This window comes from Alkalicoccus daliensis (assembly GCF_900103955.1).
Classification (GTDB): domain Bacteria; phylum Bacillota; class Bacilli; order Bacillales; family Salisediminibacteriaceae; genus Alkalicoccus; species Alkalicoccus daliensis.
Genome location: NZ_FNIL01000007.1, coordinates 1 through 115,343, shown reverse-complemented (window position 1 = coordinate 115,343; position 115,343 = coordinate 1). Strand labels below are relative to the sequence as shown.

110 protein-coding genes, 16 tRNA genes, 1 rRNA gene and 1 riboswitch (1 of these 128 running past the window's edge) are annotated in these 115,343 nt (G+C 41.7%); of the genes, 47 read left to right on the top strand and 80 right to left on the bottom strand.

Annotated elements, in window-relative coordinates; genetic code table 11:
• From ltaE to mnmM, 3 genes are all read left to right on the top strand, one after another.
• A protein-coding gene (gene ltaE, locus BLP92_RS11920; protein ID WP_090843178.1) for a low-specificity L-threonine aldolase crosses the window boundary here: on the top strand, positions 1-899 show its 3' portion. The gene continues 121 nt to the left of window position 1, outside the view; 899 of the gene's 1,020 nt are visible here — the last part of the coding sequence; its start codon lies off the left edge, out of view; its stop codon occupies positions 897-899.
• Entirely contained in the window at positions 899-1,861 is a 963-nt protein-coding gene (gene mnmL / locus BLP92_RS11915) for a tRNA modification radical SAM protein MnmL/YtqA (RefSeq protein ID WP_090843177.1), read from the top strand. The genes ltaE and mnmL overlap by 1 nt, the downstream gene beginning before the upstream one ends.
• A gap of 71 nt (positions 1,862-1,932) precedes the next feature.
• On the top strand, positions 1,933-2,487 hold the full coding sequence (gene mnmM, locus BLP92_RS11910; protein WP_090843176.1) for a tRNA 5-(aminomethyl)-2-thiouridylate-methyltransferase MnmM: 555 nt from the start codon (positions 1,933-1,935) through the stop codon (positions 2,485-2,487).
• On the opposite strand, the gene BLP92_RS11905 is transcribed toward mnmM, so the two are convergent.
• Positions 2,488-3,285, bottom strand: a complete 798-nt coding sequence (locus BLP92_RS11905; RefSeq protein WP_090843175.1) for an alpha/beta hydrolase — start codon at positions 3,283-3,285, stop codon at positions 2,488-2,490.
• Between the two features lie 132 nt (positions 3,286-3,417).
• Here BLP92_RS11905 and BLP92_RS11900 point away from each other — a divergent pair, with 132 nt between their 5' ends.
• Positions 3,418-3,936, top strand: coding sequence for a gamma carbonic anhydrase (locus BLP92_RS11900; RefSeq protein WP_090843228.1), 519 nt, complete (start codon positions 3,418-3,420; stop codon positions 3,934-3,936).
• 346 nt (positions 3,937-4,282) lie between these two features.
• The gene (locus BLP92_RS11895) at positions 4,283-5,815 is read left to right on the top strand and encodes a BCCT family transporter (protein WP_244516815.1); all 1,533 of its coding nucleotides are present in this window, start codon (positions 4,283-4,285) and stop codon (positions 5,813-5,815) included.
• A 41-nt stretch (positions 5,816-5,856) separates the two neighbouring features.
• On the opposite strand, the gene metK is transcribed toward BLP92_RS11895, so the two are convergent.
• From metK to BLP92_RS11855, 7 genes are all read right to left on the bottom strand, one after another.
• Positions 5,857-7,068: a methionine adenosyltransferase gene (gene metK / locus BLP92_RS11890; protein ID WP_090843174.1), complete on the bottom strand. Its 1,212-nt coding sequence runs from the start codon at positions 7,066-7,068 to the stop codon at positions 5,857-5,859.
• 157 nt (positions 7,069-7,225) lie between these two features.
• Positions 7,226-7,342, bottom strand: a riboswitch (SAM riboswitch).
• A 104-nt stretch (positions 7,343-7,446) separates the two neighbouring features.
• On the bottom strand, positions 7,447-7,938 hold the full coding sequence (ytkD, locus tag BLP92_RS11885) for an RNA deprotection pyrophosphohydrolase (RefSeq protein ID WP_090843173.1): 492 nt from the start codon (positions 7,936-7,938) through the stop codon (positions 7,447-7,449).
• Positions 7,939-7,974: 36 nt separating this feature from the next.
• Entirely contained in the window at positions 7,975-8,592 is a 618-nt protein-coding gene (gene mobA / locus BLP92_RS11880; RefSeq protein WP_175444275.1) for a molybdenum cofactor guanylyltransferase, read from the bottom strand.
• Positions 8,593-8,639: 47 nt separating this feature from the next.
• Entirely contained in the window at positions 8,640-10,310 is a 1,671-nt protein-coding gene (locus tag BLP92_RS11875; RefSeq protein ID WP_090843171.1) for an SLC13 family permease, read from the bottom strand.
• 288 nt (positions 10,311-10,598) lie between these two features.
• Positions 10,599-12,125, bottom strand: a complete 1,527-nt coding sequence (locus BLP92_RS11870) for a hypothetical protein (RefSeq protein WP_090843170.1) — start codon at positions 12,123-12,125, stop codon at positions 10,599-10,601.
• A 685-nt stretch (positions 12,126-12,810) separates the two neighbouring features.
• Positions 12,811-14,142, bottom strand: a complete 1,332-nt coding sequence (locus BLP92_RS11860) for an arsenic transporter (RefSeq protein WP_090843168.1) — start codon at positions 14,140-14,142, stop codon at positions 12,811-12,813.
• A gap of 167 nt (positions 14,143-14,309) precedes the next feature.
• Positions 14,310-16,001, bottom strand: coding sequence for a methyl-accepting chemotaxis protein (locus tag BLP92_RS11855; RefSeq protein WP_090843167.1), 1,692 nt, complete (start codon positions 15,999-16,001; stop codon positions 14,310-14,312).
• Between the two features lie 239 nt (positions 16,002-16,240).
• On the opposite strand from BLP92_RS11855, the gene BLP92_RS11850 reads away from it, so the two are divergent.
• Positions 16,241-17,026 carry a hypothetical protein gene (locus BLP92_RS11850; protein ID WP_090843166.1) on the top strand — a complete coding sequence of 262 codons (786 nt, stop codon included), beginning with the start codon at positions 16,241-16,243 and terminating at the stop codon, positions 17,024-17,026.
• 67 nt (positions 17,027-17,093) lie between these two features.
• On the opposite strand, the gene BLP92_RS11845 is transcribed toward BLP92_RS11850, so the two are convergent.
• Together BLP92_RS11845 and BLP92_RS11840 are read right to left on the bottom strand one after the other, a co-directional pair.
• A complete protein-coding gene (locus BLP92_RS11845) occupies positions 17,094-17,732 on the bottom strand; it encodes a hypothetical protein (protein WP_090843165.1) in 639 nt (212 codons plus the stop codon).
• 66 nt (positions 17,733-17,798) lie between these two features.
• Positions 17,799-19,436 (bottom strand): O-acetylhomoserine aminocarboxypropyltransferase/cysteine synthase family protein, encoded by a 1,638-nt coding sequence (locus tag BLP92_RS11840; RefSeq protein WP_090843164.1) that lies wholly within the window; start codon positions 19,434-19,436, stop codon positions 17,799-17,801.
• Between the two features lie 157 nt (positions 19,437-19,593).
• On the opposite strand from BLP92_RS11840, the gene BLP92_RS11835 reads away from it, so the two are divergent.
• The 8 genes from BLP92_RS11835 to BLP92_RS11795 all read left to right on the top strand — a co-directional run bounded on the left by BLP92_RS11835 (position 19,594) and on the right by BLP92_RS11795 (position 29,251).
• On the top strand, positions 19,594-20,379 hold the full coding sequence (locus BLP92_RS11835; RefSeq protein WP_090843163.1) for an HAD family hydrolase: 786 nt from the start codon (positions 19,594-19,596) through the stop codon (positions 20,377-20,379).
• 435 nt (positions 20,380-20,814) lie between these two features.
• Positions 20,815-22,302 (top strand): sensor histidine kinase, encoded by a 1,488-nt coding sequence (locus BLP92_RS11830; protein ID WP_090843162.1) that lies wholly within the window; start codon positions 20,815-20,817, stop codon positions 22,300-22,302.
• Entirely contained in the window at positions 22,292-23,869 is a 1,578-nt protein-coding gene (locus tag BLP92_RS11825) for a response regulator transcription factor (protein WP_139148952.1), read from the top strand. The genes BLP92_RS11830 and BLP92_RS11825 overlap by 11 nt, the downstream gene beginning before the upstream one ends.
• 68 nt (positions 23,870-23,937) lie before the next feature.
• Positions 23,938-24,447 (top strand): hypothetical protein, encoded by a 510-nt coding sequence (locus tag BLP92_RS11820; protein WP_090843160.1) that lies wholly within the window; start codon positions 23,938-23,940, stop codon positions 24,445-24,447.
• A 296-nt stretch (positions 24,448-24,743) separates the two neighbouring features.
• A complete protein-coding gene (locus tag BLP92_RS11815; RefSeq protein WP_244516813.1) occupies positions 24,744-26,150 on the top strand; it encodes an ABC transporter substrate-binding protein in 1,407 nt (468 codons plus the stop codon).
• A gap of 76 nt (positions 26,151-26,226) precedes the next feature.
• The gene (locus BLP92_RS11810; RefSeq protein WP_090843159.1) at positions 26,227-27,150 is read left to right on the top strand and encodes a carbohydrate ABC transporter permease; all 924 of its coding nucleotides are present in this window, start codon (positions 26,227-26,229) and stop codon (positions 27,148-27,150) included.
• A gap of 54 nt (positions 27,151-27,204) precedes the next feature.
• A complete protein-coding gene (locus tag BLP92_RS11805) occupies positions 27,205-27,975 on the top strand; it encodes a carbohydrate ABC transporter permease (RefSeq protein WP_090843225.1) in 771 nt (256 codons plus the stop codon).
• A 709-nt stretch (positions 27,976-28,684) separates the two neighbouring features.
• Complete coding sequence (locus BLP92_RS11795; protein WP_090843157.1) at positions 28,685-29,251, top strand: phosphatase PAP2 family protein; 567 nt, start codon at positions 28,685-28,687, stop codon at positions 29,249-29,251.
• 284 nt (positions 29,252-29,535) lie between these two features.
• On the opposite strand, the gene BLP92_RS11790 is transcribed toward BLP92_RS11795, so the two are convergent.
• From BLP92_RS11790 to BLP92_RS18275, 4 genes are all read right to left on the bottom strand, one after another.
• A complete protein-coding gene (locus BLP92_RS11790) occupies positions 29,536-30,369 on the bottom strand; it encodes a hypothetical protein (protein ID WP_090843156.1) in 834 nt (277 codons plus the stop codon).
• Between the two features lie 279 nt (positions 30,370-30,648).
• Complete coding sequence (locus BLP92_RS11785; RefSeq protein ID WP_090843155.1) at positions 30,649-31,077, bottom strand: hypothetical protein; 429 nt, start codon at positions 31,075-31,077, stop codon at positions 30,649-30,651.
• A gap of 464 nt (positions 31,078-31,541) precedes the next feature.
• Positions 31,542-32,060, bottom strand: a complete 519-nt coding sequence (locus BLP92_RS11780; RefSeq protein WP_244516829.1) for a phosphatase PAP2 family protein — start codon at positions 32,058-32,060, stop codon at positions 31,542-31,544.
• 32 nt (positions 32,061-32,092) lie between these two features.
• Positions 32,093-32,227 carry a hypothetical protein gene (locus BLP92_RS18275; protein ID WP_280138091.1) on the bottom strand — a complete coding sequence of 45 codons (135 nt, stop codon included), beginning with the start codon at positions 32,225-32,227 and terminating at the stop codon, positions 32,093-32,095.
• A gap of 293 nt (positions 32,228-32,520) precedes the next feature.
• Between BLP92_RS18275 and BLP92_RS11775 the strand changes: the two genes are divergently transcribed.
• Entirely contained in the window at positions 32,521-33,885 is a 1,365-nt protein-coding gene (locus tag BLP92_RS11775; RefSeq protein ID WP_244516811.1) for a DUF2254 domain-containing protein, read from the top strand.
• Between the two features lie 55 nt (positions 33,886-33,940).
• On the opposite strand, the gene BLP92_RS11770 is transcribed toward BLP92_RS11775, so the two are convergent.
• From BLP92_RS11770 to BLP92_RS11740, 5 genes are all read right to left on the bottom strand, one after another.
• On the bottom strand, positions 33,941-35,599 hold the full coding sequence (locus BLP92_RS11770) for a Na/Pi cotransporter family protein (RefSeq protein WP_090843152.1): 1,659 nt from the start codon (positions 35,597-35,599) through the stop codon (positions 33,941-33,943).
• Between the two features lie 218 nt (positions 35,600-35,817).
• Positions 35,818-36,318: a ferritin gene (locus BLP92_RS11765; RefSeq protein ID WP_090843151.1), complete on the bottom strand. Its 501-nt coding sequence runs from the start codon at positions 36,316-36,318 to the stop codon at positions 35,818-35,820.
• A gap of 244 nt (positions 36,319-36,562) precedes the next feature.
• On the bottom strand, positions 36,563-37,135 hold the full coding sequence (locus BLP92_RS11760) for a nitroreductase family protein (RefSeq protein ID WP_090843150.1): 573 nt from the start codon (positions 37,133-37,135) through the stop codon (positions 36,563-36,565).
• A gap of 25 nt (positions 37,136-37,160) precedes the next feature.
• Positions 37,161-37,727 carry a nitroreductase family protein gene (locus BLP92_RS11755; protein WP_090843149.1) on the bottom strand — a complete coding sequence of 189 codons (567 nt, stop codon included), beginning with the start codon at positions 37,725-37,727 and terminating at the stop codon, positions 37,161-37,163.
• Positions 37,728-38,982: 1,255 nt separating this feature from the next.
• Positions 38,983-39,192 (bottom strand): hypothetical protein, encoded by a 210-nt coding sequence (locus tag BLP92_RS11740; RefSeq protein ID WP_090843146.1) that lies wholly within the window; start codon positions 39,190-39,192, stop codon positions 38,983-38,985.
• Between the two features lie 197 nt (positions 39,193-39,389).
• On the opposite strand from BLP92_RS11740, the gene BLP92_RS11735 reads away from it, so the two are divergent.
• On the top strand, positions 39,390-40,232 hold the full coding sequence (locus BLP92_RS11735) for an NAD-dependent epimerase/dehydratase family protein (protein ID WP_090843145.1): 843 nt from the start codon (positions 39,390-39,392) through the stop codon (positions 40,230-40,232).
• A 273-nt stretch (positions 40,233-40,505) separates the two neighbouring features.
• The gene (locus BLP92_RS11730) at positions 40,506-40,832 is read left to right on the top strand and encodes a DUF3139 domain-containing protein (protein WP_175444274.1); all 327 of its coding nucleotides are present in this window, start codon (positions 40,506-40,508) and stop codon (positions 40,830-40,832) included.
• Between the two features lie 33 nt (positions 40,833-40,865).
• On the opposite strand, the gene BLP92_RS11725 is transcribed toward BLP92_RS11730, so the two are convergent.
• The 5 genes from BLP92_RS11725 to mmuM all read right to left on the bottom strand — a co-directional run bounded on the left by BLP92_RS11725 (position 40,866) and on the right by mmuM (position 46,487).
• Positions 40,866-41,789, bottom strand: coding sequence for an ArsA family ATPase (locus BLP92_RS11725; protein WP_090843143.1), 924 nt, complete (start codon positions 41,787-41,789; stop codon positions 40,866-40,868).
• Between the two features lie 22 nt (positions 41,790-41,811).
• Entirely contained in the window at positions 41,812-42,069 is a 258-nt protein-coding gene (locus BLP92_RS11720; protein ID WP_090843142.1) for a cory-CC-star protein, read from the bottom strand.
• A gap of 684 nt (positions 42,070-42,753) precedes the next feature.
• Complete coding sequence (locus tag BLP92_RS11710) at positions 42,754-44,487, bottom strand: carbon starvation CstA family protein (protein ID WP_090843140.1); 1,734 nt, start codon at positions 44,485-44,487, stop codon at positions 42,754-42,756.
• A gap of 321 nt (positions 44,488-44,808) precedes the next feature.
• Positions 44,809-45,543, bottom strand: a complete 735-nt coding sequence (locus BLP92_RS11705; protein WP_090843139.1) for an MOSC domain-containing protein — start codon at positions 45,541-45,543, stop codon at positions 44,809-44,811.
• 2 nt (positions 45,544-45,545) lie between these two features.
• Positions 45,546-46,487 carry a homocysteine S-methyltransferase gene (gene mmuM / locus BLP92_RS11700; protein WP_090843138.1) on the bottom strand — a complete coding sequence of 314 codons (942 nt, stop codon included), beginning with the start codon at positions 46,485-46,487 and terminating at the stop codon, positions 45,546-45,548.
• A 193-nt stretch (positions 46,488-46,680) separates the two neighbouring features.
• On the opposite strand from mmuM, the gene BLP92_RS11695 reads away from it, so the two are divergent.
• Both BLP92_RS11695 and BLP92_RS11690 read left to right on the top strand, forming a co-directional pair.
• Positions 46,681-47,949 (top strand): MFS transporter, encoded by a 1,269-nt coding sequence (locus BLP92_RS11695; protein ID WP_090843137.1) that lies wholly within the window; start codon positions 46,681-46,683, stop codon positions 47,947-47,949.
• 157 nt (positions 47,950-48,106) lie between these two features.
• On the top strand, positions 48,107-48,826 hold the full coding sequence (locus BLP92_RS11690) for a hypothetical protein (protein ID WP_090843136.1): 720 nt from the start codon (positions 48,107-48,109) through the stop codon (positions 48,824-48,826).
• Between the two features lie 47 nt (positions 48,827-48,873).
• Here the strand turns inward: BLP92_RS11690 and cls are convergent, their stop codons facing one another.
• Positions 48,874-50,331: a cardiolipin synthase gene (gene cls, locus BLP92_RS11685; protein ID WP_090843135.1), complete on the bottom strand. Its 1,458-nt coding sequence runs from the start codon at positions 50,329-50,331 to the stop codon at positions 48,874-48,876.
• A 299-nt stretch (positions 50,332-50,630) separates the two neighbouring features.
• Between cls and BLP92_RS11680 the strand changes: the two genes are divergently transcribed.
• Complete coding sequence (locus tag BLP92_RS11680) at positions 50,631-50,819, top strand: hypothetical protein (protein ID WP_090843134.1); 189 nt, start codon at positions 50,631-50,633, stop codon at positions 50,817-50,819.
• A gap of 70 nt (positions 50,820-50,889) precedes the next feature.
• On the opposite strand, the gene BLP92_RS18215 is transcribed toward BLP92_RS11680, so the two are convergent.
• Positions 50,890-51,351: a redoxin domain-containing protein gene (locus BLP92_RS18215; protein WP_244516809.1), complete on the bottom strand. Its 462-nt coding sequence runs from the start codon at positions 51,349-51,351 to the stop codon at positions 50,890-50,892.
• Positions 51,352-51,596: 245 nt separating this feature from the next.
• On the opposite strand from BLP92_RS18215, the gene BLP92_RS11665 reads away from it, so the two are divergent.
• Complete coding sequence (locus BLP92_RS11665; protein ID WP_090843131.1) at positions 51,597-52,526, top strand: prenyltransferase; 930 nt, start codon at positions 51,597-51,599, stop codon at positions 52,524-52,526.
• Between the two features lie 74 nt (positions 52,527-52,600).
• Here the strand turns inward: BLP92_RS11665 and BLP92_RS11660 are convergent, their stop codons facing one another.
• From BLP92_RS11660 to BLP92_RS11650, 3 genes are all read right to left on the bottom strand, one after another.
• Positions 52,601-53,113, bottom strand: a complete 513-nt coding sequence (locus BLP92_RS11660; protein ID WP_090843130.1) for a hypothetical protein — start codon at positions 53,111-53,113, stop codon at positions 52,601-52,603.
• 13 nt (positions 53,114-53,126) lie between these two features.
• The gene (locus BLP92_RS11655; protein WP_090843129.1) at positions 53,127-53,441 is read right to left on the bottom strand and encodes a hypothetical protein; all 315 of its coding nucleotides are present in this window, start codon (positions 53,439-53,441) and stop codon (positions 53,127-53,129) included.
• A gap of 167 nt (positions 53,442-53,608) precedes the next feature.
• Positions 53,609-54,127, bottom strand: a complete 519-nt coding sequence (locus tag BLP92_RS11650; RefSeq protein WP_090843128.1) for a MogA/MoaB family molybdenum cofactor biosynthesis protein — start codon at positions 54,125-54,127, stop codon at positions 53,609-53,611.
• A 277-nt stretch (positions 54,128-54,404) separates the two neighbouring features.
• Between BLP92_RS11650 and BLP92_RS11645 the strand changes: the two genes are divergently transcribed.
• Positions 54,405-55,052 (top strand): hypothetical protein, encoded by a 648-nt coding sequence (locus BLP92_RS11645; RefSeq protein ID WP_090843127.1) that lies wholly within the window; start codon positions 54,405-54,407, stop codon positions 55,050-55,052.
• A 193-nt stretch (positions 55,053-55,245) separates the two neighbouring features.
• Here the strand turns inward: BLP92_RS11645 and BLP92_RS11640 are convergent, their stop codons facing one another.
• Positions 55,246-55,380, bottom strand: a complete 135-nt coding sequence (locus BLP92_RS11640) for a YvrJ family protein (protein WP_139148951.1) — start codon at positions 55,378-55,380, stop codon at positions 55,246-55,248.
• A gap of 177 nt (positions 55,381-55,557) precedes the next feature.
• Between BLP92_RS11640 and BLP92_RS11635 the strand changes: the two genes are divergently transcribed.
• Together BLP92_RS11635 and BLP92_RS11630 are read left to right on the top strand one after the other, a co-directional pair.
• A complete protein-coding gene (locus BLP92_RS11635) occupies positions 55,558-56,142 on the top strand; it encodes a sigma factor-like helix-turn-helix DNA-binding protein (protein WP_090843125.1) in 585 nt (194 codons plus the stop codon).
• Between the two features lie 4 nt (positions 56,143-56,146).
• Complete coding sequence (locus tag BLP92_RS11630; RefSeq protein ID WP_090843124.1) at positions 56,147-56,395, top strand: hypothetical protein; 249 nt, start codon at positions 56,147-56,149, stop codon at positions 56,393-56,395.
• Positions 56,396-56,511: 116 nt separating this feature from the next.
• On the opposite strand, the gene aac(6') is transcribed toward BLP92_RS11630, so the two are convergent.
• Positions 56,512-56,949: an aminoglycoside 6'-N-acetyltransferase gene (gene aac(6'), locus BLP92_RS11625; protein WP_090843123.1), complete on the bottom strand. Its 438-nt coding sequence runs from the start codon at positions 56,947-56,949 to the stop codon at positions 56,512-56,514.
• 140 nt (positions 56,950-57,089) lie between these two features.
• On the opposite strand from aac(6'), the gene BLP92_RS11620 reads away from it, so the two are divergent.
• Both BLP92_RS11620 and BLP92_RS11615 read left to right on the top strand, forming a co-directional pair.
• Positions 57,090-57,293 (top strand): hypothetical protein, encoded by a 204-nt coding sequence (locus tag BLP92_RS11620; protein ID WP_090843122.1) that lies wholly within the window; start codon positions 57,090-57,092, stop codon positions 57,291-57,293.
• A gap of 258 nt (positions 57,294-57,551) precedes the next feature.
• Positions 57,552-58,646 carry a 5-methyltetrahydropteroyltriglutamate--homocysteine S-methyltransferase gene (locus BLP92_RS11615; protein WP_090843121.1) on the top strand — a complete coding sequence of 365 codons (1,095 nt, stop codon included), beginning with the start codon at positions 57,552-57,554 and terminating at the stop codon, positions 58,644-58,646.
• Positions 58,647-58,698: 52 nt separating this feature from the next.
• On the opposite strand, the gene BLP92_RS11610 is transcribed toward BLP92_RS11615, so the two are convergent.
• The gene (locus BLP92_RS11610) at positions 58,699-59,013 is read right to left on the bottom strand and encodes a hypothetical protein (protein WP_090843120.1); all 315 of its coding nucleotides are present in this window, start codon (positions 59,011-59,013) and stop codon (positions 58,699-58,701) included.
• A 345-nt stretch (positions 59,014-59,358) separates the two neighbouring features.
• On the opposite strand from BLP92_RS11610, the gene BLP92_RS11605 reads away from it, so the two are divergent.
• A complete protein-coding gene (locus tag BLP92_RS11605) occupies positions 59,359-60,831 on the top strand; it encodes a protein adenylyltransferase SelO (protein WP_090843119.1) in 1,473 nt (490 codons plus the stop codon).
• Positions 60,832-61,006: 175 nt separating this feature from the next.
• Here BLP92_RS11605 and ggt read toward each other — a convergent pair whose 3' ends face one another.
• Positions 61,007-62,713, bottom strand: coding sequence for a gamma-glutamyltransferase (gene ggt, locus BLP92_RS11600; RefSeq protein WP_090843118.1), 1,707 nt, complete (start codon positions 62,711-62,713; stop codon positions 61,007-61,009).
• A 460-nt stretch (positions 62,714-63,173) separates the two neighbouring features.
• Here ggt and BLP92_RS11595 point away from each other — a divergent pair, with 460 nt between their 5' ends.
• Entirely contained in the window at positions 63,174-63,962 is a 789-nt protein-coding gene (locus BLP92_RS11595; protein WP_090843117.1) for a TerC family protein, read from the top strand.
• A 61-nt stretch (positions 63,963-64,023) separates the two neighbouring features.
• Here BLP92_RS11595 and BLP92_RS11590 read toward each other — a convergent pair whose 3' ends face one another.
• The 3 genes from BLP92_RS11590 to BLP92_RS11580 form a co-directional block, all read right to left on the bottom strand.
• Positions 64,024-65,076 (bottom strand): ATP-grasp domain-containing protein, encoded by a 1,053-nt coding sequence (locus BLP92_RS11590; protein ID WP_090843116.1) that lies wholly within the window; start codon positions 65,074-65,076, stop codon positions 64,024-64,026.
• 207 nt (positions 65,077-65,283) lie between these two features.
• On the bottom strand, positions 65,284-66,144 hold the full coding sequence (locus tag BLP92_RS11585; RefSeq protein WP_090843115.1) for a DMT family transporter: 861 nt from the start codon (positions 66,142-66,144) through the stop codon (positions 65,284-65,286).
• 259 nt (positions 66,145-66,403) lie between these two features.
• Positions 66,404-67,606 (bottom strand): PQQ-dependent sugar dehydrogenase, encoded by a 1,203-nt coding sequence (locus BLP92_RS11580; RefSeq protein ID WP_090843114.1) that lies wholly within the window; start codon positions 67,604-67,606, stop codon positions 66,404-66,406.
• A gap of 214 nt (positions 67,607-67,820) precedes the next feature.
• Between BLP92_RS11580 and BLP92_RS11575 the strand changes: the two genes are divergently transcribed.
• Positions 67,821-68,846, top strand: a complete 1,026-nt coding sequence (locus tag BLP92_RS11575) for a CAP and S-layer homology domain-containing protein (protein ID WP_175444272.1) — start codon at positions 67,821-67,823, stop codon at positions 68,844-68,846.
• Between the two features lie 128 nt (positions 68,847-68,974).
• Here BLP92_RS11575 and BLP92_RS11570 read toward each other — a convergent pair whose 3' ends face one another.
• The 3 genes from BLP92_RS11570 to BLP92_RS18045 form a co-directional block, all read right to left on the bottom strand.
• Positions 68,975-70,579, bottom strand: a complete 1,605-nt coding sequence (locus BLP92_RS11570) for a Mur ligase family protein (RefSeq protein WP_090843112.1) — start codon at positions 70,577-70,579, stop codon at positions 68,975-68,977.
• Between the two features lie 363 nt (positions 70,580-70,942).
• Positions 70,943-71,545, bottom strand: coding sequence for a Fic/DOC family protein (locus BLP92_RS11565; RefSeq protein ID WP_090843111.1), 603 nt, complete (start codon positions 71,543-71,545; stop codon positions 70,943-70,945).
• Positions 71,538-71,714, bottom strand: coding sequence for a hypothetical protein (locus tag BLP92_RS18045; protein ID WP_175444268.1), 177 nt, complete (start codon positions 71,712-71,714; stop codon positions 71,538-71,540). Before BLP92_RS18045 ends, BLP92_RS11565 begins: the two co-directional genes overlap by 8 nt.
• A 266-nt stretch (positions 71,715-71,980) precedes the next feature.
• Here BLP92_RS18045 and BLP92_RS11560 point away from each other — a divergent pair, with 266 nt between their 5' ends.
• Together BLP92_RS11560 and BLP92_RS11555 are read left to right on the top strand one after the other, a co-directional pair.
• The gene (locus tag BLP92_RS11560) at positions 71,981-72,901 is read left to right on the top strand and encodes a DMT family transporter (RefSeq protein WP_090843110.1); all 921 of its coding nucleotides are present in this window, start codon (positions 71,981-71,983) and stop codon (positions 72,899-72,901) included.
• Between the two features lie 287 nt (positions 72,902-73,188).
• On the top strand, positions 73,189-73,449 hold the full coding sequence (locus tag BLP92_RS11555) for a hypothetical protein (protein WP_090843109.1): 261 nt from the start codon (positions 73,189-73,191) through the stop codon (positions 73,447-73,449).
• Positions 73,450-73,520: 71 nt separating this feature from the next.
• On the opposite strand, the gene BLP92_RS11550 is transcribed toward BLP92_RS11555, so the two are convergent.
• From BLP92_RS11550 to BLP92_RS11530, 5 genes are all read right to left on the bottom strand, one after another.
• Positions 73,521-74,972 carry an aldehyde dehydrogenase family protein gene (locus BLP92_RS11550; RefSeq protein WP_090843108.1) on the bottom strand — a complete coding sequence of 484 codons (1,452 nt, stop codon included), beginning with the start codon at positions 74,970-74,972 and terminating at the stop codon, positions 73,521-73,523.
• Between the two features lie 20 nt (positions 74,973-74,992).
• Positions 74,993-76,045, bottom strand: coding sequence for a homoserine dehydrogenase (locus BLP92_RS11545; protein ID WP_090843107.1), 1,053 nt, complete (start codon positions 76,043-76,045; stop codon positions 74,993-74,995).
• A 69-nt stretch (positions 76,046-76,114) separates the two neighbouring features.
• A complete protein-coding gene (locus BLP92_RS11540; RefSeq protein WP_090843106.1) occupies positions 76,115-77,317 on the bottom strand; it encodes a cystathionine gamma-synthase family protein in 1,203 nt (400 codons plus the stop codon).
• Positions 77,318-77,342: 25 nt separating this feature from the next.
• Positions 77,343-78,551, bottom strand: a complete 1,209-nt coding sequence (locus BLP92_RS11535; RefSeq protein ID WP_090843224.1) for a M24 family metallopeptidase — start codon at positions 78,549-78,551, stop codon at positions 77,343-77,345.
• Positions 78,552-79,223: 672 nt separating this feature from the next.
• Positions 79,224-80,927, bottom strand: coding sequence for a PucR family transcriptional regulator (locus BLP92_RS11530; RefSeq protein ID WP_090843105.1), 1,704 nt, complete (start codon positions 80,925-80,927; stop codon positions 79,224-79,226).
• Positions 80,928-81,138: 211 nt separating this feature from the next.
• On the opposite strand from BLP92_RS11530, the gene BLP92_RS11525 reads away from it, so the two are divergent.
• The 7 genes from BLP92_RS11525 (at position 81,139) to BLP92_RS11495 (ending at position 88,015) form a co-directional block, all read left to right on the top strand.
• Entirely contained in the window at positions 81,139-82,497 is a 1,359-nt protein-coding gene (locus tag BLP92_RS11525) for a sodium-dependent transporter (RefSeq protein WP_090843104.1), read from the top strand.
• Positions 82,498-82,775: 278 nt separating this feature from the next.
• Complete coding sequence (locus BLP92_RS11520; RefSeq protein WP_090843103.1) at positions 82,776-82,958, top strand: hypothetical protein; 183 nt, start codon at positions 82,776-82,778, stop codon at positions 82,956-82,958.
• Positions 82,959-82,977: 19 nt separating this feature from the next.
• Positions 82,978-83,265 carry a hypothetical protein gene (locus BLP92_RS11515; protein ID WP_090843102.1) on the top strand — a complete coding sequence of 96 codons (288 nt, stop codon included), beginning with the start codon at positions 82,978-82,980 and terminating at the stop codon, positions 83,263-83,265.
• Between the two features lie 102 nt (positions 83,266-83,367).
• Complete coding sequence (locus tag BLP92_RS11510; protein ID WP_090843101.1) at positions 83,368-83,673, top strand: DUF4212 domain-containing protein; 306 nt, start codon at positions 83,368-83,370, stop codon at positions 83,671-83,673.
• A 60-nt stretch (positions 83,674-83,733) separates the two neighbouring features.
• Positions 83,734-85,395, top strand: coding sequence for a sodium:solute symporter family protein (locus BLP92_RS11505; RefSeq protein WP_090843100.1), 1,662 nt, complete (start codon positions 83,734-83,736; stop codon positions 85,393-85,395).
• Complete coding sequence (locus tag BLP92_RS11500) at positions 85,379-87,301, top strand: DUF294 nucleotidyltransferase-like domain-containing protein (protein WP_090843099.1); 1,923 nt, start codon at positions 85,379-85,381, stop codon at positions 87,299-87,301. Before BLP92_RS11505 ends, BLP92_RS11500 begins: the two co-directional genes overlap by 17 nt.
• A 48-nt stretch (positions 87,302-87,349) precedes the next feature.
• On the top strand, positions 87,350-88,015 hold the full coding sequence (locus BLP92_RS11495) for a 3'-5' exonuclease (RefSeq protein WP_090843098.1): 666 nt from the start codon (positions 87,350-87,352) through the stop codon (positions 88,013-88,015).
• Positions 88,016-88,132: 117 nt separating this feature from the next.
• Here the strand turns inward: BLP92_RS11495 and BLP92_RS11490 are convergent, their stop codons facing one another.
• From BLP92_RS11490 to BLP92_RS11455, 8 genes are all read right to left on the bottom strand, one after another.
• On the bottom strand, positions 88,133-88,381 hold the full coding sequence (locus tag BLP92_RS11490) for a hypothetical protein (RefSeq protein WP_139148950.1): 249 nt from the start codon (positions 88,379-88,381) through the stop codon (positions 88,133-88,135).
• Between the two features lie 192 nt (positions 88,382-88,573).
• On the bottom strand, positions 88,574-89,194 hold the full coding sequence (locus BLP92_RS11485) for a fumarylacetoacetate hydrolase family protein (protein ID WP_090843096.1): 621 nt from the start codon (positions 89,192-89,194) through the stop codon (positions 88,574-88,576).
• Between the two features lie 20 nt (positions 89,195-89,214).
• Entirely contained in the window at positions 89,215-89,814 is a 600-nt protein-coding gene (locus tag BLP92_RS11480; protein ID WP_090843095.1) for a DJ-1/PfpI family protein, read from the bottom strand.
• Between the two features lie 51 nt (positions 89,815-89,865).
• Positions 89,866-90,219 carry a hypothetical protein gene (locus tag BLP92_RS11475; RefSeq protein WP_090843094.1) on the bottom strand — a complete coding sequence of 118 codons (354 nt, stop codon included), beginning with the start codon at positions 90,217-90,219 and terminating at the stop codon, positions 89,866-89,868.
• A 179-nt stretch (positions 90,220-90,398) separates the two neighbouring features.
• Entirely contained in the window at positions 90,399-90,716 is a 318-nt protein-coding gene (locus BLP92_RS11470) for a redoxin domain-containing protein (RefSeq protein ID WP_090843093.1), read from the bottom strand.
• Between the two features lie 9 nt (positions 90,717-90,725).
• Positions 90,726-90,914: a hypothetical protein gene (locus BLP92_RS11465; RefSeq protein ID WP_090843092.1), complete on the bottom strand. Its 189-nt coding sequence runs from the start codon at positions 90,912-90,914 to the stop codon at positions 90,726-90,728.
• A 572-nt stretch (positions 90,915-91,486) separates the two neighbouring features.
• Entirely contained in the window at positions 91,487-93,304 is a 1,818-nt protein-coding gene (locus BLP92_RS11460) for a UbiD family decarboxylase (RefSeq protein WP_090843223.1), read from the bottom strand.
• Between the two features lie 83 nt (positions 93,305-93,387).
• Positions 93,388-93,981, bottom strand: coding sequence for a class I SAM-dependent methyltransferase (locus tag BLP92_RS11455; protein WP_244516807.1), 594 nt, complete (start codon positions 93,979-93,981; stop codon positions 93,388-93,390).
• 222 nt (positions 93,982-94,203) lie between these two features.
• Here BLP92_RS11455 and BLP92_RS18040 point away from each other — a divergent pair, with 222 nt between their 5' ends.
• The 3 genes from BLP92_RS18040 (at position 94,204) to BLP92_RS11445 (ending at position 95,133) form a co-directional block, all read left to right on the top strand.
• On the top strand, positions 94,204-94,362 hold the full coding sequence (locus tag BLP92_RS18040) for a hypothetical protein (RefSeq protein WP_175444270.1): 159 nt from the start codon (positions 94,204-94,206) through the stop codon (positions 94,360-94,362).
• Between the two features lie 285 nt (positions 94,363-94,647).
• Positions 94,648-94,899: a hypothetical protein gene (locus BLP92_RS11450; RefSeq protein WP_090843091.1), complete on the top strand. Its 252-nt coding sequence runs from the start codon at positions 94,648-94,650 to the stop codon at positions 94,897-94,899.
• A 158-nt stretch (positions 94,900-95,057) separates the two neighbouring features.
• Positions 95,058-95,133, top strand: a tRNA-Ala gene (locus tag BLP92_RS11445).
• Between the two features lie 577 nt (positions 95,134-95,710).
• Here the strand turns inward: BLP92_RS11445 and BLP92_RS11440 are convergent.
• Positions 95,711-96,373 carry a LytTR family DNA-binding domain-containing protein gene (locus BLP92_RS11440; protein WP_090843090.1) on the bottom strand — a complete coding sequence of 221 codons (663 nt, stop codon included), beginning with the start codon at positions 96,371-96,373 and terminating at the stop codon, positions 95,711-95,713.
• Between the two features lie 295 nt (positions 96,374-96,668).
• On the opposite strand from BLP92_RS11440, the gene acsA reads away from it, so the two are divergent.
• From acsA to uvsE, 3 genes are all read left to right on the top strand, one after another.
• Positions 96,669-98,384 (top strand): acetate--CoA ligase, encoded by a 1,716-nt coding sequence (acsA, locus tag BLP92_RS11435; RefSeq protein ID WP_090843089.1) that lies wholly within the window; start codon positions 96,669-96,671, stop codon positions 98,382-98,384.
• Between the two features lie 72 nt (positions 98,385-98,456).
• Complete coding sequence (locus BLP92_RS11430; protein WP_090843088.1) at positions 98,457-99,725, top strand: L-lactate MFS transporter; 1,269 nt, start codon at positions 98,457-98,459, stop codon at positions 99,723-99,725.
• Between the two features lie 245 nt (positions 99,726-99,970).
• Complete coding sequence (gene uvsE / locus BLP92_RS11425; RefSeq protein WP_090843087.1) at positions 99,971-100,876, top strand: UV DNA damage repair endonuclease UvsE; 906 nt, start codon at positions 99,971-99,973, stop codon at positions 100,874-100,876.
• A 7-nt stretch (positions 100,877-100,883) separates the two neighbouring features.
• Here uvsE and BLP92_RS11420 read toward each other — a convergent pair whose 3' ends face one another.
• Together BLP92_RS11420 and BLP92_RS11415 are read right to left on the bottom strand one after the other, a co-directional pair.
• Complete coding sequence (locus BLP92_RS11420) at positions 100,884-101,987, bottom strand: alanine/ornithine racemase family PLP-dependent enzyme (RefSeq protein ID WP_090843086.1); 1,104 nt, start codon at positions 101,985-101,987, stop codon at positions 100,884-100,886.
• The gene (locus BLP92_RS11415) at positions 101,984-103,075 is read right to left on the bottom strand and encodes an N-acetyltransferase DgcN family protein (protein WP_425284446.1); all 1,092 of its coding nucleotides are present in this window, start codon (positions 103,073-103,075) and stop codon (positions 101,984-101,986) included. Before BLP92_RS11415 ends, BLP92_RS11420 begins: the two co-directional genes overlap by 4 nt.
• A 564-nt stretch (positions 103,076-103,639) precedes the next feature.
• Here BLP92_RS11415 and BLP92_RS11410 point away from each other — a divergent pair.
• Positions 103,640-103,822, top strand: coding sequence for a hypothetical protein (locus BLP92_RS11410; protein WP_090843085.1), 183 nt, complete (start codon positions 103,640-103,642; stop codon positions 103,820-103,822).
• A gap of 41 nt (positions 103,823-103,863) precedes the next feature.
• Here the strand turns inward: BLP92_RS11410 and BLP92_RS11405 are convergent, their stop codons facing one another.
• Both BLP92_RS11405 and BLP92_RS11400 read right to left on the bottom strand, forming a co-directional pair.
• A complete protein-coding gene (locus BLP92_RS11405; RefSeq protein ID WP_090843084.1) occupies positions 103,864-105,222 on the bottom strand; it encodes a glucose-6-phosphate isomerase in 1,359 nt (452 codons plus the stop codon).
• A 233-nt stretch (positions 105,223-105,455) separates the two neighbouring features.
• The gene (locus BLP92_RS11400; RefSeq protein WP_090843083.1) at positions 105,456-106,622 is read right to left on the bottom strand and encodes an iron-containing alcohol dehydrogenase; all 1,167 of its coding nucleotides are present in this window, start codon (positions 106,620-106,622) and stop codon (positions 105,456-105,458) included.
• A 142-nt stretch (positions 106,623-106,764) separates the two neighbouring features.
• On the opposite strand from BLP92_RS11400, the gene BLP92_RS11395 reads away from it, so the two are divergent.
• Positions 106,765-107,592: a hypothetical protein gene (locus BLP92_RS11395; protein WP_090843082.1), complete on the top strand. Its 828-nt coding sequence runs from the start codon at positions 106,765-106,767 to the stop codon at positions 107,590-107,592.
• A gap of 112 nt (positions 107,593-107,704) precedes the next feature.
• Here the strand turns inward: BLP92_RS11395 and yugI are convergent, their stop codons facing one another.
• The 7 genes from yugI to BLP92_RS11360 form a co-directional block, all read right to left on the bottom strand.
• Positions 107,705-108,136, bottom strand: coding sequence for a S1 domain-containing post-transcriptional regulator GSP13 (yugI, locus tag BLP92_RS11390; protein ID WP_090843081.1), 432 nt, complete (start codon positions 108,134-108,136; stop codon positions 107,705-107,707).
• A 75-nt stretch (positions 108,137-108,211) separates the two neighbouring features.
• Entirely contained in the window at positions 108,212-109,396 is a 1,185-nt protein-coding gene (locus BLP92_RS11385) for an aminotransferase (RefSeq protein WP_090843080.1), read from the bottom strand.
• Positions 109,393-109,890 (bottom strand): Lrp/AsnC family transcriptional regulator, encoded by a 498-nt coding sequence (locus tag BLP92_RS11380; protein ID WP_090843079.1) that lies wholly within the window; start codon positions 109,888-109,890, stop codon positions 109,393-109,395. Before BLP92_RS11380 ends, BLP92_RS11385 begins: the two co-directional genes overlap by 4 nt.
• Positions 109,891-109,968: 78 nt before the next feature.
• Positions 109,969-110,745, bottom strand: coding sequence for an ABC transporter permease (locus tag BLP92_RS11375; protein WP_090843078.1), 777 nt, complete (start codon positions 110,743-110,745; stop codon positions 109,969-109,971).
• Complete coding sequence (locus tag BLP92_RS11370; RefSeq protein ID WP_090843077.1) at positions 110,742-111,638, bottom strand: ABC transporter ATP-binding protein; 897 nt, start codon at positions 111,636-111,638, stop codon at positions 110,742-110,744. The genes BLP92_RS11375 and BLP92_RS11370 overlap by 4 nt, the downstream gene beginning before the upstream one ends.
• Positions 111,635-111,841, bottom strand: coding sequence for a PLD nuclease N-terminal domain-containing protein (locus BLP92_RS18270; protein ID WP_090843076.1), 207 nt, complete (start codon positions 111,839-111,841; stop codon positions 111,635-111,637). The genes BLP92_RS11370 and BLP92_RS18270 overlap by 4 nt, the downstream gene beginning before the upstream one ends.
• Entirely contained in the window at positions 111,841-112,371 is a 531-nt protein-coding gene (locus BLP92_RS11360; protein WP_175444269.1) for a helix-turn-helix domain-containing protein, read from the bottom strand. The genes BLP92_RS18270 and BLP92_RS11360 overlap by 1 nt, the downstream gene beginning before the upstream one ends.
• A gap of 467 nt (positions 112,372-112,838) precedes the next feature.
• Between BLP92_RS11360 and BLP92_RS11350 the strand changes: the two genes are divergently transcribed.
• Positions 112,839-113,654, top strand: coding sequence for a DUF6612 family protein (locus BLP92_RS11350; protein ID WP_090843073.1), 816 nt, complete (start codon positions 112,839-112,841; stop codon positions 113,652-113,654).
• A 58-nt stretch (positions 113,655-113,712) separates the two neighbouring features.
• Here BLP92_RS11350 and BLP92_RS11345 read toward each other — a convergent pair.
• From BLP92_RS11345 to rrf, 16 genes are all read right to left on the bottom strand, one after another.
• Positions 113,713-113,788: transfer RNA gene (locus tag BLP92_RS11345), tRNA-Lys, on the bottom strand.
• Between the two features lie 107 nt (positions 113,789-113,895).
• A tRNA-Glu gene (locus tag BLP92_RS11340) sits at positions 113,896-113,970 on the bottom strand.
• 8 nt (positions 113,971-113,978) lie between these two features.
• A tRNA-Asn gene (locus BLP92_RS11335) sits at positions 113,979-114,053 on the bottom strand.
• A 4-nt stretch (positions 114,054-114,057) separates the two neighbouring features.
• A tRNA-Ile gene (locus BLP92_RS11330) sits at positions 114,058-114,134 on the bottom strand.
• A gap of 23 nt (positions 114,135-114,157) precedes the next feature.
• Positions 114,158-114,231: transfer RNA gene (locus BLP92_RS11325), tRNA-Gly, on the bottom strand.
• A 24-nt stretch (positions 114,232-114,255) separates the two neighbouring features.
• Positions 114,256-114,332: transfer RNA gene (locus BLP92_RS11320), tRNA-Arg, on the bottom strand.
• A gap of 11 nt (positions 114,333-114,343) precedes the next feature.
• Positions 114,344-114,418, bottom strand: a tRNA-Gly gene (locus BLP92_RS11315).
• Positions 114,419-114,432: 14 nt separating this feature from the next.
• A tRNA-Gln gene (locus BLP92_RS11310) sits at positions 114,433-114,507 on the bottom strand.
• 19 nt (positions 114,508-114,526) lie between these two features.
• Positions 114,527-114,602: transfer RNA gene (locus BLP92_RS11305), tRNA-His, on the bottom strand.
• A 13-nt stretch (positions 114,603-114,615) separates the two neighbouring features.
• Positions 114,616-114,689: transfer RNA gene (locus BLP92_RS11300), tRNA-Trp, on the bottom strand.
• A gap of 5 nt (positions 114,690-114,694) precedes the next feature.
• Positions 114,695-114,778: transfer RNA gene (locus tag BLP92_RS11295), tRNA-Tyr, on the bottom strand.
• 49 nt (positions 114,779-114,827) lie between these two features.
• Positions 114,828-114,903, bottom strand: a tRNA-Asp gene (locus BLP92_RS11290).
• Between the two features lie 30 nt (positions 114,904-114,933).
• Positions 114,934-115,026: transfer RNA gene (locus tag BLP92_RS11285), tRNA-Ser, on the bottom strand.
• Between the two features lie 9 nt (positions 115,027-115,035).
• A tRNA-Met gene (locus BLP92_RS11280) sits at positions 115,036-115,112 on the bottom strand.
• Positions 115,113-115,136: 24 nt separating this feature from the next.
• Positions 115,137-115,212: transfer RNA gene (locus tag BLP92_RS11275), tRNA-Ala, on the bottom strand.
• Between the two features lie 11 nt (positions 115,213-115,223).
• Positions 115,224-115,340 (bottom strand): 5S ribosomal RNA (gene rrf, locus BLP92_RS11270).
• Between the last annotated feature and the right edge of the window lie 3 nt (positions 115,341-115,343).

Below are 115,343 nucleotides of genomic sequence, written 5' to 3'. Positions count from 1 at the left end.
CTTATGCTGCTGATCTTCTAGGAAAGGAAGCTGCTCTTTTTACAACGAGCGGAACCCAGGGAAATCAAGCTGCACTCCTTGTACATACGCGGCCGGGGCAGGAAGTGATCATGGATGAAGAAGCGCACGTATTTTTATATGAAGGTGGCGCCATCTCTGCGTTTGCAGGACTGCAGAGCCATACACTTCCCCATATAGAAGGATGCATTGACCTGAATACCCTCCGTGCTGCAGTTCGTCCGGAAGATGTACATTATCCGGAAACCGGACTTATATGGCTGGAAAACACCCACAACCGCGGCGGCGGTTCGGTCCTTTCTCTAGAGTACTTAAAAAATGTCCGGGCGATCGCAGATGAATTCAATATTCCGGTACACATGGACGGAGCGAGGGTTTTTAACGCAGCTGTCGCGCTCGGTGTGGATGTTAAGGAAATTGCTGCAGAAACAGACAGTCTCCAGTTTTGCTTATCTAAAGGGCTGGGTGCGCCGGTCGGTTCTATGTTAGTTGGGACAAAATCGTTTATTCATGCTGCGAGAAAGAAACGTAAAATGCTTGGAGGAGGGATGCGCCAGGCAGGAGTTATCGCCGCCCCTGGACTTTATGCCCTGAAGAACAGAATTGATCGTCTGCAGGAAGACCACGATCATGCAGAGAAACTGGCAGAGGCTATTAATACTTACACAGATTTAAAAGTCCGCCACACTGTGCAGACAAATATCCTTGTCGCAGATACTGATCAATCCGCAAGAACCGCTGCGGAGTGGGTACGCTTGTTAGAAGAAAACGGGATAGGAATTATTCAATATAAAGCGGAGGCTTTAAGGTTTACGACAAATATTGACGTAAGCAGCCAGGATATTGACCGCGTAATTAAAGTGCTCCAGGAGCTTTCTTGATGAAACAAGAGATCGTAAAACCGCCGGAGACGTTCGGAGAAAAAAGATACTATTCCTGGAACAAGCAATTAAAAGAACATTTTGGCGAAAAAATAATGAAGATCCCGCTGGACGGCGGATTCGATTGTCCTAACCGCGATGGGACAGTGGCACATGGCGGCTGCACTTTTTGCAGCGTACGGGGTTCCGGTGACTTTGCAGGAAAGCGTGCAGATGATCTGGTCACCCAGTTCCATGAGGTGAAAAGCCGTATGCACCGCAAATGGAAAAACGCAAAATATATTGGCTATTTTCAGGCCTACACAAACACCTATGCTCCCGTCGAAGAGCTACGTGAAAAATTTGAGATAATACTGGAACAGGAAGGAGTCGTCGGCCTCTCCATTGCTACACGGCCGGACTGCCTTCCTCCCGAGGTAGTTGCCTACCTTGCTGAATTAAATAAACGGACGTATCTGTGGGTGGAACTGGGGCTGCAGTCAGCGCACGATAAAACAGGGGAGCTGATTAACAGAGCACATGACTTCTCCTGCTATAAGGAAGGAGTACAAAAGCTGCGGCAGCACAATATCCGGGTCTGCTCCCATATCATTAACGGCCTCCCGCAGGAAGATCATCAAATGATGCTGGATACAGCGAAGGAAGTAGCGGCACTGGATGTACAGGGAATAAAAATTCACCTACTTCACCTATTGAAAAAAACTGCAATGGTAAAGCAGTATGAAAAAGGGTTGGTAGATCTGATGGACGTGGATGATTATATTCAAATAGTCTGCGATCAGCTGGAGATTCTTCCACCCGCCATGACGATCCACCGCCTTACAGGAGACGGTCCTGCAGAGCTGCTGATCGGCCCAATGTGGAGCTCTCATAAATGGACTGCTCTGAACGGAATCGATGAAGAATTACAGCGCAGGAACAGCTGGCAGGGAAAATATTATTCTTCTTCCTCCATAAAATAAAACAGCACGCCATTTACTTCCATCAATGTATTAACTTAACTTATATCTATTTATGAAAGGCTGTGAACACCATGCTTTCCCGTATTCTGGATTTTGCAAGAGAACTTTTAGCAGAAGCCATTCCTGCCGGCGGCACTGCAATAGATGCTACAGCTGGTAACGGCCACGATACACTATTTCTTACTTCCTGTACTGGGCCTGCCGGGAAAGTGTACAGCTTTGATATTCAGGAACAGGCGCTTCATAACACAGCTGCACGGTTAAAAGAGGCTGGTGCAGCTGCAGAGCTGATTCAGGACAGTCATGAAAATGCCGCTTCTTATATAAAAGAAGCGGCCATTGATGCTGCTGTTTTTAACCTTGGGTATCTGCCCGGCAGTGACAAAACGATAACTACTACTTCGAGCAGTACGATTCAAGCAATAAAATCTCTCCTGGAAAAACTCAGGCCTGGAGGCAGAATTGTTATTGTTGTATATTACGGACACCCGGAGGGCATGCAGGAAAAAGATGCACTGCTGCCTTTTGCTGCTTCCCTGCCTCAGGAAGAAGTGAAGGTGCTGCGATATGAATTTATTAATCAGCGGAACAGCCCGCCCTTTGTACTGGCAGTAGAAAAAAGATAACTATTTTTTCAGCGTAAGCTGCGTAGTAATAAATCCGGCCATATGAGCCACTACTTCTTCCCGCTCAGGTTCGTTCAGTACTTCATGAAAAAGATCCGGCCATTCTTTATAATACTTTTCATCAACATCCAGTTTATTAAACCATTCTTTCACGGCGTTTTTATCCACAATCCGGTCGTCTCCCCCCTGCGCAATATATACAGGGATATTCGGTATATCCTGAACAAAATTATGCGCCTTTGCAATAGCCAGTAACAGTTGTTTATACCAGCGGGCACTTACCCGTTTAATCAAAAGGTCATCTTTTAAATCCCGCGCTCTCATTACTGGATCCCTGGTGCCGCTCCCAGGCTCCAATCCATTCGGAAACATGGTACGGGGTGCTACCCGGTTTAATACATTTACGGCAGCCTGTTTCGCCCAAGGCTGCTTTTTTATGAGCCCGAAACAAGGAGAAGAAAGTACAGCCATATCAGGCAATTCATTTTCTTTTAATTCCTGCAGCGTGGTGGCTGCAATTAACCCTCCCATGCTGTGCCCAAATAAGATCACCGGCTCTTTCGTTTTTTTCGCTTCTGTTATCCATTTTTTAACGGTATGTACATATTCCTGAAAGGAATTCACATGCCCTCTTGGACCTTCAGTAGTCCCCTGCCCGGGAAGATCTCCCATAATTACTTGGAATCCCAGCTTTCGAAATTGCGCAACAGTCCATTCGTACCTCGCATGATACTCTCCTGCACCGTGCACAATTACGACTGTTGCCTTTGTTTCCCCTTCTGCCTGCCATTTCCACATAATATCACCTCTCCCATTTTTTATTATCATCTCGTGAGTTGTTCCTCTCCGTCAACTTTTAAGGAGAATATATTCACATCTGACAGACTCCTATTGTAAAATAGAAGGAAATAGAAGGAGGTTCTCTCAATGCTGAGCTATCCATATGAAGGAAAAGAACCAAATATTGATGCTACCGCTTATGTATCCGAAAATGCGGTAATTACAGGAGATGTAACAATCTACGAAAATGTGAGTATCTGGTATCACACAGTCATCCGTGGAGATGTAGCACCTACAATTATCGAGAAGGATGTTAACATTCAGGACCAAAGCCTGCTGCATCAAAGTCCTAATCTACCTTTACATATCCAGGAAGGAGTCACTGTAGGCCATCAGTGTATGCTCCACAGCTGCATTATTGAAAAAGACGCGCTGATAGGTATGGGCTCGACAATTTTAGATGGTGCCAAAATAGGCGAAGAAGCATTTATTGGTGCAGGCAGCTTAGTAACTCCAGGTACTTCCATCCCTCCCAGAGTCCTTGCTCTAGGCAGACCAGCCCGGGTGGTAAGAGATCTCACTGAAGAAGATTTTGCTGAAATGAAAAGAATCCGAAACAGTTATGTTAAGAAAGGGCAGTATTACAAGCGAATGCAGCAGGGATTATAAACTTCCTGTTGAAAAAGTACTTTATCAGCATAGGTATATGCTTCTATGCTATTGTCTCCAAAAGGGCGCTTTCCGGAGGGAAGTCTCTCAGCTATGCGCCTCCTTCAAGGAGGCGCATAGCTTCACGCAGCCAAATTACTGACTGCAGCCCAGAAAAAGTTTTCTTTGCATATGAGCTTTGTATCTTCTAAGTTTCGCCTCCTATAAACATGGGTAAAATTGAGAAGGGGATTCCCCCTTTTTTTACATTGGACATATTTAATAAAACACTTCCATTTTTATAAATACCACGATCTTACACATCATCATTGTTTCAGCAGATATCGTAATAGAGGAGGCAGCCTGTGTGAAGACTAAATTACAAAATGCCGGTATCGGATTAGTGTTTGCCGTATCGGGATTAATTTCACTGATAATCGCTTTCTGGGGCTTTGTATTTCCAGCTAATATGGAACAAATAATGAATGCTGCGCTAGAAACAGTGATAGATACATTTGGCTGGTTTTATGTTATGTCTACTGCCGTATTTGTGGCATTCTGTTTTTATTTAGGTCTCGGTCCCTACCGCTTCGTAAAACTTGGAGATAAGAATGATAAACCCGAATATTCATATTTTGCCTGGATTGGAATGCTTTTTGCAGCGGGAATGGGTGTCGGCCTGGTCTTCTGGGGTGTCGCAGAACCGATGTCTCACTTTGTAAATCCTCCAAACGGTATTGAGCCGGGCACTCAGGAGGCTGCTGAAACTGGCCTTCTTTATGGTGTCTTCCATTGGGGCATCCATCCGTGGGCCATTTACGCCATCATTGCTCTCGGCCTGGCAATTGCGAAATTCCGCAAAAATCTTCCTGGATTAATCAGCTCTATTTTTTATCCAATTATCGGCGACAAGATATATGGTTCCACAGGAAAGTGGATAGATGTTATTGCAGTAATAAGCACAGTGGTTGGTATTGCGACTTCTCTCGGTCTGAGCACGATGCAGGTCGGCGGAGGTCTCTCAGAAGTAATGAACTGGGAAAATACAAACTTTCTGCAGATGACTATAATACTTCTCGTTACCATTGTTTTTATTACCTCTGTATTAACAGGCATAAACAGAGGCATGAAATATTTAAGTATTGGGAACCTGGCTTTGGCGGGTGTTCTGTTAGCTGCCGCTTTCATACTTGGTCCAACTTTATTTATTATGGAACACTTTACGAAAACGGTCGGCGCTTATATCAGCAGCTTTGTTTCCCTGTCTTTTTATACTACTCCCTACACTGATAACGATTGGGTGGGAGAATGGACATTTTTTTATTGGGCCTGGTTAATTTCATGGAGTCCCTTTGTAGGTACTTTCATTGCCCGTGTCTCAAAAGGAAGAACGGTGCAGGAGTTTATATTCGGTGTGCTCCTTGTCCCTACCGTGGTTTCCGCTCTTTGGTTTGTGGCTTTTGGAGGCACGGGTATTTATCTGGATATGACAGAAGAAGCAGGATTGGCAGAAGTAGTGAGCAGTTCCCCGGAAGTAGGACTGTTTCTTATCTTGGAAACCTTTCCGTTCGGCTTTCTTTTAAGTATTTTGGGACTGCTTTTAATTACAGTATTTTTTATCACTTCCGCAAATTCAGCAACTTATGTGCTTGGTGTATTTTCTTCAAGGGGTGACCTGGATCCTCCAAAAGTATATCTAATTGTCTGGGGCCTGTTGATATCCTCTATTGCTGCTGCATTGCTGTTAAGCGGCGGAATTGAAGGTCTGCAGTCACTGGCGATAACAATTGCACTTCCTTTCACCATTCTCATACTAATCATGCTTGCGGCGATTCATATGTCGCTGAAGGAAGGTTACCGGCAGGAAGCGCTTGGCACAAAAGAAAAAGGAGAACAATAATAGAAAAGCCTCCTGGAGTGAATTCCAGGAGGCTTTCGAATTTATTTACCGCTGAGCTGCATTGCTTCTGCTTCCAATGTTTCTGCTTTATCTGTCTTTTCCCATGGCAGCTGAATATCTGTACGGCCGAAGTGACCATATGCTGCGGTTTGTTTATAAATCGGCCGGCGCAGATCAAGCATTTTAATGATTCCTGCTGGTCGGAGATCGAAGTTATTCCGTACTACTTGTACGAGAACTTCTTCCGAAACTTTTCCGGTATCAAACGTATCTACTGCGATCGACACAGGCTGTGCTACACCGATTGCATAGGCAAGCTGTACTTCACAGCGGTCAGCGAGACCTGAAGCAACGATATTTTTAGCAACGTAACGGGCTGCATAAGCCGCAGAACGGTCTACTTTTGTCGCATCCTTGCCGGAGAAAGCACCGCCGCCGTGACGAGCGTATCCGCCGTAAGTGTCTACAATAATTTTACGTCCTGTAAGTCCAGCATCTCCCTGCGGTCCTCCAATAACAAAACGGCCGGTAGGGTTAATGAAATATTTCGTTTTATCATCTAAAAGTTCGGCAGGAACTACTGGATTAATTACGTGTTCATGAAGATCTTTTTTAATCTGCTCCAGTTCAATTTCTGCGTGGTGCTGCGCTGAAATCACGATCGTGTCCACTCTGAGAGGATTTTGATTTTCATCATATTCCACGGTGACCTGTACTTTTCCGTCCGGACGAAGATATTCAATCGTCCCATTCTTTCTTACTTCAGAAAGACGGCGGGCGAGCTTATGAGATAAAGAAATTGGCAGCGGCATTAATTCAGGCGTCTGGTTATCTGCATAGCCAAACATAAGCCCCTGGTCTCCAGCACCAATTTCATCAATTTCTTCATCAGACATGTTTCCTTCTCTTGCTTCTAACGCTTTATCAACACCCTGCGCAATATCGGCAGACTGTTCATCTATAGAAGTAAGAACAGCACAGGTTTCATAATCAAAACCATATTTTGCACGAACGTACCCTATTTCCTTCAGTGTTTCCCGTACCACTTTCGGAATATCTACATAGGTGGATGTTGATATTTCTCCAGCTACGAGTACAAGACCAGTGTTTACAGATGTTTCACAAGCCACTCGGGCATTTGGGTCCTGTTTCATTATTTCATCTAGAATAGAATCAGAAATCTGATCACAAATTTTATCCGGGTGTCCTTCTGTTACTGACTCGGATGTAAACAATCGAGTAATACTTGCCATGATAGGAATCCTCCTCTTACAAATTACGGCACTCATTCTCCCATCGTTATTTCTTAAGATGGTGGTGATGTTGTCCTAACGGTAAAAACATTTTTACTGATAAAACAACAAAAAACCTTCTCCGCGAGAGGAGAAGGTTTCAAACGTTTCCTTTCACCTCTTATCAGTCAAGGTACAATTGTGACCTTGCAGGTTGGCACCGTTCATCTTTTTATTACAGATGATGGTTGCCGGGCTTCGTCGGGCCTGTCCCTCCGCCAGCTCGGGATAAGAGTATCCGCTTTTGAGAATGATACCCAACTTACTCCTGTATGTCAACTCAATCTCCCTGCAATATTAAAAATATCTAAATAACAGCTGATGCGCCGCACCCATGCATCAATACGGAGTAATGTTAAAAAAACGCCGATCTATTTCTTTCAAACTGAGGGGCAGTACTTCATCCTTCATAATAAAACTGTACTCGCTGCTGGATTTTAACTTTGAAGGAAGGTTCCGCATTAATACAGGACCCAGTGTTTCGTGATAAGAATTCTTGTCTTCAATCTTTCGTATCTCAGCAAAATAAACATTTTTTATTACTGTCTCCGATTTACCTGCTACCTTATACTGACCGATATAATGAAGGCGCTCCGCTACCCCGCCAGTTTCTTCATAGACTTCGCGCTCCGCCGCTTCCTGCGCAGTTTCCCCGATTTCCACCTTGCCTCCTGGAAATTCAATTCCCCGGGACGGGTGTTTCGTTAACAGCCAATCTTTTTTATACCTGCACACAACCCACACATGTTTTGGCTCCCGGGAATAGGGATGGTCTGCTGCTGAAAAACGAACCTGATTGTGATAATAATCCTGAAAAACCTGTTCTTTCATCGCCAATACCTCCGTGTACTTCCGATCTTCCTCCTTTTAAGAAAACCGTTTCATTATTTCCTGATATTCCGCAGGACGGTTCATATTATAAAAAGAGGAAACAATCTCCGATTCTGAAATTCCTGCCTCTATCATATCGTGCTCAGTCACAGTGTCAAAAGTTACGCTGTCGAGCATCGATTTAATCGCGCGTTTCTGTGCATCCAGAACGGCTGAAATAGCAGGCAGACAATCCCGGTGGTACAGCGCGAGGAGCGGATGCTGTTTTCCCTGAATTTCAGGGATAACAGCATTGCTTTGAGTCTTATTGGATACATTGCATAAATATTCGATAACGCTTTTCTGTATTAAAGGCATATCACAGGCAGCAATAAGATACCATTCGGAATCTACTGCTGTCATTGCTGCTTCTATCCCCGCCAGCGGTCCTTCAAAAGGACGCAGATCAGCGGCTGTGTTTATTTCCAGATAGGAAAAGACTTCCGGCTCATTTGAAATGAGAAGGAGCTCCTCAGCCTGTGGCCTTATTTTATCTACAACATGTTCTACTGCACTCTTATTTCCCAAAGGCAGAAGCGCTTTATTTTCTCCCATACGGCTTGATTTTCCGCCGGCAAGAATAACTCCCGTGATTTCCGGTGAAGCCGAGCCCATACGCAGTCCCCTTTCATTCATAATGCTGCATTCATTTTAATATTCTTTTATTCCAACCCAGATGGGAAACTTGTTAAATCAATTCCAAAAACGACCGGCAGCAGGAGTACTACGAATAAGGTTATCATTGCTATCGAAATCAAATTCATCCAGAATCCTGCCTTGATCATATCAATCATTTTTAAATACCCTGAACCGAATACTACCGCATTCGGCGGAGTAGCTACCGGAAGCATAAAGGCACAGGAAGCAGCAACTGCTGCCGGTACCATCATCGTTAACGGATGTACATCTATAGCGTAGGCAAGTGAGGCCATGATCGGCATAAGCATCGTGGCGGAAGCCGTATTAGAGGTAATTTCTGTTAGAAATGTTACCATCAGCGTAACGCTCAGCACTAAAATAATAAAATGTACGCCTGCAAGCACAGATAACTGCTCCCCAAGCCAGGTATCCAGACCTGTTTCTGAAAACCCACCCGCGATAGCAAGACCGCCGCCGAAGAGAATCAATATCCCCCAGGGAACATTTTTCGCAGTATCCCAGTTCATCAGTTTTGCTCCCTGGTATTGTGTAGACGGAATTAAAAACAATACCACTGCGCCTGTGATAGCAATTAATGTATCATCAATATTTGGGTTAATATATTCCTGCAGTACATACACTCGCAAAATCCAGGCTAAAGCAGTAAGGCCGAAAACAAGAGATACTAACTTTTCATCTCCTGTCATCTTTCCCAGTGCTTTTCTTTCGTTAAAAATTACTTCTCTTCCTCCTGGTATTTCTTTCATTTTTAACGGAAATGCAAATTTAATCAAGTAAATCCAGGCAATAAAAATTAATAATACTGCCAGTGGAACTCCAAACATCATCCATTGGGCAAAAGCCAGGTCAATATCAAATATCTCCCGCAGCTGTCCAGCAAGAATAGTATTCGGCGGCGTTCCGATAATAGTGCCAAGACCCCCAATAGAAGCGGAGAAGGCAATAGCGATCATTAAACTCTTCGCGAATTTATCTTTTTGTTCTTCCGCATCTTTTATCGTGTCATCATTTACCAGGGCGGAAAGCTGATAAATAATTGCTGTTCCAATCGGCACCATCATCATGGCTGTTGCAGTATTGGATATCCACATGGAAAGAAAACCTGTGGCAAGCATAAATCCGAGCATTATTCGATTTGTGCTTGTTCCGACAAAGTAGATGATATTCAGAGCGATCCGTTTATGTAAATTCCACCGCTCCAATGCAAGTGCAATGATAAACCCACCAAGAAATAAGAATACAATTCCATCTCCGTAATTTGAAGTGACGTCCCCCGTCCCCAGATTCGCCGCCAGTGGAAATAAAATCACTGGAAGCAGTGATGTTGCGGGAATAGGTATTGCTTCTGTAATCCACCATGTAGCGATCCAGGCTGTGCCGGCAAGCACCCCTCTGGCTTCAACAGGAAGTCCTTCCGGCTGAAAAAAGAAATAAATAACGAAGAATAATAACGGTCCTAAGATTAATCCGACCAGCTGCTTTCGTGTGAAATCTCTTCCATCTGGAGAGGGCTGACGGTAGGTTCCTGTCATTTTTCCTGAAGTAGTTGCCATTCTTCGCTCACTTTCGCTGTCATCTTTTCCACCGCCGACTCTGCTTTGGAACAGAAGCAGCTCCTTGACACGATCATGGCTTTCCCAGGCTTTCTGCCACATTTGCTTCATATAAGCCATAGTCTCTCCTCTCCTTTTCACTAAAATTGCTTTCCCTACCTAATACCACGGATGGAGGTTTCGTAAGCGTTTTTATTTTGTTGTATTTTAAAATTACAAGGCTGTCATATTAATTTGAAATTTCGAGTTCGGAAGATGCTTTTCGCTGCAGGAAGAGCTCTCTCCTGTAACTCACTTTCAACTCTAAAGAAAACATCAGTACTTTTTGATTATTAAAGTTTCATACTTGCAGAATGTAAAAAAGGAATGCTGATTTACATGAACAATCAGCATTCCTTTCATAATTATTTAAATAAACAGTGCAGCTAAGATCCCTAACAGACCCGCTCCTGCCATAATATAAACCGGAATCACCGGCATGTCTCCATTGTTTTCCATTGCTCTTCCAAACATGAAAAACACAAGCGGATGCACCAGAAATGGCATAGAAAAAACAAACGGAATAAGCAGCGCTGCATCTGAACCAAACATTCCTTCCTGAATTGCAGCAAATAACCCGAAGTGCGAGATAGCGGAAGCCTGGGCCATCGCAGCATAGTCAATGGCAAGAGAACTCATACTCAGAAAAGCTAAACCTCCAAACACTGCACATAGCTGCCAGCCAAAGGAAAACTGCATTAAAGCAGTCACTTCTTTTCGATCTTCTCCCTTCGACTTACGTAAATTTGTTAAGGCCAAAATAGTGAGGCCAACTCCTACCGCAACAATAAGCAGGGCCGGCCATATCCATAAACTTCCCTGATCTGCGCTTACTGCTAACACAGAAAAAACAAAAATGTGGCCAAAAAATGGAACATTGATCATAATCGGCGCTCTTTTTGCAGCGATTTTCCCAAAATCACCTGCTGTACATGCTCCGGTCAGTCCTGAATGAGACAAGGCTCCTGCCATGCCCGGAGCAAGGTTTCGCGCATTCGTAGTCCGAGCAAAAAACATGAGAAGCGCGATTCCCCCGAACATCCAGAGAAGCTGGCCAAAGAATCCGTAAACAAGCACAGCGTTAACCCCTGGGATCTCAAAAGCTTCTCCAATCCGGGAACCACCGACAAGAAAATTAGCAGCCAATACGATAGGAATTCCCGCAAAAAGAAGCGAGCGCATCGTTGGACCAAATTCCCACCGGTAAAATACAGCACCGATACCAGCAGATATCATCATGGCAAAGAAAATCTGCGGCAGTGCAATCATTGGCGCAATCAATTGTGCAATAAAATACGATAAAAGCAGTACTCCTACAATTAAAACCAGTTCAAGCAGCCCTTTCCGCAAATAGAGGTGCTTATTCGTAATAACTGCTTTATTATCAATCAGAATTACTGCCCCAATAAAGCCAATATAGGCAATAATCGGATAGTAAGAACTCAGCTCTCCCTGATTGGTTCCAAGCAGCAGGCTGATTAATCCCTGCACCCCGAGCAATATAAAAAAGGCACGAACAATAAAGAAAAATTGCGTGCGGCTGGTGCCGAGCAGTATCTCCTCATCAGACGGAGTAACCATATCAGAGCCTTCCAGATCTTTCTTCCCGAGAATTTTCCGCAGCTCCTGTCCCCCTACAAAAAACGAAGCTACAAGGGCGATGATTGTGGTCTGGGCCATAAAACCAACAAGCGGAAAGTCATTCAACCCTGGGTTGGATACCTCACTTACTTCAAGGATATATCCCATAGCCAGTCCGAAAATTACTACGATTAATATAGCAGAGTAGCGGGTGCCGGCTACAACAGTTCTGGAAATTAGAACGATAGGGATTAAAAATAACAGGATAATCCAGAACTGATTTAAAAAAGCTAAACTAGATAGTGGTTCAGTCATTATATTCTTTCCTTTCTAAATAAATCGATTTCAATTCATAAGAATTAATATTACAGGAGGCTTCTTTTTAGCACAATGGCTGTAACCGCTGTCTTTGAAAAAGTTATGAAATTGTTGAAAATATGTTGCTGATATATAGTTTTTAAATATGCATAAAAAAGAATCTGTAAAGTCAGATGTGTTGATTATCCCGGACGAAAGAGAGGGATAGCTGAAGAATTTCTCCGCGTCAGGTGTAGTAATAGAAATCGCAGGTGCCGCATCCTATACTCAAATTTGTTCTGATTAATAGATAATCGACAGACGTGACAAAAATATATGGAATAATTCTGTAGAAATCATTACTAACAGATAAGTCTCTATTTAGAATAAATTAATGATAAAACAGCTTCTTTAAAATCAGATAAGTGCTCCCTGCTGACAGAAAGTGCTGTTAAAAACAAAAAACCCGCTCCTAAAATCAGATCACCTTTGACAGTGATCAGATAATCTCCATTATTGACAGAATACCCACCTAAAAAATCCCTGTCTAAAAACAAGCTAAAAAAGATCCGGAGTCATTCCCCCGGATCTTCTCAGGCTGTTGAAAAAGTTCTTTGTATAAATATTTGTTTCTATGCTGACGCCTGTGAAAATACGCTTCCGGAGGTTATTCTCTCAGCAGACTTGAAATAACAAGCTGCGCTTATGCGATAATTAACATCCATAAATAAAGTCCTGTTAATGTGATGAATAACGTGGGAATCGTAAGAATAATACCTACTTTGAAGTAGTATCCCCAGGAAATTTTAATTCCTTTCTGCTGCAGCACATACAGCCAGAGCAGTGTTGCTAAAGAGCCGATGGGAGTAATTTTCGGTCCCAGGTCAGAACCGATAACATTCGCGTAAATAAATGCATCTTTAATAGGTCCGGTAAGATTCGCATCTTCAATTGCAAGTGCGTTTATCATTACTGTAGGCATATTGTTCATGCCTGAAGAAAGAATTGCTGCAATAAAACCCATCGAAAGGGTGCCGATAAACATTCCCTGTGCTGCTGCTTGCTGAAGGACTACTGCAAGTACATCTGTCAGGCCCACATTCCTCAGGCCGAAGACTACTACATACATCCCTATCGAAAATACTACAATCGCCCATGGCGCCCCTTTCATTACTCGCATTGTTTCCACGGCGGGACTTCTTCTTGCCATGAGCAGAAAGAAAACAGCTATAACTCCTGCTACAAAAGAAACTGGAAAATTCATTTCACCTTCTGCAAAAGGATTTCCAATATAAATGAACTCACTTGCAAAATAACCAACTAACAACAGTGCCAGAACTAACCAGGATAAGCGGAACATCTTATGGTCTTTAATAGCATCTGCAGGTACTTTTAACATGCTCATATCATAATTCTGCGGAATATCCTTCCGAAAATAAAGATACAGTACAAGAATGCTTGCACCTAAAGAGAAAAAGTTAGGTACAATCATATAACTCGCATACTCCACAAAGCCGATACCGAAAAAATCTGCGGACACAATATTCACGAGGTTACTTACAATCAGCGGAAGCGAGGTTGAATCTGCAATAAATCCGCTGGCAATAATGAATGGCAGAATCATCGTCTCTTTAAAGTGAAGGGCTCTTACCATTGCGAGAACGATAGGTGTAAGTATTAATGCTGCCCCATCATTAGCGAAGAAAGCTGCTACGACAGAACCAAGCAGGGAAACATATATGAACATTTTCAATCCGTTGCCTTTTGCAATTCGAGCCATATGTAATGCTGCCCATTCGAAAAAACCAATTTCGTCCAAAATAAGAGAAATTATAATAATTGCAATAAACGTGAGTGTTGCATTCCAGACGATTCCTGTTACTTCCCCCACATCCTGAAAACTTACTATTCCAGCTAACAGTGCAAGCACAGCACCAATAGAAGCAGACCAGCCTATTGAAAGTCCGCGGGGCTGCCAGATAACCAGCACAAGAGTTAATAAGAAAATTAATGAGGCTAAAATAATTTCTGTCATAAGAAAGCTCCTTTTCGACCACAATTAGAAAGTACTTACGTAGTATATAATCATTTGATTATATAATCAACCATCAGTTCTATTAAGATTTTGTAAACTGATTCGCTTTCTACATTCAAAAAAACTGCTTCCCATTGTTAATGGAAAGCAGATTTCATTTGTTCCGCTTATTTTGTTTTGAACTCTTTAAGTATGCCCTGAAGTTCTTCTGCCGTTGTCGCAAGCTGATTTGCAGAGGCACTCACTTCTTCCATAGAAGCAAGTTGTTCCTCTGCAGAGGCCGCCACATTCTGTGTATAGCTTGCAGACTGTTCCGCAACGGTTGTTGTTTCTTTCGATCTGCTGGCAATCTGCTCTACCCCGCTCTCCACCTCTTCCACTGCGCAGGTAACTTCTTTCATCTGTAAAGCAACATTCTGGATTGCTTCCGTTAAATCTGAAAAAGATAATCCTGCTTCCAGAACGTAGGATGAACCTTGGTCAACAGCTTCTTTCCCTTCTTTCGTCCTTGTAACTGACAGTTTTACGTCTTCTTGAATTTGTTCAATCAGCACACCGATTTCACTTGTTGCATTTGTTGTCTGCTCTGCAAGTTTTCGTACTTCATCTGCAACTACTGCAAACCCTTTCCCATGCTCCCCTGCTCTGGCTGCTTCAATAGCTGCATTCAATGCCAGCAGGTTGGTTTGATCGGCTACATCATTAATCAAAGAAACAATCGAGCCTATTCTGCCTGACCTTTCTGATAAACGGTTAACTGAAACGTCAATTTGGTTTGTGACATCGTTTATTTTTTCCATCTGTGCTGCTGTTTTTCCGATAACATCTCTTCCATGTGCTGCTTTTTCGGAAGAAGCGCCGCTTGCTTTATTTACGGCAGATACGCTGCTGGTTATTGCTGAGACACTCTGTGAAATCTGAGAAACAGTTTCTTCATTCTCTGCCGCCTGCTCTACCTGACTCTCAGCTCCATTCGAAACTTCCTGAATAGAACTTGAAATTTCTTCAGTGGCTCTGCTCGTTTCGTTAGAACTTGCCAAAAGCTCTTCTGCGCTCGCCGCTACCTGATCAGCAGTAGTTTCTACACTTCCAAGCATTCTCTGGAGCTGATCAATCATGTTATTGACTGCTGAAGACATTTTCCCCAGTTCATCCTTTGAATTCACCTTTAATTTTGACACTGCCAGATTACCTTTACTTACTTCATTCATCGTTTTTCCAACTGTTTTTAGTGATCTGGAGAGTACTGCAGCCAGGAAGTAAAATACAGTTCCTCCAATCAGGAGTATGACCGCTATTGTTACAATAAAAACTATTACATTCTGTTCTACAATATTATTTACGGTACCTCCAGCCTGTTCTGCCTGGCCTTGAATGATTTCTGCAAGTTCCAGCGTATCCTCTACAATCATGGAACGACTTTCTGCGAGTTCTTCCATTCTTTGATTTTGCAGCGGTCCACTGTTATCCGGCATACGCGAATAAGTAGTATAAAATGAATTTAAATTAACTTCTACATTTAAGAATAAATCCTGAGTCTGCTGCGAATACATCCTGTCTCTTAAATTGTTCATATATGCGTTCAGTTTCTCCTGATCTGCCTCGTAGGCAGCTTCGTCAAACGTCTCTCCGCCGGTGCGGATCATGTCCGCGATATCTATGTATTGCGATCTTACTAATGAACCTACTTCAGTAATCATTATCGCCCGGTCGCTATAATCTGTAAAAGTATCTACTTCCTCACCAATTTCACTCATTTGTATTAATGTGAATGCTGCGCCCACCACTAACAACAGCATGATAAACAAAAAAGTACCAAAAATTTTCATCTTTAATGACAAGTCCCTCACGCGTTTCATCTATTACCCTCCTTTAGTTCTACAAAATGTTATTTTATGCATATTATTATATCTCAAATAATACGATAGTGCTATATAAGCTTTTTTATTTTTATATTTTTAGGTATTACAAATGAGTTATTTAGTTCTAATTTTCCTTTTTATGTAACAAAAGCTGTCTTATAGTTATATTCGTTTAATTTTTATTTATCGTGGTATAATCAAGGAGAAAGACCATGAATTGATGATGAGGTGAAGGAATGCCAAGACAAAAACTGCTTATTCTGGGAGTTGGAGCTGCTGTTTTAATTGCTCTCTCTACTATGTTATTTCTACTGGATGGAGATCAGCAGGTAATTCAGAATCAAGATGTAAATCAAAATACTCCGACTGCTTCCACAACAGAAGATAACACTGTAGAAGCAGAAGAAGCACAGAACTCAGGTGATTCTATCAATATAGAAAGCGGGCAGAACGCACCTGTTGACTCACTTGATGCTGATATACAGGAGGAATTGCAATCTCAGGCTCAGGAAGCACTGGACAATTACATGCCTGATGAAAGAGAATCCTTTTCAAGGGAAGCTTTTGAAGACCATGCGTTAGTATATACGTACTATATTCAGCAGGGAGATGAAGCAGTTATTGAAGAAGATGCTGTGGAATCAAATGCTGAATGGCTTGCTATAGAGCTTGATGGCTGGAATACATATGCAGAAGATGCCTATGGATTTACATTTGATGAGGCAAGATTTCAAAATTATACAGCGGAAGAGGAAGAACACACACTTGAAGATGATGCAGAACTGAGTATCCTGCTGGAGGAAATGGAAAATGAGAGCCCTATTATTGCGCAGCAGCAGCTTGAATTCCAGTATGCGAAATCATTTATATGGCACGAGATACAGGAAGATGCTGCGGCCGAGCAGGGTGAGAACCCAGAATCGGTGGAAGAATGGAATCAGGTTTATTTCACGGTGGAACAGGAAGTATTCGAACAAATAGCTGATGATCATCCTGCCATAATGGATGGAGAAGCAGAATAATACTATATCAGCTGAAAATATGCCCTCAAAAAAGAAGCTGTCTCCGATAAATGGAGACAGCTTCTTTTTATCTTGACAAGCCCGGGAAATCCAGAGAATACTCTGCTTTCGAATTTTCATTTACAGGGTCTTCCATGATAAACACAGCTTCTTCATTCATTTTAAGATCTTTAACTGCAAAAAACAAAGTCATCATTGAGCCCTCATCCATTATTTTTTCCTCTGCCGGGGAAATCTCGTTGCCACTTTGTTCAATATAAACATCATATACATATGCTCGATTTTCCAAATACCGCACCTGGATTATAAACCGGTCATCCCTCAACAGTTTTTTCATTTCCTCTGCATCCGGAATACGGCCTTCATGATAAAATATTTCTCTTGCCTGCGTCGTTACAGTTAAGCTCGGTGGTTCTGCATAAACGAAAGCTGCATCATCTGAACGCAGTGTACTTTCAATTTCTGAAAGCCTGTACTGTTCAGCTCCCCCTAAAGCAGAAGTGCCTTTTTCAATGTACTCCGCTATTTCTTCATCCTCCAGGAAAAATAGGTAGGATTCATCGGAAAAAAGCTCAGTGTCTTCCGCCCCCTGACTCGAGTTTTCCAAGGAAAACTCCCCAGGGCTCCCCTCCGGAAGTGAAAATAGTACAAACCCTCCAATTAGCATAAATAAAGCTGCCATGCTCAACAGCATTTTTAATAACATACACTGATCCCTCTCTTTAAATTTAATTATACTAAAAAAGAGAAGAAATCTCAGTACGCTCGCAGACTATTTTTTATCCAATACTGAAACGACAGAAGCTGGAAGATTTGCCTGCATCGTAGATGGATCTTCATGAATCACGCCATATGGCTGCAGTTTCCGCACTGCTTCTTCCAATTCTGAGACAGCATCTTTCGGTGCATAAATATAATCGACTGTTTCTCCGGAGAAATGATCAAGTTCATCAGAGGAAGCAGCCTGCTCCACACGGTATCCTATACGTTCAAATTTTTTCGTAGACTGGGATGTTACAGTCAAAGAAACAATTTTTTTGCGGCGTGGTCCTTCTTCCGTATGGACTACCGCTGCCCTCACCACTTCCTCAAACAAGTCTTCTTCTGTTTCCGGACCTTCTTTCCCAGTAGCCTGGCCGAGCGCATAATCAAGATCTGCAAATAAATCCTCCAGATCTTCCAGACCTACAGACAGCCTTACCAAATCCTCCGTTACTCCGCTGCTTGCTCTCTCTTCCAGATTTAGCTGCTGATGCGTGGTAGAAGCAGGATGTATAATTAAACTTTTGGCATCACCGACATTCGCTACGTGAGACCAAAGCGATACATGTTTGATTAACTCTCTTCCTGCTTCCACTCCGCCCTCAATACCAAAGTTCACAATCGCTCCGTATCCGTCCTTTAAATACTTTGCTGCAAGTTCATGGGAAGGATGACCTTCCAGCCCCGGATACTTCACCCAGGAGACTGCCGGATGGCTCTGCAGACGATTCGCAATAGCCTGTGCATTATCCTGATGGCGCTGCATACGCAGAGACAAAGTTTCCAGTCCCTGCAGTAAATAAAATGCGTTCTGCGGGCTTAATGCCGCTCCTATATCCCTAAGCAGCTGTACACGGAGCTTTAAAATAAATGCCATATCTCCTAAGTCGTTGAATACAAGCCCATTGTAGCTTGAATCAGGCTCATGAAAATGTGGAAATTTCTTTTTATTCCAGTGGAATCTTCCTCCATCAATTACTACTCCGCCAATCGTAGTACCGTGCCCTCCAATCCATTTTGTCGCCGAATGGATGACAATGTCTGCTCCATGCTGCAAAGGCTTGCATACTGCAGGAGAAGCAAATGTGCTGTCTACAATTAAAGGAATTTCTGCTTCGTGTGCTACGTCTGATATTGTATGAAAATCGAGTACGTTTAATCCGGGATTTCCAATTGTTTCTGCAAAAACTGCTTTCGTATTATCCTGGATGGCATTTTTTACTGCTTCAGGATCCGTAATATCAACAAAAGAAACCTTTATTCCAAATTTAGGAAGCGTCATGGAAAATAAATTATAAGTTCCCCCATACAAATGAGAAGCTGCAACAATATGATCCCCTGCCTGAGCAATATTCATTATGGACATTGTAATTGCTGCCATTCCTGAAGATGTACCTAATGCTCCTACCCCATCTTCTAAAATGGCCATTCGCTTTTCAAAAGCGTCAACAGTAGGATTCATGATCCGGCTGTATATATTTCCGGGTTCTGCAAGAGAAAACAGCCGCTCTGCATGGTCAGCATCTTCAAAAACATAAGAAGTCGTCTGATAAATCGGTACCGCTCTGGCACCCGTTGCGGGATCCGGACTTTGTCCTGCGTGAAGCAGCTGTGTGTACAATCCTTGCTCATCAATTCGTTTTGTCATAATATAACCTCCGTTTTAAAGTTCGATCATAATCACTATTTCTCTAACAATTTCTCAATTCCTTCTTCGAACCTGGAATAAAATGTGCAGTTTACAGAATTATTTTAATCCTTTAAACTGAAAAAGGATTATTATTCTGGAAGGAGCATAACATTTTATGGACAAAGCTTTATTTTTTGACTTGGATGACACGATTTTATGGGATGCGAAAAGTATTGAACTGGCTTTTAAAAATACTTGTGCTTATGCAGAAAACACATACGGAACTGATGCAAAAGAGCTGGAGACCGCAGTACGTGCTGCAGCAAAAGAAAGATATTCCAGTTATGATACATTCGCATTTACACAGATGATCGGCATCAACCCTTTTGAAGGCCTCTGGGGAAGCTTTCAGGATCCCGGAGAAGGATTTGAACGAATGGCTGCAATCATTGAAGAATATCAGTTTCATACCTGGCACGACGGGCTAAAGCAGCTCGGAGTGGAGGAAAAAACTGCAGCAGAAGAACTTGCTGCTTTGTTTATTACTGAAAGAAAGAAATCTCCGGTTTTATTCGATGAAGCTTTCGATGTGCTTGACCAGCTTAAAGGAAAGGTTACGTTAGTACTTCTTACAAATGGCTCCCCGCAGCTGCAGAACACGAAGCTGACGATAACGCCGGAAATCGCACCATATTTTGATCATGTTATTATTTCCGGAGAATTCGGTAAAGGAAAACCAGATCCTGCAATTTTCGAACATGCGCTGAAGGTAAGCGGCGCTTCGAAAGAGTCAACGTGGATGATTGGAGACAACCCTAAAACAGATATTTTAGGCGCGAATCGAGCAGGAATTACTTCTATCTGGCTGAATCGGTTTGAAAAAGAACCGCATCCTGGTATAGAAGCTGATCATGAAATTCAGGATCTTCACCAGATTTTTAATTTAATCGATCTTTCCTAAAGGAACGCCGACGTTCTTCCCCAGCCAAAACATTCTTTAATGTATATCTGCCCGGACGTATCTTTGTATCGTTCTGTGCCCTGCCAGAGCTGTGGAATTTTAAGCGCTGCCTGAAAACGAGCAGGCAAGTTTCTTCGGAAAATAGGAGAATCAATACCCAGCAACTCATAAACATATAAAACTTCTTACTTCATAAAACACTCTGTGCTGAAGATAAAACATTATTTCATGTTTTACCTTCAGCTTTTTTAAATTATGTGGAAAAAAATTTCCGGAGTACCCCTCCCGGAATTTAAAATAACAATCAGAATTTCTCCAGTAATCCTGCAGAGAAATATTTTCAGGCCGCTGCTGCTTTCATAACAGGGTATGAATATAGGAAAAAATTAGCTATACTATGGAAAACTTCAATGAAATTAATAAGGAGGGCTTCCATTGCGGATTCATCATAAATTTATGGTATTTTTCGTTATAATACTTTGTGCAATGAGTGCTGTCACCTGGATTATTTATTCAAATAGTAAACAGACTACAGAGCAGTATGACCAGATTCTGGATCGTTTTTTAGTGTTAAACGAAATTTCTCAGCATACTGCCCATGCAAATCAGTTATTCGAAAATTACCTGATGATTCAAAATGAGTCCCAGCTTACAGCCCTCCAGAATAGGCAAGTACAGCTTTTAAGTATGCAGTCACAATTTGCTGAGGTAATGGCATCAGAAGAAAATTCATCCCTATATAAGAACTTTTATCATATGCTTGCTTATTTTAATCATGAAGTGAATGCAGCAATTGAGACACAGGACAGCGAAAGAACAAGTGAACACTTTCTGCACCGGGAAGAAGTAGAGAAAATATCTTCCTGGCTCAATGACACCACGCTGCAGCTGATTAATGAAGAGCTGGGTGACTATCATGATATGCATGCTGACGTATTGGAAGAAAGGGAGTTTCATCAATTGCTGGCTTTAAATGGTGCAGGCGCATTTTTTATTGTCAGTATCATTGTTACTTACTTTATGTCCAAACGTATTCTGCGTCCGGTACAGGCACTCATTTATCAATCTTCAGAAATATCGGCCGGAAACTTTGATGTAAAAGATGTACGTGTTACGAATGATGAGGTCGGGGTGTTAAGTCAGACCTTTAATCAAATGAAACACAATGTAGATCAATTAATTAAAGAAATGCGGCACCGGGCACAGCTGGAAAGAAAAGTGAAAAATCAGGAGATTGAACACTTAGAAACAAAACGTTTATTGAAGGAAATGGAATTAAAATCTTTACAGAACCAGATGAACCCCCACTTTTTGTTCAATACACTCAATACCGTAGCAAAGCTTTCCTACATTGAAGGTGCTGCGCAGTCAAGCGGACTGATTGTATCAATATCCAAGCTGCTCCGCTACAATCTTCAGCCGATTGAATCCCAGGTAACGCTGGAAGCTGAACTGAATCATGTAAATAAATATATTGAAATACAACAAACCAGGTTTGGAGAAAGAATCAAGGTAAATACTTTTATTGAAACAAACCATTTAGATGTCCGCCTGCCGGTACTGACCCTTCAGCCTATTGTAGAAAATGCTTTTATTCATGGCTTGGATGCACTGGAGGACGGCGGACGGATTACGATACATGTATTTGAAAAGGAGAACAGCGTATTTATTAAAGTGGAAGACAGCGGTGCCGGGATTCCAGAGGAAACGTTAAAAATGCTCCGGACTCCCGAACAATCAGCAGCCAGAGAAAAAGTGCAGGGTCACTTAACCGGGATCGGCTTAAAAAATGTGCAGAAAAGACTTTCACTCCTTTTTGACAAGGACAATCTCGTTACAATCAATTCGCAAGTGAACAAAGGAACAGCAGTCATTCTCGAGATACCTCTGCATAAGAAAGGAAGTGTTCAGATTGAGGCATAAAATCTTAATTGTCGAAGATGAAGTACTGGAGAGAAAAGCGCTAAAAAAAATGATCGAATCTAACTTTTCCAATACAGAAGTTATCGGTGAAGCATCTTCTAGCAGACAGGCTATAGAACTTGTAGAACTTTTTCATCCTGATATTATTACGATGGATATCCGGCTGCCTGGAATGGACGGGATTCAGACAATTGAAGAAATTCAAAAGAACTATCCTCATATTAGTTTTATCATTTTGTCGGCCTTTGACACTTTTTCCTATGCTAAAAAAGCCATTACTCTTGGTGTTCACGATTATTTGTTAAAACCTTATGATGAAGAAGAACTGTGTACTGCACTGCAGCAGGTGCTGCAGCACCGGGAAAAGTCTGCACTGCAGCGGATGGAACATTTAAGTATGAAAGACCAGATGGAACAAATGAAACTGCTCGCAGAGACGGAGCTTGTTACAAATTTATTGGAGAACCGGATCTCTGACCTGACCTCAGACATGCTTCAGGATATACTTGAAATCCAATTCCATGAAGCCGTCGCTCTTCGTATAAATTTTCACCAGCAGACGCCTTTTAACTCTTTTACTGCCAGGGAAGTTCATCAATTATTAAAACAGGAGCTTTATCATTACCCATACTGCCTGCTCGGCCCGCTCCAGGGCGGTCAGCTTCCAGTAATAATTTTTCGTACCGGCGGAGAGGAAAACAGCTTGAAGAGTATGGTACAGGAAATTTGGAAACATTTGATTCCTGTATTGGATAAGAGGAACTTTACTGCCTCCTGTGGAGCAGGTGACAAAGTGAATACACCGGAACTGCTGGTTAACTCTTTTCAGGAAGCAGTCCAGGCTTCTTTAAAGGCCAGTCGTCCTATGCAGCTGGTCTTCTACCAGCAGACTGATATGCTGGAAGAAGCCAAAGTGGACTACCGCCTGGAAAATTTAATTATTCAGGCCGTTCGTTCCGGAAACCTGCAGGAAGCTTCTTCACAGCTATCAGACTTTTTAACACAGTTACTGCCTCATCCAAAACTGTCTTCAGAGGACAAACGCGAACAGATTTATGACTTATTTTTATTATGTTCGAGAACAGCCGATCCGCCATTAAAATGGAATAAAAAAGTCATAAAAAGTTGTGAAGTTTCTTTAGAAAGTATGGATGTGATTCTGCAAACGTTTGATGAATTATGCAGACAGCGTCTCGATCAGCTCGAAGATATACATCATAATGTAATTAAAGCTACGTTACAGTATTTAGAAGAAAATTATCAAAATGATATAACATTGGAAAGCGCAGCCAGACAGGCACATCTGACACCTTCCTATCTGAGTAAAATCGTAAAAGAACGGACAGGTGTAACGTTTATTGATCATTTGACCCGCTTAAGGATTTCAAAGGCAAAAGAACTCTTGAAGACCACGAACGCTTCGCTGAAAGAAATATGTTTTTCCATCGGCTATCATGACCCGAATTATTTCAGTAAAGTTTTTAGAAAATATGAAAATATTTCACCAAGAGAGTACCGCCAGCAGTATTTCAAAGATTTTTCCCAGGATATTTCCCTGCCCAAATAAAAATCAGTAACTTCCTCCCTGATTTACAGGCAGAGATTTATCATCCATTTCGGAAAGGGAGTGATATTATGCGGAGAATCATCTCTGCCTTACTAATTTTCTTTTGCTTACTGCTGATGAACGCCTGCAGCCAAAGCACCAGTGCTGACGCATATGAAAATTTAGAGGATGCTGTTAAATTTGGCCTTCAGTCGGAAGGGGCTCACCCATCTGATGTAATGGCTGTCGAAGAGTTTCAGGATGAAACGATTATTTTTTACGAATTTGATGGGACACTCGGTGTTGCGAGTATATCGAAAACCGAAAATGGATACCGCTGGTTCAGAGGCGGACCTTATTTAGCCTTTGAAAATAATGATAGTGATTCCTATTCAGCCGCTGGCTTTTTCTATGAAACAGAACAAGGATTGGAAGTACCCATTATGTATGGGCAGATAAGGGATAATGGGATCTCAAAAATATTACTCGCGGATAAAGGAATTGAAAAAGAACTGCAGATATCCGGTGATTCCTTATTTTACTTCGCCATCCATGAAGCTCCTTTCAGCTCCTTAGAAATTACCCCAGTAAGAGAATAACTTTGTTTTAAGTTACCTCTGCTGCAGAAGGAGCGAAAGGCGCACCTTTCCTATAACAAGGTTTCCCTCATGCAAAAAAGCTGAAATCATTTGAAAATCCTCTTTTCTCCATAAAAAATTACCGTTTTTCTTTAAAAATATACTATTTTCCTCCCCTATCATTGTGGGTGAATTCACAAAAAATAAAATACCACAGATATTACACGATAATTATCAGAATATTTTTACGCGGCAGTTCAGTTAATATGATTAAATAAAAATGTAAGCGATTACAATATCATAAGGGGGAATGAATTGTGCACGTAAAAAAATTAGGATTACTCGTTTTATTAGGACTGATTTTGTTGGTTGCGGCTGCCTGTGGCAATAATAATGGCACAGATAACACGAATGCAGAAGAACCAGCGAATAATGCTGGAGCAGAAAATGAAGCAGGTGCTGATGAAGCGGAGACAGAAGCTGAAGAAAACAACACCGCAGACGAAGCAGAGAACAATACGAACGAAGAAGCATCAGGAGACCGGGAAGAACTCGAAATTTTCAGCTGGTGGACAGGCGCAGGGGAAGAAGCAGGTTTACTTGCACTTATCGATGCGTTTGAAGAAGAGCATCCCGACGTAGAAGTAGTGAATGCTGCGGTTGCCGGTGGTGCTGGTACAAATGCCCAGGCAGTGCTTGCAAGCCGTATGCAGGGAAATGATCCTCCCGGCACATTTCAGATTCACGGTGGAGCTGCGCTGAATACAGGGTGGGTTGCTGCGGACAGAATGGAGCCGGTAACAGATATTTATGAAGAAGAAGAATGGATGGATAAGTTTCCAGAAGATTTAATCGATCTCGTTACGACAGATGGAGAAATTTATTCTGTGCCGATGAACATTCATAGAAGTAACGTAACGTTTTACAACACTGCAATTTTCGAAGAACATGGACTGGAAGCTCCTTCCACCTTTGATGAGTTTTATGAAGTAGCAGATCAATTACAGGAAGCCGGAGTCGTCCCTCTTGCTTTAGGAGACAGAGAAAGCTGGACGTCTCTTCACTTATTTGAAACTGTAATGCTTGGTTCATTGGGAGCAGATGGCTACAATGATCTCTGGACTGGAGATCTGGCATTTGACTCTCCTGAATTCGAAGAAGCGCTTGATCATTTTGATCGTATGCTTGAATACATTAACGAAGATCATGCAGCGCGCAACTGGCAGGATGCTGCACAGATGGTAGCTGAAGGTGATGCGGCAATGAATATTATGGGTGACTGGGCTGCAGGCTACTTTGCAACTGACCTTGGTTTAGAACCGAATACAGATTTCGGCTGGGCACCTACTCCAAATACGGAAGGTTTATTTATGGTAGTAACTGATAACTTTGGACTCCCGCAGGGTGTAGACAATCCTGAAACGGTAAAAGATTTCCTTCGTTTCATTGGCACAACAGAAGCACAGGACACTTTTAATCCTCTAAAGGGTTCTATTCCGGCACGGGTAGATGCGGATCCGGATGCTTACAATGAGTATGGACAATCTACAATTGAAGATTTCCAGGAAGCAGATTCTCTGACTCCAAGCCTTGCCCACAACTCTGCTGCACCAGCAGGATTTGTATCACAGGCAGATCAGGCTGTAAATATCTTTGTTTCCTCCCGGAATAAAGAGCAGCTTATTCAATCTCTGCAGCAGGCGCAGGATGATAATATCGAATAATGTTTAATGGAAGAGGAGCTGCTTCCTTCATCATGAAGCAGCTCCATTTTCTTTTTTATCGGAGGAGTGATATCTTTTGCAAAATAAAAAGTTTTTATCGGATAGATGGCTGGCAATCTTGTTTATCCTGCCTTCGATTATCGTCATAGCTGTTTTTGTTTATGTATTTATCAGCTGGACAGGATATGTATCTTTTTCCAATTGGAATACACTTACTCCTGACCTGTCTTTTGCCGGATTACAGAATTATATGTTTTTATTCAATGATTATCGGTTTCAGTCAGGTATGCGGAACACACTTTTCTTTACAATATTTTTTATCTTCGGTGTCTTATTTATGGGATTTATTCTTGCTACATTCATAGATTCTAATATTAAGCAGGAATGGTTTTTTAGAAACGTGTTCCTTTTCCCTATGGCGCTGTCTTTCGTAGTAACCGGGGTTGTCTGGCAGTGGCTGTTAAATCCGAGTACTGGAGTGAATTTATTATTTGGAATGCTAGGTTTTGAAAATGTACCGAACTGGTATACGAGCACACATATCGCCTTCAGCTTTCCGCTGGGTTCCATTGAATTTGGTATCCCTGTCGCTATGCTTGCTGTTGTAATAGCCGCTGTATGGCAGATGACCGGGTTTTCGTTGGCTATGTACCTTGCTGGTCTTCGCGGGATCCCCGATGAAGTGAAAGAAGCTGCCCGTATGGATGGTGCAAGCGAGTTTCAAATATATAGAAAAGTTATTTTTCCTATGCTGATGCCTATCACAATCAGTGTTGTAATCATCATGGGTCATATGTCTTTAAAAATCTTTGATTTAATTTATGCAATGACAGGTTCCGGCGCAAATTTCGTAACAGATGTACCTGGTGTTTATATGTTTGAAACAACTTTCCGCGCGAACTTCTTTGCGAATGGTGCAGCCATTGCTATGATCATGCTTGCACTGGTAGCTGTGATTATGGTGCCTTACCTCATCAGCGCGAGAAAGGGGGAGTCTTAAGTGGTCATTAAAAGTCCTTTAAGTAAGCTGCTTGTGTATACCTTTCTTATTATCATGTCCCTATTTTTTCTGATGCCTATTTATGTCATGATCATCACCAGTTTAAAGCCGATCGATGAAGTATCGTTGACGCAGATGTGGGCGTTGCCTTCCACTGTTTCCTTTGAGGCTTACGCGTTTGCATTTGAGAGACTGGCTCCCAACTTTCTTAATACGATTTACCTTGTCGTGCCAGCAACAATTTTATCTGCTTTGTTCGGCTCTTTAAACGGTTATGTGCTGTCTAAATGGAAATTCAAAGGATCCGACTGGATATTTACGGCGATTCTTTTCGGAATGTTCATTCCTTACCAGAGCATTTTGATTCCAATGATCCAGTTTCTGCAGACAGTCGGCCTTTATAATACAATTCCAGGCTTAATTCTGGTGCACGTTGTGTATGGTATCCCTATTACCACTCTTATTTTCAGAAATTTTTATGCAAGTGTACCGGTGGACCTTATTGAAGCTGCACGGATAGATGGAGCAGGATTTCTCAGTATCTACCTGAAAATTATTTTCCCTCTGTCCATTTCAGGCTTTGTCGTTGTCTGTATCTGGCAGTTTACAAATATATGGAATGAGTTTTTGTTCGCGGTAACCATTACCAGCACCGGCTCCCAGCCTATTATGGTGGCCCTTCAAAACCTGTCGGGAAGCCAGATTGTGCAGTGGAATGTACAAATGGCAGGTGCCCTGCTTGCAGCACTTCCTACATTACTCGTTTATATTTTTGTTGGAAAGTATTTTGTAAGAGGCCTGCTGGCTGGTTCTGTCAAAGGCTGATCATTTTACTGAAAACAGAAGATAGGGTTAATATCACTGGTAAATTAATCAGTAATCAGAAAGATCCAAACATTTTTTGTTTGGATCTTCAGGCTGTTGAAAAAGTACTTTTTTGTATAAGTATATGATTTTATGCTTTTGTCTCCGAAGTGTCGCTTTCCGGAGGGAACTCTCTCAGCTAACCTGCCGTTGGCAGGTGGATCTTCGAATCGTTCAAATCCTCCAGGAGTCGACTCTTCTGCGACTGCAGCATAATTAAGGGAGGCAATGCTTTTTATACGAAACCACAGAGATACGAACACTTTTTCTTCGGAAATAACTTTTCTCCATAGCGCCCGGCGGTTACAGCGGGATTCAAGCGCAGTCTGTTGGAGAATGTCCAAACGATTTTTTGGGCATTTTCTCCAAGCATGAGGGAAGCCAGCCAGGGTTTTGCATCCATCTCGTATGCTTTTTCCGAGATGGATGTGGCTGCGCGGACCCATGCTTTGCTTTTTTTGTTCTATCCGGCAGGCATTGCAAATAGCTGAAGACCGGGCGGCAAGCTTCCGCCGGAAAGCGGAGGAGAACCTATACACTACAAATCATAAATATACAAAATTTCTCACTATATAAACACTTTGATGTTCCAAACAAATTTTTTGTTTGGAACTTTTTGTGTTGAGACGAAAGCGAAACGGGAAAGGAAAATGCAGAAAGGGGTTTTTTTATGCTGGAGACAATTCTTGATTTGGATAGACGTGCATTCGAAATTGTGAATCAGCAGTGGCATACAGAATTACTTGATAGTATCATGATTTTTCTTACCACTATCAGCGATATGGGGTTTTTCTGGTGGGCTGCAGCTATTGTACTTATAATATTTCATAAACGAGCAGGCGGGTTTTATAAAGGAATTACTCTAGCCTTAAGTATAGGCGTAGTGTTTATTATTGAAAATTCTTTAAACTGGGTATTTCAGCGTCCTAGGCCGCCCCTTACGGAAGACGGAGTAAGACAGCTTGTAGATCTGGCGCTCACCAGTTCATTTCCTTCCGGCCATGCAGCCTCTTCCTTTGCCGCCATGACGGTGCTGGTCTGCTTTTTCTCCAGTGCAAAATACTGGGCTTTACCGCTGGCAGTCATTTTTTCATATTCCCGTCTTTATGTCGGCATGCATTTTCCGCTGGATTCTATCGCAGGAGCAGTTCTTGGAATAATAACCGGCTATGCCGTCTACCGTCTCATGGAGAAATACAGAACTAATATGCTCTCTGCTCCTGACAAGGTAGAGTAACTACTATGGCCGATCGATTACAAGTGTTATAGCTGTTGAGTGGTAAATATAAATCTTTCAAGCTGCTGAAGGCTGAAACAGAACTATATTTCCGAGTTAGATATCCAACTCATAAAATACCTCTCAATACGAGGAAAACAAATAAACCGAACTATCTTTGGAAACTCTCAGCAGAGGTTCATGATAGTTCGGTTTTTCATGTGATAAAAAGCTTTTGTTCCAGCCTCTTAGGAAGTAAACTTGTTCAAAGATCAGCTTACCCGTTTTTAATGGTTGGGGTATCTTTAAGATATATTTTCCTCAAAGTAATTTATGACTCCCTGCCATTCTTCTTCCACAGTTAAAAATTCTTCTGTACTAAAAACTAAGTACACAGCGTTTTCCATGTATTCTTCCGGGAGATTGAACTCTTCCATAATTTCCTGCAGCGACAAACTTTCTTCCCCCAGCCGCCAGGTAAAGCTTTCATTATTGCCTGTTGATATATGCACATCTTCACTTCGGTATTTGTCCAGAGCATCATCATATATCTCCTGATTTCTTTGGAATTCTTCTGTAATTTCATTACTGCCGTTTGTGAGGATAACAAGATACCCTTCATCTTCAGATGTCATACCATTTGCAGAAAGATAAAACGTCGAAACAAAGTGAGTGAAATCTTCCATTTCCAGCGGGAGAAGTCTTATTTCCTCCGCTTCATAAAGTGGAAGTATTTCTGGATTCGTTTGAAAATAATCCGCTTGATTCTCCTGCACTTCTGCACTGAAGTCTTCACCGATTTCAACTTCCAGCGGATAACCAAATAGCGCCCGCAGGTTTGATGAAGCCATGCTCGTTTCTTCTTCCGTTTCAGCGTAAATAAAACTTGTCTCTTCCGTAACACTTACTCTGTAACCTTCAACACTGTAATCTTCTCTGTTAAACTCTGCCTGCGCTGTTGGCACTACTCTTTTTCCACCAAGGTTATCTTCTACAAATATTACTAATTCGTCATTCAGATATCCTGCGTAGCGTCCTGCAAATCCAGTTTCATCTTCTTCTGAATTTTCATCGATACAGCCTGAGGTAAGCAGTGCTGCTATGCAGAAAATACTTAGGGTAGTTATACGTTTGTCCAATATACTCTCTCCTATAATATTTAGTAGCTTCTTTTCTTTCATTATTGATTAATTTTAATTGGATTCAAGACATTATTTACGATTTATACATATGCAGGGGGAGCATTACTGCATTATAGTCATTGGATAAAAATATATTCTATTACTGTAAGCAAAATTATTTCATCAAAAAAACAGCAACTTCAAAACACAGAAGCTCCTGTTTTAATGCAGCGAAATTTTCAGAAGTAGTTATCATATTAGGAACAATTTCAAAAATATGTACTTTCGACTGGTACTCTATCTTCCAAATCCTGATCGTCCTCTTTCTTTTCTTATGCTCGTCATTAGTATAAACCCAACCATAATTCCTGCAAACGATGCGCTTTCTCCACTCAATAGTGTTAAATGCCCTAAAAAATTTGGCAGGGTAAACGTTTCATAGTTAAAAGTGATCCAGGGGTACGCACAGAGATAGAGAAAAGGAAGTCCGAGAAAAATTAATTTCTGCCATCGAATCTTCCAGCTGCCCGATTGTTTCCATTGGTCAATCAGGGGAAGTATTCCAATAAATATCCCGAGAATTATATAGATAAACGGAATCAGGAAGGTTTCAATTTCACCTGTAGTGGCAGCTTCTTCTCTAAGTGTACCAGCTGCAGACTGAATCATTAAAAAAGTACCAATGATGAGTATAAAATAACCAAGATAACCAATCACTTTTTTCAAAATATTTTCTCCTTTCCTATCGTAACTGTGGTTAAAAGCGGACCTTATCAGTTTATTATACAAATGTTTACACTGTCCGGAGGATTAAATATTCACAACATTCATTTTACTGCAGGCAGCATTTAATGTAAAACTACGATTTACAAATTCATGTTTTCATATTCAAAAAAGAGCTGAAGTTAATCCAGCTCTTTTTTCAAAGCTATTTTTTAATCCAACAGTACCACATCACAAATTCAAAGTATCCAATATAAATTACAAAAGTTTCATTAATAGGCTGCCTTGAAAATAAGAAGTTTCGTAATGAAGAAGTAATATTGCTGCTGCACTTTCGGAGAGGCTTACCTAAGGGCTTGTTCTCGACTGCCTTACACAGCAATATTTATTTTTTTGTTAATTTCCAGTCTTTCTTATGGTCAAAAAGCCATGAATGAAGGCTGGAACAGTTAAAAAAGAAAATCAATTTACACAGACAAATTCAAGTGCGGACGGATTTTCGTCATAAAATAAAAAAATATTCCTCCCAGCAGAATTGATGCGGCAGCATCAGAGATATAATGGTAGTTTAAATATATTCTGCTGAAAGCTACCAGCAGGATAAGAATCCCCCCGATTGAAAGAACCCAATTTTTACTTTTTGTCTGCAGTGGAACTAGCTTAAATAATAAAAACGTCAACACCAGCATTAAAAGAGTAATCCTCATAGTATGTCCGCTTGGAAAGCTGTAGGAAGCCATTTCAAAATTCACGCCAAATGCTTCTATAAATTTGGATTCCCCAGGTCTTTCTCTATTGATAAACAACTTAAGTATAAAATTGTAAGCTATCCCGCCAATAATTACTATATTGATCCACACTGCTTCTTTTATTTTACGATAAACGACCAGCAGAATAGAAAGTAATGCAGCCGCAATGATAGATAATTCCACCGCCCCGAGGAAAGTCACATAAATCATAAAAGAATCCAGAAACTCTGTCTTCATTTCTCCCACTCACCCATTTCTCCTAAGTCAACTTACTGAAACATTTTTATATCAAATACAAAATGCAGTATTAAAAAAAACACTATCATCATGGTAACTCCAATAATAAGTCCAGTGAAAGCTTCCCTTACTCCATCGTCATGAGATTTATCGGTTTTCGAGCTCACTTTTCTGCTTCCTCCTTCTGGAAATATAACGCCGTACTCTCTTTATTTTCCCGAAAACAATTCCAAGAAAAAGTAAAGTTAGCTTATTATAGATCCATGCATGAGCCAAGTAAATATATTTTTTCAATTTACTTTATTCTACATAAATCGTTGCAGCAGCATACATTTTCTTTCTCAGTCTTATAAAATACGGCTGGAAAATATTTCTTTTGGAAGCAGGTGTTTTAATGAGTTGATTTCCGGGAAAGTAAGATTAGTTTTGCATTTTTAATCAGAAAGAAAGGAGAACCATCTTGAAAAACATTATCCCTCCATCCTTAAGAAAATATCTGCAGATGTCGAAGCGGGAAAGAAAATATGAAATGCAGTCAACTCTATGGTATATGCCATTACTTTATGTTTCTTCGTCAGTAGTGCTTGTGGTACTGACATTAATTCTTGATTTGACCCTGGATATTGAACAATACACTCCGGATATCCTCCATATAGATGAGGATATTACCCGTATGCTTGTCAGTACGCTTATCGGCGGTATATTAACACTTAGTGCTTTCACACTGAACTCACTGCTTGTTGTACTTACTACCTTCAGTGGACAGTTTTCACCGCGGATGCTTCTTAACTTTGTAGCAGATAAACGAACCCAGCACGCACTCGGCGTATTTAACGGGAGCTTTGTGTATGTGCTGCTGGTATTTCTGTTTATTGGAAGCACGCAGCTGGAATTTTTTGTTGCTGTACCAATTACTACTATTTTTCTCGCTTTTCTCACTGCAATGACTTTTATTTATTTTATTAATCACGCTACCACCTGGATGCAGGTCCACAATATTACTAATACAATGAAAGAAAACTCCCAGAAAATTATTAGAGAAACTTTAAGTGAAGATCTGGAAGTATTTCGTGCTGCATCTCCCGGTGATTTAATGAAAGATCAACAGGAAGAATTTATCACCATTACTGCCTTTAAAAATGGCTATATCCAGCTGGCTGATTACAGAGCTATGATTCAAAAAGCAAGAGAGGATAACATTATCCTCCAATTTCATGTCCGTACCGGGGATTTTATTTTAAAAGGAAATCGTCTCTTCAGCTATTGGGGCCCGGGAGCTGAAGAGGTAGATATAAAAAATTATACGAAATTAATTCAGATAGGCCATAAAGAGCTGGAACTTCAAGATATTCACATGGGAATGAATAAACTGGCGGAAATTGCTATTAAATCTTTAGGGAATAATGATCCTAAAACAGCGGTAACTACGATCCACCAAATGGCTGAGTTAATGCTTGCTGTAGAGGACTATATTACTTTCACTCCTTACCTGAAAGATAAAAACGAACAGGTGAGAGTTATTTTAGTTAAAGAAACTTTCGAGTCCTACCTTTACAGAGGATTCGGTCTTATCCGGTATTATGCAAAAAATGATTTTATTATTCTCACTGAAATTATTGGCAGCATGAAACGTCTTGCAGGGTCACTCGACCAATCAAAGCATGAAGTGTTATGGGAATTTTCGTCTAATATTCTGGAACAAGTTGATCCTTATCAGTCATACAGGCTGGATTTGAGATTCATGCTTGATTCTCTTCATCAGTTGTCGGAAGTAACAGGATATGAGGAAGAATACAAAAAAATTGAAGCATCCCTCACCCACTAAAAAAGAGCGGCACTGGAAAATATTCCGTGCCGCTCTTAAGTGCTGTTTTCACGAATTATGTGGCAGGTACTGTAGCAGCATGCGTTTCCTGGTTTAATTGGATAACACTTTCTGCCATATTGGAAGCGTGGTCTCCTATTCTTTCCAGGTTGCTCAGCATATCTAAAAATACCATTCCGCTAGCCCCAGTACATATTCCATTGTTCATTCGCTGCACGTGCGATTTTCTGCCTTCTTTTTCTGCCTCATCAATCCGTCCCTCTAACTCCAGTACTTCCATCGCTGCATTAAGGTCAAGATTTTCCAAAGCACGGAGAGCTGCAGAGAAAGCTTCAGAAGTAATAGCAATCATTTCTTCTAATTCTTTCGTACCTTCCTCAGAAAAGTTAATTTTATGTGCCATAGAGTATTCTGAAAGCTCCATTAAATTCTCGCAGTGATCTCCCACTCTTTCAATATCAGTTACGTTATGCATCAACTGAGAATGAATCGCAGACTGTTCCTGATTCATTGACTTTCCTGAGATTTGCGTTAAATAATCTACTATTTCTCTATTTAAATCGTTAATAATTTCCTCTTTACGTTTTGTACGCTCTCCTTCTTTTGGATCCTGCTTAATGAGCATATTTGTAGAATGGAAAACATTTTCTTTTGCCAAAGTTCCCATATGCACTACTTCATGGCGTGCTTTCTCCAGCGCAAAGGAAGGCTGTTTGATTAAAGCCGGCTCCAGGTGCTGAGGACCATGTTCGATAATATCGTCTTCTCCACGAATGATTTTCGTAATGAAGTAAGCGTAAAAAGCAATTAACGGGAATTGCAGCAGTACGTTCACTGAGTTAAACAACCCGTGTGCATATGCTATTTCCCGGGCAATATCTCCTCCAAAAACAGAAGACATCCACACGACAGTGATCTGGACAATTGGAAGAATAATCAGGAATAATATTGTTCCAGTTACGTTAAATATTACGTGTACGAGTGCCGCTCTTCTTGCAGCGAGTGTAGCTCCAATAGATGCGAGTACCGCTGTTATTGTAGTTCCGATGTTGTCACCAAACAATATAGGAAGTGCCTGATCCAATGTTACCAGGCCATCAACTGCCATTGTCTGAAGCACACCAATCGCTGCAGATGAACTTTGTACGAGCATAGTAAATACAGTACCCGCTACTACCCCGAGGATAGGATTCTGCCCGAGCGTAGCCATCATATCTACGAATACCTGGGAATCACGGAACGGGTAGAGTCCTTCTGACATCGTATTCAGCCCAAAAAAGATCATACCAAAACCGAAGAAAATCTGGCCAAAGTTATTTACAATTTTTTTGCTGAAAAAGAATATTAAAAATGTACCAAAAGCAAGTATCGGCAATGCATAATCGCCTATTTTAAAAGAAATTAAAAATGCAGTTGCTGTCGTACCCAGATTCGCTCCCATTAACATAGGAATAGCTCTGCGAAAAGTAAGCAGGCCTGCGTTTACAAGGCCGATGATCATTACTGTAGAACCGGTAGAAGTCTGTAACAATACAGTTACAAGCATTCCGGCAAATACACCCCGTACTGGATTTTTCGTGGCTGCCTCAAGAATCTTTCTTAGTTTTTCCCCGGCAGTTTTTTGCAAACCATCACTCATATATTTAATACCAAAGAGGAAAATTCCTAATCCTCCAAGAAATAAAAATAGCATTGATTGAATATCCATTTCCATACAAGTTATCTCTCCAATCGCTTCTGGTTGTTTTTTGACTCTATGGACTACAATATCAATCAATTATTAATCTATTGTTAGGCAATTATTAATTTATTGTAAATTTTTTAAATGAAATATAATTGAGAGTTTCTTTTGGGCTGGAATTGAACAAACAAAAAGCAGCAGAGGATTACTTCTTTTACCTCTGCTGCTTCCTGTTTTAAATTCAATTTAAATTAATTAGCTTCAAACGTTCTTTTCCCTAATTCAATATCCATTGTTTCAAAAGCGTGGCTGTCATTTTGAATTCTTTTTAACCTTTGAATCAAGGCGTCAAAAGAGGCTTCTTCTTCCACCTGTTCATCGACAAACCAATTTAAAAACGTCAGAGTCGCATGCTCTCTCTCGTCCATCGCAAGGTCAGCCAGCCGATAAATTCTGCGTGTAACTTCCTTTTCATGGCCCAGAGACTGCTCAAATGCATCAAGTACATCATTGAATGTGTTTACAGGTTCATCCATTGCGCTAATGCTTGCTCTTTCTCCCATGTCGTTAATAAAATTATAAAACTTCATTGCATGATATCTTTCTTCTTCTGCCTGGACAAGAAAAAAATTTGCAAATCCATCAAGACTTTTTGCAGAACAGTAGGCTGCTGTTGCCAGGTAAACGTGTGCGGAATAAAATTCATAATTCATTTGTTCATTTAATGCATCTGTCAGCGTTTTGCTTAGCAAATGAAAAACCTCCTGTTTAATTTACTTTCTTTGAAAACTCATCAGTTATTATACTGCTGTAGGTTTACTTTAAAAAATGAAGCGTGGCATTGTCAAGGATTTAAATTCCTTATAATTCCAGTCAGATGCTTTCATTAGGTCCTCCCTGTAACTGAATCTTATATCGATTTAGATTACCGATTTATATATAGAGAAGACAAACAATATCTTTCTATATACTTTTGGTTGAATTCCTATGAATGCTTTATGAAATTGATTCAAGCTTCACTCCTGTCTGCACAAAATAATCATCATCCTGCAGATATCCCACATGCAAAGTGCCTTTAATCTCTTCTCCACTTTTCAGTTCAAATACATCTTCTGCATTTTTGCTCCAATGATATTCATTCGTCTTCCATACAATCCCCAGTTTTTCTTTCCATGCATTGCGCTGCAATGCCTGAATAAAAGAAGTAACCTGATTAAATTTCCTGTTTTCAGCAGCTGGGGTTCGACTGTTTTTGGCTATTACTAAAACATGCATAGGGATTTTCATATAATAATGGCTTAGTGTTTCAGGATATTTTTCTTTTGCTTTACGGGTATATGCCGTTTGAATCAATTCTTTCGAAAAAATTTCTTTCTTATTTCCCGAGAAGATTAAAAATCTCCAGTTTTCATGTAGTTGCTCATCCGCCTCCAGTGATGTCTGCTGTAACAACTCACGCATGCAGCTTTCGTTTACTTCACGATTGCTGAACTTGTTCATCATTCTGTGCTCCCGGATCATTTGGCTTATTACGGTTTTCATCATCGAAGCTTCTGTTGGAGTCATCATGAAAACTTTCCTCCTCTCCCGGCTGTTATTTTTGTCCGTAAATAGTGGATTTTTTCAACGGAGAAGTTCTTGGCTGTGCTTTTACACTATTATTTTTTTCAAAAAAACCTAAGTGAAGGAATCCTGCAATTTTTTCGTTTGTCTCCAAGTCCAGCAGTTTCTCTACCCCAGGATCATAAATATGCGGGTTTGTTTTCCATACAACCCCAAGATCTTTTTCCCAGGCAAGAAGCTGGAAATTATGAATAAGACAGCTTACAGCTCCGAAATCTTCATCCTGTTTTTTCTGTTCCTCTGATTTCGGCATGATGACAATTAAAAAAGCTGCAGGCTGTTCGAAGTACTTCCGCCTGTTTTCTCTTCTTTCCTCCGGAAAAAACGTAATCATATCTTCCACAAATTGGTTTTTATTTTCAGTTGGAACAATAATAAAGCGCCACGGTTCTCTTAATCCATGCGTTGGTGCCCATACCGCCTCCTCTAAAATACCCATGATAAATTTTTCAGTGACAGGTATATCCAGGTAATCTTTTTTTATAGATCGACGCTCTCGGATAGCTTTAGCAATCGGCGTGATAGTTTCAATTGTCATTGTAATCTCTCCTGATTTTATCAAGTTCAAAAATACACTGATAATCATTCTCATTGGAAAACAAAAAAAAGAAGAGGGGGAACCACTTGCTTAATTGAGAATGATTATCAATGATAATACAGTTTTTATCTTAACTTTTTATTCACTGTTCGTCAACTGATTTTCTGAATATTAATTTCAGATGGATATTCTTACGAACAACAGCGGCAAAATGATGTAACTATCCTTTTTGACAATTATTTAGACACTGAATGTTTTATAATTCATTCCAGAGTATTTATAAAGTTAGAAATGTTGAATTTTTACAGCTTTCTATGTATTAAGATTCTCCTCCAATTACCTGCTGAAGTCTGATGTTGATATAAGAAAAGTATGCCTGCGGCTCCATTTTCTGCGCTTGCCGCGGAGAAATCCTTCAGCTGTCCCTCCTTTGTAAGTTTGTCCAGAGACCGGACAAACTTTCGATCTTCACGCTTTCTTTTTCCGCAGGCGTCTTGAAAACCGCCTTGTCTTCGTTTTATTGATTGAAACCTTGTAATAGAAACACTCTTTTCTTTTATTTTACACAAGGAAGAACGGAGCGGAAAACGGTGTACGCCTGTGTAGAGAGTGAGCATTGCTCCACTCGACCAGCAGGCATCTTCACCAAAAACGTGAAGATGCCTTTAAGATCATTTGGTCGGCTGCGTAAATGCTTTCGGCGGTAAAAGTGCATACCGCCTGTGGAAGAACGGGCTGGGAAGATCCCGCGGCGAAGCGAGGAAGCGGAGGAGATCGTCCACGGCAGACCGGTTGTAGTGAAGTTTTCTATTATCAACAAGGAGCATTATCAGAGACACTCATGCAAAATTTTTGCACCATGAAGTATGAAAATTATTACTGCTGTGTAACGAAGGAGAGTACGCATGAGCGCAGCTGGAGAATCCAAGTGTCCTTCTGGAAGGTCACGAAGCACGAGCGGAATCGATCCTGGTTCTTCAAGACAGCATGGCGGTCTCTGCCCTGCTGTCTGTGGATCAATGGAAGCCGTGCCTGTGAGAGAAATTAGTCGAGAACAAGCCCTTGGGAAGCCTCTCCGAAAGTGAAGCAGCAGTATTCCTTCTTTTTAGCGGAACTTTTATTTTCAAGGCAGCTTTTAACATAACAAACAAGAATTATGTAAGAAATTTAAACGCTCGTAAATTCGATCAATATAACTTATTATGAAATTGGTCTACACAAATAAACCGGAAGAAGTTTTTCCTCCGGCCATTTGTTACTCTTCAGGTTCATTTACTTCGTTAAATTCTTCTGCTTCCTCGACGTTGTTGCCTACTTCTTCATTCGCTTCATTTTCATTATAAAGTTCATTGTTTTCCGGATCTGTTTCTGAAACATCCGGTTCATTATTTACTTCACTGTTTCCACAGGCAGTAAGGAAAGCAGCCAGCATGATAATATAAATTAATTGATGCATTTTTTTCATAGCAGCACCCCCTGTTAATATAATAGTTTTCAAATTCCTGTTTTCAGCTTAGATAAAACCTTTTTTCTGAAGCTTATTAATTATTGTTGGTATTTCCTGATGTAAAGAGGCACTTTTGTTGGTGCAGATTTCCTTCTCTGCTATACTAAAGCAAGTGTAGGTAAGCGCTTAATTAACTGGAAGGGGAGTTATATTTCATGAAAAAAGTAGTTGTTACAGGAGGCAGCGGCCTTCTTGGTAAATGGGTGCTGAAAGAGTTTGTTAACAGTGGTTATCACGTAGTAAATGCAGATGTAAAAAAACCCGATGAAGCAATTTGCGATACAGTTATTGTGGACTTAACGGACTTGGGAGAAGTATACGGTGTATTACAAGGGGCAGAAGCCGTCATTCATCTGGCTGCAATCCCTGTAGCTTATTCACATCCAAATGAAGTAACTTTTAAGAATAATACGATGGCTACATATAACATTCTGGAAGCCGCTGCAGGTCTTGGTATTCAAAAAGCTGTGCTTGCTTCCAGCGAATCATCTTATGGAATCTGTTTTGCTGAAGAGAGGTTTGATCCGCAGTATGTTCCTATTGATGAGGAACACCCGCAGCTTCCCGAGGATTCTTACGGGCTTTCAAAAATTGTGAATGAAGAAACAGCAAAAATGATTCACCGCCGAACCGGAATGCAGGTCGTAAGTTTCCGTTTAGGAAATGTGATTGCTCCTCCGATGTATGCTAATTTTCCTTCTTTTATTCATGATGCTTCGCAGCGTGACAGAATACTTTGGAGTTATATTGATACGCGTGATGCAGCTGCCGCCTGCAGAATGGCAGTGGAAAAAGATGGCTTAGGAGCTGTAGAGCTCAATCTTGCCTCCGATGATACGAGCATGGACATTCCGAGCCGGGAACTGATGAAAGCAGAGTTTCCAAATGTCCCCTTTAAAGAAGAAATTGGAGAATATGATTCATTATTAAGCAGTAAAAAAGCAAAAGAGCTACTTGGATGGCAGCCGGTGCATTTCTGGCGTGACAACGTAAAATAATTTTTTCAGTTTGCATTTACCTGAAAACGCCTTTCAACATGCAGAAATGCATGCGAAAGGCGTTTTATTATTACTGTTTCATCATGCCATCTCGTCCTGTCTTCTGCCTGAATCCTCTTATGCTCTACTATGTATGTATGCTCGGAAGACGATAAAACACGATGATTATTAGTACACTAATATTTTAAAGTACAGATGACATTGCACTTATTCCGGTCTTTTTTTATGATAAACAAGAAAGGAATTACAATAAAATGGAAAGGTGGATTGATTTTGAAAAAATCTGCTTTCATTTATTTGTTTCTGCTTACTGTATTAATCGCTTATTTCAGTTTAAATGCTATAACTTTAGGAAGTGAGCAGCACCTGGATCATTTGGAGACTAAAACTTTATCATACTTATCTGAAGAAAAAGGATATAAGGAATACCAGATAGCCGTTGTAAAGAGAGGATATGAAAACCGCACTAGTTTCAATAAAGATTACTATGTGAAGATTGCTTTTCATGACGAGCCTCTTATCTGGTACAAATATACTTTTGGAGCAGAACAGAAAGTATATCAAAGTGACTCCTCTGCAGAAGGGAAACATACTGAATAACTGAAATATTTTGTGTTAAAAGAGGGTAAGCGGTTAAAAGTTGCTGCTGAATGCCGCCAGCTCCTCCCTGCTTGTAATGTCATGAGAATATAAAGGAATATAAATCAGCTTCTTATTTTTGAATCTATTTTTAATATCCAGCAAATACTTCTCTTCATGCATTCTTCGCTGCTGCAGAAAATTTCCATCTGCTTCTTCCGGGAGCACTTTATTGATAATTAAAGTTTTAACGTCCAGCTGGTATTTCTCTAATAATTCCAGTGCTTTTTGTGTTTCAAGAATAGGGAGCCTTTCCGGGTTCAGTACAAAAATAAAAGCTGTACTTTGATTGTCCAGCAGGATTTCCCTGACCTTCGAAAATCTTTCCTGTCTTTCTTTTAACACGTCATAAATTGGATCTTCTACAGGTTCTCCATCATTTAGCAGCCGGCTGTAATTTTCTTTTGTTTTTCTCCGTTTCTTTAATAACCCTTCAATCCACACTCCCATTAATTCAGGTAACGAAAGCAAGCGGATCGTGTGTCCAGTGGGGGCTGTATCAAAAATCAATTTATCAAAATGATTGCTTTCTTCAAGAATAATAGAAATTAATTTATCAAATAATGCAGCTTCATCTGCTCCCGGAGAGGCTTTCGCTGTATCAAGCTGTCTGTGCACTTCCTCCATCATTCCGGAATGTACAGTATTTTTAATATTTTCTTTTACAGTTTCAATATATTTTTCTGTTTCTATATCCGGGTTTATTTCCAGTGCCGAGAGATGCGCACTGACCTTCGTAATCTCTCCTCCGATCTTTTGTCCAAATATATCTCCCAGATTATGCGCAGGATCTGTAGATATAAGAAGTGTTTTTTTCCCAGCCTCTGCAAAACGCCATGCAAGTGCAGCCGCCGAAGTAGACTTTCCCACTCCCCCTTTACCTCCTACGAAAATTACTTTTTCATTTAAAAGTTCCACTATAATCACACCTCTCATTCTTCTAGCAGCAGCGTATTCCATTCAATGGTGATTTATCCATTCCCATTCGCAGATGCCAGTCATGAAATTCTTCAAGCATATGGGGGTACAGCTCCAGTGTGTAATAATAAACTGGATTTGGTATTCCTAACATCTCTGAATAGAGAAGCAGCAAAAACAGGTCATCTTCCTCCCGAAGTTCACGGGCAATTTCCTGCTTATGATTTAAACTGATGACATCTTCATAATATTTAATGAGCTTCTTTACATGTTCCAGCATAATCAGCCCTCCTATGTACAGATTGAACAGCCTTCTGCTTCCATTGTAGCTTTTTTAATATCTGCATGTAACATTAAAAGGAGAGGTCTGGCAGGACCTCTCCTCTCAGACTGTTTATAAAGTAAGAAATTTGTATATTTATGATTTGCTGTGTATGGGTTCTCCTCCGCTTTCCGGCGGAACCTTGCCGTGGGGCTAGTCTTCAGCTATTTGCAATGCCTGCCGGCATTACAAAGGATCTTCAGACTGCGCTTAAATCCCACAGGCGTCCCCGCCGGGCGCTATGGAGAAAAGTTATTTCCGAAGAAAAAGTGTTCGTAGCTCTCCGGTTTCGTATAAAAACCATTGCCTCCCTTAATTATGCTGCAGTCGCAGAAGAGTCGACTCCTGGAGGATGAAGAACGATTCTTATATCTTCCCAAGTGTTTTACTGGGAAGATATAGTAAGCATGTGCGAAACCAGCCAATGATCTTGAAATCACTGGAAAGAGCTCTTTGCTTTCCAGTGATTTGGCTGCGTGAAGCCATGCTCCTCTTTTAAGAAAGCAGGTTAGCGGAGAGAGTTCCCTCCGGAAAGCGACCCTTCGGAGACAAAAGCATAAAATCGTATACTTATACAGAAAAATCAATTTTTCAACATCCTAAAAGGAGAGGTCTGGCAGGACCTCTCCTCTGATGTTCTTTTTACTCGTTATCCATCGTATTATCCATCTTACCTGACAATGCACTGAACGCAGTAACAGCAATCCAGAGGGCAAATACGAAATTAATAGCACCGAATACAAACAGCAGCAGATTGGAACCTTCATTCCACCAGCCCCATTGAAATACTACCTGCTGGAACAACGCAAACATTGTCATAAACAGGAGGAAGATCATTGGTATAAAAGTGAAAATATAATTTCTGCCTAATCGTTTTAACCATAGAGATACGAGGAGCAGACTGATTCCGGCTAAAAGCTGATTGGATGTTCCAAACAGCGGCCAGAGAAGATACCCGCCTGAGCCAAATCCCTGAGGCCCTTCCGGAATAAGAACTAGTGCCGCAGTAGAAGCAACAGCAATTGAAGTTGCCACGTGTGTTTTTGTCAGTACTGGAACATTATATTCAGTGCCCAGTTCAGAAATGATATACCGCATAAGTCTTACTGCTGTATCAAGCGTTGTAGCAGCAAAGCTTACTACTATAATAGAAACAATTGTAGTAGCAACACCCTGGGGAATAAGCAGTCCCTGTGCAAGATTTCCGGCTCCTTCCACAAAGTTTCCTAATCCTATCGCCCCTGCTTCTCCAAAGCTTGAATAAGCGCCTAAAAATTCATCTGCATTTGCAAACAGCGTAACTACAGCGAGAATGGAAACCAGCGCTAAAATGCCCTCTCCCACAGCTCCAAAGTAGCCTACAAACCGCGCGTCCGGTTCTTTGTTAAGCTGTTTTGAAGAAGTCCCTGAAGATACAAGACCGTGAAATCCTGATATAGCTCCGCATGCTATGGTAATAAATAAAAGTGGAAGCCAGGAAGTATCGGCGCCCGGGTTTGTAACCGGTGCTGTAATCTCAGGATTTGTGAGAAACAGTCCTAAATAAAGAATGGCAAGCCCTACTACTAATTGATGAGAATTAATAAAGTCTCTCGGCTGAAGAAGCTTCCAGACAGGAAGTGTAGATGCCACATATACATAAGCGAGCAGAATAAGAATCCAGATAAAGAATGCGGTGGAGACTGCTCCCATTCCAAATAGTCCTGCTGCCTCTTCTCCTCCCATATAACGTACAAGATCTATCTGCAGAAATTCTGTACCGCTTGCAATAATAGCTGTAGCGTACATTACTGCCAGTGCAATCAGAGATGGTACAAGCATGCTGATATTTTTCTTATAAACAGCATATCCTATCCAAATTGCTAAAGGAATTTGAATAAATACCGGTAGCACACTCGCTGGATATGTAATAAACAAATTCGCTATTACCCAGGCAAAAACTGCGTTTACCATCAAAACAAGAATTAAAATAATAAATAAGAATAAAATCTTTCCGCGCTGTCCAATTAATTTATTTGCCAGCGTGCCAATCGACTGGCCTTTGTTACGTACGGAAATTACCAATGTACCAAAATCGTGTACCCCTGCCGCAAACACCGTTCCGAACACTACCCAGAGCACTGCCGGGAGCCACCCCCAATAAACAGCGATAGCTGGTCCAAGTATCGGCGCTGCTCCAGCTACAGATGTAAAGTGATGCCCCCATAATATATATTTATTTGTAGGAACAAAATCTACACCGTCTTTGTACTTATGAGCAGGCGTAACATAATCAGGATCCAGGCGGAAAATTTTCTCTGCGATAAACTTAGAATAAAAGCGGTAGCCTAATGCAAAAATCACTAAACCACAAACTGCAACCAGTATAGCTGACATCCAGTTTCCCCCTCTGCTTTATTTTGGTAATCCTCCTTTTTGAAAGCGCTTTATCATGATGCTAAATACATTTTAGCAAACTTTTAAATATTGTACACTATTTAGAATATTTTGTTTTAATTTTCTCTATTACTTTATGATGAATGAATTTTTAAAATGAAAAGCTACCTTGTAAATAAAAGTTTTTTCAAAAAGAAGTAATCCTGCTTATTTAGAAGAAAACTCTAACTTTTAGGGGTCACTACCTAAGCCTCCGACTTTAGTGGGACAGCAATATAAACTTTCCTGCTTAAAAAAGCATTCTTTTCAGAGTGTTAAAATCTATTTCTCTTCCAACAGATAAACTTCATCATTTTGATGAATTGTCCCGCTGGTTTCTACTGCACAATATATACCAAACTGATTCTGCCGCTCTTTCACCACCGTTTTTAACAGAGCAGGATCGGATTCTGCCGTATCCGGATCTACTGTGATAATCATACAGCGGTCACAGGTTCTTTTCACTTTTAGTTTTACTTCTGTTCCTATGGATAATGTCTTTCCGATCCATCTTTCTTCAGTAAAAGGCTCTTCATCATTTAAAGATAGAATAAGATTGGGCCGAAAGCGTGCTGCGGCTATCTCTCCTCTTCCATATATCTTTTCTAATTTCTTTAGAGAAGCCTCTGTCACAATTAAAATATTTTCTTCTTCAATTGCTCCAAACGGTACATACTCTGGTGAATATGCTTCAAACGCAACTTCTCTTTTCGATGCAGTTTCTATTTTTTCTCTCAAAGTATTACTTTCCCACTGCAGTATTTCTCCCTGGGGTGAAGTAATCCGTAAAGGTGGAAACTGATTTTTATCGTCTGGCCCATCAAATTCGGCAGTATACTTTAACAGAGCAGGATATTGCGTAATTGTCAAAAATTTATCAGATCTTGTTTTATCTATTAATACATGGCTCCGATCTCCATATAATCCGTATGGCATCATTTCTATTTTTTTCACCTGCTGCCCACGCATGGACTTTACAGGATATCTTATTATTTGCTGCGCTTTTCCAATGTACATATTTACTCCTTCTTCCTTCCCCAGGCAGCTAAGTCTTTTATCTCTTCCGGACCAGTCCGGCAGCATCCTCCTATAAGTTGTGCCCCTTGTTCGTACCATATTTTAGCTTGGGAATTAAAATTCTCCTGTAAGGAAGCTCCTTCCCATTTATTTTCTGCTGCATTGTAAATTTCTCCTGAATTCGGATAAACAATCACAGGTTTGTCTGTGTGAGGTTTAATTTCTTTAATTAAACTGCTCACATATTGGAGCGGAGTGCAATTCACTCCAACCGCAGCTACTTGCTCGAATGAATCCAGCCAAGCAGCACATTCCCCGATACCGGTTCCCTCATTGATATGTTTTCCATCTTTCGCGCTGAAAGAAATCCATGCATATTTCCCGGGAAATTCATGCAGTACTTCTACAAAAGCCTGCACTTCCAGCAGCGAGGGTACTGTTTCCAGTGCCAGAATGTCAGCTCCGGCTTCTACTAACAATTCGACTCTTGGCCGATGAAAATTTTTTAATTCCTCTTTGGATACTCCATAGTTCCCTTTATATTCTGAACCATCAGCTAAATAAGCTCCGTATGGTCCTGCGGAACCGGCAATAATCGGCTTTGACCGGTCCAATCTGTTGTCTTTGCCGGACCAAAATTCATCTCTCGCTTCTGCTGCAAGCACTACTGATTTCCGGATAAGATTTGATGCCTCCGATAAGCTGTACCCTTTCTTTAAAAAACCTTCCATAGAAGCCTGATAACTTGCCGTAATAGCACAATCTGCCCCTGCGTTAAAATAATTCCTATGCACCTGCTTAATTTTTTCAGGCTCCTGCGCTAAAACTTTCGCAGACCACAGATCATCGTTTAAATCACACCCTTGCTTTTCCAATTCTGTTGCTAATGCTCCATCTAAAATAATTACCGGCTGGCTTTCCAGCATTTTCTCTAAGGGGTTCATCATTATTTTCCTTTCTTTCGTTTGAATTTGCTTTATTCTCTTATCTTTGTTTCAATATACCTTAACCCTATTCCTCTTTTTTTAAGAAATTTACCATTATACATTTCAATAAAATACGCATGTAAAGCCTTTCAAGAGGGTATATCTTTTATAAATAACCTATTAAATGCAGTTTAAGATAGAGGTGAGCACATTGAGTGAATATGAAGAAACCAAAACAGAACAAGAAGCAAAAGAAAATGAACAGGAATCGATGCCGGATAGTCATTCGAGCGATGACTCCTCACCTTCTCTTACACTTGGACTAGTCCCTGCACCGGAAGCAGCTTCTGACCTCTCAGACAGACTTTCTTCAGAACTTGCAGAGCTGCTTACATATTACGTAGATGATAAATACACATGGGATGTGGAAGTCGAAGTAGATCCTTTTATCGGCGTAAAAGAAGATGCTTCAGAGATATTTCAGCAGGCAGAAAAAATAAAAGAATCACACAACTGGGATTACACTATTTCTATTACAGATCTTCCCCTTTTTAAAAAAGGAAACTTTCTGGTTGCGGAAGTTGATGAGAGCCGGGCGATGGGACAGATTTCCCTCCCTTCGCTCGGAGCAGCCCCGCTCGTTCGAAGAGTGCGCGAAGCAGTTTTACAGCTGGTAAGCGAACTCCATCACGGCACCTCTGAGGAAGATCGTGATAAAGAACAGGAAAGAATAAAAGAAATTGGCCATCGGAGCGGCACAAATATAAATAAAATTGGTTCACGAGAATTAGTAAAAAGAGGTGTTTTCAAACGACTTGCCCCAATTTACAGGATGAGCTCAAATGACAAAGAAAATGATAAGGAAATTATGTATGTTGCCCGTCCAAAGCTGAATGGTTATATGCGTGTTGCTACAGGGATGGTTCGTGCTAATCACCCCTGGAAGATTATAACTACATTTAAAAGTGTAGTGGCTCTTGCTTTTACTACCGGGGCTTACGCTTTGATTTTTCCAACTTTATGGCAGCTTGGCGATGCTTATACGTGGTATCGGTCTTTAGCATTAATGCTTGTAGCTCTATCAGCAATGACTGCGTGGCTGATTATTTCACACGGGCTTTGGGAACCGAAACCAAAAGACTACAAAAAAATGCACTTAACCAGGCTGCATAACGCTTCCACCCTCCTGACGATAAGTGTTGGAGTTATATGTTATTATATCGTTCTCCTTCTCTGCTTTTTTATTGCTGTTTTCTTGTTTATTCCTCCAGCTATGCTGGAATCAGACAGCGGAATAGGAAGAGATGTAGGTCCGATGTATTACCTGTCATTAGCCTGGCTTGTTTCTTCTCTTGCTACTTGCATTGGTGCCTTAGGTGCCGGTCTTGAGGATGAAGAAACTGTATTAAATGGTACGTATGGTTATCGGCAGCGAATCAGAAAAGAGCAGGTGAAAAAGCAGGAGGAAAAGAAGGAATAAACACTTTGATGGGAAGCAGCTTCCCATCTTTTTTAGCTTGTTTTTAACTTTACTATGCAGTCAGTAATGCCAGTTAAATGAAAAGCTCTCTTTTTGAAAAACACAGTGACTCATGATAAAGTTTTAAAATGCTTTGCTTTAAAAGGAGGAGACATTGATGGATGCTTTTATTGTTGTAATGATCTTCCTGACCATTCAGGTATTTGCAAATAAAATAATTTCCAGCTCCTCTCTCGATAAAATCCAATGGATGTCGCTTGCCGGTGGAATTGCCGTTTCCTATATCTTTGTTTATATTCTGCCTTCCCTGCATCATGAGCAGGAAGATTTTGGAGAAACTGCCTTTGAACTTGCTATGGAATCGGAACTTTATTTTTTTGGATTAATTGGAATCGTAGTGTTTTATACGCTGACAAAAATCGCAGAAAGACACCGCCATCAGAAAAACGCAACGATAAAAGACCGTTTTTTCTTTGTACAGATTGTGCTTTTCTTTATGTATAATACGTTAATTTCCTATATTATGTTTGCAGCAGATCAGGACATTGAACAGCTCGTGTTTTATGGAACGGCAGTAGGTCTGCATTTTATGACCGTCGCTCATGATATGTATAGAGAGAACAGCGAAAGGTATCTTTTATACGGCCGCTATGTGCTTGCTGCAGGAATTTTCATCGGTTGGGCCGTTGCTACCTTTGTTCCGCACTCTTCGGTGGTGCTGGCTATTGTATTTTCTTTTATTTCCGGAGCAATTATGTTTAACGTAATTAAAAACGAACTCCCTTCTGAAGATTCCGCTCACCTGCCTACATTTGTAATTTCCGCCTTTACCTATTCGGGCATTACTCTGCTCCTGAAGTTCTTTTTAGACTGGTAAAAGACAGCTTCTGTGCAAAAGCAAGCTGTCTTTTTTCTTTTTATTTTTTATAAAATCGGGCTCAGCAGGCTGGAAACGCCTTCCCGGACTTTTACAGTCCAGCCGCGCTTCTCATATTCTTCTTTTGTCAGTCTGCGGCAGCAGGCTGCATCCTGTTCAAACAGCCTGCCGAGCTCTGCGGCAATTTTTTTATCATAAGCAAGTGCATTTATTTCAAAGTTCAGCCGGAAACTTCTTGCATCCAGATTTGTTGTGCCGATTGTCGCTATTTCATGATCCACCATTAACGTTTTTGCATGGAGAAATCCCCCATCATATAAATACACATCCGCACCATAGCGGAGAAGCTGCCCCAGAAAGGACCAGGAAGCCCACATGACAAAAGGATGATCCGGTTTCCCTGGTATCATTATGTGAAGATTGACACCGGAAAGCAGCGCCATCCGGCAGGCATCCATGAAGCTTTTATCCGGTATGAAATAAGGTGTCTGAATATAAACATCCCGCTCGGCCGACATAATCATCTTCATCAGCATATTTTTCAAATGCTCCGTATTGGAATTCGGACCGCTGGTAACAATCTGCATTGGTGCTTCCTCTGTTACTTTATGCCTTGCAAAGCAGAAAGCTTCATCCAGGTTTTTTTCGTCTCCTCTTGCATAGCTCCAATCCAGAATAAAACGATCCTGAAGATGATGAACTACGTCTCCTTCCAGCCTCAGGTGTGTATCGCGCCAATATCCGAACTTTTTATCCAGGCCCAGATATTCATTTCCTACATTAAACCCTCCTACATACGCAATTTTCCCATCGATGATTCCTACTTTGCGGTGATTTCTATTATTCAGGCGGAAGTTAATAACACCAAGCAGGCTTGGAAAAAATACGGAAACTTCTCCTTTATGTGCTTCCAGTTCTTTAAAATCCCGCAGCTTTAAACTTTTAGATCCTACTGCATCATATAGAATTCTTACTTTTACCCCTGCCTTCGCGCGGTTGATAAGCGCATCCAGCAATCTTTTTCCCAGTGCATCCTTTTGTATAATGTAATATTGAATATTTACTTCTTCCTTTGCTTTATAGATATCTTCAAGCAGCATTCTGAATTTCTCTTCCCCATCATGAAGGACCAGACTTTTATTATTGATGCTGAGAAGAGATTTAGAGGAGCGCAGATTCATTTCCATTAACTGATCATATTTTGGTGCAATAATTTCTTCCATCCGTGATCCAGTCTCGTTTACCCGTGTCAGCTGTTCCTGCACCTGCTTGGACTGATAAAACTGCTCATCTATACTAAGATTGTAAAAATTATCACTTTTCAGCTGTCTTCCTAAAAATAAATAAATGATAAATCCTAATATCGGAAGGAAAAACAGAATAAGCAGCCACGCCCAGGTTGCTCCTGCATCCCGCCTTTCAATAAATATCACTACGATTGCAAGCAAAATGTTCAAGAGGATAATACCATTTATCGTCCAGCTCAACACAAAAGACCAATCCATTTTCTCCACCCCTTTCTACCTGTCATCAGCAATTATCTTATATTTTACTATCCCATAGTACAGCGGACGCTGCAATCTTCTTATGTTGTGCTTCCTTCTGTATGTAAACGTTTCTTAAAAAACATTATCCACTCGGAGATAATGTTATCTGCAGCCTGATACAAGGGATAAAATTTCTTAATATCTTCAGAAGAAAATTACCTGTCGGTTCAAGTTCTCTGCAAAGTATGTTTGGCTGCTGTGAATAAAGGAAATAAGTACAATACTGGTTATATTTATATATGTTGGAGGGGATCACAATGAGAATAAAGATTGATTATAAAGCGAGTAAAAAAGTAGACGGGTTAACGACAGAGGAGCCGGTTCCCGGTGTAATCTTCACAGAAATTCCAGATGATAAATTTAATGATGAATCCTTTATTAAAGAGAAGTTAAAAGAAGAAACAGAAGATCCACAGGCAGAGCTTATCGGCTACGAAAGCGAATAAAAATTCCTTCTTTTTATTTTTGGCAAAAAAACCCTTCAGTTTTAAACTGAAGGGTTTTTTACAAGAACCTTTATTTTAATTGATCACATGCTGTTAACAGTTCTTTGTAGTGCTCGGAATCATCTGCCTTGAATGCCTCATTCTTATAAACAAGTTTACCTTCTTTATTAATGAGAAAGCAGGAGCGCTTTGCAATTCCATCTTCTTCTTCAAAGACGCCAAAACTTTTCACCGCTTTTCTGCGCCAATCAGATAATAAAGGGTAAGGGAGTGTACCAAGTGTTGTCTCAAATACGTTTTGTGCATAAATATGATCTACACTTATACCCAGAACTTCCACATCATGCTCCTGCAATCTATCGTGTTCCTCTTTCCAAGAGGTTAATTCTTTGATTCAGCCGGGAGTAAAGGCAATAGGAAAAAAAGCGATTAATACGTTTTTCTTTCCACGATAATCTGAAAGTGCAATATCCTGACGATTCGTGGAAGGAAGCTTAAAGTCTGGTGCTTCTTCTCCAATTTGAACAGCCATTGTATAGTCAGCTCCTTTTATTAAATTTTCTGATTCACCATAAAATCAAAAAAACCGGGAAATGAATGAGCATTTAAACTGGTCATTCCAAATACCTGACTTTTTATATGTTTTCCGACAGTTGATTTTACTGATACACATGGCAAACCTTCTTTATTCTTCTACCTTACTTACTTGAAAATTAAACGCTGAATATCAGTCCGAGCTTGAAATTAACCTTTTTAATCCTGAAAGGACGGCTGCTGATGCTAAATGTGGTGAATAAAGAAATATTTCAAAACGGCATACAACTTCTTCGGGCTGCAGCTGTACTTTCTTCGAGTGCCGCAGCTGTATTGTCTTCTCTGCTTCCTATATTACTCTACACTTCTGTTTCTCCACTTTATGTGAGTCTGTTATTTCTCTTCTTAATCTTTGCTTCCTTTCTTGTGCATGGAGTTTTAACGCATGCATTTAATGATTTCACGGACTATCATTCAGGCACAGACCAGTTCAGCCCTGCAATTCTCTCCGGCGGCAGCAGATTAATACAGGAAAAAAGAGTGCAGGTAAATACGTTATATTCCATTGGGAAGTGGCTTACAATATTTTTATTATCCACTGCTTTTTTGTTAACGATATTTTCTCATTATTTTATTTCTTTTCTTATTCTGGCAGGTGTCTGGGGAGCAGTTTCTTATTCTCTCCCGCCTTTTCGTTTAAGCTATAAACCATTTGCCGGGGAATGGCTGAGTTTATTCCCTTCGCTTTTCTTTCTCGGTGCTGCCGGTCCCTGGATCGCACTGGGCTACCTTCCTGAATGGGCTTTGCAGAATGCAGTAATCAACGCATTGTTTTGTATGTCCTGGGTAATGGTCCACCACATTCCTGATCTGGAAGCGGATAGACAAGCATCTCCAGTAAAACGAACAAGCGTGGTATGGTTTGTAAATCACTTCGATATCCGTTTCGCTCGTTTTCCAGCTGTGATTTATTTGCTGCTAACGGGACTTTGTGCGTTTTGGCTCGGAATAGAAAGAGTATGGGCGGCAGGAGGATTAGTTTTCTTTATAAGCATTAGTTTAATTTATAGTTTGTTTGTAGATCCCAAAGATCCTGAAAAAGTAACCCGCCTTGAAAAGCTTTTATTGCTGCTTGCTGTACTCACTGCCATATGGTTAGGAATTTTCGTTTGATCTACTGATGAAACAAAACAAAAAAAGCCTTTACGTGGATTTTTTTGTAAAGGCTTGCTGCTCTTTTAGAGAGCTTATATATATCTCTTTTTCGTGTCAGATAATTTTTCTTCATAACGAAAAAGAGCATCTTCAGTAATTTTTCTTGGAATAAAATCCAGACGCTGCTGTAAAAGTGTTTCAATCGCATACACTTTTCTTGTGATTTTTTCGTATACATTGTTACTTATCTGTTCTTCTCTTCGAAGAATCTCTTCTCCGGTGGCCTTCTGCAGCTTTGTAATAGTATGAAGCAGATGATGTGTTTCTTCCTGTTCCTCCCGCGCCAGTTTTAATAGCTGCAACAGTTCGAAGGTAGAAAACTTCATCAGTTCAGGAGTTGATTTATTAAGATGAACTCCCAGCACTGTTCTTACTTTAGGCGGAGGAATTCGTTCTCCATTACGATGAGTGTCGAAGGTCTGCAGCTGCATTGAACAATAGGTACAGTAGTATTCCACATATCTATGCTGGAGTACTCCGCCGCAATAAGGGCATGTAGCACTCTCCTGCCGGCTGAATGCAGCTTCTAGTAATCGTTCACTCATCATCGACACCTCTCTATCTATTTAAAGAAATCTCGCTGATGTGATAAAAAGAAATCCAGCTGTCGTTTATTTGAAGCTGCTTGTGCTTCGTATCAATTTCCTGGATAATACCAGTCTCGGCAATTGCTTCATCCAGCTCCACGTAAGAAACTTTTACTTCCTGGCGGTAAGCCTGGCTGAAAATAGCTTTTGCTCCCAGATCAATTAATTTTTGATCAGACCGGTACACTCTGCGTTTATTACTTCTTCTGGCGGCTCTCATAAATTGGATTGATTCCTGTGTGTCCATCAGCGGTGTTCTGCTCATTTCCTGTATAGCTTGACTCATGGTTTATCAACCTCCTGACTATACTATAAAACGATACCCCGAAAATTACAAGAACAAACGTTCGATAATAGCAAAAAATTAAAAATGCTCCTAATTTACCAGTTCAGGAGCATTTTTACTCATATATATTTGTTTAAACAGCCGTTATATCACTTATGTTTCTGATTTTATTTATTTTGATCTTTTCTTATTTCTCTTACGACATGAGCGAGTTCCGGTTGAATAAGCCTGCCCATCGCTAATTTAACTGCACCGCTTGAGCCAGGCATAGCAAATACAGCGGTGTGCTGACTTGTCCCTGCGATTGCTCTGCTTAAGATCGCTGCTGAACCAATATCATCTGTATAGCTCAGCATTCTGAAAATCTCACCAAAGCCGACAAGTTCTTTTTCCAGCAGTTCTTTTACCGTTTCAATCGTTACATCGCGGTCTGCTATTCCAGTTCCGCCGTTTAACAGCACTGCATCAATTGATTTATCTGCTAACCCCGACTTGATTGCCGCTCTTATCGCCTCCTGATCATCAGGTACGATTGCAGAGTCTGTTACTACATGCCCTGCTTCTTTTAAATATTCCTGAATTAATTTGCCGCTCTTATCATTCTCTTCCGTTCTTGTATCACTTACCGTAATAATCTTACACCGGACTTCATTTGGTGCTTCGGCCTTATGCTCCTCTACACTCATAATTAACAACTCCTCGAGTTATATTTTTCATAGACGCCTGCTCTATTTATTTTCACAAAAATATTAAATGAAGTCTAATATTCCTCTTTACTTTATTATAAGTCTCTCCCCTTTCATTTTCTCCGTAAAACATCCGGGATGCTGAATCTCCCTTGATTAAAATAAATGGAAAATTATGATAGAATTTATAAAAGAGGAGCTGTAGTTAAGCCCATGCATGAAATTTTGTTACAGATGCAAGCCTTCCCTGGCCTTGTAAGAGAGAAAGGAGATCTGTATGTACATTGCTTTTATTGCTTGTGCCATTTTTGCTGTCTTCGTAATATTATTTGATTTTTTTCGGGCACGGAAAATGATCCTGCAGCATAGCCAGGCAGTTTTTCCCGATGCTTCTGTTAAAATGCGTACCGATCGCGGAGAAGTAAGCCCTCTTCATTTTAAATCAAAAGACTGGCGTGTCAGACGCGGCTTATTTATCGCTTCTATTGCTGTTATCATTTTTGTGTTGGGAGCTGTCATCTTTGGAAATATTGAACCGACTTTGAATTTATTTTTCCTCTCTCTGTTTTACCCATTATTTACCTTAGCGCAAGCAAAGGTTCCCAGCTTTTTCATTACAGAAAGCGGCATTTATGCAGACGAAAAGTTTCACCCATGGGAAGCTGTTAATTCTGCAGAGGTATCTACTATCAGGCTCGGCAGCGAAGCATACGGAATGTTTGAAAACTCAGCTGATTACAAAGAAGTTACTTTTCATCTGAATCGCAGAAACGGAAAACAATTCAAGTTGTATGTATACCGAACGGAGACACTCGAAAAATTGATCAGTGTATGCAGTCATTATGAAGTTGACATCAGCTCTTTCCAATCTCATCATAATGATTTTCTTCCTCATGAAAAATCAGACGAAAAACTTATCCCGTAAGCCAATGATTACACATCGGCTGACGGGATATTTTTAATGTATGCTTCTTTTACTTTCTACTGCATTTTCCCCAGTTAATTCTTTTTCTATTGCTTCATATTCATAAGTCTTACCAATAAAGTTTTCTCTGGTCAATGAAAATTCTCTCCTTACAGCTGGAAGCTTTCTGCAGCTGTCTTTATTATTTCTTAAGTTACTTCTTTAACGAATTTCTCCTGATTTCTTTTGTAAGACGGTCCAGCTTCCTTTCAAACCTCGATAGCAGATAAATAATAAGCAGGGCTGGAAATCCGATATTTTCCGCGAACAAACTCCATTCTGTTAACATTTGATTTCCTCCTTCCTTACCCATAATAAGAACATATGTTTCTATTTTTACAATTACCTTTTACAAATTAGTTCTTTTTCTGTAAAATGATATATACGAACTAATGTTCGCTTTTTAGTTGTTAAATTGTTCGTATTATCTCTTTTATTAGGTAAGTGAGAAAGGAGGTCATTCTTTGTGACGCTGTCTTGTTCTTTATGCAATCAGTCTTCTATATGTACGAAAATGAATATATTTCTGAAGGAACACCTTACTATCATGGAAGATCCCTTCTTCATCGCTTTTTTAGAAGATGCAGAACATCTGGATCTGTTCTGCACTGCTATATGTTATCCATCTGACGCACATGCCCTCGCATTGGATGACGCATTCCGCACTTATTATGCGAACAAGCAGTTTTTAAATTATTTATCGACAACTTTATACTGGAAATCAGTTCATTATGATCAACAGCGAAGAAAACAGCACGCCCGCTTTCCACCGTTTTCTAATGAAGAGGCGCTTCACCTGAAAGCTTCCGGCTCTACTGAAAATAAAGCACTGGAAAACCTTTTCCCCTTACTGGAAGATAAAATTTCTTATCCTTCTTTAAAACAGGCTTACAAGCAGCTGACATTTCGGCAAAAAACAGTACTTCATTATATTTACGGAGAGGGTCTGTTATTTTATGAAACAGCGGAGATACTTGGAATCACGCAGCAGGGAGTGTCCTCCATTCATAAGCAGGCCATTCAAAAATTAAGAGGTTTATGGAAGGAGTAAAAAAATGACTAACTGGAAGACCGTAGTCAATAAAGTGCAGAGCGGCGATAAATACTCTGCTGAATGGGCAATTCGAACATTAGAGCCGAACATGAAAAGACATTTGAAATATACTTCCAGGGAAGAACAGGAAAATTTAATGCAGGAGCTTCGCGTAAAAACTTTTCTTGTGTTACATTCATTCCGTTTTCAGGAAACCCCGGGGTTCTGGGAGTGGAAGAAAGAACATGAGGATAAGCATTTAAAAATTTAAAGTTCCGGCAGATACAGCAGAAGTATCTTCCCACGTTCAAAAATTTTGTTTAAAGACCGCTCCTTTTTCATTACACATCATGAAAGGGAGCGGTCTTCTTCTAAATTATTTACTATTTATAATTTCTTTGCATAACATACGATCCTGTTTACTTCTGTAAATCCATTTTTCTCATGAAACTTGTAGCTTTTTTCATTTCCCAATACAACATCAGAAGCTATCTCCAGACATCCTTTATGTCGTGCCCACTGTTCTCCAGTCCGCAACAAAGCAGCAGCAGTACCTTTGTTTCTCGCTCTCTCTTCTACATATATTCCTTCCACATAACCTACCGGACTCGAAAATGTTCCTTCCACGTAATCAAAACGCAAAGAAAAATGTATGAAGCCTGTATATTGCTCTTCCAGTGACATAAACAGAACGTGCTTGTTCGTTGTCAATAAATCTTTAAATTCCTGTTCGAGCGCATTTTGTGTCTGATGAGGCCAGAGTTTTACAGCAAGTGCTGCAGCCCCTGCAATCTCTTTCGTGGAAGAAACTTCTATTATCTTCATATCTTCCCCTCCGAATTTAATTGTGATAAACACAGGAAAAATAATTCCAGTGTTGAATACATCATAGAGACCACTTTCTTATCAGGAAGTATTCTCTATGGTTTTTATTAATCCTGCAAAAATACAGGGGGGCATTTTTTATGAAAATAGGAATAAGAAAACCAAGTATCAAAAGATCTCTGAAAGCACGCACTACAGGAAAATTGAAAAGAAAGGTTAAAAAATCTGTTTCCCCAGGTTATGGAAGAAAAGGAATGGGCTTAGTTAAAAATCCTAAAAAATCTGCTTACAACAAAGTTTACAAAAAGACTTCATTCAGTTTCTGGGATTTATTTAAAAAATAAACTTTTTCTGAGGTTTTAAAAATTCATCGTTCCGCTTCGAAAAGCAATTCTCCAATGTCCTGCACAGATATTTTAGCAGTAAGATTTCTTAAGCAGAGGAGCTCCGGATAAAATAACTCATCTCTTTTTATAAATTGCAGATTCTACATCTGTTGTTTAAAAATCGATCGGGTTACTAGGATATTTTCCTTTCCTTTTCCACTTTCTCTTGTTAAAGTATTAATCGTACAAATTTTGTAATTTCAGGGAGTGAAGCAGATGAACGGAACACCGCCATTTAAAGGAGATCATGTAGGCAGTTTTCTCAGACCAGAAAGACTGAAACAGGCACGGGAGGATATTTCTGAAGGAAAGATCAGCGCAGATGACCTGCGTAAAGTAGAAGACGAAGAGATTACAAAGCTCGTGGAAAAACAAAAAGAATCAGGGCTGAAGGCTGTTACAGATGGAGAATTCCGCAGAGCCTACTGGCATTTTGATTTTCTGGAAGGCTTGGAAGGTATTGAAGGATATGAAACTGAAGGTATTCAGTTTAAAGGAGTAAAAACGAAAGCTCATTCGATCCGTGTGATCGGAAAAGTTGATTTTGACAATCATCCGATGCTCACCCATTACCGTTTCCTCCACAATCTAGCAGGAGAAAATCATGTAGCTAAATTAACTATTCCCAGCCCCAATATGCTTTTTTTCCGCGGGGACATAGATCAGACTGTATATCCCGAGGAAGCAGCACTTGTTAAGGATGTAATAAATGCGTATAAAAAAGCAATTCAGGCTTTTTATGATGCAGGCTGCCGCTACCTGCAACTGGACGATACTTCCTGGTCCCTTTTCTTTGCGGAGCAAGGAGAAGAACTGATTCGCAGCAGAGGTCTGGAACCTGCACAGCTCCGCCAGACATTTGCAGATACAATTAACGAAGCAATCTCTGAGCGACCGGAAGATATGAAAATTACAATGCATATCTGCAGAGGAAATTTCCGTTCTACGTATGTAGGTTCCGGCGGTTATGAAGCAGCTTCCAAAACAATTTTTGACGGGCTGAATCTCGATGGGCTCTTTTTGGAATATGACGATGAACGTTCCGGCGGCTTCGAGCCTTTACAATACGTGCAGCGCAAAGACTTAAATATCGTACTAGGGCTTATTACTTCAAAATTTGGTGCGCTGGAAGATAAAGAAGAAATAAAGGCGAGAATTAAAGAAGCCTCTTCCTATGTTCCGCTGGAGCAGCTCTGCTTAAGCCCTCAGTGCGGATTCGCTTCTACAGAAGAAGGGAATATTTTAACGGAAGAAGAACAGTGGGCAAAAATCCGCCACGTGGTAAATATTGCAGAAGAAGTCTGGGGATAAAGATAAAACAGTTGTTACAAGAAGCCGCCTCATTTATAGAGACGGCTCTTTTTTACATACCTTCTTCTTCGTTCAGTTTATCCAGAGTAAATCCTTCCTCATTCACCATTTCGCCGTCTTCTTTCATTTCGTAAAGCGTTAAACTCAGCACTCCGAATACCGGGAGCATATCCTTGGGTATATTAATTTCTATCTGAAAGTCTCCCCAGTCTCCTTCTTTCTTATCGAAAGAAACATTCCCGGAATCGATAAAATTCTCCCCATCTTCTACCGAATACTGAAACGCATCTGTTTCAATTTTTGCTTCTCCTTTTACTTCGTAATTGCCTTTTTCCCCTGAAATAGTAACATTTTGAAATATACTCATTTTAATTTCACCTCTTAGAAAGTTTAATGATCTGCTGCATAAAAAAAGAAGTATTCACTAAATAGAATAATTAACCTTGGCTTTAAATTTAATTAAAAAGCGCTGTGTTACTTCCTTCTATTTTCAACTATTCCCTTCTCTTTTAAATTTAATCGTATTACACTATCCTTCTTTCCTATTTTTAATGTAAAGTATTTGAATGTTTCTTCTCATGCAACGTATAATGCGAAGAAACAGCAGTTGTTTTTAAAAGATAATTTCCACAGCAAAAGTCATTCTTTTCAATACCGCTGGCCTCTCAGCTTTAATTCTTAGATTTCCACTCCTTGAAAGGACGTGAAGACCATGGCAGAAGGAAAAGAAACCATAACTACCGGCTGGAAACTGGAACACACTTATACTTCGCTGCCCCAGCCCTTTTTTACGAATATTTCATTGAACCCAGTTCGTTCTCCAGGGTTGGTGATAGCAAACTATTCACTTGCTGAAGAACTCGGATTAAATCCAGAAGCACTTCAGAGTGATGAAGGTGTTCAAATACTTGCAGGCAATAAGGTGCCTGAAGAATCTATTCCATTTGCGCAGGCATATGCGGGTCATCAGTTTGGCAATTTTACGATGCTCGGTGATGGACGTGCTTTGATGATTGGAGAACAAATTACTCCGAAGAATGAACGCCGCGATGTGCAATTGAAAGGGTCCGGACGCACTCCCTACTCCCGTGGAGGAGATGGAAGAGCAGCTCTCGGTCCTATGCTCCGCGAATATATTTTAAGTGAAGCAATGCATGCACTTGGTGTCCCGACAAACCGCAGCCTGGCCGTAGTTACTACAGGAGAACCAGTGTACCGGGAAAAAATTCAGAAAGGTGCTGTGCTTACACGTATCGCTTCCAGTCATATACGCACAGGAACGTTTGAATATGCGGTACGCGGCACGAGTAAAGAGGATCTGCAGAAGCTTGCTGATTATACACTGGAAAGACACTTTCCGGGTGCAGTAGAAGCATCCAACCGTTATTTATTTTTATTACAGGAAGTAATTAACAGACAGGCGGAATTAATAACAGAGTGGCAGAGAGTCGGCTTTATTCATGGAGTAATGAATACAGACAATATGGCATTAAGCGGAGAAACGATAGATTATGGTCCGTGTGCTTTTATGAATGAATATGATCCAGCCACTGTGTTCAGTTCTATTGATGTGCAGGGCCGGTATGCTTACGGAAATCAGCCTTATATTGCAGGCTGGAACCTTGCCCGATTGGCAGAATCATTGATTCCCCTTCTTCACGAAGATCAGGAGAAAGCATTGGAAATGGCACAAAAAGAAATATCCAATTTCACTCCTGTGTTTGAAGCACGCTGGCTGAACATGATGAGAGCGAAGCTCGGACTTTTCAATGAAGCAGCGGAGGATAAAACACTGGTGGATGATTTACTCCGCATGATGAAGGAGAACAAAGCAGATTTCACCAATACCTTCCGTGCGCTTGCGTCCGAAAAAATTGATAAAACAGTTCTTGCAGCTCATCCGGATTTTAAGAACTGGCAGGAACGCTGGATAGCCAGACAGGATAGCCAGGAAGAGACAAAAGCTGCAGCCATTGAGCTGATGCAATCTAACAACCCGGCAGTGATTCCTCGTAATCACCGTGTGGAAGAGGCATTAGCAGCGGCTGATGAAGGTGACTACAGCGTGATGCACGAATTATTGGAAGTTTTATCTCAGCCTTATAATTTAGAAGAATCAAAAGCAGAATACTGCACTCCCCCCGGCCCTGCCAATGTGCCTTATCGAACGTATTGCGGCACGTAATAAATCAGTGCTGGCTTATCGACTCAGAGAAGGTTGCTTCTCTGAGTTTTTCTGTGTGAATCAAGTCTGCTGAAAATATAAATCTGAACCAATGCCAATAACTCATCTCCAGAATTTTTTTCATACATAAAGACCTCCAGATAGTAAATATCTGAAGGTCTCGGCACAAGGAAAACTATTCCCGAATTCCAACTGCTTTTCCTGGACGGGGAGAATCTGTAGCACCGTAAATTTTCCCGGTATCCGGATTGATTAATATTGCCTGTATATCTCCAATTCTGTCATCGGCAGTCTGGCTTTTAAAGCTGCGATCCAGTTCATAGCCAAGTTTTTTAAGTTGTTCCATCGTTTCTTCATTAATGCCATCTTCCCATTCCATAGAAAGATCTGGATTGTTAAAGATTCTTGTCTCAGCAATGGCTTCGCGCAGATCCATTTTGTATTCCAACACATGCAGTAACACCTGCACTACAGAACCAACGATTGTAGAAGCTCCTGGCGAACCCAGAGTAAAGAACGGCTTCCCTTCATGATATACGATCGTAGGTGCTTTTGAGCTGACTGCATACTTGTTTGCATATAATTCATTCGTTGTTCCCGGCTCAGGATTGAAGTCCGTTAAATCGTTATTAAGCAGAAATCCATATCCTGGCACCATAATTCCCGCACCGAAGATACGTTCAATGGAGGAAGTGCAGGCAGCAATATTTCCCCAGCGGTCCACCGCAGTGAAGTGCGTAGTATCCATTCCTTTAATACTGTCATCTCTTTCCGCTTTGTATTTTGGAGTACCCTCCTGATAATTCCAAGGCTCTCCGCCGCGGATGTCTTCCTTGCGGTGATCAAAAGACATCAGCTTGCGTCTTTCTTCTAAATAATCCGGATGAAACAATCCTTCGATCGGGATGTCCACTACATTCGGATCCCCGATATGGGTCTGCTGATCAGCAAGAGCAATACGCATCGTTTCTGCAAGTACATGATATTTTTCCCAGGAGTGGATATCATATTGCGCCACATTCATCGGTTCCAGAAGTTTTAATAGCTGTGACACTGCAAATCCGCCGCCATTCGGTGGAGCCGGAAAAGCAAGGTCATATTCTTTATAGCTTCCCCAGAAAGGTTCATCTATGGAGGCTTCATAGTTTTCAAGATCTTCTTTTTTCATGATACCGCCCTGACTCTCTATGGTGGATATAATGGCATCTGCAATTTCACCTTCATATACAGATTTAAAACCTTCTTCTTTAATTATTTTTAAAGCCTTAGCAAGGTCCTGCTGCTTCATCGTATCCCCTTTTTTAAGCGGTTTTCCATTAGGAGCAAACTGTTTTTTTGCTTCTTCCCCCATTCTATCGTGAAAGATATCAATCGTTCGATCCCAGAGGCGGTTGATAACAAAGTCTTCTTCCGCAAGCTTTATGGCAGGATCTATTAAACGATCCAGCGACATCGTGCCGTATTTTTCCTGTGCGAGTTCCAGCGCTTTCATAATTCCAGGTACTCCCACAGAATTAATACTAGTAGAACGTTCATCAAACGGGATAATTTCTCCATTCTCATCGTGGAATAAATCCGGTCTTGCAGCTGATGGCGCTTTTGTATGGCCATTGATAACTTTGGTTTCCTTTTTTTCATTATCGTAGTATACAATAAAGCCCCCTGCCCCAATACTGGTATTCATTCCTTCGGTCGGTATTAAAGCAAGCTGCATTGCAATGACGGCATCTATGGCGTTTCCGCCGTCTTTTAACACTTGTTCTCCAGCTTCTGCTGCTTCTTCGATAGGACAGGAAATCATTCCCTGATTTCCTTCAGCAGTCTGCCACTGGGCCCCCTGCTTTTCTGCTTTTTGATTTTGAAACACTTCTTCTAAACTCATCTATATACAACTCCTTTACTAAGTAAGCACTATGCCAGCATACTTGATTTATGCATTACTTTAATATTTCCGTAATTACCATGCTTTTAAACGTCTCCTGCTTACACTATTAAAAATTACATAGTTTTATTATTGGAATATTTTCAAGAGCTGAACGAATTGGACTCCTCACATCCGCGTAAAAAAGTATTATTATGGGATTGCTCGTCTTTCTATTGTGAAAATCGGAACGAAAGAATATAATACAAATAACTTCATAACACTTCTAATGTAAAAGGGGAGTAGCTCCCGCATTACAGCCGTCAGGACGGGATGAATATCCCCGGTTGTATGGACAGTGATTCTATTGTCAGCAAGACCTTTACTTTAAAACGAGGGTATCATTTCGTTTTAAAGTGAGGGTCTTTTTTGTATCCTCTGCACCGGAAAAGAAGAAATTTTAAAAAGGTGGAGAGAGTTTATGGAATGGAGCATTGTTTTACAATATGGCTGGATATTGGTGGTACTTATTATATTAGAAGGAATATTAGCTGCCGATAATGCCATGGTACTTGCAGTAATGGTAAAAAAGCTTGCACCAGAGAAACGAAAAAAAGCTTTGTTTTATGGCTTGGCAGGCGCTTTTATCTTCCGCTTTGCAGCGCTGTTTGGGATTGCGCTCTTAATCAATGTATGGCAGATCCAGGCAGTAGGCGCTCTCTATTTAATCTTTATTTCCGTTCTTCACTTTTTCAGAATAAAGTTTAAGCGGAAATTTAAAGAAGTTAAAGTAAACACAAGTACTCCCAAAAAAGAAGCAGGATTTTGGCCTACAGTACTAAAAGTAGAAATCGCAGATATCGCTTTTGCAGTTGATTCCATTCTCGCTGCTGTAGCACTTGCTGTTACACTGCCAAAAACATCTCTCCCATCTATAGGCGGTATGGACGGCGGACAATTTTTCATCGTTTTAGCCGGAGGTCTTATAGGTGTTATCCTGATGCGTTATGCTGCGGGCTACTTTGTAATACTTCTTTCAAAGAAACCAGGATTGGAACATGCTGCATATGCAATTGTAGGCTGGGTCGGCATCAAACTGCTTATACACACGCTATCCCATCCATCACTAGCTGTTCTGCCACATCACTTTGCTTCATCTTTCCTGTGGAAAATAACTTTTTACACTGTATTAATTGCCATTGCCGTATCAGGCTGGTTTTTATCTAAGCCGTCGAAGCAACCTGCAGAAACAGTTCCAAAAGCCGTATAAAAGCAGAAATGCAGGAGACATTATGAATTTCAATGTTCTCCTGCATTTAATAGTTCACTAATTAACTGTGAGAGTATAATCTTTTTCCTCTATTTTTATTTATCTGCGTCACGACATCATGGCGGGCAAATTCCAGTCCAGGTTCTTCTTCGGCCCATTCTTTTTTAATATCCTGACCGGATAAAAGCGCAAGTATGATAGATGGAAGATCTGCGCCAGCGTGGTGTGAAAATGCATACCCTCCTCCTACCCGAGGATTAATGTCAATTACATAATAATCTTTCCCGTCATAATAAACGTCTGTATTAATATAACCGACATGTCCAAGATTCTCTCCTATTTTCCGCGCAATATCATGCAGAACAGGTTCATCATAAATAATACATCTGTCTACATCTCCTCCGCGCATTGCCAGCTGCTTTCTTACAAATGAAGTAACATAATGGCCGTTCAAATCATTAAATATATCCAGACTGAATTTGTCCCCTTCTACTACCTGTTGAATAATCACATTCTCTTCCGGATTTTTATCTGTTGCTTCTGTTAAAGGTTCTGCTTTAATTTCTTCTACTACGCGGCGGTAAGCCATTTCCAGGTCTTCTAAATAATAAACGAACTCAATTCCAACAGAAGCGGAACCATTTCTCGGTTTTAATATAACAGGCAGATCCAGTTCTCCTGATTCTACTGCTTTTTTTGTATCTTTTACATTGCTGAAAGTTTTGGGAGCTTTCACGCCAAAACCACCAAGCAGTTCTTCATACTTTCCTTTATCCCTGATTTTCTCATTTACATCTGCACTTGGTACGAAAACTGATATACCATTCTCCATAAATTTATCTTTATGCTCTATCAGCTGGGCAACCTCCAGATCATTTAAAGGTAAAATACCTTTTACTTCGTGCTCTTTGCAGATTTCTAAAATTACATTTGCATATTCAGGGTCTGTATGAGCAGGAACTACATAGCTGATATCTCCCTGCTGAAGGGACGGGGCATTATATTCCGGGTCTGTCGCAATTACTTTGCCATTGATATCAAGTTTTCTGTAAGCTTCCTGAAAAAAACCAACAAAATCTATGCGTCTTGCCGTAGATGTAATTAAAACGTTCATAGTTATCGATCCTCCTATATAGCCAATGAAAATTGTGTTACTTATAACCCATTATTACCCGGATGTAAATAAAGACAATCTAATATTTGAAGAAATTTAGAAAAATACATATTCTCTTAAGAACATTGTTTCTTCCTGACGAAACATCCAAATCTGCGGGGTGGACGTTGAAGTAGTTTGGAAAACAGCATGTGATTTCCTGAGTTCTTATCTTCTTAAAAACAAGTACACTCCAAGCAGCACCAGAAATCCTCCGCTGATCTGCATAAGTGTCACCGTTTCTCCCAGCAGGAGCACAGCTAAAATGGTGGCTCCGACCGGCTCTCCTAAAATACTCATGGAAATAGTGGAGGTATTTACATAATTTAAAAGCAGATTATAAATAACATGCGCAATTGTAGGGAATACAGCCAGTAAAATAAATATTCTCCATTCTCCTGCATCATATCCCCCAAGAGGTACCGCTGTAATAATGTTATATATCATCAGTGCGATACCGGCAATCAGGAAAACACAGAAGCTGTAAATCCAGTGAGAGATCTTTTTTACAGTGGACTGCCCAATTAACAGATAAGCGACAATCGCAATTACGCTGAGAAAAGACAATAAATCTCCGATAAGGTGTGCCCTGCTCAGCCCCAGATCTCCAATACCAATAATTACAATTCCAACAAAAGAAATGCTAATGGTTGCGACTGTAAAAAAATCAGTTCGTTCTTTATAAATTAAATACCCTCCAGCTAATGCGATGATCGGCTGCAGAGCAAGTATAATCGTAGAACTCGCCACCGTAGTAAGTTTCAGTGAACCGAACCAAAGTGCAAAGTGAAGTGCTAAAAACACCCCTGAAAAAGTAAGGATAATAAAATCTCTGCCTTTTAAACGGTACAGCTGTTCACGCTTCACAAAAATTATAGGGAGGAGCAGCAATGCTGCCAGAAACATTCTGTACATACTGATAATAGTCGCTGGAGCATCTGACCATTTTACAAAAATAGCTGCAAAAGAGATGGCTATAATAGATATTGTTAACAATAAACCAATCGGCTGCGGTTTAGGTTCTTCCATAATTAAGGCCCCCCTCAAGCAAAATCAACTGATAATTTTAATTACATATGTAAATCAATGTACATGAACCTTCCTTGTCTATTATACTTGAAATTCTTTTATGAATAACTGTGATGGTAATTGTCCCCACTAACTCTTGTATTATATTTTATTAAATTATTTGGAGAAAAAATATATAGAAAGGCAGGCGGTTCTTTGAGATAGGAATACTTATATTTCTACAGACAAAAAGCAGGTCCCAAAGACCTGCTTTTACATCCTAATCTCTGGTGAGACGGAGAAGACGATCGTCATTTTCTCCAGGATTACCTCTGCCGTCGGTATTATTTGTAATGATATATAATGCATTATCGTGAACTACTACATCGCGAAGGCGTCCTTCTCCTTCATAGGTAATGTGCATTTCTTCCTCTTCTTCATTAAATACATACACACTTTCTCCGCGCAGCCCTACCGTAATAAATTCATCTTCCCAAAAAGCTGCTCCTGAAGGTGCCCAGGTAGTTTCTCCGGAGTGAAGCGCGGGTGTTTCCATTCCTTCCTCCTCTTCACTGCCTTCGATAACCGGCCAGCCATAGTTATTGCCTGGCTCTATAATGTTCACCTCATCCAAAGCCTGTGCTCCATGCTCAGAACTGTAAAGCTCTTCTTCTGTATTCCACGCCAGCCCCTGAGGATTTCGATGGCCGTAGCTGTATACGTAAGAATCATCTAAAGGATTATCATCTGGAATCTCCCCTTCGGTCGTCATTCGCAGAATGCTTCCTGCAAGACGGCCTTCGTCCTGAGACCAGTCTGGTTCATCAGCATCTCCAGTAGTGGCATAGAGCATATCATCGGGTCCTAAAGCAAGCCGGCCTCCATTATGAATCTGTGCCCCCTCAATCTCGTCGAGCAGAATATCTGTTTCTTCCCAGCCGTCTTCTGTGCGTTCTGCCCGGACAATTCTGTTGGAAAGCCCTGTTTCTCCTCCTTCATATGTGTAATAAAGAAATGCTTCTTCTTCCTCCAGCAGTTCAAAGCCAAGCAGTCCGCCCTCTCCTGCTTCGACAATTGGATCAGATGTTCTCATTTCTATTTGTTCAGGTTCTTCCCCTTCTGTAATTTCTAAAATATGGCCTTCTCTGCTGGTAAGATGAATTACTTCTGCATCTTCACTTAAAGTAATTGTCCACGGTGTAGAAAGTTGATCGGCTAAAGTCTCCACATTCCAGTCCTCTATATTTGTATTCGTGAGTGTATCTTCATCGTTTATATTATTTTCTTCCTGTGTGTTTTCCGCTTCATTCTGATTATTATCAGAGTTGTTTATCGGATCGACTGCCTCATCACTATTATTATCATCGTTATTGCTCTCGTTATTTTGAGGACTCTCTACTACATCAACATTATTTTCTTCGTTGTTTGCCTGACAAGCAGACACCAGGAACAACAGCGAAAATAGCGAAGCTGCTTTATACATCTTATCTCTCCTTTTATTTACAGGTTTACAAAGCTTATACCCGTGGGATGATTATATATAACAGTTCTTTTATCACTTTTATTTCCTTCTTTTAACATACTTCTAAGAAAATTCATGTTTTTACTTAATGCGAAGTAAACATAAACCCTCTGTCTTCCTTACCGTGATACAATATGGGAAATGAAATATGCTGCAGAGAGCAAAGGAGGAATATATGAACTATGCATCTTCCTTTAGACGTTATATTATCTCCCTCATTGGAATAGCTGCTTTTTTTCTATCTGGTAACACAGTCCATGCCTCTTTTCCAGACGTCTCAAGTGATCACTATGCTTATGAACATATTCAGTCTCTATTAAAAAAAGATATACTTGCCATTGATGCAGATGGAAGATTTCGGCCAGAGTATGAAGCCGCGAGAGGGCAGCAGGCGATTATGGTAGGGCGTGCGCTTGATATTGAAACAGAAAGCGAGAATGCCCATACTTATCAGGATGTAAACTCTCAATTGGAGGGTTACCAGTATATATATGCCCTTACTGCTCAGGGAATTTTTAAAGAAACTGAATTTTTTTACCCGGGGAACTCTTTTACGCGTGCAGAAATGAACCGGGCAATCATTTTTGCTGCAGAGCAGAAAGAAACTTTTTCTTCTCCTCGTGACGTTCTTTCTTCATTATGGTCCGCAGCTAATATCGATACTCTTCTTACAGCTGGTCTTACGAAAGGGGAAGCAGGCGATTCTTTTGGTCCCGAGAAGCCTATGACCCGTGCACAAGCAGCTGTATATACTAATCAAATTTCGGATTATCTCTCTGGTGAACAAGTCAGAGTGCCTCTTATTCTGATTGAAGATTTTGCAACTCCCATAGAAGAAGAAATTCTAAAATTAACAAATGAAGAAAGAGCCGCAGAAGGCATTGATCCTCTGGAATTTCACAGCGAACTTCGGGAAGTAGCAATGGTGAAAGCCGAAGACATGCATATTAATAATTACTTTGCTCATGAATCCCCCGAGCACGGAGATCCGTTTCAAATGATCTTGGAAGCAGGTATTACTTTTAGAAATGCCGGAGAAAATATTGCATACGGGCAGCCTTCCGCGGAGGAAGTAATAAAAGAATGGATGGAAAGCCCGGGGCACAGGGAAAATATCATGAATGAAAACTACACACATTTAGGTGTTGGTTATTATGAAGGTGGCAGAACTTACTATGTACAAATGTTTATGCAGCCATAATAAGAAATGTAAACTGACATAGAAAAATTCATGTTCATCTAATGCAAAATCCGCCTGCTGCAGTAACACAGTGGGCGGATTATTTGTTTTATTCGATATGTTTTCCAAACTGGCTAATTGCCTATTATTTATTGGGAGTGGTCACCTGCAGCTTCCGGGTAATTATTGTCAAACAGTGCGATTGTTTCCGGTTTGGCAATTTTATGCATATGCTGGATGGCATCATTAAAATCCTCTGCTACATAATAGTTATCTTTGGGAAATTTCACTTCTTCCAGTCCTTCCTGAAAATACTTCGTTAATTTTTCCCCGACCAGAATAATATAATCACACTTTTCCGCGCTGTAGCGGCTCCATTCTTTATTCCATTCATATTCTGATTCTTCCAGATTCATAATACCCGGTGTGATCAGCATACGATATCCGTTCATTTTTCCAAGTATTTCTACTGCCCGCTTTGAGCCGGCGGGATCAGAATTATTGCTGTCATCAATAATCGTAATATTTCCCTTCTGCGGCTTCAGCTCCAGACTTCGCTTTAAAGGGGCAATATTTTTAATAGGCAGGATCATTTGAGATAGCGTCATATTCATCTCTAAACCTAATGCAATAGCAGCAAGCAGATTGTAAATATTATGCTTTCCCAGAAGACAGGTTTGAAAGTTTTCTGTTTCACCGTCCGCTGTGACAACTTTAAAACTCGTTCCTTTGCGGCTGTATGCAATTTCTGAGGCTCTGATGTCCACATCTTCCTGTTCAATCCCGTAATAAACACTTTTTACTGGGTTGGCCGCTTCATAAGACCTTATATTTTCATCATCTTTATTTAACAGAGCTGTACCGTTTTCCGGGAGAGTTTCGACTATCTCATGCTTTGTTTTTTTAATCGTTTCTAAAGAACCAAACGTTTCCATATGTTCTTCACTGATTGAGCTGATGATTCCATATTCCTGGCCGACCACGCCGCAGATAGATGCGATGTCACCCTCCTGCTTTGCGTTCATTTCTACGATAAATACTTCATGATCCGGTTTCAATTGTTCATTAATTGTCTCGGTCACACTGAGTTCAGTATGATAGCTTCCTGACGTAACCAGTACATTATATTTCTCAGACAGTATTGCTTCTGCAAAAGTTTTTACACTCGATTTTCCCGCACTCCCTGTGACACCAATTACTTTTAAATCTGGTGAAGCCTGTATTAAACGCTTAGCATCATCTATGGAACGCTGATTAATATTCCGCTCTACAGGCTCAAGAAGGCTGTTAGTAATTTTTACTAAGGTAAAAGGAAGACAAGCCAGCACAATTAATACAACGACCGAAAATTCGATGCTGATAAAAGCACCGATAGCAATAGCTAAAGCCGAGCCCACTCCGTAAAGTAAATATGTAACTCCAAAAATCCGCTGTATCTGCGGAGTGTATTCCAGGTCTCCTTCCTTTTCGGGACGCGTAGCATATAAATAGCCAAACACGATGATAAATGCAGCAGCAGAACCCGCCAGTATAAAATTGTCTGCATCTGAAAATATAACAAGAATAATTGGTGTAAAATACAGCACTTCTATCGGCGAAAATACCTTGTTCATGTTATTGCTCATCCATTTATTTAATTCTTCATTCTGGTAGAAGTTCAACTGGAGCATATGCACACTCCGTTTCACTTTTAAAGTGACAGGCAGAATCCATGCAGCCAGTAATACGATAAAGAAAACGATTGTTGAAATCATGCAGGTCTCCTTTTTGTTATTTTGCTCTATTAAAGTTAAAATCGCTTTTTATAGAAAAGGCGATACTATTATCTATAGCCTTTAAAAATAAGTTTCGGCAATTATTTATGAACCAGAAAAAAATTGCTCGTGAAGCATAAATATTTTTTTGTAAGGTTTGCGAAAAACGAAATCAGCGGACCACTGGAGAAGAAGTAAAAAGAAAGCTCCCGCAGGACGCAGTAAACCTGAGAAAGCGTAGATCTTCTTTACAGCAGACCCGCCTCTCAGCAGCAATGTACCACCGATTCATTACATACACTTCCATTTTACCATGAAATGGTATGTGTCCGCCTCTTTAATAAGAAGGGGGAACTTCGTTATTTAATTATCGAATTTTTTCTCTTGCCACAACAGCTGTTCCAGTACTTCAGCCAGCGGAGCTGAATCAGTAACCGATTGAATTGAAGTCCGGAGAATTTCTTTTTTGTCACCTTTTGTCCAGTCCAGCTGGAATCCTGACTCTCCGGCAAGAGAACGGATAAATTCACGTATCGCTCTGCCGTTTCCATCCCGAAAAGGGTGCAGGACGTTGAGTTCAGCAAGATAAAAAGCCAATTTCTCTGCACATTCTTCCTTAGATAAATCATTCCATGCTTCGCTTTGGAGACTCGTGAATATTTTTTTCGCACTCGGTTCGATATGTTTTATATGAGCAAATGCAAAACCGTCTTTTGCGATATTTTCTGTACGGACTTTCCCGGCAAAGGGATAGAGATCCTGAAAAATCCATGCATGTATTTTCTTTAGATGCGCGAAATCCCACGCGCCTTTTAAAGGCGTGAGGGACAATTCTGCAAGTCTTTTGGAAGTCAGCATTCCATCGAGCCTTTGAAGCTGCTCTTCATTTTTTATATGAAAGTAGTTTCTTAATACTTCTGTGCCGGGATAGCAGTACTTTGAGGGGCCTGGACCGTATTTACTCATTTCTGGACAGCTCAAGAGCACGCTGCAAAAATGACTCCTGACTTACATTGCCTGCCAATCGTTCTTTCACAAGCGCTTCTTCTTTCTCCGTGAGCGTCATTCCTTCTACTGCAAGTGACGCCTGGGCAGAACGCAGCGCGGTTTCAATTTCTATATTTTTTGCAGTCACTTACACATCGCCTCCGTTTATTTCTATCTCCATTATACTACATATTTTAATAGGAAGAAAATGTACTGCCAGTTTGCACTTCCACGAAAAGTAAGAGCCCAGATGCACTGAGACAGCTTTAACACCTTTCACAAAATCAAACGGAAAAAGCTTACCTGCAAAAATGTTAATGATTTCTATTACAGGTATGTTAACATCGCCATTACTTCTCTTTTCTTTCTTACTGTTCCGTATTAAAATGTAAAAAGTAGTTAGGAGAGGATTTCATGTCGAACAAAATGGCTTATTTGATTGTGATGGCCGGAGCAGCGCTCTGGGGCACAATCGGAATATTTGTAAACCAATTAAATGCCGCTGGCTTTACCCCGTGGGAAGTTGTTGGAATACGTCTTTCTTTTTCCGCAGGCCTGCTGCTTCTTTTTTTATTGTTATTTAAGCGTCATCTCCTTTATGTAAAGCTCCGGGATTTACCTTTTTTTATTGGGACAGGTATTATCAGCATTGCATTTTTTAATTATTTCTTTTTTACCGTCATAGAAACTGCTACTCTGTCCCTTGCAATCGTTCTCTTGTATACAGGTCCGGTTTTCGTGGCTCTTATTTCAAGATTTACTTTTGGTGAACCGTTTACCGGCAGAAAGATTGCTGCATTAGTCTTAATGATGCTGGGCTGTGTTTTCGCAGTGGAACTTCTGCCGGCAGGATCGCTCTCCGTTTCCGGCACTACAATTTTATTTGGAGTGCTCTCAGGTTTTTTCTATGCTCTTTACAGTATTTTCGGAAAATATGTAAGCGGCCGGTACCATGCGATGACAATTACAACTTATTCTATGGTATTCGGAAGTTTATTCCTGCTTCCTACGAGCCGCCTTTGGGAAAAATCCCACCTTCTTACAAGCACTCCAGTACTGCTTTCCAGTTTTGGCATCGCAGCAGTAGCTACTGTCTTTGCCTACATATTTTACACTGCGGGACTCCGCTATATTGAATCAAGCAGAGCCGCTATTCTTTCTACAGTGGAACCAGTCGTAGGAATTATTATTGGACTTCTTGTCTTTCAGGAAGTTGTCACCTTCTGGCAGGGCATCGGGATGGCTCTCGTCCTTGCTTCTGTGCTGCTGACAGTGCAGAAACAAAAACGAACGCATCCAATGGCATTGAAATGGAAAGGAAAGAAAACCGGTTGATACATCATCGTTTTTTCTCCAGGGAAATGAATAATTTGAATATAGGAACGCACATTAACAAAGCTTTTATTTTCAAAGCAGCCACAAAAATAAAAAGTACGGACCGGCAGTTACATAACTGCCGGTCCGTCAGAGTGTTTATAAAGTAAAAATTTTTGTATATTTATGATTTGCTGTGTATAGATTCTCCTCCGCTTGCCGGCCGGTCTTCAGCTATTTTCCTGCCCGCGGGGCAGAAAAAAGGATCTTCATACTGTGCTTGAATCCCGCTGTCACCGCCGGGAGCTATGGAGACAAGTTATTTCCGCAGAAAAAGTGTTCCTGTTTCTGCGGTTTTGTATATAACCATTGCCTCCCTTATTTATGCTGCAGTCGCAGAAGAGTCGACTCCTGGAGGATTTGAACGATTCGAAGATCCACCTGCCAACGGCAGGTTAGCTGAGAGAGTTCCCTCCGGAAAGCGACACTTCGGAGACAAAAGCATAAGATCGTATACTTATACAAAAAAAGCACTTTTTCAACAGGCTCATGGACCGGCAGTTACATAACTGCCGGTCCGTCTTTTATAATAATCTGCTGCGATTGTGAATGAAGAAGCTGTACTCCCTCATCAAGTCCTTTATACAGACCATGGCTGGGTCAGTTTGATGCAGACAACACGCGGCTCTGTCATTTCCTGAATAGAATGTGCCACCCCTTCTCTTCCGAGTCCTGACTGCTTGACTCCTCCGAATGGCATTTCGTCTATTCGATAATCACTGCTGTCGTTTACCATTACACCGCCTACATGCAGATGGTTCACTGCATAAAAAGCATGGTCAATATTTTTTGTGAAAATACCAGCCTGCAGACCGTAGTCAACGTCATTCGCTCTTGAAACTGCTTCCTGTAAGCTCTCTACTTCCTCAAGCAGGACCACAGGCCCAAAGATTTCCTCATAGTATAAGCGGCAGCTGACGGGTACATCTACAAGCACGGTCGGTTCGTAAAATGCGCCTTCCCGCTTTCCTCCCTGAAGAATTCTGGCACCCTCGGATACTGCTTCATTCACCCATTCTTCCACCCGTTTTGCTTCTGTTTCATTAATAAGAGGACCCATATCCGTCCACTCAGATAATTTATCGCCCATCTGCAGTTCTTTTGTCCGTTCAGCAAACAGAGCTGCAAAATCATCAAATAAATTTTGTTCAATAAATACTCTCTGTACACCGATACAATTTTGGCCTGCTGCAGAAAATGCACCTGATACTGTTGATTTTACAGCATCATGCAGATCTGCATCATTCAGTACAATAACAGGCGAGTTTGAGCCAAGCTCCATTCCGATTTTCTTACGACCTGCTTTATCTATAATTTTGTCCCCCGCATTCACTCCTCCGGTAAAAGAAATCATTTTCACTTCCGGATGGGTGACAAGTTCTTCCCCAAGCTCTCTTCCAGCGCCGGTGATTACTGAAAGAAATCCCCGCGGCACCCCTGCCTGATCCAAAGCTTCTGCTAAGAGAAGTGCGCTCAGTGGAGTAACGGAAGCCGGTTTAACTACGACGGGATTGCCCGCTGCTAACGCTGGACCAACTTTATGCGCTACGAGGTTGAGTGGGTCATTAAAAGGCGTAATAGCTGCAACGACCCCGATCGGAAACCGGAAATAATAGCCGGTGCGGTTCTCACTGCCTTCTTTTTGGTCAAAATTAATAGTTTCTCCTTTAATACGTCTTGCCTCTTCCCCGCTGATCCGCAGTGTCTGTACAGCTCTGCTCACTTCCCCACGCGCCTCGGTAATCGTTTTAGAACCTTCCCGGGCGATCGTATAGGCATAGCGTTCGTGATTTTTCTCTATATAATCCGCCGCCCGCTGCAGCACTTTCATCCGTTCATGCGTGGGCCAGGAAGAAATGGAGTAAAATGTTTCTGCTGCTCCGTCGATTACTTTTCTTGCATACTCCCGAGTAGTTTTTGGAACTCTCGCAATCACTTCATTATTTTGGGGATCCACTACTTCAAACGTTTCTTCCTGACTGACCCATTCTCCCAAAACATACATCTTTACGGATAATACTTTAGTCTGCATTAATTACACCGCCTTTTCAGTTATTGCTTTACGGCTGCTTTCTGCCGGGTGAAGTGAATCAAATCAATAAGCAGAGAAAATCCCGTTTCTTTCAATCCCGCACCAGCTCCCGTTAAAAAAATCGGCCCTGCAAGGTCACATTCATACAGTATTGCATTAGTAGCACCCGGGACAGCTGCCAGAGGATTCGTCTCATCCAGTTTTTCCGGCTGTATAACAGCTTTCACACCTGATTCAGTTCTGGTTATTTTAGCAACAAGACGAATACGTTTCCCTTCTTTCACCGCTTCATGAAGCATCTCCTGCGTCACTTCTGTAATTCCCGTACAGGGTACATTTGCGGCGATCATCGGTGTCTGCATCACTACATTTGAAAGGATTACTGCTTTATAGCGGGCATCATATCCTTCTACATCACTTGTCGGGTCCGCTTCTGCAAATCCCTGCTCCTGTGCTTTTTTCAAGGCCTCCTCATAAGAAGATCCCTTTTCCATTTCAGTTAGCATATAATTTGTTGTTCCGTTTAAAATGCCAGTAATCTGGTGGATCTTATTACCGCAGAGTGTTTCTCTCGGAAGGCGCAGTGCAGGAGTACCGCTCATCACTGTTCCTTCAAAACCAAAGAACGCCCCATTATTTTCTGCTGCTTCCGACAATTCCTGATAAGCCAGTGCCACGGGTCCTTTATTCGTAGTAATGACACTTTTTCCTTTTTCAAAAGCAGCTCTGCAGTGGTCAATTGCCGGCTGACCTGTATTTACATCCGTAAAAGTAACCTCTACAATAACATCTGCATTCGTTTCTTGAATCGTTCTGATACTATCAAGGCCGGTAATTGTACTGCTGTCCCCGATATATTCGCTTAAAGGACGCTTTTCCTTCGCAAGCGAAAGTAACTGATTCCCATCCAGGCCGTTCGGATTATAAACAGACCCTTTCATCACATCAGCTACTGCTACTACCTGCGTTTCCAGTCCTTCCTCCAAACGAAGTTCGTTTTCTTTTTCAAGCAGTATCTGAAGCAGCCCCTGGCCGACCCCTCCGAACCCAATGAATGCGAGCTTTACTGTCATAAGAGAACTCCTCCTTCTGGAAAGTCACTGAAAAATTCAGACTCGACTTTTCAGTGACTTTTTGATGGTCTATACGCTCGTGAAAATTTCTTTTGGCAGAGATTGAAACGCCTGTTCCAGGTCTCCGATAAGGTCTTCAATATCTTCAATCCCTGCAGAATATCGAATCAGTCCTTCTGGAATTCCCATTGCTGCCCGCTCTTCCGGTGTACACTCTACGTGGCTCGTTGTGCGGGAAGGTCCGACGATTGTCTCTACGGAACCGAGATTCGCTGCCCGGTTGGCAAATTCCAGTTTTGGAAGCAGATGACGCACTGTATCTACTCCGCCTTTTACACTAAAACTGAGCATACCGCCAAAGCCGCTCATCTGTTCCTTCGCAATGTCATGGTGCGGATGCGTTTCCAGTCCTGGATAAAACACGTCATCCACAATATCCACTGACTGCAGATATTCCGCTACCTTCATTGCATTTTCGTTCTGCCGCTCCACACGAAGCTTCAATGTTTTCATCCCGCGCAGCAGCAGGTAGGCGGACATAGGATCCATGGTCGCACCGTTGATCTCCCGGTAGTGATATACTTTTTCCACCAGTTCTTTAGCGCCTACCAGCACCCCGCCGAGTGCATCCGCATGCCCCCCGAGAAACTTCGTTGCACTATGGAGCACAAGGTCTACTCCCAGCGCAAGGGGATTCTGGTTGATCGGTGTTGCAAACGTATTATCTACTATGACTAAAGCTCCTGCTTTTTTTCCCGCTCGTGCCATTCGGGCAATATCTGTGATTTTTACTGTAGGGTTCGTCGGTGTTTCCAAATAAAGCACCTTGCATCCTTTCGCAACTTCTGCTTCAATCGCTTCATGATCGCCGGTATCGCATAACACAACATCAATATTCAGCTGCGGCAGAAATTCCGTAAAAATTTTGTTTGTGCCGCCGTAGGTGTCTTTAATTGAAACAATTCTGTCTCCAGGGAAAAGGAATGTCCCAAGCGTATTACTGATTGCTGCCATTCCTGTAGAAAAAGCAGTAGCATGCTCCGCGCCTTCCAGGATTCGCACCTTGTTTTCAAACGCTTCCACAGTAGGATTCGTGTTCCGTCCGTAAATGTGGCCTTTTTTGTTTCCTACCGCTACTTCGTACCATTCATCCATATCCTCATATCCATAAGAAACGCTGTGCACTACCGGTACCTGCGTAGCTCCAAATGCCAGCTGTTCTTTTTCTCCTGCCCAGATTGCTTTTGTACCCATTCTAATGTCTTTTTTCATTGAAAAAACCTCCTCATTTAATTAATTATGAAATTTCTCCGCCGTGCTGATTCAATAAGAAAGGATGCTTTATTATCAGCTCCCGCGGGTAATTGGAAAAAGTAGTACATCCATTTTCTGTAATGCGCAGCGTTTCACTAAGTTCTATTCCATACTGATCAAACCAAAGAGCTGGAATTAAATGAAATGTCATGTTTGGTTCCAGTACCGTCTGATCTCCTTTGCGGATGCTCGCTGTATGCTCTCCCCAGTCTGGTGGATATCCAAGTCCGACGGAATATCCGAGTCTTGATTCTTTTTCAATACCGTAGGCGCTGATTGATCTGCGCCATGCTTCTTCCATATCACTGCATGTTGCCCCAGGTTTCGCTGCTTCCAGTACAGCTGCAATTCCGTCCTGAATAATAGGAGTAAGCTGATGAAGCCGGTCATCCGGGTTCCCTATCGTGACTGTTCGGGCAAGGGGTACATGGTACCGTTGGTAACAGCCAGCGAGTTCAATAATCGTGGAATCTCCATCTTCAAATGGCCGGTCACTCCAGGTCAGATGCGGTATGCCCGTATTTTTACCCGATGGAAGCATTGGTACAATAGAAGTATATTCTCCGCCGAATTCTTCCGTACCGCTGATTAAATGGTACGAAATATGCGCTGCTGCATCGTTTTCCCGGCTTCCGATTCGAATATTTTCTATTCCATGATGCATTGCTTTATCAGCAATCAGTGCCGCTCGCTTCATATATTCTATTTCCTGTTGAGATTTGATAATTCTCACGTAATTTACAATTAAATCTCCGTCTATAAATTTTGCATTCGGAAGGGCCTGCTGCAGTTTCATAAAGGCTTTCGCGGAAAAATAATAATTATCCATTTCTACACCGATACGCCGGTTCCCCTGGCCTATCTGAGCTAAAATTTCTCCTACGAAACTCATCGGATGGAAGACGTCAGAATGCACATAATAATCGGGATACGCAATAATATTTTCATCGTATATCCACGTAGTAACTCTTGCTCCATTTGCGTCTAAATAACGGCCGATCCATAATGGCTGCGGCTCGTCGATAATAATGACCACCATCTGATGCACATAAAATGACCAGGCATCATATCCAGTTAAATAATTCATGTTGGCCGGGTCAGTAACAAGCAGAACATCAATTCCCCGATCTGCCATGCTCTTCTTAGTCTTTTGCAATCTCTCTTGATACTCTTGAATATCAAAAGGCAGCATATCCATCCACCCTCTTCCGTTTTTTGATTATTTAGATTGTTCTTACATTTATCTTAATACTTCATTGTTAAAAATATGATGTACAACTTGTATGAACGTTTGCCTTTCTTCTTCATACAAATTGAACATTTGCATAATCTAAAATATATAAATGCACAAGGGAGTATTTGATTATTCTCTTTTATTTGTATAAAAGTATAATTTGCATCAGGTGTGTCGATTATCAAATATAATTAGAATAATATCTGTTGTTTCCCAATCTAAAAACGAGTGAAGAAACTTCTTGTCTGGAATGCATTAAGACTCTCTGCTTCCGCCGGACGCTTTCCGTAGGAGACTCTCTCAGCTAGTCTGCCTTCGGCAGCCGGATCTTCGAATCGTCCTCAAAACCTCCCGGAGTTGCCGGCTGCGCGCTGCTCTTTTTTGAAGATGGCTGTATTGGTATTTTTATCATTCTTTTAAAATCAATACTGTAGTTTCACGAAACGATGACCTACCCTGATTTCTTATTGTAATCTGTTAACCCTTACCTAAGACGATTAACAGGGGTAAAATTAGAAGTTTTTCACCATTAAATGAAATTCACTTTTATTGCGTTAGAGCCGCGAATGATAACAGAGCATAATGAAAACAGGCTTCTCCTGATTAGGAAAAGCCTGCTTTCTTAGATTTCTATTTCTGCATATGATGAAGGTCCTGAAGCTGCCATAGTCGTATTGTCAGTTCCAGCAGAAATACATCATCTGCCTCCAGTAAAGATAGTTTCGTTAATGATTCTATATTTCTCAGCCGGTAAAGAAGTGACTGCCGGTGAAGGTGCAGCGCTCTCGCCGTCTGACTTACATTTCCATTGTACTTGCTGTACGCCATAAATGTTTCAATTAAATCTGTCTGCCGCTTTTGATCGTAATCTGCGAGCGGTTTAACAACCTCTTTTACCAGCTTTTCAATTTCCTTGCTTTCTGACATTGCGAGCAGCACCCGGTTGATTCTCGTATCACTGTAAAAAGTTCTGCCGCCGCTTTCGCTTTTCCGCATCCCCATTTCCAGCGCAGTTTTTGCTTCTTTGTAACTTACGTGAAACCCCTGCAGCTCATCTCTTTTCAAAGCAATTCCCCAGGTAATTTCCATCTCAGTTAGCATTTCATTCAGCCGCCGGTCTACAGAATCCAGGAATTGGTTGGCAGTTTCCGTATAGATATGATAATCAGCCTCCAAAAAAATAATTACTTCATTTTCATCAAATGTTGTCATTGCCTTTTTACTTAAAAACTTTGCGGCATTTGTAATTTCTTTTTGAATATAATAGTTCACGTTCTGAAGCGAAGAAGTAGGAGGATTATCTGCTTCAAAAGAAGGAAAATCTGCTTTTTTACTGCGTAAATGGATTTCTCCCACAATGCATAAATAGGGAAGTGATAAATCATATCCAAGCAGTTCTGCCTTCGAACGGAGCGCGTTTTCATTTTCACTGGCGTTTTTTGCAAGGTGTAAAATAAAGTTGTCTTTTAAACGAATTTCCGTCATTTCAATCGCATTTTCTTTAATGAAAAATAAAGCACAGGCAGTGACAGCATGCTCCAGTACATTCATCATGAACCAGCTGATCTCCTGAGAGAGCCCTAGTTTGAACCATAAATACCCCTGCTTACGATGATTGGTATTGACTAAAATCCGGCACCATCTTTCTCCGGAAATATCAAGCACGTATATCTGCGGATGCAGACGATGCTCACTGAACTGGCTTCCAAGATGCTCTGCTGCTTCAAAGTCCTCCAGTAATTGGGTTTCTCCAGTTTCCACCGCCCGCATGACATCCTCTTTCACCTTATTTGCTGCCCGCATAGAACCATCATATTCAGTAATCATTGCAGGAAGTCCCAGGTGTCTTTCCAGTGCTTCCGTTATTTCCTGTACATCGCTTTCTTCGAGTACTCTGTTGATAAATTCCTGCCGGATTTCTTCAGACTGCTGCCGCTCTTCCTGCATTCCTCTATTAATCTCTTCAAGTACTGCCTGGATCACATCTCCAAATCGAATGTCCCAGGGAAGAGCAATAATAATAAAATCATTTTTTTCCGCGAGGTCAATTATCCTGTCCGGGATATCAAATATATGCCTGCCGGTAGCAATGCCGAGCATAGATGCTCCAGATTCAATTACATCCTGAACAAACTTCTCCAGCAGTTCAACGTTTCCGCTGCAGCCGATACCCGTGGTTAACACAAATTCTTTTTCACGCACAAAATTTTCTACAGGCATTTCCATGACAGAGACCCATTCAATCTCTTTTACAAACAGCTCACTTTCTCCCGATCGAATCGCTGCGGAAGCAAATAACGGCTTTTGAATGATTTGTGCTGCGAATACTCCCATTTTACTCACCTCACGCGAATTTTCTCTATATTCTGATTATATTTTCTCACGGTCCAGACCTTGTGGCAACTTATCTTATTCGATAAACGGCAGAGAAAAAGAGAAAAGAGTCGGATAATGTAGAATTTCCTCTTTTCTTCTCGCATCAATATGTTATAGTAATATTCTAAATTCTTTTACACTTCAACGTTTTAAAGGAGGAACTATATTCATGAACACGGAAAACAGACCAAGAGAACAATGGGGGTCCCGTCTAGGGTTCATGCTCGCTGCACTCGGTTCTGCAGTTGGGCTTGGGAACATCTGGCGGTTTTCTTATGTGGCTGGAGAAAGTGGAGGCGCAGCATTTATACTTATTTATCTATTTTGTATTGCAGCAATCGGCCTTCCAATTTTAATGGCTGAATTTACCATAGGAAGACGGGCACAGTTAGATGTAGTAGGGTCGTTCCAAAAAATTTCCCCAGGAAAGCCCTGGGTGCTAGCTGGATACATGGGAGTGGCTTCTGCATTTATCATTTTATCTTTCTATGGGGTCATTGCAGGTTGGTCCATGTTTTACTTCTCACAGTATGTGATTGGAGGACCCGATATCGGTGGAGAGGGCGGTTCCCTTGATTTCTTTGTGAACTTCCACACGGCAACGTTTGCGCCGATACTCTGGCAGTTTATTTTTATGCTGATCACTGTTGGAATTGTATATGTAGGGGTAAAAAGAGGAATTGAAGCTTCCAACAAAATTCTTATGCCGCTTCTTGCTATTCTTGTCCTGATTCTCGCTGGATACAGCATGACGCTTGAAGGAGCCAGTGAGGCACTGAATTTCTTATTTACACCTGACTGGAGTGCGCTGACTGATCCAAGCGTGTACCTTGCTGCACTCAGCCAGGCTTTCTTCTCCCTGAGTCTTGGTATGGGAGCGCTCATTACTTACGGAAGCTATTTATCCAAGAAAGAAAAACTCCCAGGTGCAGCCGTTGGCGTTGCTTCCATGGATTCCCTTTTTGCGATCGTGGCAGGACTTATGATTTTCCCTGCAGTATTTACTTTCGGTATTGCTCCTGATTCAGGACCTGGTCTGGTATTCATCGCGCTGCCGGATATTTTTGCCGATATGTCATTCGGGATAATTTATGGACTGCTGTTTTTCTTCCTGCTTACTGCAGCAGCTATTTCTTCTGGTGTATCACTTCTGGAGGTGGCAGTTGCTTACTTTATGCGCAAGTTTGAATGGTCCCGTCAGATGACGTCCGTGTTTATCGGTACGATTATTTTTCTGATAGGTATCCCATCTTCCCTTGGGTTTGGTGCTTTAGCGGATGTAACAATTTTAGGAGAAAGAGATATTCTTGATTCAATGGACTTCCTTGCCTCTTACATCTTCCTTCCACTCGGCGGTATGATTATTGCGCTGTTTATCGGCTGGGGATGGAAAAAAGCAGATGCACTCGAAGCTTCCAACTTTGGGGATACTGTACTCGGAAATATATGGCTGTGGATCGTGAGAATTTTCGCACCTCTCGCTATATTAATTGTATTTTTATATTCTACCGGTATTGTTACCTTTTAATGAGAGCCCTGGGAAACCAGGGCTTTTTTTACTTTTTCACTAAAAATTTCAGATCGGGGAAATACACTCCTGAAAACCTGGCGCATAGAAAATTCCCTAAAAAATTATATAAATAAGTTGTGTTATTTCAGAAAATTTGAAATAATCATATAGAAACAAATTTACATTCCCTCTTCTGGATCTCAGCAGAGGATTTCTTTTTTACTGTACTGTTATAGGTCAATGATGATTACAGGCCTCCTGTTTTCAGCGTAAAAGTGGAGAAAGAAGGTGAAAAAATGTGGATATTAATCAGTTTCTGGGTTATCGCCCTTGCTGCTGTAATTGCTACGATAAAATATCGTAAACCATTGCTGCTCACTGTACCGTTTTTTGCAATGCTGGGTTTTCTCGTTGTACAGATAGCGATGGTGCCGATGCCTTTTTGGGAAACGGTACGCTTTGTATTCAGTTTAAGATAGCTGCAGGGAGGTGAAATTTATGAAACAGCATGAGCGGACTCCGAGTCAGAAGAATCAATGCAGTGACTGTAACAAAACAGGGCTGCTGTTTATATCAAAAGGCAGATATTTTTTTGCTACTTCTTTACTGCCTGTTATTATTGGAATTATTTTAGGCATGGTGATAGACTCTTTCTTTTACATATTAATTCTGCCGGTGCTTGCAACAAATTACTTTATTGCTTCACGGAAAGCGCCGCTCACTATTTGTCCAAACTGCCGGCAGACGAAAAAAAGAGCTCCAGCTTTCAATAAAGTGCAAACTTAATTTTTTTAAGGAATACTGAAAGCGATTTCATATTTTAAAGGAGGTGAATTCGGCGGTTAAAGCGCAGGAAAAAATGCTTACTTTAAAAGGAGGAACCTCGATATGAGAAAAGTAGAAAAATCAGTGGCAGACAAGTATTTTAAAATTCGCACGACGATGATTATTATCTTTTTACTGATCGGTTTTTCTGTTTCTTTTGGTGTAGCCTTTTTTGCAGAATCTATTCATGAAGCTGGCACTACTATCATGGGAATGCCTGCACACTATTATATGGGAGCTCAAGGTGCAGTGGTTACGTTTGTTATTCTGCTCTTTTTAAATTCAATTATCAGTGATCAGGTAGATAAGAAATTCGGAATTGATGAAAAACAAAATGTACAAATCAGTGGAAGCGGAGCCGATCATTAATCAGCTCCGGCCTGAATAATGCACTGCCCTGCATAACTTAATACAGAGGAGGGATTTTTCTTGGATCAGCAATCACTCGTGTCTCTATTATTAATTTTACTAACATTCGCACTATATATCGGAATCTCCATCTATAACCGGGCGAAAGTTACATCTGACTTTTATGTAGCAAGCCGAGGCATTCCACCGCTTTGGAACGGGATGGCTATCGGCGGTGACTGGATGAGTGCCGCTTCCTTTATTGGAATGGCCGGGACTGTAATGATGCTTGGTTATGATGGGCTGGCTTACATTATGGGCTGGACGGGCGGCTATCTGCTTTTAACCTTTCTGCTCGCTCCGCAGCTGCGGAAATACGGCCGGTTTACTGTTCCGGAATTTATTGGTGACCGATTTGACTCTAACATTGCAAGGTTAATTGGAGCGATTGCCACTATTATCATCAGCTTCACCTATATTATTGGCCAGCTTTCCGGTTCCGGCGTAGTTATTGGAAGACTGTTAAATCTTCCCGCTTCTACCGGGGTAATGGTTGGTGTAGTAGTAATTGCTATATACGCTTCCCTAGGTGGAATGAAAGGTGTTACGTGGACGCAGGTAGCACAGTATATGATATTAATTACCGCTTACATTATTCCTATTGTATTTATGTCGCTGCAAATTACCGGAAACCCGCTGCCGTGGCTTACATATGGAAATATCGTAAATGAATTAGGTGCAATCGATGCGGAACTTGGGCTATCTGAATACTTCGCACCCTTCGATGACGGCAACAGGGCACAATTTCTGGCTTTATTGTTCACTTTAATGGTTGGGACTGCTGCTCTCCCGCACGTTATTGTACGCTTTTATACAGTTACTACGATGAAGGCTGCCCGCTGGAGCGGCGCCTGGGCACTGCTTTTTATTGCACTGCTCTATCTTTCGGCTCCTGCTTACGCAGCGTTTTCCCGTTTTGTTATCATGACGCAGGTCGTTGGGCAGCCGATAGATGAACTGCCTGGCTGGACTGAATCCTGGGTAAATACAGGACTGCTTGAAATTGCAGATTCCGGTGGAGATGGAATTCTTCAATGGGAAGACCTTGTTATTCACCAGGATATTGTAGTTATGGCTACGCCGGAAATTGCAAATCTCGGAATGTTTGTAGTCGGTCTTGTTGCTGCCGGTGCGATGGCTGCCGCTCTCTCTACAGCCGGCGGGTTGTTAATTACGATATCTTCTTCTTTTGCACACGATATTTATTACAGACTAATGCGTCCGGATGCAACAGACAGCAATCGTCTGAGAGCCGGCAGAATTGCGATTGTGCTATCAACCATTGCTGCTGGTCTTGTTGCACTGGACCCGCCGGGAGTTATTACACAGATCATCGCCTGGGCCTTTGGCTTAGCCGGAGGAACTTTCTTCCCTGTACTTTTCTTAGGAGTATGGTGGAAGCGAATGAATGCTCAGGGAGCTATTGCCGGAATGCTTGGCGGCCTTGGAGTCACATTATCTTATATTTTCTTATCAATGAACGGTATTACTTTATTCGGTATTCAGGATACTGGAGCAGGTGTGTTTGGAGTAACTGCAAACCTTATTCTGGTAATCGTTGTCTCATTATTGACGCCGGCACCATCTCAGCGTCTGCAGGATGAGGTAACAGATCTGCGTTACCCTGAACAGATGACCTATAAAGACGGAGAGGTATGGATGAACGATGGAACCGAAAAATAATCACATTGATCAGGTACTCCATCACCCGATGTTCAGCGGACTTTCCCGTGCAGAGACAGATGAATTGTTAAACGCTTGCGAGTGGAGCACTTTTAAAGCAGGAGAGAAAATCCTTTACGCGAAATCTACGCGTGAAGGACTTCTCCTTATTCTTGAGGGAGTTGCCGAAGTATGTGTAGATGCCGGAAAAAAGGAAAATCAGGAAGTACTGGAAGTTTTGGAACCTGGAGAAATGGTTGGTTTTTCAAGTTTAGCTGACTTTCTGGGAGAGCCTAATCCCCATGAGGAAAACTATACGGTGGAAGTAAGAGCAATCGAAGAAACTGTCTGCCTGAGGATCCCCTATGAAGTGCTTGAAGCACGCTGGAACGATGAATCCGTTCGTGACTACGTGATGCGGCAGGTAGCAACGAGACTGCGGGAAATTTACGCTTCTCTTGCAGAACAAGTTAAGCTTGCCACCCAGTGGGGAGAAAGTGAACCTTTTATTCGGAGGGTGCAGGATTTAATGAGCCAGCCTGCTCTCTGTAAAACTGAAGACACTCCGGTGCAGGAACTTGCAGAATTTATGATGGAGCATAAAGTCAGCTCTCTTTTAATCACAGATAATAAAGGAAAGCTTTCCGGGATTATTACCGAAAAAGATATTGTTTCAAGATATGTAGCAGCAGGTATTCAGACAAATAAAAATGCGAAGGACATTATGACTCCGGATCCATACACAGTTACAAGGAACGAATACTATTATGAAGCGTTATCCCGTTTTTTAATAAACGGAATAAAGCATATGCCTGTCGTTACGAACAAAAAGCCTATCGGTATGGTAACTTTATCTGATTTGCTGCGCAGGAAAAACCGGGGCACTTTTGATATTCTTCAGGAAATTGAAGTTTCCACAGAAGCGAACCTCGGAGAAGTGAAACTTGCTATATATGGTGTACTTGAAAAGCTGCTGGATGACCATATCCCAATTCTTCATGTATTGGAAGTAATCACAAGTCTTTACGACAAACTTGTACTTCATATCATTGCTCTTGCCATTCAAAAGATGGAAGAAGAGAATGCCGGTGCTCCTCCTCTGCCTTTCGGTTTTTATATGATGGGGAGCGGCGGCCGTGGAGAACAATTTATGCTTACAGATCAGGATCATTTCTTCGTATATGATAATCCTCCCGAAGGTCAAGAAGAGGAAGTTGACGCTTATTTTGCAAAACTCGGAAAGTATATCGTAGAAATAATGGAAACTGCCGGGTATAAACGCTGTGAAGGTAATATGATGGCAAGCTACCAGCAGTGGAGAGGATCGATCACACGCTGGGAGGAACGGCTCCGCACATGGGGGCTGCGTGCTACAAACGATAATATTTTACTCGGTCATAACTTCCTCGCTTTTCGTTTTCTTTACGGAGATGAAGCACTTCATGACCGTTTTGTTTCCATGGTGGGAGAACAGTTTGAAAAATCCCGCATCTTTCTTTACCGGGCTGCGCAGCAGGAGAAACAAACCCCTGTCCCTGCCCTTGATCATCCGATCCGAGCTATTTTCCGAATGAAAAAAGAAAAAATTGACATTAAAAAACAGGCTCTTTTTCCTTTCTATCATGGCCTGCAGCTGCTGAGTGTCCAGCACGGTATTATAGAAGGCACGCCAAAAGAGAAGATATATTTATTGAAACAGAAGAAAATATTCAGCAGTGACTTCGCGGAAGAGCTGCTGTATGCATATGAAGTGCTGCTTTCTGTACGTGTATCCCAGTCCTGGGGACGCTATCAACGGGGCGAAACAAGTACAAGTGAAGTCTATTTTACGCATATGAAAACACGCGAAAAAGAAGAACTCATGATTGCATTGAAAACAATCCGCTCTCTGCAGAGCCAGACATTAGCCTCTTTTGGCATTATGTAATGTTTACTATCCGCCTCTCAGACTTCACTAAAAAGGAGCATTCCTATGATGTTTTGGAAGAAAAAGAAACTTCATTACCAGCTTGTGCAGGAGCAGCCGCTCAATACTCCGATCCGCGATCTTTCTTTTACGGTGTTCGATACGGAAGCGACAGGCTTTTCTGTAGGAAGTCACGACAGATTAATTGAAATCGGAGCAGTTCATGTGGAAAATTTGGAAGTCACCGATAAAATTTTTCAGACCTATGTTAACCCTAAAAGAGACATTCCAGAAAGAATCACAGAGCTGACCGGCATTTCCCAGGAAACTGTAGCAGATGCCCCTGAGTCATTAGAAGCTATTGAGGAATTTTATTCGTATATCGAGAAAAATCAAAGTGATGGCTGGGTGGGTCACTACCTTGAATTTGATGTACTGGTGTTGAAAAAAGAGCTGCTGCGTCATAAGCTCACGTTCGACGAGCCAATGTATATGGACACTTTAGACTTAATAGGCTATCTGGCACCTTCCTGGGATATGCGAGATTTACAGCACTATGCCCTGTCTTTCGGCACGAAAATATTCCAGCGTCACAGCGCTGTAGGAGATGCTTTGACTACTGCCTACCTGCTTGTGGAACTGCTGCGTTATGTGGAGGAACGTGGGAAGTCGACACTTGGAGAGTTAATTGATATTACCAGTAAAGAAAATGGAGGATCAGCACATCAAAGATGACGTTTCGTGTGAGCTGTCATTTGGCTGAGGTCCTCCCCCTTTTTCATCCTGTTATGATGTTCAAGTATTCATTTTGAGTAATGCATACCAGTCTGCTGCAATAACGGAGTTCTGCATTTACATTATCATCCTTAAGGACACATCTATTACGCCAATGAGTAAAAAGCTGCCACTGATAACGTAACAGAAAGGCTTATATTTTTTAATTAAAGATTTATCCTCTTCCATTTCAATTACTATCGGGGCATAAAGAAAAAAACCAGCAAGAACAAAAGGCATTAACCATCTTGGAGCTTCCGGAATAAGCAGTATCAACAGCAGTACGATAAATATACTCAGCTGAAACACATTCGGCTTGCCCATCATTCACAAATCCTTTCTCTCTGTATTTTGTTTTTTCTACTCATGAATGGATGATGGTAAGTTCCTGCATCCTTATATACTTTCATACCCCTTTTTACAAGTTTTTATTAATATACATTACTAAAGTTCTGTAACTTATACATAATAATTAGTGTTTCCTCTGTGAAAATGTAAGATTATAACCATTAGACCTGATTAATTCAGCATTATTTTAAAAGTGCCTGCCTCTTTTTTATTAAAAATAAGCGATAATTCATCTCCATCTTTTACAGGACCGACTCCTTCGGGTGTACCGGTAAATATGAGATCTCCCGGGCCCAAACCAAAATGCTCCCCTGTAAAATCTACTAATTCCCGCAGCGGAAAAATCATCTGTGATGGACTCCCCTCCTGTTTTTTTACTCCGTTCTGATAAAGCGAAAATCTAATATCTTCCCAGTCCTTTTCAGAAAAGGGAGAATAGGAACCTACTGCAGCTGAATTGGGGAATCCCTTGGAAATGAGCCATGGATATCGTTTTTGCTTCATCTCTTCCTGCTTGTCCCGTAGAGTAAAATCTATTCCCAGGGCCGTTTTTTCAATTAGATCTGATAATGAAATTCCCTTTTCCCACTCTTTTTTAATAACAATAACAAGCTCCACCTCATAATGAATGGCTCCTGCATCCTTTGGAAAGGAGAGCTTTTTATTATCTCCCTGCACAAAAGAATGTGAAGGCTTGCTGAAAAACATTGGCTCCTCAGGCACTTGATTTCCCAGCTCTTTTGCATGCGCACTGTAATTTCTTCCGACACAGTATATATTTTTTATATCCATCTTTAGAATTCTCCTCCGTTTTAATTCTCACTGGTTTGCATATCATACTCCATATGCTTTGCAGTGTTCTTCATTACTTCTTCTCCTAAAACCTTTTTTACCATATGCAGTGATAATTCAATTCCGGCAGAAATTCCTGCTGATGTAAGAATATGCCCTTCATCCACAAATTTTACATTTCGTTTCATCTGCACTTCCGGATACTTTTTTTCCATTTCCTCAATATCCTTCCAGTGTGTGGCAGCCTTCCTGCCATTTAATAACCCAGCTTCAGCAAGTAAATACGAACCAGTACAGACAGAAGCAATCATGTCGGTTTTCTTCTCCTGTGCCTGAATAAATGAAATAACATCTTTCTTATGTATTTCAGCAGAAGTCGCTCCATACCCACCAGGAATAATAAGAATATCCAATTCAGGAGCTGCCTGCATGGCTTTTTCAGTTTCTACTCTGAGTCCGTTCCGCGCAGCAATTAACCCTCCTGTTTCAGAAAGCGTTACTACCTGAAAAGGTTTCGTTCCGTCTTCCAGTTCCGCTGCAGAAAAAACTTCATATGGACCTGCAAAGTCCAAAACTTCTACTTCATCAAACAAATAAATTCCCACTGTTTTTTTCTTCATATTTTCTCCTCCTTCGAAAACAAGGTGCCCCGCTTCGGGACACCTTGTTTTTTAATCCATTACATCTTTTTCAATAAACCCATCAGTTTTTTGAATTTCATCTAATACTGCCTGTTTATTTTTCTCGTCCACTTCAAAGGTGAGCATATATTCAGGATATTTCTTTTCGTCTTTTGTCATTGTCTCTTTCAGTTTACTCAATGAACCGAACATCGCAGGGCTGCCCTGATGTGCAGAACCCGCATTACCTGCCATACCAGCTGCTGGTATAATCGTAAGGTTATCGTCACTGTAATCTGAAATTTTTTCAACACGCTCATTTTCAATATCGTACTTTTGTAAGGAAGCTGCCAGTGATTCTGCATCGTCTTCATTGTTCAGATAAACATTCATGTGAATTGACATTTGCTTCACTCCTTTTAATTTTCTCTAGGTACACATTCCCGTTCCAGAGAATTCCCAAACAATTTTGAATTTCATTTTAAGTAAACAGATTACCCATATAATAATCCACATCTCCACACAGTTCACAAAAAAATGCTGAGAGAAAGCTCTCTTCAGCACTTTTTATTATTCTTTAATATTTATGGGTTCATATTTTCCAAAACTTCCAGCACTTCGTCACTATTTTCACCGGCCAGGTAATCTACTTCTCTTGTCATTTCCCCGCTCTCCGGCTGCACTGCGATGTAGCCGCGGTAAATGATCTGTTCTTCCTCTTCAACAAAATCGTGAGCGAGACCAACTTCCAGCTGCGCATCAGATAAGAGCTCATACCCTAAATCATGCTGCTCAATTAAGCCTTGATGATTCTCCGGTGTGTCACGGCTGATTCCATAGAGCGTATACCCCAATTCTTCAATTTCATCCTGCACTTCGTTCAGCTCAACTAGCTGAGAGATACAGACTTGTCAGGTGGATCCTGTGAAGTAAAAATATATGTCGGCTCTGTCTTCAGTAAAGACTTCCACTTCTTCCCCGCTGGTGCTCGTTAATTCAATAGAATAATCTTCCGGATCATAACCGGTTGTTTCCTCATTATTTGTACCGCAGCCTGCTGCTATGATTGCCAAAGTAATAAAGAGTAATAGTTGTTTCAAATAATCTTCCTCCTTTTTCAAACCTGTATATCATGATTCATAGTATCAGAGAGCTTTGTATTTTGCGTCTTTTTCATTTGGTTGCTTTGAAAATAATGTTTTGTTACGTCTGATGTTGATATAAGAAAAGCACGCCTGCCGCGGAGAAACCCTTACACTATCCCTTCCCTTAAGAAAGCAGGGTTCCGTCCAGCCCATCCAAGTAAGCCAAAGACCGCCATATCTGGATGCAGCGAAGTCTTCTATTATTATCAACACTGAACATTAACAGAGACACTCATGCAAATCTTTTGCACCATCAATGATGAAATTAATACTGCTGTGTAACGAAGGAGAGAACGCCCAAAGGATGAGCGCCGTTGGAGAATCCAAGTGGCCTGGTCACGAAGCACGTGCGGAATCGATCCTGGTTTTTAAAGACAGCATGGCGGTCTCTGCCCTGCTGTCTGTGGATCGATGGAAGCCGTGCCCTGGGAGAGAAATTAGTCGAGAACAAGCCCTTGGGTAAGCCTCTCCGAAAGTGAAACAGTATGATTACTTCCTTTTAGTAAAACTTTTATTTTCAAGGCAGCTTAAAAATTATATCCTTCCAGGCTTGCTCCAGGGGCAAAGAAACGCTCAATGCTTTTCTCCACGACTTCATCCTTTATTAACGGCGGAGCATGATGAGGTTTGCGCCGGGCATCAATAATCAGCTGATCGCATCCCCAGTGTTTATGCTTAAAGGTTTCGTTCACCCCATGGATGTCGTGGGAAGGGTTGCTTCTCGTAAAGGCCGCCCATAAAAAGTTGGAAATACTCTTACTCAGAAACTCTGCATCGTCACACAGAATCAGCATAGGGGCAGTTTCATCGCTGCCTTTTTCAGAAAGCCTCCGGCTGAGTGCTTCCGCATCCTGAGCGTCTGCATACTCCTCCATTTCCAAAGCGACTACACCCGGCATTACCAGTCTGGATTTCTTTATTCCTGCTACTCTTTCAAACTGCGCAGGCACCGAGGTGCAGAGGTCGCGAATCTTATCTCCATAAGCAGCTGCGATTACCTTGCTTCCTGTATTCAGTCCCGTTCCGGAATAGTCCAGCGTATCAATCGTAGTTTCTGTTTGAAAATGCAGATCACGCTGCAGCTGAATTCTTTCCAGCACATATGTTAAAAATTCTTCTTCTTTGTGGGTAGTAACATTTTCGCCCGCCGTAATAAAAAGATATTTTGCAAGGCTCAGCTGTCCTGTACCAAGGATTCTATTGGCTATCGTCAACAGCTCGGCCGGGCGTTTCGTCTCCTGATAGGGAGTGTAGCGCTCTTTTCCGACAGCAAACAGAAGCGGATGAACACCTGCTGCATCCACTGCATGCACTTCCTGAACACCGGGAATTTCCTGCCGCACCGCATCCCCTGTCAGTTCATGAATCATCGCTCCAAAAGCAGTATCCTCCTGCGGCGGCCTGCCGACGACAGTAAACGGCCAGATCGCATTTTCACGCGCGTAAACATTTTTCACCCGCATTAACGGAAATTCGTGTGTCAGACTGTAATAACCCAAGTGGTCCCCAAAAGGACCTTCCGGCTTTGTTTCGTCCGGATATATCTCTCCGGTGATGACAAAATCCGCGTCATTGCTTACTGCAAAACCTTCCTTATCGTAGCTGTACCGGAAACGCCTTCCTGCAAGCAGTCCCGCAAACGTCATCTCACTGAGGCCTTCAGGCAGCGGCATAACTGCAGAAAGCGTGTGTGAAGGTGGCCCGCCGATAAAAATACTTACTTTCAGCGGCTCTCCTTTGGCTACAGCTTTTGACTGGTGCACTCCGATGCCCCGGTGGATCTGGTAATGCATGCCAATCTCTTCATTTAACTTATAGTCATTCCCGCTCAGCTGCACTCTGTACATGCCGAGGTTTGCATTCATAATCCCCGGCTTTTCCGGATCTTCTGTGTATACCTGCGGGAGTGTCACAAATGCGCCGCCGTCCTCCGGCCAGTGCTTGATTAACGGAAGATCAGAAATATTTATCTGCTGCTTCCCCACCGGCTCCAGTAACTTTCGTTTTAACGGGAGCGCATTCGTTGCCGCAAATCCTGCGCTGATATGCTGCCACGGTTTTTTTAAAGCAGTTCCGGGATCATTGCGCACTTCCATGACTTTCTGCACGCTTTCCAGTGTAGAACGGAATAAAAATTTACTTCTTTCCAGGGTGCCAAATACATTCGAAACCGCCGGAAAACTGGAGCCTTTCACGTTTTCAAACAGCAGGGCCGGACCTCCTGCTTCATGAACACGCAGGTGCAGGGCCGCCATTTCTTTATCCGGATCTATTTCTTCTTTAATACGTATTAAATGACCATGCTTTTCCAAATCAAGCACTGCCTCTTCCAGACTTTGATATATCACCAAATCATCCTTTCTTTCCGCTTTCTCTCAGTGTTGCGCAGGTTTTTGATGAAGTCAATGCTGTTCCTCTGACAAAATTGTTACAACTCCGTGGGAAGTTTCGCGGTGATTTCAATAAAAATTTCATTTAAGGAAGCCTGCTTTTCAACAATTTCCAGCGGGGAATTGCGTATTAACGTTTCCGTATCACGGTTTAAATGACATCCATCACATATACGTTTCCATAAAGGAGTTGCTTTGTTAAATACCGCTCTCATCACTTCATTCTTTGGCTGGACATGCTCATAAAACAGCACTGTCCCCCCCGGCTTTACAGTTCTTACAATTTCTTTCATTGCTTTTTCGGGTTCGGGAATCGTGCAGAAAACGAGCGTATTTACGACTGTATCAAAGCTGTTATCCGGATAAGGCAGCGCTTCTGCGATTCCTTCGTGCACGGTTATGCTGTTACCTGCCCGGATCGCTCTTGGGAGTGACTTGTCCCGCAGTTTCCGCTGCGGCTCGATTGCTGTTATCTGTTCTGCTGCTGAAGGATAATGTGGGAAGTTCAATCCTGTACCGGAACCAATCTCCAGTACTTCTCCATATGCTTTTTGCAGCAGCCTGTTCCTGACTTTATAAATGAGGATAATATCCAGCGGCTTCATAAGCGGATCATATAATTTTGCGAACACCTTTCCGATTGCTCCCACCTCCCTGATTTAAAAACCTATGGTAAAGTATCATCTTCTTCTCTCCTCGCAAGATATAGTATTTAGTGTCAGGCTCCAGATTGCTTTATTTTTTCATGTGACGTCATATGATTACTATTATATCAGGAATCAGCTTCTATTCTTTCTCTGCGGATTTTGATAGGATAGGAAGGGAAATGTTTTATTAGTAAAGGAGCTGGCAGGATGATTGGTGCACTGATTTTCGCTGTAACTATGTTTATCGGATGGACGATATTTGATTATATAAAACATAAGAAACTGGTGAAAGAAAATGTGGTATCAGGCCTGGCTGCTTCTATGGTAGCCGGAGTCGCCTGGTATGTATTATTTGTAATATTTTAGCACCCAGCTTGGATACTGCTGCTTTGTTAAGCTGCCGTACACTTTTTAATATCTAAAAAGCAAACTCAATAGTTTCTATTGCTTAAAAGTTGTGAGTCTTAACATGCACTTTTAAAATTCAATGTTTATTCTTCTGAGAATAGGAAAATGAAAGGTAAACGCAGTTTATAAGATAACTTATAATCACTCTTCTTCTAAAAAGCTTATGAAGTAAAAACCGCTTTTAGCTTTCTGTTCCCCAGTTTGATAAAACAGTGGAAATTTTCCAAAGGAGTGTTTGTGCAAATGATTTATCATTATGGAAACGTAAAAGTAGAAGAAACTGACAGCAACATGATTTCTCCCGAAAAAGGTACGGTAGTGTTCGAAGTCCAGCCGGCAGATGCTACATCATTTGCTGTTACCATCGAAAGGCGGGGAGAAGAGTTTATCAACACAGCAAAAACGCTTTTAAGCCAAAAGGTAGAAGATCCAGAAGATTTTGATGAGTTTTTAAGAGTAAAAGCAGAAACGATTTTAAAGAAAAAATATGGTTAATACTTTTTTGGAGAAACGGTGGTTATCACCGTTTCTTTTTTTCTTTTATGATTTCACCCGGTAAAAATATCTTTATCTCATTTCAGCAGCATAAAGCAAAAAAATTGCTTGCACGTGCTATTCTTTTTCGTGTATAATCCGAAATGTAGCAAAAAAGAGGGGCATTAGCTCAGCTGGGAGAGCGCTTGGCTGGCAGCCAAGAGGTCAGCGGTTCGATCCCGCTATGCTCCACCATACATAAATGAATGAACGATACGAATCCTCATTTTCATGAGAGAACGTATCGTTTTTTTGTTTAACTGTAAAATGAATGATTTCCCTTTAATAATTCATGCATTTCTGAAAAATTCAATCTACCCGCGCTTAACAATAAAGCTACCTTGAAAATAAAAGTTCCGCTAAAAAGAAGTAATACTGCTGCTTCACTTTCGGAGAGCCTTAGGCGTACCTTTCTTATATCAACACTAGTCTTTAACAGAGCCAACAATAAAAGAATTATTCACCCATGCAAAATAAATATATGCATCATAGACGATGAAAATACTATTGCTGGGCAACGAAGGCGGGGACGTGAACCAGCGCCGTTCAAGAATCCTTTTCGATGGCTCGAAGCGCCGGAGAAATTAGTCGAGAACCAGCCCTCCAGCAAGCATCCGCCGGCAGTGAAACAGCAATAAGAACTTTCTTTATTCATAAAAGAAATTAGTTTTCATGGTAGTTAAAAGAATCTCTATGGAGAGTGTCCGCCTATTATGCAGCACATATCTATCGCATAAAAACATATTTTTGAACTCAGCAAGTCCATTCAATTCTAAAACCCCAATTTCTCCCTTACAGTTTTCATATAACTCTGGCTGACAAGCAGTTCAGTATCTGCCGGCTCTTTCATCGTGACTATTAAATTAGAGGCAATGTCACGTGAAAAGTGTCTGATCGAAGCAATGTTTACGATATAAGATCGGTGAATCCGGATGAAAGAATTGGAAAGCTGCTGCTCAAGGATTTTCAAGGAATGTTTTGACTGGTAGCATTCATCTGCTGTATAGATGAGTGTCTTTTTTTGATTACTTTCTACAAAGCATACATCTTCCACCTTAATAGGAATCCATAGATCTTCCAGACGCCCGGCAATATAACTGATCGGTTCCTGCGGTGCTACTGCATATTCCGGTGGCAGAATGATCGTAATTGCGCCGGTAAAACCACTGTCTGCGTCTTCAATTGGATACCCCACCCCATAATAAGGCAGTCCGAATACGGATTTATCCACGAGTGACTCTATCTTGTGTTTTGATGCGTATACCTGCTGCGTAATACTCCCTGCCGGTATTGGCTGTCCCTGGCTGATATGGATATCGTGCGCCCCGGGTCTGTAAGAAATATATTTATCTTTGCTTGCTATTGCAATTGACGCTTCTTTCGGCACCCAGTCTTCAATAAAGGATGAGAATTGCTGCATGATCTTCGTATCCATTGCTTTTCACTCCTTTTTATATATTCTGAATCTTTCTATTAATCGCAATTATTTTTCTTCCATCCAGATTATTTACTATCTATCATTAATTTGTGACAAATTTGTGAATTAATTTTACACTTTAGTATATTCCCCAATCTAAAAAATATATGAGGGATTTAATTATATTCTCTGTAATTATACAGAGCTTTGTTAAAGCTTGTTGTGTACAGAATTACAGAGTCTTCAACGCATTTTTGTAAGCGCTTCAATTTTAAATCAAAAATTTATAAGTGACCTAAGGAGGCCATTTCACATGAATTCATCAGTAATTAAATCGTCAAACGGTGAGCACAATTTAGCAAATTACGAGTCATCAGCTTCCGAGTTCGACTGGAGTCAGGTGGAAAAACAGTTTTCCTGGTATAACACCGGAAAAGTAAATATTGCCTATGAAGCAATTGACCGCCATGCCGAATCAGGAAATAAAGATAAAATTGCACTTTATTACTCAGATGCCAAGAGAGACGAAAAGTATTCCTATCAGGAAATGAAAGAAGCTTCAGATAAAGCAGGAAGAGTGCTTCAGGACATTGGCGTCTCAAAAGGAGACCGTGTATTTATTTTCATGCCCCGCTCTCCGGAGTTGTATTTTGCACTTCTCGGCACGCTGAAGCTCGGCGCAATCGCCGGTCCCCTCTTCGAAGCATTTATGGAAGGAGCGGTAAAAGACCGCCTCGAAGACAGCGGTGCAAAAGTACTTGTCACCACACCGGAACTTGTCGGGCGTGTACCGGTGGATGAGCTTCCGGAACTTCAAAAGCTCGTACTTGTCGGCGAAAACATTGAAGAAGACGAGCAAAAGGTTGATTTTCTAACCCGTTTCCAGCAGGCATCTCCTTCCCTCGATATAGAGTGGGTGGACCGAGAAGACGGTATGATTCTTCATTATACATCGGGATCGACTGGAAAGCCAAAGGGAGTTTTACACGTTCATAATGCAATGATCCAGCATTACCAGACTGCCAAATGGGTCCTGGACTTAAAAGATGAAGATGTTTACTGGTGCACGGCAGATCCCGGCTGGGTCACGGGCACTTCCTACGGTATTTTCGCTCCCTGGCTTGCAGGGGTAACCAACGTTATCCGCGGCGGCCGTTTCAGCCCGGACGACTGGTACCAGACTTTGGAACGTTATAAAGTGACAGTCTGGTACAGCGCTCCTACTGCTTTCCGGATGCTCATGGGGGCCGGAGATGAGCTTCTTAAGAAATATGATCTTTCCTCCCTGCGCCATGTGCTGAGTGTCGGAGAACCGCTGAATCCGGAAGTTATCCGCTGGGGCATGGACGCGATGAATCACCGCATTCACGATACATGGTGGATGACAGAAACCGGAGCAATGCTCATCTGCAACTACCCTTCCATGGATATTAAACCAGGCTCCATGGGAAAACCAATCCCTGGGGTGGAAGCAGCAATCGTGGATGATGAAGGAAAGGTGCTTCCTCCGAACAGTATGGGAAATCTTGCGATTAAAAAAGGATGGCCTTCCATGATGAAAACAATTTGGAATCGTCCTGAAAAGTTTAATTCCTATTTTCTTGGAGGTGACTGGTATGTTTCCGGTGACTCCGCCTATATGGATGAAGAAGGCTACTTCTGGTTCCAGGGAAGAATTGACGACGTGATTATGACAGCAGGTGAACGCGTTGGCCCATTTGAGATTGAAAGCAAACTGCTGGAGCACCCGGCAGTTGCAGAAGCTGGAGTCATAGGCAAACCTGATGAAGTCCGCGGTGAAATAATTAAGGCATTTATTTCCTTAAGAGACGGCTACGAAGAGAATGAGGAGCTGCAGGAAGAAATTCGTTCTTTCGTAAAAAAAGAACTGGCTGGACATGCTGCACCGCGTGAAATTGAATTCAGAGATTCTCTGCCCAAAACGCGCAGTGGTAAAATTATGCGCCGCGTTCTGAAAGCCTGGGAATTAGATCTTCCTACAGGCGACCTTTCAACAATGGAAAAATAATGCAGCAGTTCCCCAAAGATTTGATTACAGCTTGGAGCAGTAACTTTCAATAAAAATCAGGGAGGAACTTTCATGAAAACCAATAAAAACCGATGGCTCATTGCTCTTTCCGCTATTGCGATTCATCTTTCCATTGGTGCAGCCTATGCGTACAGCGTATACACCAATCCGATTCGGGACACGATGGGCTGGTCTGCGACAGGAATTACTTTTTCCTTCACCATTATGATGGCGTTGGCAGGAATTGCAGCTGCATTCTTCGGCACCTTTGTTGAAAGAAATGGTCCCAGAAAATCAGCCATACTTGCAGCGATTCTCTTCAGTGCCGGACAGGCGGGTGCCGGCGCCGCAATCGCTTTGGATTCACTTGTACTTTTCATTTTCACTTACGGGTTTTTAAGTGGACTTGGAATGGGGCTCGGCTATATCGCCCCGGTTTCCACACTCGTAAAATGGTTTCCGGACAGACGCGGACTTGCGACCGGTATGGCAGTGCTCGGGTTTGGAGCCGGGGCGTTAATAACCGCTCCCGTAGCCGCCAGTCTGATTGAAACCGTTGGTCTTACATGGACATTCTATTCTTTAGGTCTTGCCTATTTTCTCTTTATGATTTTAGGGGCTTCCTATATTGCCCCGCCGCCGGAAGGATATATGCCGGAGGGAATGCAGAAAGACGTTGATTCAGGTAAGAAGAAAGTTAAAAAAGATTTAATGCAGCTTACTGCAAAAGAAGCGGTAAAAACAAAGCACTTCTGGATGCTCTGGTCGATTATGCTCATCAACGTTACTGCTGGTATTATGATGATCTCCGTTGCCTCTCCTATGGCTCAGGAAGTTGTCGGTTTATCTGCAGCAGGTGCTGCGGCAATGGTCGGAATCATGGGAATATTCAATGGCGGCGGCAGGCTCGCATGGGCAGCTCTTTCTGATTACATCGGGCGCCCTGCCATATTCGTAACGTTTTTCATACTGCAGCTGATTGCTTTTATTACACTGCCTAATATTACAAACATTCTCTTATTCCAAACATTAATATTTGTAGTAGTTAGCTGTTACGGAGGCGGATTCTCCAATCTCCCGGCTTACATCGGTGACCTTTTCGGTACAAAGCAGCTTGGTGCAATTCACGGCTTCCTGCTTACTACCTGGTCCCTCGGGGGCATACTCGGACCGCTGATGGTTTCACAGATCAGAGAAATTACACAGAGCTATATTCCTGTATTTTATGTATTTACAGCATTGATCTTTCTTGCACTTATCATCGCTGTTTTCCTTCAGCTCGACATAAAAAAAGTACAACAGAAACAAAAAGATCATCAACGGGAACAGCAGACAGCTTAAATTAATTGAATACAGGTGTCCCCTGTTTTAAGCTTTGCGGATGCTGACCGTTAAAGATGAAACAGTTCACCTTTTATTTTTTCTCTCCCTGAAACCGGACCCCGCAAAAGAGGTCCGGTTTCTTTATGTCTGCTGTTCCAATGGCTGTTTTGAAATATACGGGTGCTGCTGGCAAGTGTTGTTTAAGTGATGAGAAAAGAGGTAAAAGTTTATGGATACGATTATGACGAGTAAGGATGATGATTATGAAATTAGGATACGCCTGCATCAATTTAACAGTACCTACAAAATACCGTACCTGCCGGCTTAAAACGGCAGAAGAACAGGGCATGGAGAAAGTGAAGGAATTAACACTTCACAATTTCGAAGAAGTATTAAAAGCAATTCGCTGGAATATTGAACATCAAATCTATTTTTTCCGCCTGAGCAGTGAGCTCGTTCCATTCGCCACTCATGAAATCATGACTTGGAACTGGGCGGAAGATGAAGATGTACTTTATTTAACAGCACAGATTCAGGAACTCACGAAACAGCATTCTCTCCGACTTTCTATGCATCCCGGCCAGTACTCTGTATTAAATTCACCTAAGGAACAAGTGGTAACGAATGCTGTGAAGGATCTTGAATATCATAATCAGGTAATGAACCTTACCGGCGGCAGTGATATTGTACTTCATGTCGGCGGAGCTTACGGTGATAAAGAACAGGCGAAAAAAAGTTTCGTGGATTCCTACCATCTGCTTTCTGAGGATATCAAATCAAAATTAATACTGGAAAATGATGATAAAACATTTCATCTGCTTGATGTGATCGATATTTCCCGGGAAACAAAGGTCCCTGTATGCTTTGATATCCACCACCATCGCTGCAATCCTTATTCTGATGATATTCACTTAAAAACAGCGCTCCAGGAAGTTTTTCATTCATGGAAAGAAAAAGGGCGGCCAAAAGTGCATATCAGCTCTGGTGCCACTTCCAGAACTGACAGATCACATCATGATTTTATTTTCGAAAGCGAGTTTGATGAATTTATAGAACTTCTCGGTACCAGCGAAGTCGATATTATGTTCGAAGCGAAACAGAAAGAAAAATCAGTACTGAGGATATTGGAACATATGAGTGCAGACACAAAAAAACAGCTTCTCGAATAGGAAGCTCCTATCCTGCAGAATACTGTTCATCAGAGAAATTCTCGCTGCCAATATAAGTTTTTGAGATATAGGAAGAGGTCATTAAAGAGAGCAGTGCGCTGTAATTGAGTTGAAACGCAACCTCCTCCCCAACTGTAAGACCGGTGCTTTTAGCATTTAGAATTAAATGATCACTGCTGGAACCGAGAATGTCTGCATCGATTTTCGGTTTCAGTCCCGCTGCGGCGGCATCCTGTGATCCCACAGCGACGATAGCTCTTCTCATCAAGCCCTCGTCCTCAAACTGAGGATAATTCCCAGCGACATCCTGCCCCGCATCACCATAAGGCTTTGATGGTTTTGTCTTCACTTCTATCACTTCTGCATATAAAGTAAAAGCATCTGTATAAAGTCCGGGAATCTCCTCCCTGTCCAGGGTTTCACACCCGAGGTAAATAGATTCTCCAATCCGCAGGTTATTAATCTTCGCAGTATCATCGGCGGCTGTAAACCAGTGATAGTTACCGGAATTCCCCCCGGTAATACAAGAAAAAGAGAGGGAAAACTTTGCCTCCATTCTTTCAGCAAGCATAGAGAGCTCGATCATTTTTTCTTGATTGGGTCTAATTCCCCCAAAGCAGGCAAAGTTTGCTCCGATCCCTGTTATTTTAATTCCTTCAAGAAGGATACCTGCACGAATCGTTTCTTCCAGATCTGCAGGCATAAGCCCTTCCCGCAGATCCCCCATCTCTACCATAAGAATCACTTTGTGGACTAACTTTTGTTCTACAGCAGCTGCAGAAAGAGCTTCCATCACTTTCAGTTCTGTGTTCATACTGATATCAGCGACTCTTACTACTGCTGCCGCTTCGCTTAATGACGGAGTTCTCAGCAAAACAAATGCTGCTTTTACTCCTACTTGTTTCATTTTCTTCAAATTCTGCAGCTTTGTATCAGCAAGCATTTCAATACCCTGTTCACACAGCAGATGTGCTATTTCAGCACAACCACCCACTCCTTTGGTGACCCCCATGATTTCAATACCCTTCGACCTGTAAAGTTCTATAATTCTTTTCGCATTATAAGCTACTTTTGAAAGATCTACTTCTATTCTGGGTGTCGGACGGATCAATTACTTAAAACTGTTGATCGCTTTTCCTCTAACAGCGGGTAAGTCTTGAAAATAGATGCTACAAGTTTATCACAGCTGAACGTAAGCACATCTGTCGCAGGCAGGCCGAATTTCGTTTCGTAATCAGTAATCGTATTGCGAATTTCCATATTGGTCATATTTTCATGATTAATAGAAATAGCTGTTACCTTTGCTGAAGAAAAACTTTCAATCAGTGCAATTTCACTTTCAAGGGTCGGCATAGGCATGTAAGGAAAGTCGCCAAGATTTTCTCTCTTCGGCGGATGCTGCATAATTACAGAACCAGGACGGGAACCGCGGATGATCGCACAGGAACTGATGTACGCCGGATGACTCAGCGCACCCTGTCCTTCTACAATCATAATATCTGGATTCAGTTCTTCATATGCCTTTAAAATCTGGTTTTCTATTTCTCCCGTCATAAACTGCGAAGGAATCGCATCAATAGCAACTCCATACTTTTTCCCTTGAATAAGACCGGTCTGTCCCGTAGCAATGAAAGCTACGGTTAACCCTTCTTTCTCTAAGGCTTCCTCCAGAAGCACAGAAGTTGTCCGTTTGCCTACTGCGCTGTCTGTGCCAAGCACTGCAACAATGGGTGTGTTGATATCCAGGCTTCTCCCGGAAAATAAATGCATATCTTTTTTAGCCGGCGGCTTCCTGATATCCTGAATCTCAATACTGAATTTTTGGGACTGCTGTATAAACACTTCGTCTTCTGTAAAAAATTCATGCAGCGGATTCACAATATTCATTCCACGCTCCATTGCTTTTAACACAATGTTTCTTTCATGTTCTTTTAATAATCCTGCAGAAGGAGCCATGCCATAAATAAATTGATCTGGTACAGCTGGAAGGACCGTTAAAGCTTCTTCTATACTTTCAAAGAATGGAATGCCGTTTGTTTTCCCTTCAAGAACTTCCCCTGTATCCCTGCCTGCTTTAGAACTGTCTATCACGCCTGAAATAATATAATTACCTGAACTTCTAATTAACCCATTTGCTGTCTTGCCGTCCATTGTCCCAAAGTTACCTTCGCAGTATATTAATGCCGTTTTTTTAATCATTCTATTCCACTCCTTCAATATGTTTCTGGATAATTTATTTGAATAATTTTCCATAAGTCCACATAAAAAAACCCGCAGCTTAGTTAAGATGTTTCATACGAAACGATAAACTAAACTGCGGGGTCTGAGGTCATTTATTATTTATTCACTCGGTCCATTGTAACACTCTTTTATGGACAATGTAGCTTATTCCGTCATTCGAGGATTTTTTACTTATTTTACCTTAATACTTTGAATAAATATTATCAAATAATTTTAGATTATTATTTTGAACGCAGTGAGTTTTTTTCTTTGCAGACGGATACTTCTTATGAGATCCTACTTTTACTGTGAATTGCTTCCAACGCCTATGGTACAGCAATTCCTTCTGTAAGACGCAAGTAATCCTTGCTGGATGAACCCCGAGGTAAAATAAAGTAAATTCGTGCAGAGAAGATTATGGGTTATTGGTATTAATTCCCTGATAAGGTATAATTATTTACATAACTTGTATTTCTCAGGACAATAAAGAAATTATATTTTACTCAACATCGCTATTTGAAAATGAACCAGGAGGAACTTACCATGGAATGGATTAATGCATTTTATCAACTGTTTGCCTTTGCAATCATGATCGGTATCTTTACAGGCGTAATTCTTTTTATCCGCAGCCAGATCCGCCGTACAAAACAGCTGGAACGCATGGAGCAGGAGATTTATTTATTAAGAAAAGCACAAAATGAAGATAAAACGGCTCCAGAAAAGTAAAAAGAGGCAGCCCCGATAATTTGGGAGCTGCCTCTTTTCCTTTACATATCTTTTAACCGCTGTTCCAGTTCTTTCTTTTCTTCTTCGAATCCCGGCTTTCCGAGAAGCGCAAACATATTTTTCTTGTATGCTTCCACCCCCGGCTGGTCGAATGGATTTACTCCTAAAAGATAGCCGCTGATCGCACATGCTTTTTCAAAGAAATAAATCATATAGCCGAAGTGATATTCATTCAACTCTGGAATTTCCACCACAAGGTTTGGTACTCCCCCATCCATGTGGGCAAGCATCGTACCCTCGTAGGCTTTATCATTCACGAAACTCATCGTTTCTCCTGCAAGATAATTCAGGCCGTCAAGGTCGCTTTCTCCCTTTTCCAGCGTAATTTCTTCGGTCGCCTTGTTCACATGCAGCACTGTTTCAAACATGCTGCGCCGGCCGTCCTGTACATACTGGCCGAGCGAATGAAGATCTGTAGAGAAATCAGCCGCTGCGGGGAAGAGTCCTTTTCCATCTTTTCCTTCACTTTCACCATACAGCTGCTTCCACCATTCACTAACATAGTGAAGTGATGGCTCATAGTTGACCATTAATTCTATCAGGTTTCCTTTATTGTAAAGCGCGTTTCTTACAGCAGCATACTGATAAGCTTCATTCTTCTTTAAATCCGGACTGCTGTAAGCTTCGCGGGCATCTGCTGCTCCCTGCATCATCTGTTCAATATTCAGTCCAGCTGCTGCGATAGGCAGCAGACCTACTGCTGTTAAAATTGAAAAACGGCCTCCTACATCATCCGGGATAATAAATGACTCATACCCTTCGTCTGACGCAAGCTGCTTCAGCGCACCTCTTGCTTTATCAGTAGTCGCGTAAATACGCTTGCGCGCTTCTTCCACTCCGTATTTCTTTTCCACATAATCCCGGAAAATACGAAAAGCGATTGCAGGTTCTGTAGTAGTACCCGACTTGGAGATAACATTAATAGAAACATCTTTCCCATCAATTACTTCAAGCAGATGCTTCACGTACGTAGAACTGATGTTATTACCTACGTAAAAAATCTGTGGTGTTTTTCTTTTCCCTCCATCAAGCTCATTATAAAAAGAGTGCGTTAAAGCATCAATGGCGGCACGAGCACCGAGGTAGGACCCGCCGATACCAATCACAAGCAGAACATCTGAATCTGACTGAATTTTTTGAGCTGATTTCTGAATGCGTGCAAATTCATCTTTGTCATAATTAACCGGTAAGTCAATCCATCCTAAAAAGTCATTTCCTGCACCTGTTCCTTCATGCAGTGCTTCATGTGCTGCTTTTACTCCAGGCTGCATATAATCTACTTCATGCGGAGCTAAGAACGATGCTGCTTTTGAATAGTCGAACGTAATCGTTTTGGCCATAATAATTCTCCTCCGTTTTGAAATCTAGGTACTCCACCTTTCACTTTATAAAAACAGGGCGCAACATGCAAGTCCATGTCCGGATGTAAACGCTGACAATTTAAAATTAATTATTACTTTTCTCTAAATACCCTATGTTTAACAAAAAACACGATATACAAACTATCCCCCTGGCAATAATACATCCAAGGGGGCGGTTAACTGTTTATTTCTTCTCTTGCTTCAGGATATTGCTATAGGGAAGCTTCCAGAATCTCCACGACATCTTTTTTGTTCAGCTTATTGAAGTTGCCAAATGAGCCATTAATCATCGCTTTATCCGCCATTACTTCAATCTGGGAATCATCAATATCATAATCAGCCAGCTTTGACGGCGCGCCGAGAGACTGCCAGAACTGCTCAAGCTTCTGGATGCCTTCTTCTGCAATTTCTTCGTCAGACTTACCAGCCGGAACCACTCCCCAGACACGGGTTGCAAGCTTCACGAGTTTTTCCTGGCCCATTTTGCGGTGATGGCGCATCCATTCCGGGAAAATGATTGCCAGTCCGCCTGCATGCGGAATATCATACACAGCAGAAACTGCATGCTCAATATTATGAGAAGCCCAGTCTCCTTTTGTTCCCATCTGCAGCGTACCGTTTAAAGCAATCGTGCCGGAATAAAGAATTGTTTCCCGTTTTTCCACATCCTCCAGGTTGTTAACAAGCCTTGGTGCTTCATCAATTACTGTACGCAGCACTGCTTCACACATGCGCTCCTGCAGCGGTGTGTTTTTCTGCTGATGAAAATACTGCTCAAGCACGTGCGTCATCATATCTACAATGCCGTACACCGTATGGTCTTTCGGCACAGAAATTGTATTCAACGGATCGAGAATGGAGAATTTCGGGAATACCAGCGGGCTGCCCCATCCGTATTTCTCATTGGTTTCCCAGTTCGTAATGACAGAGCCTGCATTCATTTCAGAGCCTGTTGCTGCAAGCGTAAGAATCGTTCCGAAAGGAAGTGCATCCTTCGGAGTTTCTTTCTTCGTTACAAGATCCCATACATCTCCATCATATTTAGCACCTGCCGCCATTGCTTTCGTTGCGTCAATTACGCTTCCTCCGCCTACGGCGAGGAGAACGTCCACTTGCTTGTCCTTTGCTTTCTCAATCCCCTTGCGCACTGTTTCAAGCTTCGGGTTTGGTTCCACTCCGGCTAATTCTTCTATTTCAAACTCATTTTCTTTTAATAAACTAATAACTTCATCGTACAAACCATTCTTTTTAATACTTCCTCCGCCATAAACGACCATCACTTTGCTGCCGAAAGGCTTCAGCTGCTGTACAAGCTGTTCCTGTACCTGGCCCTGGCCAAAAATAAGACGTGTCGGATTTTGATAAATAAAATTATCCATGCTGTATTCACTCCTCTATTAAATTCCTCTTCACGGTTTCCATTATTGCGTATCTACTGCAACTGATGCAAAGAAAGTGCTTTCTTCTATGTCTGGCACCTGTTGTTTTTCTATAGTAAACTAGTGCTGGAAGGAGGGTATAATGAGAAAACAATTACACCTCCCCTGCTTTTTAAGTATCACTATGCTGATAATCACTGCGTGTGGAAATAATACAGAAGATAACATTTTTCATCAACAAAGTTTAGATATTCAGGAGGATACGGAAGTGGGGAATACAATAGAGAAAGATTGGGAAGAGAGTTCCTTTGAGGACCAGATATTTAAATATGAAGCTCTTTATTCAGAGAATGATTATTACGGCGCCGAGGATGCGGAGGAGCCTTTCGTATTTTATGAAGGCAGCAGTGATACACCAGTGCTTATTACTGCACCGCATTCGGTGTATCATATGCGCGAGGAAGAGCCAAAGCCTGCAGAAGTTTACACCGCTGCACTTGCCCGTCTCCTGCACCACTACACGGGAGCTCACGTGCTGGCTGCTTCGCAGTACACTGAAGATCCTTCACACTATGACGATACAGCTTTTAAAGAGAAGCTTCGTTCTCTGGCCGGCGATTACCCTATTGCACTGATTATCGACCTGCATGGCGCAGGAAGGGAGCATGATTTTCATGTGGATATCGGTACCGGAGAAGGTGCAAATATAGATACGCATGCTGTATCTGTATTAGAAGAATATTTTTCGAAATTTGATATTCATCGAATAGAAACAGATCATACTTTTCCCGCAGTAAAGCCGGAAACAATCGCTGCTTTCAGCAGCCGGGAACTTCACATTTCAGCGATGCAGCTTGAAATACATCGCTCTCTGCGTGACCCAAGAAATGATCCGGAGGCGTTTTATCGATTAACTGCAGCTTTAAGCGAATATATTACTGCGCTGGAAAGAAGCCGCACAGACTCCTGAACCAACTCTTTACACATATGTAACCGCAAAAAACCGCTGCCCCGGAGGACAGCGGTTTTTTGATATGGAAGTGCCGGCAGAAGCCGGCGCTCATGAGAAAAAGACAGGAAACTTACTTCTTAATGCGTTTGTTTAGATCTGCTTGAATTTCGTTAGACTGCTTTAACCAATCCTTCAGCTTATCTTCAAGCGTGTTGAATCCCTGTGGCTGGCTCTGCTGCGCAGTATTCGTACGCTTCGGGCCGCCGCTTCCGCCTTGTCCGCCGCCGCTTGGACGTGGGCGCTCCTGGCGCTCCGGCTTCGGCTGTGTTTCTTTGATGGAAAGAGAAATCTTTCCGGATTCAGAATCGACAGAAAGGATTTTTACCTTTACAACGTCTCCTACAGAAAGCTCGTCATTAATGTCTTTCACATAGCCGTGAGCGATGTGGGAGATATGAACAAGCCCCTGCTTCTTTTCGTCTAACGCAACGAACGCACCAAATGGTTTGATTCCTGTAACTTTTCCTTCAACGATACTTCCAACTTCGTATTGACCTGACATGAAAACAACTCCTATATATTTTTTAACTGTGTAATTGTACCACGATTTCTCAAAAAAAACAAAAAGAAAACAATGTTAGTTTTTAAAGTTTTTTACGAAGGCTGCAATCCGCTCTACAGCTTCCTCTAATTGGCTCATGGAAGCAGCGTAGGAACAGCGGATATGTCCTTCTCCGCCTTCTCCAAATACGTGGCCCGGCACTACTGCAACACGCTGCTCAATTAACAGCTTCTCCGCAAATTCTTCAGAAGAAAGACCTGTTTCTCTAATCGATGGAAAAGCGTAAAAAGCGCCTCCCGGCGTATGGCAGGAAAGTCCGGCTTCCCGGAGCGACTTCACAAAATAGTTACGCCGCTGGCGGTAGCTTGCAATCATCTCTCCCATTTCCACCTGTCCATTTTCCATTGCTTCCAAGGCTGCGTACTGCGCCATGGTGGAAGCACACATCATCGCATACTGGTGAATCTTCAGCATAGATTTCGCATAAGCAGCCGGTGCGCAGACATAGCCGACACGCCACCCAGTCATTGCGAATGATTTGGAAAAACCGGAAATTAAAATCGTTCTTTCCCACATTCCCTCAATGGATGGAGTACTTACATGATCTTTATCGTAGGAAAGCTCTGCATAGATCTCATCAGACAAAACCACTAAATCATGTTCAATGACTACTTGCGCAAATGCCTCCAGTTCTTCTTTTCCCATTACTGCACCAGTCGGGTTATTAGGAAACGAGATCATGATTGCTCTCGTATTCGGTGTAATCCGCTCCTTAATATCATCTACATGTACCTGAAAATCATTTTCCATTTTCGTCGGAACAGAAACAGCTTTTCCACCCGCCAGTGATACAAGCGGGGCGTAGGAAACAAAGCACGGTTCCACCACGAGTACTTCATCTCCCGGGTCCACCACGCTTCTCAGTGCAATATCTATCCCCTCACTTGCTCCTACCGTTACAATTACTTCGTCCCCCGGGTCATACGTTACCCCGAATCTGCTGGACATGTAGGAGGCAATCGCCTCCCGCAGCTCAATTAACCCCGCATTTGCGGTATAGGAAGTCATTCCGCGCTCCAGGGAATGAATGCTCGCCTCACGGACGTTCCACGGGGTAGTATAATCGGGCTCTCCTACCCCGAGCGATATGATATTATCCATGGAAGAAGCTAAGTCAAAAAAGCGGCGTATGCCGGATGGTTTGATCCGTTCCACAGCCTGCGACAAGTGGACCTCATGTGTAGGTTTTGTCTTCGTCATGGGGAAACCACCATACGATGATCTTCATCATCTTCATCTATAAAAATAATGCCGTCGTGTTTATACTGTTTCAGCCGGAAGTGGGTAGTCGTAGAAATAACCGAATCCAGCGTTGATAATTTTTCGGATACGAAATTCGCAATTTCTGACATTGACCTGCCTTCAATTACTACTGAAAGATCGTAAGTGCCTGACATTAAATAGCATGCTTTCACTTCGCTGAACCGGTAAATCCGCTCCGCCACCTGATCAAAGCCTACTCCCCGCTGCGGAGTGACTTTTACGTCAATCATTGCCGTAACCATTTCCGTATCTACTGCCTTTGTCCAATCTATGATCGCAGAATAGCCAAGAATAATTTTCCGGCTTTCCAGATGATTAATCATCTTTTTTACTTCGTTTAACTGTACATCCAGCATTTTGGCAAGTTTTTCCGCGGGCATACGCCCTTCTTTTTCAATTAATAATAATAGTTCGCGTTCTTTTTCTGTCATGATGTTCCCTCCCTGCTGACCTTATTCTACACCACTCAGCGCCTTCCTTCTAGGTGTTGTGCAAAATAGTAAGAATTTTTAGGCGAGCTTTTGTTTTCGGAACAAAATGCAGGATAATATGGGAAATATAAGTATAGCCAAAATGGATACAGTCATGCTTCCGGCAAACAATTCCAGGGGTTCTCCTGTAACAAGCAAAGCATTACTGTGAAGCGCCAGCATCCCCGGGGAAAGCTGCAGCGTCTCTGGAAACATCGAGGCTGTCACATGAAGAAACAGAGCAGATGCAATTGTAAGAAAAGCTACGGCGCCGCTGCTTTTCATAAAAGAACTGAATAAAATCAGCAGTACAGCAATAAAAACCAGCCAAAGTAAAAACACAAGCGCCCCGGCGGTTATCTGTCCGGCAGGTACATTTCCGAAAAGAACGATAGTATAATAGGTACCGAACAGCATACCGGCAGCATAGGCGCCAGTACTGAAAAGAGCTGTATAAACAAGCTTCGCCAGTACAAATGATGCTATACTTACCGGTTTGGCAAGCACCATAATGTGCGTTTCCTGCTGACGTTCCGCTGTTAATATCCCCATGAAAGCCAGCACCAGAATAAGCACTCCTATCTGGTTAAACTGGCTGTGTACGGTAGTCAGCACTTCTGCAGCACCAGGCAGCGGCACCTCAAACACTGTGCCCTCCGGCAGGCCGCCCAGCGTTTCAAGGAGCGTATCCATATAATACGTTGTTAACGGCTGCATTGCTCCCAGCAGCATGAAAGCAACCGGAATCCAGATAACTTTGTAGCTCCGCAGAGCTTCCTTCCATTCTTTGATAAGCATTACCCAGAACTGTTTCATGATTCCATCACCTGCATAAACAGGTCCTCCAGTGAAACGGCCCCTGCTTCTATTTTTGTAAATGCTATATTTTCTTTGACTGCCGCCTCCAGTAATCCTTTTCTCGCTTCCTGAAGCGAAGTAACTTCGAGGCGGAGCCCGCTCTCAGAAGGAATTACGCTCCTGACCCAGGCAGCTTCTTTTATTTTATTGCCAAACGTTGTTAAATCCTCATACGCTTCCACTAAAAAAGCAGGCTGTTCATATTTCTGCTTTAAAGATTTGAGAGAGCCTTCCATAATAAGCCGGCCATTTTTCATCATATACACATCGTCACTTACAAGTTCAGCATCCCCCAGCACATGGGTAGAAAACAAAATAGACGTGTGTGCTTTAAGCTTTTGCAGCAGCTGCAGCACTTCTCTTCTGCCGATAGGATCAAGTGCAGAGACTGGTTCATCCAGAATTAGCAGTGCCGGCTCATTCACCAGTGCCTGCGCGATACCTAAACGCTGTTTCATTCCTCCTGAATATCCGCTGATTCTTTTATGCCGGGAATCACTGAGACCGGTAAGTGACAACAGTTCTTCCGCTTTAGATTTTGCTTTTTTGTGTGTAAGTCCACAGAGTTTTGCACTGTAGATCACATACTCTTCTCCGCTCATCCAAGTATAAAAGCTGGGAAACTGCGGCAGGTAGCCGATCACTTCCCTGCGGTCTTTTACTTTCATCTCCAGGGTTACACTTCCCTGATCTGCCGGCAGGAGTCCCGTAACAATAGAAAGCAAAGTTGTTTTTCCTGCGCCGTTCGGTCCCAGCAGCGCGGTGCAGCGATCCTTAGCAATATTCATTGAGACTCCATCGACTGCTTTTACATCACCAAACTGTTTGGAAATCTCCGTTATATTCATCATTTCTGGTTTCTATTCCTTCCAAAAATAAAATAAATAATAGGGCCCAAAAAATTTATAAATACAATTACTAAAATCCAGATCAGTCGTTTTTCCTTACTCATATCCTGTCGGATGCATGAAATAAGAGCTGATAAAGTGAGTATAAATCCCAGCAGTATAATCGGTGCAAACAGCTGATAGTCTATCTGATTAAGTTCTTCCATTATAAATCTCTCCCCTGTTTCTTTTCTGGAATAAATGCTGCCGCGAGCGTTCTTCTTCTGGCAGCAGTATCTCTTTTTGCTTCATACTTTTGCAGGAGCTGCACGTATTCCTGCTGAAATTCTTTGAAATCCTCTTCATCCAGAAACAGTTCTACCTGATGAAACCCAAATCCATCCGCTTCTGCATCTATGTTTCCAGATGTATAGTCTCCTACTAATTGAAGGAGGTGGATATGATACATCAAGAAAGCTTTCCGGAAATCTTCTCCTGACCATTCTGCAACGTCTCCTCCCCGAAAAGATGCCTTTTCTGCGTGGAGTACATATGTTTTTTCCAGAGCTCCGCGCACCTGTTTTTCTCCTTCTACACTGATAATTTCTGCCTTCTCCAGTATTCTTAGATGACGGTACATTGTTGCCTGGGCTGCATCGATTTCTTTCAGCATTTCCTGGGCCGTTCTCGGCTCTTTCATTAACATCTGAATAATTTTCATCCGAACCGGGTGCAGCACTGCTTCTTCTCTATTCATATAATCTCCTTTCTCAATTTTGATAATATTATCATATAATAGAATAAACATGAAATCTACTGTTTTTGAAACTTTTTTCTCTCAAATACGCTAAAATAATAGATGACTTCAAGTTTGTTGATTATCCATTTATCTAAATAAAATACATACAAGATGCGGTAATGCAGTATCTGCGGTTTCATTTTCTTCCCCAGCCATGGACAAAGCTTTCGGCTGAAAAACACCGGGGAGGTGACTTTCAGACTTTCTTTTTTCCACAGTTTAGAAAAGACAAATTGTGGGGAGAAGGACGATTCGAAAATCCGCCTGCCGAAAGATTCCCTCCCGGAAAGGGTCCTGCGGGATTACAGAGTCTTTCCATCATCCAGGTAAGCCCCCCCTTGTCGTTTTTGGATAGAAAAACAGGAGAGCAATTGGATAATCAACCTGTCTGAGGTGACTTAATTGAATTTGGAGGGGTACAATAAATGAAAAAAAAGATTGGTTTATCTATCTTTAGTCTGTTGCTGCTCTCAGCATGCACAGGAGGAAGCAGCTTATCGGCAGAAGAAATCCTGCAAAAATCGTCAGAAACTATGGAGGAATTAGCTTCTTATCAAATAACCAGCAGTGCAGAACAACAGATGACGTCTGCAGAAGAAGAGGACGTGTATGTAACTACCGAAACAATTATGCATCTTACGCAGCAGCCTTTAACCTTTAAAGAGGAAGCCTCCATTCAAATGACAGGCGGCGTGGATTCCCTTTCTTATACCTCCTATTTTCACGAAGAAGAAGGTTTGTTTATCGAAGACCCGATGCTCGGCGGATGGGTACAGCTGCCTGAAGAGCACCTGGAAGAAATTCTGGCGATGACGAATTCTCAGTTACATCCCGAAGAACAACTGCAACTGTTTCAGGAATATGTATCAGATGTCGAATTGGAAACCACGGAAGAAGATTATATTATCCATTTACAAGGGGAAACACTGGAACTCCAGGAAATTATGGAGCATCTGGGAGGAGCTGCTATGGAAAATTTTGATGAGATGATGGAAATGCTTGAAGAAGTAGAAATTAATTCTTTTGATTTTACTGCCCATATTGATAAAGAAAGCTATTACCAAAAAGAAGCTTCAATTATTCTGTCTCTGACTTTTACCGAAAATGGAGAAACAATGGATATGGAACAGACAACAGAAATGTCACTGAATAATTTTAATGAAATTGAAGAAATAACAATTCCCGAAGACGTTTTGAACAATGCGGAGAAGCTCGATGAAGGTATGGTTGGTACAGAGTGAACTGAAAAACAATAGAAAAAAGCCTTGATACCAATGTATCAAGGCGTGAATTTTAAAATGGTGAGCCATGGAGGATTCGAACCTCCGACCCTCTGATTAAAAGTCAGATGCTCTACCAACTGAGCTAATGGCTCTTATTTAATTGGCAAAAGAGGCGAATTTCTTCGTCACCTGCCGTCTCTCTCCTGTCACGCACACAAGTGCGCTCCGTCGTTCTTTCCTCAAACTTCTTTTTTGAAAATGGTGACCCGTACGGGATTCGAACCCGTGTTACCGCCGTGAAAGGGCGGTGTCTTAACCACTTGACCAACGGGCCTTAATAAATGGCTCCACAGGTAGGATTCGAACCTACGACCGATCGGTTAACAGCCGATAGCTCTACCACTGAGCTACTGTGGAATAATGGTGGGCCTGAGTGGACTCGAACCACCGACCTCACGCTTATCAGGCGTGCGCTCTAACCAGCTGAGCTACAGGCCCCCACCCAATAATTGCATAAAAAATGGAGCGGGTGATGGGAATCGAACCCACATCATCAGCTTGGAAGGCTGAGGTTTTACCACTAAACTACACCCGCGCAGTTAAAATATAAAGTTATGTATGGCGCGCCCGAGAGAAGTCGAATCCCTAACCTTCTGATCCGTAGTCAGACGCTCTATCCAATTGAGCTACGGGCGCCTATTAAAATCTGGAGCGGGAAACGGGATTCGAACCCGCGACCCCCACCTTGGCAAGGTGGTGCTCTACCACTGAGCTATTCCCGCTTAATATATAAAAATGGCAGGGCTAGCAGGATTCGAACCTGCGAGTCACGGAATCAAAATCCGATGCCTTACCGCTTGGCTATAGCCCTATCTTTAATATTAATTTTATGGGGCGGCTGATGGGAATCGAACCCACGAATGCCGGAATCACAATCCGGTGCGTTAACCACTTCGCCACAACCGCCACAATATGTAATTGGCAGGGGTAGCAGGAATCGAACCCACATCAAAGGTTTTGGAGACCTTCGTTTTACCATTAAACTATACCCCTAAAGATGGTGGAGGGGGACAGATTCGAACTGCCGAACCCGAAGGAGCGGATTTACAGTCCGCCGCGTTTAGCCACTTCGCTACCCCTCCATATTTTAATGTGCTTTAATAAAAATCTTTTCAGCTTCCACTGAAAAAATGGCGGTCCCGACGGGAATCGAACCCGCGATCTCCTGCGTGACAGGCAGGCATGTTAACCGCTACACCACGGGACCAGTATACAAAATATTCGTGTAAAAATCAAATGGAGGAGGAAGAGGGATTCGAACCCCCGCGGGCTTTGACACCCCTGTTGGTTTTCAAGACCAATCCCTTCAGCCAGACTTGGGTATTCCTCCGTATATAAATGGTAGCGGCGGAGGGGATCGAACCCCCGACCTCACGGGTATGAACCGTACGCTCTAGCCAGCTGAGCTACACCGCCAAAAACTATCATTAAATATAAATATGGTGGAGCCTAGCGGGATCGAACCGCTGACCTCCTGCGTGCAAAGCAGGCGCTCTCCCAGCTGAGCTAAGGCCCCATAATAATTCAACCTAGCAGCGTCCTACTTTCGCAGGGGGAGAGCCCCCAACTATCATTGGCGCTGGTGAGCTTAACTTCCGTGTTCGGCATGGGAACGGGTGTGACCTCACCGCTATCGCTACTAGATTG

Excerpts from the sequence above, each read along its gene's own strand:
- mnmL (WP_090843177.1), top strand. The coding sequence starts at position 899 with ATGAAACAAGAGATCGTAAAACCGCCGGAGACGTTCGGAGAAAAAAGA.
- mnmM (WP_090843176.1), top strand. The coding sequence starts at position 1,933 with ATGCTTTCCCGTATTCTGGATTTTGCAAGAGAACTTTTAGCAGAAGCC.
- BLP92_RS11905 (WP_090843175.1), bottom strand. The coding sequence starts at position 3,285 with ATGTGGAAATGGCAGGCAGAAGGGGAAACAAAGGCAACAGTCGTAATT.
- metK (WP_090843174.1), bottom strand. The coding sequence starts at position 7,068 with ATGGCAAGTATTACTCGATTGTTTACATCCGAGTCAGTAACAGAAGGA.
- ytkD (WP_090843173.1), bottom strand. The coding sequence starts at position 7,938 with ATGAAAGAACAGGTTTTTCAGGATTATTATCACAATCAGGTTCGTTTT.
- mobA (WP_175444275.1), bottom strand. The coding sequence starts at position 8,592 with ATGGGCTCGGCTTCACCGGAAATCACGGGAGTTATTCTTGCCGGCGGA.
- BLP92_RS11875 (WP_090843171.1), bottom strand. The coding sequence starts at position 10,310 with ATGGCTTATATGAAGCAAATGTGGCAGAAAGCCTGGGAAAGCCATGAT.
- BLP92_RS11870 (WP_090843170.1), bottom strand. The coding sequence starts at position 12,125 with ATGACTGAACCACTATCTAGTTTAGCTTTTTTAAATCAGTTCTGGATT.
- BLP92_RS11860 (WP_090843168.1), bottom strand. The coding sequence starts at position 14,142 with ATGACAGAAATTATTTTAGCCTCATTAATTTTCTTATTAACTCTTGTG.
- BLP92_RS11855 (WP_090843167.1), bottom strand. The coding sequence starts at position 16,001 with ATGAAACGCGTGAGGGACTTGTCATTAAAGATGAAAATTTTTGGTACT.
- BLP92_RS11850 (WP_090843166.1), top strand. The coding sequence starts at position 16,241 with ATGCCAAGACAAAAACTGCTTATTCTGGGAGTTGGAGCTGCTGTTTTA.
- BLP92_RS11845 (WP_090843165.1), bottom strand. The coding sequence starts at position 17,732 with ATGTTATTAAAAATGCTGTTGAGCATGGCAGCTTTATTTATGCTAATT.
- BLP92_RS11840 (WP_090843164.1), bottom strand. The coding sequence starts at position 19,436 with ATGACAAAACGAATTGATGAGCAAGGATTGTACACACAGCTGCTTCAC.
- BLP92_RS11835 (WP_090843163.1), top strand. The coding sequence starts at position 19,594 with ATGGACAAAGCTTTATTTTTTGACTTGGATGACACGATTTTATGGGAT.
- BLP92_RS11820 (WP_090843160.1), top strand. The coding sequence starts at position 23,938 with ATGCGGAGAATCATCTCTGCCTTACTAATTTTCTTTTGCTTACTGCTG.
- BLP92_RS11805 (WP_090843225.1), top strand. The coding sequence starts at position 27,205 with ATGTCCCTATTTTTTCTGATGCCTATTTATGTCATGATCATCACCAGT.
- BLP92_RS11795 (WP_090843157.1), top strand. The coding sequence starts at position 28,685 with ATGCTGGAGACAATTCTTGATTTGGATAGACGTGCATTCGAAATTGTG.
- BLP92_RS11780 (WP_244516829.1), bottom strand. The coding sequence starts at position 32,060 with ATGAAGACAGAGTTTCTGGATTCTTTTATGATTTATGTGACTTTCCTC.
- BLP92_RS11770 (WP_090843152.1), bottom strand. The coding sequence starts at position 35,599 with ATGGAAATGGATATTCAATCAATGCTATTTTTATTTCTTGGAGGATTA.
- BLP92_RS11760 (WP_090843150.1), bottom strand. The coding sequence starts at position 37,135 with ATGATGACTCCAACAGAAGCTTCGATGATGAAAACCGTAATAAGCCAA.
- BLP92_RS11755 (WP_090843149.1), bottom strand. The coding sequence starts at position 37,727 with ATGACAATTGAAACTATCACGCCGATTGCTAAAGCTATCCGAGAGCGT.
- BLP92_RS11740 (WP_090843146.1), bottom strand. The coding sequence starts at position 39,192 with ATGAAAAAAATGCATCAATTAATTTATATTATCATGCTGGCTGCTTTC.
- BLP92_RS11735 (WP_090843145.1), top strand. The coding sequence starts at position 39,390 with ATGAAAAAAGTAGTTGTTACAGGAGGCAGCGGCCTTCTTGGTAAATGG.
- BLP92_RS11720 (WP_090843142.1), bottom strand. The coding sequence starts at position 42,069 with ATGCTGGAACATGTAAAGAAGCTCATTAAATATTATGAAGATGTCATC.
- BLP92_RS11710 (WP_090843140.1), bottom strand. The coding sequence starts at position 44,487 with ATGTCAGCTATACTGGTTGCAGTTTGTGGTTTAGTGATTTTTGCATTA.
- BLP92_RS11705 (WP_090843139.1), bottom strand. The coding sequence starts at position 45,543 with ATGTACATTGGAAAAGCGCAGCAAATAATAAGATATCCTGTAAAGTCC.
- mmuM (WP_090843138.1), bottom strand. The coding sequence starts at position 46,487 with ATGAACCCCTTAGAGAAAATGCTGGAAAGCCAGCCGGTAATTATTTTA.
- BLP92_RS11690 (WP_090843136.1), top strand. The coding sequence starts at position 48,107 with ATGGATGCTTTTATTGTTGTAATGATCTTCCTGACCATTCAGGTATTT.
- cls (WP_090843135.1), bottom strand. The coding sequence starts at position 50,331 with ATGGATTGGTCTTTTGTGTTGAGCTGGACGATAAATGGTATTATCCTC.
- BLP92_RS11680 (WP_090843134.1), top strand. The coding sequence starts at position 50,631 with ATGAGAATAAAGATTGATTATAAAGCGAGTAAAAAAGTAGACGGGTTA.
- BLP92_RS11665 (WP_090843131.1), top strand. The coding sequence starts at position 51,597 with ATGCTAAATGTGGTGAATAAAGAAATATTTCAAAACGGCATACAACTT.
- BLP92_RS11660 (WP_090843130.1), bottom strand. The coding sequence starts at position 53,113 with ATGAGTGAACGATTACTAGAAGCTGCATTCAGCCGGCAGGAGAGTGCT.
- BLP92_RS11655 (WP_090843129.1), bottom strand. The coding sequence starts at position 53,441 with ATGAGTCAAGCTATACAGGAAATGAGCAGAACACCGCTGATGGACACA.
- BLP92_RS11650 (WP_090843128.1), bottom strand. The coding sequence starts at position 54,127 with ATGAGTGTAGAGGAGCATAAGGCCGAAGCACCAAATGAAGTCCGGTGT.
- BLP92_RS11645 (WP_090843127.1), top strand. The coding sequence starts at position 54,405 with ATGTACATTGCTTTTATTGCTTGTGCCATTTTTGCTGTCTTCGTAATA.
- BLP92_RS11640 (WP_139148951.1), bottom strand. The coding sequence starts at position 55,380 with ATGTTAACAGAATGGAGTTTGTTCGCGGAAAATATCGGATTTCCAGCC.
- BLP92_RS11630 (WP_090843124.1), top strand. The coding sequence starts at position 56,147 with ATGACTAACTGGAAGACCGTAGTCAATAAAGTGCAGAGCGGCGATAAA.
- BLP92_RS11620 (WP_090843122.1), top strand. The coding sequence starts at position 57,090 with ATGAAAATAGGAATAAGAAAACCAAGTATCAAAAGATCTCTGAAAGCA.
- BLP92_RS11615 (WP_090843121.1), top strand. The coding sequence starts at position 57,552 with ATGAACGGAACACCGCCATTTAAAGGAGATCATGTAGGCAGTTTTCTC.
- BLP92_RS11610 (WP_090843120.1), bottom strand. The coding sequence starts at position 59,013 with ATGAGTATATTTCAAAATGTTACTATTTCAGGGGAAAAAGGCAATTAC.
- BLP92_RS11605 (WP_090843119.1), top strand. The coding sequence starts at position 59,359 with ATGGCAGAAGGAAAAGAAACCATAACTACCGGCTGGAAACTGGAACAC.
- ggt (WP_090843118.1), bottom strand. The coding sequence starts at position 62,713 with ATGAGTTTAGAAGAAGTGTTTCAAAATCAAAAAGCAGAAAAGCAGGGG.
- BLP92_RS11595 (WP_090843117.1), top strand. The coding sequence starts at position 63,174 with ATGGAATGGAGCATTGTTTTACAATATGGCTGGATATTGGTGGTACTT.
- BLP92_RS11590 (WP_090843116.1), bottom strand. The coding sequence starts at position 65,076 with ATGAACGTTTTAATTACATCTACGGCAAGACGCATAGATTTTGTTGGT.
- BLP92_RS11585 (WP_090843115.1), bottom strand. The coding sequence starts at position 66,144 with ATGGAAGAACCTAAACCGCAGCCGATTGGTTTATTGTTAACAATATCT.
- BLP92_RS11580 (WP_090843114.1), bottom strand. The coding sequence starts at position 67,606 with ATGTATAAAGCAGCTTCGCTATTTTCGCTGTTGTTCCTGGTGTCTGCT.
- BLP92_RS11575 (WP_175444272.1), top strand. The coding sequence starts at position 67,821 with ATGAACTATGCATCTTCCTTTAGACGTTATATTATCTCCCTCATTGGA.
- BLP92_RS11570 (WP_090843112.1), bottom strand. The coding sequence starts at position 70,579 with ATGATTTCAACAATCGTTTTCTTTATCGTATTACTGGCTGCATGGATT.
- BLP92_RS11565 (WP_090843111.1), bottom strand. The coding sequence starts at position 71,545 with ATGAGTAAATACGGTCCAGGCCCCTCAAAGTACTGCTATCCCGGCACA.
- BLP92_RS11560 (WP_090843110.1), top strand. The coding sequence starts at position 71,981 with ATGTCGAACAAAATGGCTTATTTGATTGTGATGGCCGGAGCAGCGCTC.
- BLP92_RS11555 (WP_090843109.1), top strand. The coding sequence starts at position 73,189 with ATGGAGACAAGTTATTTCCGCAGAAAAAGTGTTCCTGTTTCTGCGGTT.
- BLP92_RS11550 (WP_090843108.1), bottom strand. The coding sequence starts at position 74,972 with ATGCAGACTAAAGTATTATCCGTAAAGATGTATGTTTTGGGAGAATGG.
- BLP92_RS11545 (WP_090843107.1), bottom strand. The coding sequence starts at position 76,045 with ATGACAGTAAAGCTCGCATTCATTGGGTTCGGAGGGGTCGGCCAGGGG.
- BLP92_RS11540 (WP_090843106.1), bottom strand. The coding sequence starts at position 77,317 with ATGAAAAAAGACATTAGAATGGGTACAAAAGCAATCTGGGCAGGAGAA.
- BLP92_RS11535 (WP_090843224.1), bottom strand. The coding sequence starts at position 78,551 with ATGCTGCCTTTTGATATTCAAGAGTATCAAGAGAGATTGCAAAAGACT.
- BLP92_RS11530 (WP_090843105.1), bottom strand. The coding sequence starts at position 80,927 with ATGGGAGTATTCGCAGCACAAATCATTCAAAAGCCGTTATTTGCTTCC.
- BLP92_RS11525 (WP_090843104.1), top strand. The coding sequence starts at position 81,139 with ATGAACACGGAAAACAGACCAAGAGAACAATGGGGGTCCCGTCTAGGG.
- BLP92_RS11520 (WP_090843103.1), top strand. The coding sequence starts at position 82,776 with ATGTGGATATTAATCAGTTTCTGGGTTATCGCCCTTGCTGCTGTAATT.
- BLP92_RS11515 (WP_090843102.1), top strand. The coding sequence starts at position 82,978 with ATGAAACAGCATGAGCGGACTCCGAGTCAGAAGAATCAATGCAGTGAC.
- BLP92_RS11510 (WP_090843101.1), top strand. The coding sequence starts at position 83,368 with ATGAGAAAAGTAGAAAAATCAGTGGCAGACAAGTATTTTAAAATTCGC.
- BLP92_RS11500 (WP_090843099.1), top strand. The coding sequence starts at position 85,379 with ATGGAACCGAAAAATAATCACATTGATCAGGTACTCCATCACCCGATG.
- BLP92_RS11495 (WP_090843098.1), top strand. The coding sequence starts at position 87,350 with ATGTTTTGGAAGAAAAAGAAACTTCATTACCAGCTTGTGCAGGAGCAG.
- BLP92_RS11490 (WP_139148950.1), bottom strand. The coding sequence starts at position 88,381 with ATGATGGGCAAGCCGAATGTGTTTCAGCTGAGTATATTTATCGTACTG.
- BLP92_RS11485 (WP_090843096.1), bottom strand. The coding sequence starts at position 89,194 with ATGGATATAAAAAATATATACTGTGTCGGAAGAAATTACAGTGCGCAT.
- BLP92_RS11480 (WP_090843095.1), bottom strand. The coding sequence starts at position 89,814 with ATGAAGAAAAAAACAGTGGGAATTTATTTGTTTGATGAAGTAGAAGTT.
- BLP92_RS11475 (WP_090843094.1), bottom strand. The coding sequence starts at position 90,219 with ATGTCAATTCACATGAATGTTTATCTGAACAATGAAGACGATGCAGAA.
- BLP92_RS18040 (WP_175444270.1), top strand. The coding sequence starts at position 94,204 with ATGATTGGTGCACTGATTTTCGCTGTAACTATGTTTATCGGATGGACG.
- BLP92_RS11450 (WP_090843091.1), top strand. The coding sequence starts at position 94,648 with ATGATTTATCATTATGGAAACGTAAAAGTAGAAGAAACTGACAGCAAC.
- BLP92_RS11440 (WP_090843090.1), bottom strand. The coding sequence starts at position 96,373 with ATGGATACGAAGATCATGCAGCAATTCTCATCCTTTATTGAAGACTGG.
- acsA (WP_090843089.1), top strand. The coding sequence starts at position 96,669 with ATGAATTCATCAGTAATTAAATCGTCAAACGGTGAGCACAATTTAGCA.
- BLP92_RS11430 (WP_090843088.1), top strand. The coding sequence starts at position 98,457 with ATGAAAACCAATAAAAACCGATGGCTCATTGCTCTTTCCGCTATTGCG.
- uvsE (WP_090843087.1), top strand. The coding sequence starts at position 99,971 with ATGAAATTAGGATACGCCTGCATCAATTTAACAGTACCTACAAAATAC.
- BLP92_RS11415 (WP_425284446.1), bottom strand. The coding sequence starts at position 103,075 with ATGATTAAAAAAACGGCATTAATATACTGCGAAGGTAACTTTGGGACA.
- BLP92_RS11410 (WP_090843085.1), top strand. The coding sequence starts at position 103,640 with ATGGAATGGATTAATGCATTTTATCAACTGTTTGCCTTTGCAATCATG.
- BLP92_RS11405 (WP_090843084.1), bottom strand. The coding sequence starts at position 105,222 with ATGGCCAAAACGATTACGTTCGACTATTCAAAAGCAGCATCGTTCTTA.
- BLP92_RS11400 (WP_090843083.1), bottom strand. The coding sequence starts at position 106,622 with ATGGATAATTTTATTTATCAAAATCCGACACGTCTTATTTTTGGCCAG.
- BLP92_RS11395 (WP_090843082.1), top strand. The coding sequence starts at position 106,765 with ATGAGAAAACAATTACACCTCCCCTGCTTTTTAAGTATCACTATGCTG.
- yugI (WP_090843081.1), bottom strand. The coding sequence starts at position 108,136 with ATGTCAGGTCAATACGAAGTTGGAAGTATCGTTGAAGGAAAAGTTACA.
- BLP92_RS11385 (WP_090843080.1), bottom strand. The coding sequence starts at position 109,396 with ATGACGAAGACAAAACCTACACATGAGGTCCACTTGTCGCAGGCTGTG.
- BLP92_RS11380 (WP_090843079.1), bottom strand. The coding sequence starts at position 109,890 with ATGACAGAAAAAGAACGCGAACTATTATTATTAATTGAAAAAGAAGGG.
- BLP92_RS11375 (WP_090843078.1), bottom strand. The coding sequence starts at position 110,745 with ATGAAACAGTTCTGGGTAATGCTTATCAAAGAATGGAAGGAAGCTCTG.
- BLP92_RS11370 (WP_090843077.1), bottom strand. The coding sequence starts at position 111,638 with ATGATGAATATAACGGAGATTTCCAAACAGTTTGGTGATGTAAAAGCA.
- BLP92_RS18270 (WP_090843076.1), bottom strand. The coding sequence starts at position 111,841 with ATGGAAGAACTTAATCAGATAGACTATCAGCTGTTTGCACCGATTATA.
- BLP92_RS11360 (WP_175444269.1), bottom strand. The coding sequence starts at position 112,371 with ATGAATAGAGAAGAAGCAGTGCTGCACCCGGTTCGGATGAAAATTATT.
- BLP92_RS11350 (WP_090843073.1), top strand. The coding sequence starts at position 112,839 with ATGAAAAAAAAGATTGGTTTATCTATCTTTAGTCTGTTGCTGCTCTCA.